Origin of the sequence: Varibaculum cambriense, assembly GCF_022133705.1 — a bacterium.
GTDB classification, from domain to species: Bacteria; Actinomycetota; Actinomycetes; order Actinomycetales; family Actinomycetaceae; genus Varibaculum; species Varibaculum cambriense_A.
In genome coordinates, this window is sequence record NZ_JAKNHJ010000001.1 from 57672 (window position 1) to 173014 (window position 115343).

Below are 115343 nucleotides of genomic sequence, written 5' to 3' on the forward strand. Positions count from 1 at the left end.
GTATAACAAGGACAAGGCTCTGATTCCTACCGAGACCGGCAAATATGGTTACACCTGGGTTGATCCCGCGGATCCGCGTTACTGCGAAACCCATACCCTGGTCTATGACGAACACGTTCAGGGCAAGCAAACTCCCAAGAGTGAGGAGTTTGAGTATTCTGAGTGTGCTGACCTGGAACCACAAGATGACAACCTGCTGATTTTGGGGGAGAGCGGGGACGTGTTGGAGGCGCTTACCCGAGTGCCAGAGCTGGCCGAAAAATATGTGGGCAAAGTGAAGCTGATCTATATTGATCCGCCGTTTAATACCGCGCAGACTTTCGCCAATTACGAGGACAACCTGGAACACTCGGTGTGGCTGACTATGATGCGTGACCGCTTGCTGCACTTGAAGAAACTCTTGAGTGAGGACGGATCCATTTGGGTACATCTGGATGACGTGGAAGTACATAGGATGCGACTGCTCATGGACGAAGTGTTCGGTGCTGGGAATTTCGTAGCTGAAATGCAATGGGAAAAAGCATATGCTCCAAGTAATAATGCATCTGGTATTCCGATGGTTACAGACACGATTCTCGTTTATCGAAAGACCAGTGCTTTTGAACGCAATAAATTAGCAAGAAATGCGGCGATGAATTCCCGATACTCCAATCCAGATGGGTCTGCGAGGGGTGCCTGGCGACCTGATAATAAGAGCGCGCGTCACACGAAAGGAAAACGACAACACCCTGGTGTCTACGGGATACAGCATCCGATTACCGGTGAGATGCTCTACCCAGCCAGCACGTCTAACTGGCGGTTTGAACAAGACACGATGCTGGACATTATGCGGGAATGGGGGAATTATCATCGGGGCTCTATCACTGAATGTGAATTGGCGGCGCGACGCGAAATAGAAGGCCCGGGAACTGAAATGAGAACAGACGTTCTGCCACTAGTAATTCCTGATTGGGGCGAAGCTGATAAAGAGCGTGCTCTGCAGCGTTATCTAGAAGGTGATTGGCCTGTGTTTTACTTTGCAGAGAAGGGATATGGGGGAATCCAACGGAAAACTTATCTTGCCGATCTTAAAGGAACTATCCCGAAGAATTTCTTGCCCTACGAAGAAGTCGGACACTCTGACTCGGCAAAAAGAGAAATTCAGATGTTATTTCAAAACGATGTTGCTTTCGCCACCCCCAAGCCGGAGCGCCTCCTAGAGCGGATTATTCATATTGGCTCAAACCCCGGTGACATTGTCCTAGATTGTTTTGCTGGCAGTGGTACTACGGCGGCGGTGGCGCAGAAGATGGGTCGCCGCTGGGTGACCTGTGAACTGGTCGAGGATACTTTTAAACGCTTTACTCGTCCGCGTTTAGAGAAGGTGGTTAACGATAGTGATCCGGGTGGTATTACGCGTACTAAGGGTGAACGCGTTGACGCGACCGATGATGGTTTACCGGAGGGACTAAGCGCTGATGATGCGCAGAGGCTGACTTCCTTACTTAACAAGGCCATTAGCGATAGCCCGGAGTTGAAGAAGTCAGCGGATATTCGGGCGGTTAAGCAGATGGTGAAGACTCGCCGCTCTAAAGACGTGGTTAATTGGCGTGGGGGTGGCGGTTTTCAGGTGGCGCACTTGTCGCCGGCTTGTTTTGATTATGATCCGCAGTTGGGGCGAGTGATGCTGACGGCAGAGGCAACCGGGCAGGTGTTGATCGAGTCGGTAGCGGCGAATCTGGGGTTTAGTTTGTTGCATCCTGATGATGATTATGTGTTTGACGGTCGGCGTGGGAACTCGCTGCTGAAAGTAATTGAGGGGGTGGCAACTGTTGAGGTTGTGGATTGGTTGGCCTCTCAAATTCAGCCGGGTGAAACGATGGTGTTGGCTGCTACCAGTGTGATGGATGGGGTGCGACAGCATCTACGAAAAAGGGTGAAGGGTTCGCGGGTGGTTGCCTTGCCGGATGATGTTTTTCCTTTTAGCGCAGGGGGTGAGCGGTAATGGCGGGTCGGCTGAATATTAGTTTTGATTCGGACATGCTGGAAGAAATTAGCGCCCAGTTTGATTTGCGGGCTCCCAATAAAGAAGCACTGCGCCAGCTGGTGTTTACTCTCGATGGGGATTATGACCCGGCGGTGATGCAGGTGCTCAACCTGGCGACCGGGGTGGGGAAGACCTATTTGATGGCGGCATTCGTGGAGTATTTACGCCGTCAAGGGGTAGGTAACGTGATGATTGTTACCCCTGGTAAGACGGTGCAGGCGAAGACGGTACAAAACTTTACTGAGGGATCCTCACGCTATATTAAAGGCGCAAATGTGCGACCGGACGTAGTTACTCCCGAAAATTACCAACCGTGGACGATTCGCCAGAACGCTCAGGCTCAGTTGTCTTTTGGGCGGGAAGTGCCCATGCTGGCGTTTATTTTCAATATCCAGCAATTGATTGCCCCTAAGTCCGAGGATGGGGATACTCATGGCGGTACCCAAGAGGCTATGCGGCGTAAGCCCCGCAGGTTTGATGAGAACGCGGGGGTGCTTTTTGATTACCTCAAAAATCTTGATGACCTGGTAGTGATTGCCGATGAGTCGCATCTTTACGGTACGAGCGCGGTAGCGTTTAACGCGGCTCTCAAAGAGTTGGATCCGGCAGCGGCTATTGGTTTGACTGCCTCGGTGGATAAGAAAACAGATAACGTTATTTTCGAGTATCCGCTCTACCGTGCAATTCAGGATAAGTATGTGAAGGCTCCGGTGTTGGCGTTCCGCAAGACTGGTTATGGCGCGGGTGAGGCATCGGAGGATCAGCAGTTGCGTGATGCCTTGCAGCTTCGCGAGATTAAACAGACCTGTTACGATGCTTACGCGAAAAAGCAAGAGCGCGGTCATGTTAATGCGGTTGCGTTCGTGGTGTGCTCGGATGTGGAGCACGCTACCCAAGTAGCGGATTTGTTGCGCACCCCGGAATATCTGGGTAAGGCTGAAGCGGTGCTGCAGGTGGATTCTAAGCATGAGGACGAGAAAACTCAGCGTCTGCTTGATGAGCTGGATCGGCCTTATTCTCCGGTGTTGGCGGTGGTTAGTGTTAACAAGCTCAAAGAAGGATGGGACGTCAAGAACATTGCCGTGGTGGTGACATTGCGGGCGATGGCTTCGGAGGTTTTGACCCAGCAGACTATGGGGCGCGGGCTGCGTTTGCCGTTCGGGAAGTATACGGGGGTGGGGCAGATTGACCAGTTGGATATCATCGCCCACCAGTCATTTAGCGAGCTACTGGCCGCCGAGAATGTCCTGCAGCAATTTGGCTTGGAAGAAGCAGTAGCCAGCCAAGATAACACTAAGGTGCGCGAGGCTATCGAAACAGCCGGTAACGAAAACTCTGCCGTTCCCGCTGCCGCTGACGGTGATAGCGTCAGCCAGCCTACTGGGTTAGCTACCGGTGAAAATTTTCCGTTTGAGGATTATGCGGGAGTTTTTTCCGCTCAGGAAGGTTCGGTGCTGGTTGGTGAGCCGGGGGAGCCGGGACTGCCTGGGCTGGGAGTGCGTGCTATTAGTGAATCTGGGGTAGATGCCGCCCCGGAGCGGGAGCCAGTTACGATTGAGCGTAACCCTGAATTTGCTGAGGTCAGCTACCAGTTCCCAGTGACTACGGTTACCGTTAGCCAGCCACCTATTGACTTGTCAGAGATAAGCCCTGACCAGATCGAGCAGGCGGCGCGGAGGGTTACCTCTACTGGTGACGTGTTGTTGCGTAAAGAAATTGTTGCCGCGTTAGGGAAGAAGCTCCGGGCTGAAGACCGTGAAAGCGCCGAAGTGGATTCAATCCATGTTGATTATTCCGAGGCGCAAAAGGCCCTGGTCAAATTGGTAATGGACATGCCACTTGTCCCCAAGACAAAACAAGACGTTGTCTACGTATCTAAGCTGCTGGTTCCAACGTTTATGAAATTTGCGGCATTGCCGGGCTGGACGGTTAAATCGCTGGCATCTGCGCGCGATGAGTTATCTAAGCTGGTTCGCGATTACATTGCCGAGACGCTGCGCGCTACCCGCGAAGTATCCACTATTCACCTGAAAACCCTGCCCGGCTCAGGCTACACCCTACCATTGGGAGAAAAAGTTCATGACCAGATTGATAGCCGCGAACAGTTCGTGCGGGGACGGGTTTATGGGGGCTGGTTCAAGTCTCTGTTCGCCGAAGAATCCTTCGACTCCTACACCGGCGAGTACGTACTGGCCAAACTGCTAAATACTTCGCCGGGAATCGAGTGGTGGCACCGTTTGCACCCGCAAGATGGGGCTTTCGTGTATTACAACTCTAAAGATCGTTATTTCCCAGACTTTGTTGCCCGCGACAGTGATGGTGTCTACTGGATTATCGAAGGGAAATCAGAGCGCGGACGTGACGATGATCAGGTGCAAGCCAAACGTAAAGCCGCAGAATCATTAGTTCGGCGTTTGATTGCCGAGGACGCCTATGCTGATCAAAACTGGGGATACTTAATCGCCTACGAAAATGACACCGCCCGCGCAGATTCCTGGGAAGACCTCAAAGCCTTCAGCCAACCAGTCACCAATGTCGTCTAACCACGGCATCACCGCCGTCTAGGCTGGTAATGGCAGAAAATAATTTGAGAATAATAGCGCGGGGGATTGGTTTTATCCGAGCAGGCGCGGTGGGCATAAGAATTCGGAAAATGCCTGCGGTCTTTTTCCGAATTCTTGGGCGGGAGGAAAAACCAAGCTCCCGCGCGTAACCGGACAGCTCGAATAGAACTATTGCCCGCGGGATCGGGTGAAGATGGCAACTATCCGGAAAATCCGGATAGTTCGCGGCAGGATATTGGGGTGCCACAGTTATCTGGATTTTCCGGATAATTGGTAAGTGCGGCTCCCGGCGTCACTGTAACTGCCTGTTTGGGCAGGGAAAAGTGGCAAAATCAGCTAAGATGCCCCAAAGAATATAGAGTTTACAGCGTGAATATCCCGGTGCAATATCGTTCCTTACTCTCTCCTCCAGAACCACGCGAAGAGCGCTATCAATACGGACGCTCGCTGCGCGAAACCGTTCCCTTCAGTTCCCTAGCGGCCTGGGTGCCGGCGCCAGACCGCGACCCCATCGCCCTAATCCAAGCCTCCCACCAGGGCAGAGTCGAGAATCTGATCCCCATCCGGGTAGGGCGCATGGCGTCCTCGCCCTACGGTTTCTTGCGGGGAGCCGCGGTAGTGCAAGCTGCCGATTCGGCTGCCTTGCCCGCCACCGGGATTCAACCGGTAGTTTGCGGGGATTCCCACCTGGGGAACTTCGGTTTTTACCGTTCCCCCGAAGGGGAACTGGTGATGGATCTCAACGACTTCGATGAGGCACATACCGGCAGTTGGGAATGGGATCTGCGTCGCCTAACCGCCTCGATTCACGTGGCGGGGCGGGAAAACAGTCTCTCCGAATCCAAATGCACCGATGCGGTAATCGCCTGCGTAAACGCCTACCGGGATGAAATTGCTCTGCTGGCGGGGCGTCCCCTCTTTGAACGTGCTTTCAACCGGATTGACCTGGAAAAACTTACCTCCAGAGAACTAACTCCCAAGTTGGTGAAAGAGATCGAGCGCGCCGCCGCCAAAGCTATGAAACGTACCTCGGATCGAGCGCTCCCCAAGTTCGCCCAAGAATCCGAAGGAAGCCTGAAGATTACCCCCGAACCTCCGCTGACCACCCAGATACCCCCAGCTGATTGGGATAACCTGGCACGCGCCCTCGACGAATATCTGCACACTATTCCCGCGCAATGGGCGCGAGTATTAGGCGGATACACCCTGGTAGATATTGCGCAGCGGGTAGTAGGGGTAGGTTCCGTAGGGCTGCGCGCCTATATCGCGCTGCTACAAGGCTCCACGCCCACGGACGTAATCTTCCTGCAACTCAAACAGGCCCGCCGCTCGGTACTGGCACAATATGTGCACGGATCGAAGGAATGGCACGCCCACCAAGGGCAGCGAGTGGCTGAATATCAAAAAGCGCTACAAACCGTATCGGATCCGCTGCTGGGGTGGGCGAGCGTCGGGGAGCGACAATACTATGTGCGCCAGTTCCGCAATATGAAAGGAACTGTGCCCCTAGACCGGCTGGGTGCCAAATCATTGTGTGACTATGCGGGAATCGTGGGGTTGCTGCTCGCGAAAGGCCACGCTCGTACCCACGGCGCCTCCAAAATCGCCGGCTACCTAGGAAAATCGGATAAACCGGGACAAGCTTTCGCCACCTTCGCCCGTGCCTACGCCGACCAGACCGAGGCCGACCACGCCGAGTTTTTGCGAGCTATCAAAGACGGCCGGATGCCCCAGCCCGAGGGCGAAATGTCCAGCGCCTTCCGCGCCGGTTAGGATCTGCCATAGAGCGCGGGGGCTGGCTCGGTAAAAGCACTCCGGGAACCCCGTGACCTGCTCTGTAAAAAATCAGAAAGAGGGCTTTACGCTATCCACTAAAAGGGTAACGTAACCGATTCCTTAAGTAATGGTTAGTAGCGTGTCCCTCTCGTATCTTTTACCGGCCGCGCCCCCTGGTCGCACTGAGCTACCTTCTCAGCGCGGGGGATTAGTTTTATCCGAGTCGGCTAGGCGGGCGCAAAATTTGGAAAACGTCGCTACGTTTTCCAAATTTTTGGGCAGGAGGAAAAACTAATCCCCCGCGCGCAGCTTGCGCGAGCGTAACCCGCCCCTGCGAGTGTCCTAGTTCACCAGCGCCAAAATAGGATTGCCAACAGCGATAATGTTAGGCTAGAAAAGCCGTTACAAGCCGGCCACGGATGCGTCATGCCCGGGTGAAACTGCCCCGGAGCTCCGTGCAACAAGTAGCAGAAAAGGAGAACCCAGTGGCACTGAGTAAAGAAGAAAAAGCCAAAATTATGGAAGAATACGCGACCCATCCCGGTGATACGGGTTCGCCTGAGGTGCAAATCGCGCTTCTATCCAAGCGGATTAAAGATTTAACTGAACACTTCAAAACTCATGCGCACGACCACCACTCCCGCCGCGGCTTGATGCTGCTGGTAGGGCAGCGTCGTCGCCTACTCGGTTACCTAAAAGATATCGATATTGAACGTTACCGTTCTCTGATCGCTCGTTTAGGTTTGCGTAAATAGTTTGCTAATCGGCCCGGTTAACGCCGGGCCGAATTGCTATCACCCCGGTTTCGGTCTTCGGTGGTGGCCTCCGGATCAGGCGCAGCAGTTTCTAGTCGCCTTTCTCCGTGGGTCTCGATCGTTGACCGCCCATCACAAGGTGATAGCTCTCAGGAGGGCACCCGCCCTAGAAGATGGAATACAAGGAGTAAATAAAAGAAAATGATGGACGATCCAGAAGTGATTGCCTCCGAGGCAATCATCGATAACGGTCGTTTCGGGCAGCGCACCGTGCGCTTCGAAACTGGCCTACTCGCCCAGCAGGCTGCCGGCAGTGCGCTGGCATACCTGGATGATGAAACTACAGTTCTATCTGCCACTACGGTAGGTAAGAACCCGCGCGACCAGTTTGATTTCTTCCCACTCACCGTTGACGTGGAAGAACGCCAATACGCGGCGGGACGCATCCCCGGAAACTTCTTCCGGCGCGAGGGACGCCCCGGCACGGAAGCGATTCTGGCTGCGCGCCAAATTGACCGCCCGTTGCGCCCCTCATTCGTAAAAGGGCTGCGTAACGAGGTACAGGTGGTTGCTACGGTACTGACCGTACACCCCGATGATGCCTACGATGTGCTAGCCATCAACGCCGCCAGCATGTCCACCCAAATCTCTGGTCTGCCCTTCTCCGGGCCGATCGGTGGCACCCGACTGTCCCTAATCGATGGACAGTGGGTAGCTTTCCCGCGTTACAGCGAAATCGAGCGTTCCACTTTCAACATGGTGGTTGCCGGACGGGTTATTCAAACCGCTGATGGCGGCGAAGACGTGGCCATTATGATGGTAGAGGCCGGCGGCGGCGAAGGCACCTGGGAATTGATTCAACAGGGACAGACCGCTCCGACTGAAGATGTAGTAGCTGCCGGTCTGGAAGCCGCTAAACCTTTCATTAAGGAACTTTGCCGCGCGCAAGCGCAGGTAGCGGCCAAGTGCCAGAAAGAAACCCTAGAGTTCCCGCTGTTTAAAGACTTCGAGGACGAACACTGGGATGCGGTTTCCGAAAACTGCCGCGAACAGCTCGACCAGGCGGTACAGATCGCCGAGAAACTCGATCGGCAAAACCGGGTTGATGAAATCAAAGACCAAATGCTTTCCGACCTGGAAGAGCGTTTCCCCGAGGGCGAGAAAGAGCTCAAAGCCGCTTTCCGCGCCCTCGAAAAAGAGCTAATCCGTACCCGCACCCTAAACGAGGGCGTGCGGATGGATGGACGCCAGCCCAACCAGATTCGCTCGCTCTATGCGCGCGCTGGAGTGCTGCCCCGCCTGCACGGATCCGCGATTTTCCGTCGCGGCGAAACCCAGGTGCTGGGGGTAACCACCCTGAATATGCTGCGGATGGAACAGCAGCTCGATAACCTCAGCCCGGTGACCCGCAAGCGCTATATGCATCAATACAACTTCCCGCCCTATTGCACCGGTGAAACCGGTCGCGTGGGCAGCCCCAAGCGCCGCGAAATCGGGCACGGCCACCTCGCGGAAATGGCGTTAGAGCCGGTACTTCCCTCCAAGGAAGAATTCCCTTACGCAATCCGCCAGGTATCCGAAGTTATGGGTTCGAACGGATCCTCATCTATGGGTTCGGCTTGCGCCTCCACGATTTCGCTACTAAATGCGGGCGTGCCGCTAAAAGCCCCGGTTGCCGGGATTGCCATGGGGCTAATGAGTGAGCCGAACGAGGACGGGACCACCAAGTACATGACCCTGACCGATATTTTGGGAGCCGAGGACGGCTTTGGGGATATGGACTTCAAGGTCACCGGTACTCGGGACTTTATTACCGCCCTACAGCTGGACACCAAGCTGGACGGTATTCCCTCTGACGTGCTGAAAGGTGCGCTAGCTCAGGCTAAGGAAGCCCGCCTGGAAATCTTGAACCTGATTGAACAGGCCATTCCAGAACCGGACGAAATGAGCCCCTATGCTCCGCGCATCATCACCGTACAGGTACCGGTAGACAAGATTGGCGAGGTCATCGGTCCGAAGGGCAAGATGATTAACCAGATTCAAGAAGATACTGGCGCGGAAGTAACTATCGAAGATGACGGCACCGTCTATATTTCTTCCTCCGATGCTGAATCGGCAGAGGCAGCTCGGGCCGCCGTGAATGCAATCGCTAACCCGCAAATGCCTGAGGTAGGGGAGCGTTTCGTAGGAACCGTGGTTAAGACCACCTCCTTCGGGGCTTTCATATCCCTGACCCCCGGCAAGGACGGGCTGCTGCATATTTCCCAGATCCGTCGCCTGGTAGGCGGCAAACGCATCAACCAGGTAGAGGACGTACTGGGCGTTGGCGACCAAGTTCAGGTAGAGATCGAAGAAATCGATGACCGGGGCAAGCTATCGCTGGTAGCGGTACTCAGTGAAGAGCAAGAGGCCGCGTTAGCTGAAAACGAAGCTAAGCAGGAATCTCGTCGCTCCGAAGACGAAGATCGCCCGCGTCGCTCTCGTAACCGCAGCCGCCGGCATCGCAACAATCGCCGTGATGATCGGCGTGAGGATCGCCGCGACGAGCAATCAGATGGTGACGACGAATAGTCGATAACTAAGTTGGCGAGGGCGAGATTATCTCGCCCTCGCCTCCTTTAATTTCAGAAAAGGAATCCTTGATGCGTAGATACTTCGACCTGGTAGTGGCAGGAAGCCTGCTGTTCCTGTGCCTATTTTTTGCGTTGATCCTACTGTCGGTTTCTACCACTTCCGACTCTGGATTATTAAGCGTGTTTACCGGGTTTCTGGCGCTAGTATTCGCCGCTATAGCTGGCGGATTTCAACTGATTCTTGCTACCTTGCGTCTGATTTTTAAATTAGATGCCCGGCGTTTTTGGGCTCGCGCTAGCCTAATCTCCCTGGTTTTCACCGTCTTTTCCCTCATCTATGCCGCTATCGCCGGCAGCGCCGAAACTGGACTACTGACCTTCGCCTTCGGGATATTCACTGTCCTGGGCGCGGTGCAATGCGCATGCGCTTGGGCGCTAAGCAACTCCCTAACAAGACAACCGCTCCCTAAAAACCCCACCAGCCAGTAGCAAGGCGGGACACTGTAAAGAAACTAGCAAACCCTATAAAGAAAAAATGCCTGAAAAATACGATTACAAACTGCCGCTTTCAGCCCAAGCGCCTCGCCTGAGTATTAGCGAAGGCGAAACCCTAATCGAAAGATCGATACTGCCCGGCGGTATCCGCTTGATTACCCAACAGGTACCCGCCTCGCCCTCGGTAGTGCTCGGGTTTTGGATCCCAGCAGGCTCGCGCGATGAAGGACCGCAGCATTTGGGATCTACCCATTACTTAGAACACCTGCTGTTCAAAGGCTCAGCTACCCGCACCGCGAAGCAAATCTCGCGGGCATTCGATGCTGTGGGGGGAGAGCTTAACGCGGCGACCGCGAAAGAATCTACCCACTATTACTGCCGGGTGCTCTCCCGTGATCTACCAATGGCGGTAGAAGTGCTCACCGAAATGCTGGCGCGCCCCACTTTGGCGTCTCCAGATTTCGAATTGGAACGGGCAGTTATCCTGGACGAACTGGCCATGTCCCAAGATGATCCTCAAGATGTTGGCTACGAAAAATTTTTGGGTCAACTATTCCCCAGCTCCCCGCTGGGCCTGCCGGTAGGTGGCACTGCGCAAACCGTGGCGGCCACCCCCTTAGAAGCGGTGAAAGCCCATCATCAGCGCTGGTATCAGCCCCGCCACCTGGTAGTTGCGGCCGCCGGTGATATTAAGCATGACCGCCTGGCACAACTAATATTGGAAGCTGCCGGTAAAAACGGGTGGGATCTGCCCGCGGGCACCGATCCGGAAGTTCCTCAGCGTACCCAGCCAGCTCCGGCAGTGCCCGCCAGCGCCGTAGTAGAAAAAACGGTGGAACAGGGGCAAATATTTATCGGAACCCGTTCCCTGCCCGCAAATGATCCCCAACGCGACACGCTAAGCATGTTGCTCACGGTACTTTCCGGAGGAATGTCTTCCCGGTTATTCCAAGAGATCCGAGAAAAACGCGGACTGGCCTACTCTACCTATGCTTTTGACTCCGCCTATAGCGATAGCGGATCCTTCGGCCTCTACGCCGGGTGTGCCCCCAATAATTTGGAGCAAGTTGGAGACCTGCTGGTGGCAGAACTAGAAAAACTCGCCGAGCAGGGAGTACCCGAAGGTGAACTAGCCGAAGCGTTAGGGCAGCTCAGCGGGGGAGTACTGCTGGGAATGGACGATAACCGCGCCCGGATGGCGCGTCTGGGGCGCGCGGAAGTAAACGGAGGCCGCTTGCGCACCATCGAACAGTTAAACGCTGCCCTACAAAATGTGAGCAGCGCCCAAATTAGTGAGCTGGCAGCGCAATTTCTCGGCTTACCACAGGTGAAAGTCGTGGTACGCCCGGCGGTGGCATAAGCTGAACGAGTGAGAATAAAGAAACTTTTACCAGTTATTGCCGCCACGGCGCTGCTTGCCGCCTGCAGCCCCGCCGCGCAGTCGCCGGCGCCCGAAAAAACTTCTACCGCCACTAACCCCAAAGTAACCAGTTCGGCCTCGACCTCGCCTGCTACCCCGACAGTTTCGCAAACCCCGGAAGTGACCTTCACTCCCAAAGATCACCTGTCGGAAACGCAAAACTCCTTCGTCAAACAGGTGATGGAAAAGAACCACTATGATCAGCGCACCGCGGAGATTGTTTTGGGGCCAGTACAATCCCTGTGCGGACTGCTCGATACCAAGCAGCCAGATTCGGCGGCTAATAAACAAACGCTGTCTGATATTTATACCAAAGTAGATTCTGCGGAGCTCCGGCAAGAATGGTACAACAATCTGCAGATAGCAGGGCAAACCCTGTGTCCAGATAAAGCCCAAATCATTAACGCTAATAAACCAGAGGGTGTGAAGTAGAGTGAGCGAAAAACTGAAAGTCGCCGTGGTCGGAGCCCAGGGGCGGATGGGGCAGTCCGCTTGTCAAGCGATCACAGACTCCACAGACTTGCAGCTAGTTGCCCGTTTGGGCAGTAAAGATGAGATCACCTCCCAGACTTTAGCCGGGGCTGAGGTCGCCGTGGAGTTCACTATTCCTAGCGCCAGTTTTGCCAATACTGCCGCGATTTTGCGCTCCGGCGCCCATGCGGTAGTCGGTACCTCGGGGTGGGACGAGGACGCACAGGCAAAAATCCAGGAAGTGGCGCGCGAAACTGGGCGTAACGTATTGATTGCTCCCAACTTTGCGCTTTCCGCGGTACTGGTGATGGCTTTTTCTCGCTTGGCGGCGCCTTTTTTCACTTCCGCCGAAATTGTGGAGACTCATCATCCGAAAAAATTAGATGCGCCGAGCGGGACAGCGTTAGCAACCGCCCAGCAAATGGCGGCGGCCCGCAAGCAAGCCGATATTCCGCCCGCCCCCGATGCCACCACCACCGATCCCGAGGGTGCGCGCGGCATGAAAGTGGGGGATGTGGGGATCCACTCGCTGCGGATGCTAGGGGCTAACGCGCACCAGGAAGTGCTCCTTTCTAACCCGGGGGAACAGCTACGACTGCGCACTGACTGTTTTGATCGCTCCTCCTTTATGCCGGGAGTGCTGCTGGCTGTGCGGAAAGTTGCAGATGCGGCTCCTTTGACAGTGGGGCTGGATAAGCTCATGGATTTAGGGATTTAAAGTGACTGCTCCTTCTGCCGAAGAAACAGTCCGCTTAGCGAAAAGCGAAGATTTACCTGACTGGGGACGCATCCAGGCGCAGGCTATGCAGGCCGACCTGCAGTCCCATCTGGGACAAATCGGTCCGCAAACCTTAGCGCTTATTGACCCGGAGCAGATTACGCGTGCCTGGCAGCAGGCGTTATTTAGCCCGCCCTCGCCAAAACATCACCTGCTTACCGCCGTAAATGAAGGACAGGTAGTGGGGATGGCGGCGATTGCCCCTGCCCCGAAAATGCTGGTGCAACCCAAACAGTCCCCGCTCGCCGAAAGAAATGCTGATGCCGAAATCGTGGCGCTCGAGGTCGCCGATTGGGAAAATAACCTGGCTGATGCCTCTCGCCTGGTAAATGCGGTCGGCGATATGTTGCGAATGTCTGGGGCTAGCCGGCTGCAGATTTGGCTAGCTGCCGAAGCCCAAGAAAAAATCCGGTTCTTCAACGAATGCGGATTCGCCCCCGCCGGTCTGCGCCAAGGCCTAAAAGTAGGGCATGAATCCATGGTGCAGCACCTGTGGTTTACTGACCTATAGACCCCTCCCGCCCGCTTTTTGGACGAAAGAAAAAACTCCAAGTGGGGTGGGTAGAGTGGGGATATGAGCAACGCAGAGTGTACTTATCGCCTTCCCGCACCGGTTGGGGTAGCAATGGTGACCCCCTTTCACCCAGACGGCTCCGTAGACTACGATACCGCCGCCAACCTTGCTAAACACCTGGTGGATCAGGGAATCGATCACCTGGTGCTTTCGGGTACCACCGGGGAATCGCCAACCACTCACCTGGATGAAAAAGAACAGTTGATTAAGGTAGTTCGCCAAGCAGTAGGCGAAGACCTGTACATTACTGCCGGGGCAGGATCAAACGACACGGAACATTCGGTGCGAATGGCACGCAGTGCCGAGGCCGCTGGGGCTGACGCTATCCTAGTGGTAAGCCCCTATTATTCCCGTCCCTCCCAAGAGGGGATGTATCAGCACTTTGCTAAAGTGGCTGGTCAGACAGATCTGCCAGTTATGCTTTACGATATTCCCGGACGTACCGGGGTAGCTATCGGTGATGAACTCCTCATGCGTCTGGCAGAGATCGACAATATTGTGGCGGTCAAAGATGCTACCGGCAAAGTGGAAGTCGGGGCGCGGCGCATAGACGAAACCGGTTTGGCTTTCTATTCCGGTGATGATGGGCTCAATTATTCCTGGCTTACCCATGGCGCGGTGGGGGTGATCAGCGTGGTAGCTCACGTCGCCGGTGCCAGCTACCGCAAAATGGTGCAGCTGGTAGAAAACGGAGACTACCAGGAGGCGCTGCAGCTCTCCCTAAAGCTAGAACCCTTGGTGAAAGCGTTAATGGGAGGGGGACAAGGCGCCGTAATGGCCAAGCACGCCCTCGCTGAACAAAAAATTATTCCCACCGCTACTTTGCGCCTACCCCTAGCTCCCGCCAGCGAAGAGGAGATCGCCCAGCTGCGCGCCGCCCTGGAACGTTTCGAATTGCTTTAGAAACGCTCGCGGTGTGCTAGCGGTTTTGACCGCGAAACCGGTTTTACCCACCGGCCTAGAGTGCCGAGGGCGCCTAGCAGTGGAGATTTGGCCTAAAGACCTGCCTAGAAGGACTAATCGCACCCCCGTGAGCGCGGAAGTTTGCTATAGGCGGGTAAAATCGGAACAATTAGACACGTGAATCCGCTTTATCCTGAACTTTCTTTTCCGCCGAAGCTAAAATCCGACACCATCCGGGTAGTTCCCCTGGGAGGACTGGGGGAAGTCGGACGGAACATGACCGTAATCGAGCTCAACGGTAAAATCCTGATTGTCGATTGCGGGGTGCTCTTCCCCGAAGAAATCCAACCGGGTGTTGACCTGATCCTCCCCGACTTTTCCTATCTACACGGACGTATGGATCAGGTAATGGGGCTGGTGCTCACCCACGGTCACGAAGACCATATCGGGGCGGTACCCTATCTGTTGCGTCTGCGCGAAGATATTCCCATTTACGGCTCCCAACTCACCTTAGATTTTCTGCGACCCAAACTGGAAGAGCACCGACTTCCGGCAACGCATCTGCACCAGGTACGCGAGGGGGAGCGCATTGAGCTAGATATTTTTTCTTGCGAATTTTTGGCGGTCACCCACTCGATACCCGATGCCCTAGCGGTAATGGTTCGTACCAAAGCCGGAAACCTGTTGGTTACCGGCGACTACAAAATGGATCAGTTGCCGCTCGATAAACGGATCACTGACCTGCGTGCCTTTGCGCGTATGGGGGAAGAGGGCGTTGACCTATTCCTAGTGGACTCCACCAATGCGGAGGTTCCCGGTTTTATTGCCCCGGAAAGAAAAATCGGTCCGGTAATCCGCCAGGTACTATCAGAATCTAGCGGGCAAGTAATCGTAGCCTCCTTCGCCTCCCATGTGCACCGGGTGCAACAAGTGCTGGACGCTGCCCGCGCGGTGGGGCGCAAAGTGTGCCTGTCGGGGCGTTCCATGGAACGCAATATGAACATTGCGGCGCAGGCCGGCTACCTGGATCTAGATCCACAAGTGGTAGTGCGCGCGGATGAACTCAAGCGCCTGCCCCCGGAAAAACGCGTGTGGATGGTTACCGGATCCCAAGGTGAACCCATGGCCGCGCTCTCGCGGATTGCCCAAGGGGAACACCGCCTAGTGTCCCTGGAGCCAGAAGATACCGTACTGCTGGCCTCCTCCCTGATCCCCGGAAATGAAAACTCAGTCTACCGGGTAATAAATGCACTGATGCGCCAAGGCGCCAATGTAGTACATAAGGGTAACCGCGCGGTTCACGTTTCCGGACACGCCGCGGAAGGCGAACTGCTCTACACCTACAACATTGTGCAACCCAAGAATGTGATGCCGATTCACGGAGAAATCCGGCATTTGATTGCCAATGGACGGATCGCCCAATCCACCGGGGTGCCGGAAGAAAATGTGGCTTTAGCCGAGGACGGGGTAGTAGTCGACCTCAAAGATGGGCAAGCGCGCGTAGTGGGACAAGTCGATTGCGAATACGTGTATGTTGATGGCGGATCTATCGGAGAAATCGATGAAGATCAGCTAAAAGACCGCATGACTTTGGGTGAAGAAGGTTTTGTTTCCGTATTTGCCGCGGTAGATGTGCCCACCAAGATTATTGCCGCCGGCCCGCATATTACCGCTCGGGGAATGGCCGAGGACGAGGGGGTGTTTAGGGAAGTGCTACCGGATGTGACCGAAGCATTACAAAGGGCATTAAACCAAGGCGATAGCGATCCTTATCGCCTGCAACAGGCGATGCGCCGTGCTTTGGGACGTTGGGTGGCGCGCCGCTTGCGCCGTCGCCCCATGATCGTACCGGTAGTTGTGGAGATTTAGATGCGGGTAACTGGAAAAGAAAAGTCGGATATTTCTTGGCGTCAGCGCGTTCCCGCCTGGCTAGGTTGGGTCTATACCATTGCCGCGCTATTTTGCCTGGTAATGATTCCGTTGCGCTACAGCGGTAGCCGCGGATTTGGGCGCTTTACCTACCTGGTGCTAACTATGCTCGGGGTGCCCTCGACTGCTACCTTAGGCGCGGCAGTATTATTGGCGTTCTTGGCGCTGCTGTGTTTTTCCCGCAAGCGGATCGGGGTTATCGTCCTGATCGCTTTGCATACCCTGCACGCCTTACTGAGCCTGACTGCGCTGTTATTTTCTTTCTCGAATCCAGAACTTACCCTGACGGTCGGCTTATTCCTGGGGTTTCGGCTGCTGTTTTCCACATTTGTGGTAGTAGTTTTATTCGCCTCTGCCCGTAGCTTTTGGGGAAGAATCAATGCGCGATCCGCCTGGAAAGCCCTCTTAGTGCTGCTAAGTGGCCAATTGCTGGTATTTGGCATGGGGTTCATCATGGCTCGGGTTCTTGCGCCGCGCACTTGGGATAGTGGAACGTTGGCATTTTGGGTCTTTTCCCGAATGTCGGGATGGCGACTGCCCCACGGTAATGCCATCCGTTTGCACCTAGCCCACCTAAGCGGTTTCCGCGGTCTGGGCTTCTTCATCATGGTGCTTTCCGGCCTGGTGATGATGATTGCCGCCAATCGCTTTATTCTCGGTCAACGGGCGCAAGCTCGCACGCGCAGCGAAGATCTCGCTTTGCGCGCCCTCCTGTTCAAATGGGGGAAAGCTGATTCCTTAAGCTATTATGCCACCCGGGATAACCGGGCAGTAGTTTTCAGTGCTGATGGGCAAGCAGTGGTTTCCTACGGGGTAGCTCTGGGAGTGGCTCTAGCGGCCGGCGATCCCATAGGGGATCCTTCTTCCTGGGAAAATGCGGTGCAAAGATGGAAGGCACACTGTTACCGTCAAGGATGGATTCCAGCGGTAATCTCCGCTAGCGCCCAAGGGGCGCGTGTCTATCGCCACCAGGGACTTCGAGTACGCAAAATGGGTGACGAAGCTATTATCAGCCCCGAACGTTTTGAACGTAACTCCAGTGCCGGCCGAGCCTTATTAGCTGCTCAAAGAAGAGTTGCTCGCGCGGGGGTAGAGATCGAGATTTGCAGGCAAAGCGAACTTACTCCCGCACAGCTGCAGGAAGTAGCGATGGTGGCCGAACTTTTCCGGCGCGGGAATGAACGGGGCTTCTCGATGAGCCTCGATAGAATGTTCGCTCCGCAAGAGGGCGAGCAAATTATAGTCACCGCGCGAGGCCAAGATGGTCAGCTACAATGCCTGCTCACCTTCGTTCCCTGGGGGCAACGCGCCGTCTCTCTCAACTTGATGCGCCGGGCAGAATCGGCGGTCAACGGGGTAGTAGAAGCCATGGTGCTCGCCTTGCTGCAGCAAGGACCCGAAAAAGGGATAGACCAGTTCTCGTTGAACTTTGCGATGTTCAGAGAAGTTTTTGTGGAGGGCGAAGCCGTTGACGCCAGTATTAATGATCGCGTCAAGCGCGCCCTCTTTGTTAAAGCCTCCCGTTTTTGGCAACTAGAGTCGCTATATGAATCCAACGCCCGGTATAACCCGAAATGGTTGCCCCGTTATTTTTGTTTTTCTTCCGACCCGTTAGTGCCATTATCGCTGATAGCAGCGGGAATGCTAGAGGGATTCGTACCCGCACCAGAGGCTGCCGTGCGCGGGGAACCTTTTGAATGGGAAGTTGATAGCCAGTATCTGCGGGAACTGCAAGCGATGCGCAGCGAGCATACCGCGGCTAAACTGCAGGTCAAACTGAGTGAACAACAAAGATCGCGGCGCGCGAAAGCGGAAAAACTAAGTGCCGCGGGAATCGAATCCTTCCCGGTAGGTTTCGATTTAGGGATTCCCTTATCTGCAGCGAAAGCTAAGGTAGACGCGGGCGAGACCGGGAAAGCGATCCGCACCCTTGGCCGGATTGTGGCGCGAAGGAATCACGGCGGGGTAGTGTTTTGGGATTTGCACTATCAAGGCACCTATCTGCAGGTGGTGCTAGAGCGAAGCAACCTCAGCGCGGAGCAGTTCGCCCACTTACGCCTGCTGGATTTAGGAGATCTGCTGGTTGTGAGCGGCCAGTGCGGAGCTTCCCGCAATGGCACGCCCTCATTGATAGCAGAAAGCTGGACGCTGGCCGCGAAAGCGCTGCGCCCGATTCCGCATCCGGCTACCCGGCTAGACATTGGCACCCGCACCCGCGAACGCACAATGACTTTGCTCAATGATGCGACCGCAATGCGCCAGCTGCAGGCACGTTCGCGGGCATTAAGTGCGGTGCGTAAAGAACTGATAGACCGCGGCTATCTGGAGGTGGAAACCCCCATGCTGCAGGCGGTGCAAGGCGGGGCTAATGCCCGTCCCTTCGTTACTCACTCCAATGCCTACCAGGTGAATATGTTCTTGCGGATCGCCCCGGAACTGTATTTAAAACGCCTGGCTATAGCGGGGATGGGGGCAATCTTCGAGATGGGGCGCTCCTTTAGGAACGAGGGCGCGGACGCAACTCACAACCCCGAGTTCACCTCCTTAGAGGTCTATAAAGCCGGTTCTGACTACCGCGAAATGATGACCCTTACCCGTCAGCTTTACCAGGCAGCCGCCCGCGCAATTCATGGAAAAGAAATCGCTCTGCGCCCGGCAGGATCGCCCGAAACTAGCGATGAAAGCGGCGAAGTGGAGTTCGTGGAGGTCGATATTTCTGGCGATTGGCGGGTAATCTCGGTTTTTGATGCGGTATCTGAGGCCGTGGGAACCGTGGTTACCCCCGATACCGGGGAAGAGGAGCTGCGTAGCCTGTGCCTGCAGCACCACCTGACTCCGCCGCCGGGCGCCAATAGTGGCACCTTGCTGGGGACGCTATATGACGACCTGGTAGAGGCGCGCACAATTAAACCTACCTTCTACTGTGATTTCCCGGTGGAGTCCTCTCCGCTTACCCGCAGACACCGCAGCGATCCCCGCCTGGCTGAACGCTGGGATCTGGTGGCGTTCGGGATGGAACTGGGAACTGCATATAGCGAACTAACTGACCCCCGTGACCAGCGGGAACGCTTTACTCAGCAGTCGCTCGCGGCAGCCGCCGGAGATCCGGAAGCCATGAGCTTAGACGAAGACTTCTTAAACTGTTTAGAGCTGGGGATGACCCCCCTAGGAGGACTAGGGCTGGGAATGGATCGGATGGCAATGATGCTGATGGGCTGCGATATTCGGCAGGTGCTAGCCTTCCCGTTTGTTAAACCTAGGAATTAATAACCAAATTTTGGTGCTAAGGAAAAAGATTGGGTGGCGAAATGACGGAAGAAAAAAACAAGCTGGTGTCGGTAGCGGCGGTGGTTTTGACTCTACCGTTGAAAGTGTCGCGATTGCCCGAACGGGGAACCACCGTTCTTGGTAGCGCGAAGCGCCCGGGAGTGGGGGAGTCGGCGGAAGTGATGTTGGCCGCTGCTCGGCAAGGAGTAGAGGTAATCAACATGTCTTGCCTGGGCACTGGCCCTAACTCTACCCAAGCGAGACAAGTGCTCAGAGAAGCAAATATAGAGACCCGCACAGTAGAAGTGGTGGGCGATATCGGGATGAAAATTCAGATGATTGAAGAGGGAGGATACTATGCTTCGGTGCTCACCACCGGGGTGGAAATAGATATTTCTGGTCGCGAGCTAGATAAAGTTTCGATGCATCCGGGAGACGTAGTTTATATTTCAGCCGGAGATCTCACCCACACCTCGTATCGAGCAGCGCTTTCCCAATGGCTTCCTTCCTTGCCGGATCAGGTAAAAGTGGTTATGGCTGCCACTCCCCAGATTTCCCAGATCGATCCGCACTGCGTTTCCGAGGTATTGCCCCACGTTGATGTGCTTACTTGCAACGAATACGAATCCCAGTTCTTACCCGGATCAGTGGGTCATTTGACCTGCGGGTATGTTGCAGAAAAGCTGCCCGAATCAGCTTGGGTGGTGGAGAGAATTGGCTCCTATGGGGCAAAGATAATAGATGCTGACCGGCAAACCATGGTGCCCTCGCTGAGTATCAAAGTGGCTGATACTTTGGGAGTCGGATCAGCCCACACCGGGGTGTTGCTGGCGAGCTTGGTCAAAGGACTTGATCCATTTGAGGCTATAGAACGCGCCAATGTTGCCGGAGCTATGGCGGCAGAAAAACACGGAAACGACACCTGCCCCAGCGAGTCAGAAATAGAGCAGCGACTAAGCGAAGTTCCTGCCTACCGCTAGCAACTTTTTTCTAAAAGCTAATCCCCCTTGAACTGGGAAGCGAGTTGCCGGCGGCGTGGCAATCAGCGCCAGATGAGTCTGTAAGGGTAGAGTGCCAGTGTTATGGTTGCGAAAAAAAATAATAAGAAGCTTGAGTCCTCCTCTTCCGTTAAAGATAGCTCCCGGATGCGTGATGGGGTGGCGTTCTTACTTATTGCTTTAGCTACGATGTCGGCGTTAACGGAATGGTTCGCCATGGATGCACTAGCAACCCGAGCTTTGCATCATCTAGCGGCGGCTCTGCTGGGTATGTACAGCATCCTTGCCCCGATCATTTTGGTAGGGGCGGCGATTAGCCTCTTTCGCAACCGCGCCCCCGAAGAATCCCACCTCCACATTTTGCTGGGGACAATCGGGATAGCGGCAGCAGTTACCGGAATTACCCATGTGGCATGTGCTAGTCCGCCAATAAGTAATTTTTCGGCGATTGAACAATCCGGAGGCATTCTGGGATGGCTTTTCGGGCATCCCCTGCAAATCCTAGTCTCTGCACCCGGAGCGGTAATTTTACTGGTGCTCTTAGGTTTGTATTCCCTGCTAATCGCCACTGATACTTCTATTTCCCAAGTGTTAGGGGTCATGCGCTCCCTCACTCAGCGAGTTAAAGCCGGCTTTGCGAAGTCGCCTGAAGCCGGGGAAACAGAGGGCGCGACCGAAACCAGCGCGGTGGAGGACACCGATAAACAGGCTCCCGCTACCCGCACCCGCCGGCTGAAACGCTGGGAGCGGACGGCAGCGGCTGAGCAGGACGACTTGGCGGCGGAAACTGATAGCGGCACCCAGGTGCTAGAGCCGCAAACGCCACAAACGCCGGCTTCAAAAGCGGAACCTAAGCCGCGCGCTTCGCGGATGCGGCTGCCCCAGGATGCGGAAGAAACCAAAGTTCTCAGCGGTACCGAAGCCGTCCCGATGCCAGAAAACGCCGATGAGGGAGAAAAAACCCAGCTGTTGCTGCCGGGCACCGGAGAAACCGGGATGGAGCTGGCCGATGGGCAAACCTATGAACTGCCCGGAGAGGAACTGCTAGTTAAAGGCAAGCCGCATAAGATCCGATCCGAAGCCAATGATCGGGTAGTTGCTGCCTTGGAAGAAGTATTCACCGAGTTCGGAGTGGACGTAAAAGTTACCGGATTCTCCCGCGGCCCTACGGTTACTCGTTATGAACTGGAACTGGGACCGGGGGTAAAAGTAGAGAAAATTACTAACCTCAAAAACAATATCGCTTACGCGGTGGCCAGTGCGGATGTGCGAATACTATCCCCGATTCCGGGTAAAAGTGCGATCGGGATCGAAATTCCGAACACCGATCGCGAGATTGTGGCGCTAGGCGACGTGCTACGTTCGGCTGCGGCCCACCGCTCAGCTCATCCGCTAATGGTCGGCGTGGGCAAAGACGTCGAGGGCGGATACGTAGTTACTAACCTGGCAAAGACTCCTCACCTTTTGGTAGCGGGAGCCACCGGTTCGGGTAAATCCTCTTTCGTAAACTCGATGATTACTTCCCTGTTGATGCGGGCTACCCCCGAGCAGGTGCGGTTGATTCTAGTTGACCCCAAGCGGGTGGAGCTCACTATCTATCAGGGGATTCCCCATCTGATTACCCCGATTATCACCGATCCCAAGAAGGCGGCGGAAGCCCTGGAATGGGCGGTTAAAGAGATGGATCACCGCTATAACGATATGGCCAATTTTGGGCATAAACATATCGATTCTTTCAACCAGGCAGTGCGGGCAGGCGAAGTTGTGCCCCCACCTGGGTCTGAGCGGGAAATCAGTCCCTACCCTTATCTGTTGATCGTGGTAGACGAGCTAGCCGATATGATGATGGTCGCTCCCCGGGACGTAGAAGCCTCTATCCAGCGGATTACCCAGCTAGGACGAGCCGCCGGGATTCACCTGGTAGTGGCCACCCAGCGTCCCTCGGTAGACGTAGTGACCGGTATTATCAAAGCTAATATCCCGTCCCGCTTAGCTTTCGCCACCTCCTCTATTACGGATTCGCGCACTATTTTGGATCAGGGGGGCGCCGAAGCGCTAATCGGTCAGGGTGACTCCCTCTATCTGCCGGCAGGAACCGCGAAGCCGATGCGTATTCAAGGTGCCTGGGTAGGTGAGGACGAGATTCAACGGGTCGTGGATTCGGTCAAATCCCAGATGAGTCCGGAATATCGCGAGGATGTAATCGTCAAAGAAGAGGACAAACCCAAAGTTGCCGAAGATATCGGTGACGATTTGGATGACCTGCTAGAGGCCGCGCAACTGGTGATTAACACCCAGTTAGGTTCGACTTCCATGCTGCAACGCAAATTGCGGGTAGGGTTCGCCCGGGCGGGCAGGCTGATGGATCTGCTTGAATCGCGAGAAATTGTAGGGCCTTCTCGGGGCTCCAAAGCTCGGGAAGTGTTAGTTTCTCCAGAGCAACTTCCCGAAGTGTTAGCGATGTTGCGCGGAGAAAAGCCCGCGGTTCCACCTGCGGACACGTCCTCGGAAGGGATGAGCGGCAGCGCAGAAGAAGTCCCCTTAGAGGAAGTGGAAGCCGAAAGCAGCGAGGACGCGTGGGAGCTTACCGGACGCTAAGCACCTATAATGCGTTTTTAGAGCGTAAAAATCTATTAGAGTAGTAGTTGATGGAAAGTAAAGAAAAACCCGCACCTTCATCGGAAAAGTGGCGGCAAATAATTCCAAATGCCCTAACAATCGCGCGAATTATCTTGGTGCCAGTTTTTATCGCCTTGATGATTATGCAGCATATGCGGGGGTCAGTATCCCTACTAATTGTGTCTCTGGTGGTCTTTTGTATAGCTTCCTATACCGATCATCTAGACGGAAAACTGGCGCGCCGCTGGCAGGTGGTGAGTGATTTTGGGAAGCTAGTTGACCCGATCGCGGATAAAGCGCTGATGATTTCGGCTTTCGTTTTACTCTCCCTATTCCAGAACCTGTGGTGGTGGTTCACTGCAGTCGTGATTCTACGTGAGGTGGCGGTTACTCTCCTGCGTATGTATCTGCTGCGTTCGGGAGTAGTTTTGCCTGCCTCTAAAGGCGGGAAAATCAAGACCAGCTTGCAGATCCTAATGGTCTTCTTGTGGATGCTAGCGGGGATTTGCTACCCGTTTAACACTCAGGTGGGTGTGGTGATTATGTACCTGGCGATTGCGGTTTTGATTGCTGCTTTCGTGGCCACGGTACTTTCGGGACTGGTCTACTTCCTGGATGCTCACGACAATCAAAAAGAACAAGCTAAAGCAGCAGACAGTGGCGATAAGGGCGAGGAAAATACCTCGCTAGCTAAGCCGGACGCGGATACTGGAAAGCTCGGCAAAGGTGGGCAAGGAGCTGATAATGCACATCTCCCAGATGAAGATGCTCTAGAAGCTAAGAAAACCTGGGAACCGCGGGCAAAGCGCGCTGCCCGACGCAAAGAGCCCAAAGCGCAGGAAACCACAGCGGATCGGGCGGCAGCCACCACGACAGATGAACCAGAGGTAAGCGATCCGAAAGACCGGGAGGAAGAGGCCTCGGTTTCCCTTGAGGAGACCCTTGGAGCTGCCTCTTCAAAGGATAAAGAAGGCGAGCCCCAGAGGGGAGGAGACCGTGCCGCCAAGTTTCCTTCGCGGCGTACGCGCCGAGCCCGGCAGGCGCAAAAGCTTGGGGGAGAAGCCGCACCCCACGATGAGCAACAAGATAGTTCGCGGGATAACCAGCACTCCCCGTCTCCCGGGAGAATCCCAGATTTGTCGGCGGCCAGCGCTAGCCCTACGCCCAGCAGCGAGCCAGAGACTGCGGAGGAAAGTCCAGAGCCAGAAGCGTCCGGGCTAGCACAAGAGGAAACGCGCGAGGAAACGCCTCGGTTCGCAATGACCCGTTCGCAGCTGCGGCGGCAAATGAATCAATAGTTTATAGTCACGTAGGTCACTTAGCTGTGAACACTGGCACTCTTTGTCGATATTTGGAATGAATCCCGCGAAGATGGTGTTGGAACCAGTGTGAATGCAAGAGAGTATCAAAAGACACCGGCCGGGTTCCATCAGGATGGGAAATCCGGGCACGGGCAGCAGATAGGGGGATATGCTATGGATATGACAAGCAAAGATTCGGGGAACAAGACTCCGTTGCTGCGCGAAGAGATTGGGCAAGTTCTACGGATGGTACGCCGATCCCAGGGGCGCACCTTACGGGAAGTTTCCACCAGTGCCCAGGTGTCTTTGGGGTATCTTTCTGAGGTAGAGCGCGGGCAAAAAGAAGCTTCTTCGGAACTACTAGCTGCGATTTGTAACGCTCTCGAGGTGCCGATGGCAATGGTGCTGCGGGAAGTTTCGTTACGAGTAGCGGTAGCAGAGGGGCTCTCCGTGCGTCGCCAGGTGCCAGAAGTGCCGGTACATTCGGTAGTCTAGCCTGGTGAAACGCTCAGAGTTCGACTTTGCCCTGAAAGCCGTTTTTGGATCGGCTTTCGGGGCGTCTTTACTTTCAGATTTATACTTACCTGATTTGCACTCCACTGCCGAGCAGGCTTTAGCCTCTGGGGAAGATCCCCAGCAAATTTGGGACTGCCTATTGACGCAAACCGATAGTGATCCGCAGCTGCGTTTTATCCATCGCGCTGATCGGAGAACTTTGAATGAGCTCGCGCGTCAAGGATTATTAAGAACTTAACGGGGAAAATAGGGGGTATTGGCGCCCCAGTTAATAGTTTTTAGCCGGCTTATATTTTTCTTCCTCCGCATTTCATTTTGTCGAACATCTGTTCGCTAGGTACAGTTGTACTCAGACGCGCAGTCGGTGATTTTTCCCTTACGGATTATCGCCAAGCTGTTAAACGTAATTGGCCGTACGTAGCGTTAGCTTGGAGCCTCGGAGAGGGGTACCCCAAGGTAAAACCCAGGCCAGCCCAGTAATAGTTCGGAGAGAACCAGGAAGGATAGACACCATGGCAAAAAAGACCGCAAAACGGCAAGTAAGCACAGGCGGAAACCGGGAACAAGCCTTAGATATGGCGCTAGCCGCGATAGATAAGCAATTCGGTAAGGGTTCAGTGATGCGCCTAGGGGAAAACACTCATCGCCAGGTGGAGGTCATCTCAACTGGTTCTGTGGCTTTAGATATCGCCCTGGGGGTGGGGGGATTACCTCGGGGACGAATTATCGAGATTTACGGTCCGGAGTCTTCCGGTAAAACCACTGTAGCTCTGCACGCGGTAGCGGCGGCTCAAAAGGCCGGTGGGAATGCCGCTTTTATTGATGCTGAGCACGCCCTCGACCCCGAATACGCCAAGAAACTAGGGGTCAATACGGATGAACTCTTGGTTGCCCAGCCTGATACCGGGGAACAGGCTTTAGAAATCGCCGATATGCTGGTGCGCTCGGGGGGAATTGATATTTTAGTTATCGACTCGGTAGCAGCGCTGGTCCCCAAAGCAGAAATCGATGGGGAAATGGGAGACTCCCATGTAGGTCTCCAGGCGCGCCTAATGAGCCAGGCGCTGCGGAAAATGACCGGAGCGTTGTCTGCCACCGGCACCACCGCGATCTTCATTAACCAGTTGCGGGAAAAGATCGGGGTTTTCTTCGGATCTCCGGAAACCACTACCGGGGGTAAAGCCCTGAAGTTCTATGCCTCGGTGCGCATTGATGTGCGCCGGATTGAAACCTTAAAGGATTCTTCGGGACCGATTGGTTCGCGTACCCGCGCGAAAGTAGTAAAAAACAAGATGGCTCCGCCTTTCAAGACTGCTGAGTTTGACCTGATGTACGGGGAAGGGATCTCTCGCGAAGCCTCGATTATCGACTTGGCTACCGATCTGGCAATCGTGCGTAAATCAGGAGCCTGGTACACCTATGAGGGCGACCAATTGGGGCAAGGGAAAGAAAACGTACGGCAGTATTTGAAGGATAATGCGGAACTAGCGGATGAAATCGAAGAAAAGATTTTGAAAGCCGTGGGCATTATCGGGGAGGACGCTGCCGAAGATCCCGCAGATGATGCTGCCGCTAGTGACAAGTAGGGCTATTTAGCTTCAGCTTCATGGTTAAGTATTTAGATCCAGAAAGTGATTTTGGCCTTCCCCGGCGCCGGAAGAAAAGCCCCAATCTGGCGGCGCGGCGGCAAAAGAATGCGGAGCTTCCTAGAGAGGAAGCATTAGCTGCGGCCAGGGAGGCGGCGATGCGAGTACTAGATCGCACCGCTGCCTCCAGCTCCCAGATTCACCAAAAACTGACTAAGGCGGGTTTTCTTCCAGAAATTGCTGACGAAATTGTCACTCGCTTTGCCGAGGTGGGGTTGCTAGATGACCGCGAATATGCCGCCATGCTGGTGCGTACCCGCTTTCAAGAACGCGGCCTCGTGGGCAGAGCTTTAGTTCAAGAGTTAAACCGGAAAGGCATAGCTCCTGACCTGCAGCAAGAAGCCTTAGCGCAGATTTGCCCGGAACAAGAGGCGCAAAGCGCTCGGATGCTAGCGGAAAAAAAGGCGCGCTCTTTGCACAATGTTTCCTATCCGCAGGCAATGCGCCGGATAGGTGCATTTTTAGCTCGCAAAGGATACTCGTCCAGCCAGTGCCACCAAGCTACCCGCGAAGTATTGGCAGATAGAGACTTCGAAACTGAATAGGCAAGGCCGGATCGTGCCATGATGGAACTATGAACCAAGAATTAGATACGTTAGCGCGTCGCTTACAAGAGATTCTGCGCGAGAAAAGCTACACCATCGCCTGCGCCGAGTCCCTAACTGCCGGGCTGGTATGCGCAACTCTGTGTGATATTGCCGGAGCCTCCGACGTGGTTGCCGGGGGAGTCACCACCTACCAGACCAGCACGAAAAGCGAAGTCTTGGGGGTTTCCCGCTCCCGCCTACAAGAAACTGGAGCCGTAGATCCGGTGGTGGCCGAAGCAATGGCACAGGGAGCGGCCAAACTATTTTCTGCTGACGTGGCTTTAGCTACTACCGGAGTGGCCGGACCAGGCAGCCAAGACGGACATAGTGCCGGTACGGTGTTTATTTCAGTGGCAACCCCCGCCGGGGGAGCAACTACGGAGCTTTCTCTATCCGGAGATCGTAACCAGATTCGCCTGCAAACAGTGGCCGCCGTCCTCCAACTGGCGATTGAGGCTTTAAGCTAAGCGCTTGTGGGCGGCACGGATTCCTCGGGTAACCTAGAAGCGTGGCATACGATTACGAAGAGCAACTGGCTAAGGCGCAAACTACTCTAGAGAAAATTCGGGCGGTTACTGATCCGGAAAAGTTGGGAGCCCAGATAAAAGAACTGGAACAAGCCAGCGTAGACCCTAATCTATGGGATGATCCCGATCATGCTCAGCAAGTAACCTCGCAGCTATCTCACCTAAAAGCCCGTCTTGACCAGGTAGAACGCTTAGATCAAAGCGTAGAGGACGCCCTAACTTTGCAAACTATGGCGGGTGAAGAGCTGGGGGAAGATCGCGAAGAAATTCTATCTGAGCTGCGTACCCTGCTAGAAAAACTAAATAAAGAGCTCGCTGAACTGGAAGTTCAAACCCTACTTTCCGGTGAATATGATGAACGCCGGGCAGTGGTTACTATCCGATCCGGAGTTGGGGGAGTAGACGCCGCGGATTTTGCGGAAATGCTGCTGCGAATGTATTTACGTTGGGCGGAGCGCCACGGCTATCCCACCCAGGTGATGGATACTTCTTATGCGGAGGAAGCGGGAATCAAGTCCGCTACTTTCCAAATTGACGCGCCTTATGCCTACGGGACTTTATCAGTTGAGGCCGGAACTCACCGCTTGGTGCGACAAAGTCCTTTCGATAATCAGTCACGCCGGCAAACTTCTTTTGCCGCGGTAGAAGTAATTCCCCTAATTGAATCCGATGACCAGATAGAGATTCCGGAATCCGACTTGCGGATAGATGTATTCCGCTCTTCTGGACCGGGCGGGCAATCGGTAAATACTACCGACTCGGCGGTACGGATGACTCACATTCCCACCGGGATCGTAGTCAGTATGCAAAACGAAAAGTCCCAGATCCAAAACCGGGCAGCGGCGCTGCGAGTACTGCAATCGCGGCTGTTGCAGTTACGACACGAGGAAGAACAAGCCAAGAAGAAGGAACTGGCCGGAGAAGTAAAAGCCTCCTGGGGAGACCAGATGCGCTCCTATGTGATGCACCCTTATAAAATGGTGAAAGACCTGCGTACTTTAGAGGAATCATCGCAGGTAGATTCAGTATTAGATGGAGATATCGATAGTTTCTTAGATTCGGGAATCCGGTGGCGTAAAGCCCAGGAAGAAAGTGAGAACTAGCACGTCAAAGCGCTAAGCGTCCCCTAATCGGCGTGTAAGCACCAATGCCGCCTCCCCAGGCGCTAAGTTGGTCAGTGCCGGAGGCTTTCAACAGCTAGTGGGGGATGCATGATTACTTTTGACGATGTCTCAATGGTTTATAAACGGGGGGCTCGCCCCGCGTTAAACCACGTGAGCACCAATATAGAGCGGGGAGAATTTGTTTTCCTCGTGGGTAAATCAGGTTCAGGCAAGTCCACTTTCCTAACTATGATTTACCGTGAAAATAGTCCCACGGAAGGCACCGTGACGGTGTTGGGAAAGGATGTTGGCCGGCTCTCGCGGTGGAAAGTTCCGAAATTACGTCGTCAAATCGGTACAGTTTTTCAAGATTTCCGCCTGCTAGATAACAAATCTGTGGAAGCAAATGTGGCCTTAGCGATGCAGGTGATTGGGCGCCCTCGGCACGCTATAAAAACAGAAGTGCCCCAGGTATTATCGCTGGTGGGGCTAGAGGGTAAAGAAAAACGGATGCCCTATGAGCTATCTGGTGGGGAACAGCAGCGAGTAGCGATCGCCCGCGCGATGGTCAATCGCCCAGAGATTCTACTGGCAGATGAGCCCACCGGAAATCTGGATCCGAAAACCTCGCTGGGGATTATGCGACTGCTGGATCGGATTAACCGTACGGGCACCACGGTAGTGATGGCCACTCACGATGACGAGATTGTCAATCAGTTACGCAAACGAGTGATTGAACTTGTGGATGGGGAAATAGTGCGCGACCAGGATCGCGGCGTGTACGGATCGAGTCGAAGCTAGGAGAAGAAATGCGTTTGCGGTTTATCCTTGGCCGGGTATTTTCCGGACTGGGACATAATATGGCGATGACCATTTCGGTGGTGTTGGTGACCTTTATTTCCCTGCTGTTTGTGGGCGTAGGCGGCCTGTCCCAGATGCAGATTTCTGCGATGCAACAGGAATGGTACGCCAAGGTGGAAGTTAGCGTCTATATGTGCGCTCAGGACGACCAGGTGGGCAACTGTAATGGTCAGCAGGCTACTAAGCAGCAGATTCAAGATGTTCGCGACGAGTTAGAGCACGGAACTTTAGCGACCTATGTTGACCATTACGATTTCCAGAACCACGATCAGGTGTACGCGGATTTTCAAAAACAATATGGGGATACCACTTTAGGGCAAGCTACTAAACCGGAAATGTTACCCCAGGCTTTTCGGATCAAAATGAAGGATCCTTCCCAATACGAGATTGTCTCTGCCCAGCTAGAGGGACAGCCGGGGGTAGAACAAGTTCAAGACCAATCCCAGTTGGTTAAACCGCTAATGAATCTGTTTAGCCAAGCTAGTCGGATTTCCTGGGGATTAGCGGCGGTGATGGCGATTGCGGCAATCCTGCTGATTGTTACCACGATTCGCCTGTCGGCCATGTCTCGGCAAAAAGAAACCGAGATTATGCGGATGGAAGGTGCCTCCGGGTTGTTTATCCAACTGCCCTTTATGATCGAGGGCGCGCTATGTGCGCTCTTGGGGGCCTTACTGGCTTGCGGAGCGCTATACGCGGGCGTGAAATACCTGGTGCAAGGGTGGTTGCAAAAGACCATTCCTTTCATCCAATTCGTAGATCTGCGCGAGGTAGCGATTTTGTCCGGCATCATCGTGGTGGCGGCTTTAGTGCTTTCGATTATTGCCTCCCTGGCTTCCTTAGCTAAATACGCCAAGGTGTAGCTATGGTTTTTAGAAAACGTTTAGGAAAAATTCTTAGTGCCACATTAATAACTGGATCCTTGGTGCTGGCCGGCGCCTCCAGTAGTGCGCTGGCTTCCGATCGCTCAAAAGCAGCGGATAAAGAAAAAGCCGCTTCCAGTAAGGCGGCGCAGCTTCGGGCTTCTTTGGAGGACGTCAGCGCGGATTTAGCTGAGTCAGTGATCGCCCTGGAAAACACCAAGCAAGCGCAAAAAAGTGCCCAGGGCGCATATGACGAGGCAGTGCGAGTGCAATCTAACGCGGCGCGCGAGCAAGCTCAGGCACAAGACCACTTGGATGTGGCTAGTGCGCAACTGAAACGGGTAGAACAAGCCCTGGCTGCCTCGCAAGAGAAAGAAAGCGAAAACTTGAACAATATCGGGCGGGTGGCTCGAGAAACCTACACCAACCCAACTGTCGGGGGGTCTTTCGAGTTTTTCATTTCCGATAAGGATAGCGGGGATTTAAGCACCTATGCCCGTAATGCGCAACTGGCTGCCCAGTTACAATCTGATTCTTTGAAAAATGTGCAAGACCAGATTGTTGGGCAAAAGAACGCGCAGATGGAACAGCGGGAACTGACCGCGCAAGTTCGCAAATTAAAAGAAGAGGCGGATGCAGCTTTGCAGGCTGCCCAGAGCGCTAAAAGCACCAAGCAGACAAAACTTGCGCAGCTAAATCAGACTCTGGAACAAAAGAAACAGCAGGAAGCGGAGCTAGCAGCTAAGAAGGGTGAGATCTCGAAACAGCTAGCGGAAGCTGAAAAGGAGCAGCAACAGGCTCAGGAACGGATTAGGCAGATTGATGCCCAAAATCGAAAGGCGCAAAGCGCTCGCAACGCCGATAAGAGTCGCAATGTTCCCAGAGGAAATGCGGGCAGTAGCAGTGCTGGCTTCAGCTCCGGGGGGATTTTTCAAGCTCCGATTAAGGGAGGTATGTACCTTACTTCCCCCTTCGGATACCGAATTCACCCGGTGACTGGACAGCGGCGCCTGCATATGGGAGCAGATATTCACGCTGCCTGTGGGGTGCCGCAGTATGCAGCCGCTAATGGCACCGTGGTTTCTACCCGTTATGAAGGTACTGGGGGCAATACGGTGACGATTAACCATGGGATGCTGGGAGGCAATTCCTGGATCAGTGTCTATCGCCATATGACTCACTTTGCTACTAGCCCGGGGGCGCGGGTGGCTAAGGGACAATTGATTGGTTATACCGGTGCTACCGGTAGGGTGACTGGCTGTCACGTGCATTTTGAGCTGTGGAAGAACGGTTCGGTAATAAATCCCATACCTCTTCCTTAGCAATTATGTGATAGCGTAGGAAAGCTATGAGTAAGAAAAACAAGGGTCAGGGCGCGCCAGCAGCCTCTCAGGTGGGCGTGCAGATGATTGCGCGCAATAAAAAGGCGCTGCATGACTTTTTTATTGAAGAGACCTATGAGGCGGGTTTGGTGCTTACCGGTACCGAGGTGAAATCCTTGCGTATGGGCAGAGCCTCTTTAACCGAGTCTTGGGTGGAGATTGACCGCGGGGAAGCCTGGCTGCAGCATGCTCATATTCCCATGTATATTAACGGTACCTGGTCGAATCATGCTCCGTTACGTAAACGTAAACTGCTGCTACATCGGCGCGAAATAGATAAGTTGAGCGGTCAAGTGGTGGCTAAGGGGCATACGATTGTTCCTTTGGAGCTGTATTTCTCCAGCGGTCGGGTGAAAGTGAAAATCGCCCTCGCCCGCGGTAAACAAGAGTGGGATAAACGGCAAACCTTGCGCGAGCAGCAGGATCAACGCGAAGCTCAACGAGCTATGAAGGATTGGAATCGGCGCGCGTCGGTGGGCTAGCCACAGGTTGAAGTCGCCGATCTTGCTTTGGGTATTAACCCCCGCTTTGCCCTCCTGCAAATCTGGGTAGGATCATTTCAACCGCGCTGGAAGAGCAAAACAAAAACTCTCTGTTAACTTGCTGGCAGGCAAGGATAACAGAGAGTTATTATTTGGTATTTCAGTTAGCAGGCGCGGCGAGCCCGAGCCTTGCGGCGCCGCATACTGCGCCGTTCATCTTCGCTCTTTCCACCCCAGACTCCGGCATCCTGGTTGTTATCAAGTGCCCAAGCCAGGCAGGTTGACTCGACTTCGCAGCGCGCACAAACCATTTTTGCGCGCTCTGCTTGGGCGATAGCGGGGCCGGTATTCCCGATCGGGAAGAATAGTTCCGGATCCTCTTCTAGACAGGCTGCGCGTGAACGCCAATCCATCTGCGTCTCCTTTTAAGGTTAACGATAGGTAACGATTTTGCGGGTAACTGCCCTTATAGAACTCTGTCTTGGAGGGCAGCTCCTTTGCTACTTACTATTTTTTTAGTTACGAACAGATAAATCAAGGGTTTTAACAGTTCAGAACGGGTTATTCTGCGTGTAACCGATCACAAAAGAAGTAAATTTTAGCGAAGTTTAGAAGAAATAGCCACTTGGATGGCAAAACCTTTACCTTTTTTGATTATCATCCCCCGTCCCGGAACTAACCCAATTTGGTCCGGAAAAGCCTGGGAATCTATTCCCTTGAGGAAAGGACGGCACTGCGCGGAACTGCCTAAAACTACCAGAATCGCCCGCTGGCGTAACTCAGATAGCGGTCCCGAAAAAGCAGTCTGGAGAACCTCGGGACTGACAGAGGCAATCACTCGCGTCCTGCGGGAATGGATATCTGGATCTCGCGAGGAGGGCGCTGAGACTTGCCCCATCTGCGGGGCAGAAGAAATCGTGACCTCTGTAGAGGAGCTAAGCCGGGGATCATGAGCGTTCAAATCCTCAACTATTTGGTGATCAGGTAACAAACTGGCGAGTAAGTTTGCGGTAGTAGTTTTTCCGCTGCCATTGTCACCGATTATTAACCAATCTTGCTCGTGGTCTGCTGGCTCTACCGGCAGGGTTCCGGATAGTCCTAAAGCAAGAATGTTTTCCGATTCTTGGTGGCTGTCCGGCTTAGGAAGGTGAAAGCGAGCAGGCAGAGATCGCAGACGCGTTTGGGGGCAGGTTAAATACTTATCGCCCTCGGGAATCGGGGGTATCGCCGCCCTAAATGGGGTAGCGTCCTGGCTCGGGGAAAGTACAAAGATCCCCGCTTCGCTAATCTGTTCTAAAACCTGGGGACTAAAACCGGCTTGGGCAGCCTGCACTCCATCACGGATCCCGCCCACTATCTGGGTTTTTAATCCTTGAAATAGCCGCGAAGAAGCCATAGCCGGTCCGGAAACTACTAGCAGCGAAATCCCCAACGCCTCGCTTTGGCGGCAAATGGAAGCCAGCAAATCATGTCCACTGAGCGGGCCGTAGGTACGCTCGAGAGAGTCCAACAGATCTTCACAATCATCGATAATCAGCGTCCCCGAAAGTTTTCCCCGGCTGGCCAGTTTTAATAGCTGCAAGCTAACCTGCGGGGTAGTGGCAATAGTTCCCGGCCAAGATTCCTGATGAGTTTCGCTAAACGATGGTCCGAAGAATTGTTGCGGTGAGGTACAAATTACGTGGACTTCCCGTCCTCGATTGGCCAGTTGTAAAGCCACCATCAAAGCTAGCGTGGTTCTACCAGAGCCAGCTGAACCTACCACTTGCAGAGAAAACCTCTCTGGCAGGGTTAAAGGGGAAGTGCATTGCCGGTGCGGATAATCACCCAACCCCAAAACTACTTTGTCACCGGCTGGCGGTAGCTGCGGCAAAGCGAGGCGGCGAGGCAGGGGAGGTGCCCAGGGAAGCCGGGGAGGACAGGGAGGATGCCAAGCCGCGCGACACAGCTGCGCTAGGCGCACCGCCTGCGCGGTATGCGGGATCCAAGCAAATTGCACCAGCTTCCCGGAAGCATCGCTGGCAGAGGTTATCCAAGCACGTCCGGCTATCGCCGGTAACTTAGCGCCGCGAGCATCCCCTAATACATCCGTAGAATCTGCAGCTTCTAACACCCGTAAACAAATCCGCAGTCCCATATTCGACTTGATTTGTCCATCCACAATCCCCGCGGGACGTTGGGTAGCCAAAATCAGATGAATCCCCAGACTGCGCCCCAAAGTCGCTAGCCTGATTAAAGAATCAAGTAAATCCGGGTGGTCGGTAGCTAGTACTCGAAACTCGTCCACCACTACCACAATCCGCGGATGCGGTCGGTTTTTGTGCTGTTCACGGTATTTAATCTCGGCGTTCAAAGACAAGATAGCCCGTCTGGTAAGCGCAGGTTCCAGATCCGTTAAAATTCCCAAAACGTGCGGTAGGGACTGCATTTTTTTAAACGCATCCCCTCCTTTATAATCCACCAGTACATATTGCAGTTTGCTGGGGGGATGAGATAGCGCCATCGAAAGCAGCCAGGTGGTCAAGGCTGCCGATTTACCCGCCCCGGTGGTGCCAGCCAAGAGGGCGTGGGGTCCGTCTTTAACCAAGTCCAAGTAGCTGACTTTCTGGGCATCACGAGCCACTGGAGCCTGCAGAGACCGGGAATGTTTCCAATTGTCTGTAATGGTGGCCAAAGGTGCATCTGCACTGATTATTTGCGGCCACAGTTGCTCAAAAAGAACATTATCAGCGAGTTTGCTTGCGGATTCGTCAGCGTGATCCCGCCAAAGCAATTCGCACCAGAGCCGGCCCGGTAAATCGGCGTGAGCGGTAGCGCGCCGATGCTTTGGCACCGGCACAATCCGATTCGCCCACACCGGAGCCTGACCGGGAGTTTTCGCCCAGGTAACCCAAATGCTATCCTCGCTACCGGCAGGGTTTTGGGTCGGAGAAGCCACTACTACTCGCGAAAGTGAGCGTTCCGAGGGTGCTGCAAGCGTGTCCGGATAATCTCGGCTAGCTAGTGCGTCCTCGGCAGGGGCTTCCTCGCTATTCCTATAGCTATCTGGGGAATGGTCTTTGTCGCCACGGCTAAAATCTGCTGCGGTGACGGCAAACTCCAGTTGGTAGCGGGCTCCTTCTTGCCAGGCTATTTGCGCTGCCCACCACAGGGCGCGTTCGCGGGCATAGCTGCCGGTAAAGCAGAGTTTATCTCCTCGTTTAGCGCGGATAACCCGATGCGGGCTTATCCAGGCGCCCACTTCGCTGGAGTCATTAAAGGAGGCAGGCGGGCAGGAGGGGCGTTCTGATTGGCTAGCAACTAAGAGTAACTGTGAGGGACTTACCGGGTGGGGGCGGCGATAAAACCAAACCCCAAATCCCAGGGTCGCGATGCCGGTAAAAATCAAGGTTCCTACTAGCGGGGGAATCTTGAGGAGGGAAATAAGCGAGAACGGTAAGAACACTAGCATGGGTAAGAATAACCATTGCCGCCAAGACCCCAGTTGCATCTTTGGGCGAGGACGGGGAACTCGGAGGTGGCGCGGGCGCGGGGAAACTTTTAATACCGTGCTTCCGGCGCGAATCCTAGAAGATGTCCCAATCTCTTGCTCCTGGCGGATCCGCGAAAAGCAGGAAGCAGTTGCGCCGCGAAAAGTGCCATTAGCTGAACCGAGATCGCGCACGCGCAGCTTGTCTGGCTGAGAAATAAACAAAAGGTGTTCGCGGGATACCGCCCGGTCGTGCAACTGAAATCTTCCGAGGGCGCAATAGTTGCCCGCGAAGGGCAACACTAAGCCGGCAGCTGGGCCGCGCTCTACCTGCAAATGACAGGGAGCAGCTAAGGCCTGTTGCACTGATTCCAACTCCACTTTGCCAATCTAACTGCCGTCAAGGCCGCGCTGCCAGATTGTTTTTTAGGCTGTGGATAACTTCCATTGGATAATGAACCTTTTCCTTTTCGGGGTAAAAAAGGGAAAATGAAGCCATGGCGAGTGAATACGAGCAGGCTTTGGCGCAGGCACAAGAACAGTGGGAAGAGCTGGTAGACCAGATTAATCTGGCGCGGGTTCTCTATTATGACCGGGATCGTCCCACGCTTTCGGATGCCGAATATGACCAGTTGTTTCGTCAACTAGAAGAACTAGAGGGACGTTTTCCGCAGCTAATAAACCCCGATTCGCCCACCCAAACCGTAGGGGGGAGCGCGCAAAAAACTTTTTCTTCCGTAACCCATATAGAGCGGATGGCTTCTCTAGATGACGTGTTTGACACTGACGAAGTATCTAGTTGGTACCAGCGAATGGCGCAGGCCACCGGGGAAGAAAAACCCCAGGTGAGTGCAGAAGTAAAAATTGACGGCTTAGCGGTTAACCTCACCTATCGGAACGGGATGCTTGCCTTGGGGGCAACTCGCGGAGATGGCAGTGTAGGTGAGGACGTGAGCGCCAATATTCGCACTATCGCTAATATTCCCTCTCAACTTTCCGGCACCATAGTGCCCGAAATCTGTGAAATCCGGGGGGAGATCTATTTTCCGCTCTCCGCTTTTAATAAGTTAAATGAGCAGCGCAGCGCCCAGTGGGAGGAGTACAGCTCCGCCAAAAAAGCCGGTAGTCTTGCCGCTTGGCGCGCGCAGCGGCAAAAGGCCGGGCTACCCAGCAAAGTGGAGCCACCTTTTGTTAATCCCCGCAATGCGGCTGCCGGATCGCTGCGGCAAAAAGATGCCCGGGTAACGGCGACCCGCCCCCTAGCTATGATTGCCCACGGCATCGGGAAAGTGCAATGGAAAGCAGCTGATCTAGCGGCCGGTTTCGCCCCGCCCACCAGCCAATTGCAGTGGTACCACCAGCTTCGTGAGTGGGGATTGCCGGTAAGCGAATATACTCGCCCCCTGCGCGGTCTGGATAAAATCCAAGAGTTTATTACCCATATCGGTAAAATCCGTCCCGAGATTAGTCACGAAATTGACGGGGTCGTCCTCAAAATCGATGACCTGAAAACTCAAGAGGAACTGGGATTTACTGCGCGGGCTCCGCGCTGGGCGGTTGCCTATAAATTCCCGCCCCAAGAAGTTCACACCAAACTAGTGGATATCCGGGTTGGGGTCGGGCGCACCGGCAGGATAACCCCCTACGGGGTAATGGAAAAGGTGCTGGTAGATGGGTCTAATGTGGAGCGAGCTACCCTCCATAATCCTTTCGAGGTGCGCCGCAAGGGCGTGAAAATCGGAGACACTGTGGTGCTGCGCAAAGCCGGGGACGTGATCCCGGAAATCGTATGCCCGGTAGTGGACTTGCGAGACGGCAGCGAACAGGATTGGCAAATGCCTCAGCATTGTCCTTCCTGTGGCAGCGAAATTCGTCCCGAAAAAGAAGGCGATAAGGATCTAAGATGCCCCAACCAGCGTCATTGTCCCGAGCAGATTAAAGAACGCGTTATTTTCTTAGCTTCGCGCGGCGCCCTCGATATCGAAGGATTAGGGGAACAAGCGGCGGCAGCGCTAACTATGCCGGAGGCTGACCGTCACCAGGTCGCCCTCGCCCTCACCCGGGGAGAAGCGGTCGCAGCAGCGGGTAGCTTTATCTATTTTTCGGAGGCCGATCCGGCTGCTAGTGTCCCTGCCGAGGACGCGGAGTCGCTACTGCCTCCGCCCGCCTTACCGGCGCTTCCCCTAGAATCTGGGTTATTTGATTTAGGAGAGGAACAGCTGCTACAGGTAAAAACCTGGAACCGGAAGCAGGTAACTAAAAGCGACCGCGAGAAGCTAGAAGCCCAGTTAGTAGCGGGCGGTAAAAGCGATAAAGAAGCCGCAGACCTAAGCAAAAAGCTGCTGAGTAGTGGAGAAATCTGGAGTTATACCACCTATTTTGCAGGCGGGAACCCCCAGGCACCTGCCCTGGCCGCGCGGGGAAAACTGTTACTAGCGGAGCTAGAAAAAGCGAAGACCCAGCCGCTGTGGCGCATTTTAGTCGCGCTATCGATTAGGCATCTAGGTCCCCAGGCCTCCCGAGCGCTAGCTGCCCGTTTTGGGAGCCTGCAGGCAATCGCCAGTGCCAGTGAAAGTGAACTAACCAGCGTGGATGATATTGGGGCGGAAATAGCCTCCTCTATAAAGGGCTGGTTCGCTGTTGACTGGCATCAGGAAATCGTGTCTGCCTGGGAAAAGGCGGGGGTAGTGATGCGCGAAGAGGCCTCCGCTGACTCTGAACAAACCCTAACGGGACTGAACATAGTAGTTTCCGGCAGGGTAGAGGGTTATACCCGCGACGAAGCGAAAGAAGCCCTGATGCGGGCAGGCGGAAAATCTGCATCCTCGGTTTCAAAAAATACCAACCTGCTAGTTTACGGAGAAAAGGCCGGATCAAAACTAAAGAAAGCCCGCGAACTTGGGGTAGCTTGCCTGCCTGAGCAGTATTTTTCGCAGCTTTTAGCGCAGGGAATGGAAGCAACCCTCGCCGCGGTTGGACTAGGAGGTGTAACAGGAACTGAGCAGAGAAGTGGGCAAACAATAGCTACCCCACCTGCGTCCTCACCCAAGAAAATGTCCTCTTCAACGCCACCGGAGTCCGGGAGTGCTTCTAATAGTTTGTTTTAGTGCGTATGCAACAAAGTCCTTAGGCAAGGCGTTAAAGTGGTAACTATGTTGAGGATCCCGAAGAAAACGATCCCACCGTTGTTGCGCGGCTTAAAAATTGTGGCTGCGGTGATTGCGACCCTGCAGGCTGCGACGGTTACGGTTATCGTGGCGATTGACCAGTTACGAAAGTTGCGACAAACCGGTAAACCTGGTGGTTATCCCCAGATTAAAACCCAGCCTATCCGGGTGGATCGCTCCTGCCTGAAAACCTATATGGATGGGGAAACTCTCTATCGCGATATGCTTGCGGCTATCGAGGGCGCGAAAGAGCGGGTATTTTTTGAAACATTTATCTGGAAATCTGACGAAATCGGACAAGAATTTAAAGACGCCCTGATTCGAGCCGCAGAGCGCGGCGCCGAGGTCTATATCATCTGGGATCGTTTTGGAAATATGGTGGTCGATCCTCGGTTCTTCCGTTTCCCCAGGTTAAAAAACCTGCATGTCCTGGGATATTCCTTAAGACATACGGCGCGTGATCACCGTAAAATTTTGGTAGTGGACTCCAAGGTGGGTTTCGTGGGGGGCTATAACATCGGCTCCTATTACTTGGACAACCAGTGGCGAGATACCCATTTGCGCATTAGCGGTTCCAACGTGTGGGAGCTGGAAAGCGCTTTCTTGGACTTTTGGAATTACGCGCAAAAATGGCATTTACGTTTGAAGAAAGTGCGCGATCCGCGTGCCAAATCCTGGAATTCGAAAATTCAGGCCTGTGTTAATGACCCGAAACGACTGCTATTTCCAGTACGCGGAATGTATGTGAACGCCCTGGATAAAGCGCAAGAATCCGCGTATATTACCTCGGCTTATTTCGTTCCCGATCGGGTAATTCAGCGTTCCCTCATTGATGCTGCCCGCCGGGGAGTAGATGTGAAGGTACTGGTACCAGCCAAATCAAACCATATTCTCGCGGATTGGATTTCACGATCCTATCTAACTGATCTGCTCGATAACCAGGTGGAACTGTGGCTTTATGACAATGTCATGATCCACGCCAAAACCGCTGTTATCGATGGATACTGGTCAACAATCGGCACCGCCAATATCGACCGACTATCGATGACCGGAAACCATGAAATCAATATGTCGATTACCTCCCGGCAGCTAGCGGCAAATATGGAGAATATTTTCTTTACTGACCTGTTAAATGCGCGCTCTATTAGTCGCCATGAATGGAACCAGCGTCCCTTTATTGCCCGGATAGCCGAGCGACTATTACGACCTTTCGCCTTCCTGGTTTAAGCGCAGTTGACCGCGGCTGCCACCTCGAACCTGATCGGGGCCCCGAGGCGTAATATGACCGGGAGTGTCTCGGGCATTAGACTGGTGATATGTCGACAATTGATAGGGATGAAGTAGTGCGCGTTGCCGCCTTAGCGCGGATCGCACTCACCGATGAAGAAATAGACCAGTTCGCGGGGGAGCTGGGGCAGATCGCGGCAGCGGTTGCCACCGTCTCTGAGGCCGTAGGGCCGGATACGAAGGCCACCTCCCACCCGATTGAGATGAGCAATGTACTCCGCCCAGACGAGGTAGGGCAGTGCCTTGACCGGGAGGAACTATTGGCCGGAGCGCCTTTGGCTGAAGATGGCCAGTTCCGAGTACCGCAAATCATTGGGGAGGAGTAACCGTGGAAGACTTTTTGAAACTTTCAGCCCTACAGCTAGCGGAGAAGCTGCGCGCTGGGGAGCTGACTTCCGAGCAGCTGACTCAGGCTTGCCTGGATCGGATTGAACAGTTAAACCCGAGCCTAAATGTGTTCGTGCATCTAGATCCGGAGGAAGCGCTAGAAACTGCCCGGCGCGTAGACAAGGCTCGCCAGGACGGAGAAGAACTACATCCTTTGGCGGGTCTGCCGATTGCCTTGAAAGACAATATGGTTACTCGCGGTCAGGAAACAACTTGTTGCTCCAAGATTTTGGCTGGTTGGAAGCCTCCCTATGATGCCACGGTAGTTAGCAAAATCAAGGATGCGGGTCTGCCGATTATCGGTAAAACCAATATGGATGAGTTCGCGATGGGCTCGTCTACTGAGCATTCTGCCTTCGGTCCCACCCATAACCCTTGGGATCCTTCCCGGATTCCCGGTGGCTCTGGCGGCGGCTCGGCCGCGGCAGTCGCCTCCTTTATGGTGCCTTTAGCTTTAGGTTCTGACACCGGTGGCTCGATTCGCCAGCCCGGTGCAGTCACTGGCACCGTGGGCGCCAAACCCACCTACGGGGCGGTTTCCCGATACGGTCTGGTGGCGATGGCTTCCTCGCTAGATCAGATCGGCCCGGTGACCCGCACGGTGGCGGACGCGGCGGCGTTACAAGAGTTAGTGGGCGGGCATGACCCCTTTGACTCCACCTCTTTGGATGAGCCGGTTCCCGCATTGCTGAAGGCCGTGCAGGAATACCAAGGTAAAACTGACCTTTCCGGTCTGCGCCTGGGGGTAGTTAAACAGGGCGGCGGAGACGGCTATGAAGAGGACGTAACCCGCACCTTTAACGACACAGTGGCAGCTTTGAAAGAGCGGGGAGCTACGATTACCGAAATCGATATGCCTTCCTTTAAAGATGCCCTCGCCGCCTATTACTTGATTATGCCGGCAGAAGTTTCTTCCAACATGGCACGCTTTGACGGTATCCGTTTCGGAATCAGGGTAGAGCCGACCTCCGGGCCGGTGACTGCCGAAACCGTAATGGCGGCTACCCGCGAAGCCGGTTTTGGGGCAGAAGTGAAACGCCGGATTATTTTGGGTACCCACGTGTTATCTGCCGGATACTTTGATGCCTATTACGGCAGCGCCCAAAAGGTACGCACCTTGGTGCAAGAAGACTACGCCAAAGCATTCTCGCAGGTAGATGCGCTAGTATTGCCCACTTCGCCCACCGTAGCCTTCAAACTCGGAGAAAAGATTGGCGACCCGCTGACCATGTATAACTGCGATATTGCCACTATCCCCGCGAACCTGGCGGGAATTCCGGCGATCAGCGTGCCGATCGGGTTGGATCATCAAGGGCTGCCGATTGGTTTCCAGGTAATGGCGCCTCAGCGCGGCGACGCCCTCATGTATCAGGTAGCCCAGGCCGCAGTTGACGCCTGCGGCACCGATGTTCCGGCTGCTTGCCCGGTGAAGTAGAGGAGAAGCAATGAGCGATTTAATGAAATACGAAGATGCAGTAGCCGAATTCGATCCGGTATTGGGACTGGAAGTCCACGTTGAGTTGGGCACTGAAACCAAAATGTTTGATAGCGCCCCGAACTCTTCACTGGGAGAACCTAACACCCGGGTAACCCCAGTCTCTGTCGGTCTGCCCGGATCCCTGCCGGTAGCTAATAAGCGGGCAGTGGAATACGCGATCAAGATTGGGCTGGCGCTCAATTGCGAGATTGCCCCCTTCTGCCGCTTCGCCCGTAAAAACTATTTCTATCCCGACCTGGCGAAGGCCTACCAGATTTCCCAATTCGATGAGCCTATCGCCCATGACGGTTATGTAGATGTTGAACTCGATGATGGGGAAATCTTCCGGGTAAATATTGAACGTGCCCATATGGAAGAGGACGCTGGCAAGAACACCCACATTGGAGGAGACGCCGGTCGTATCCAAGGTGCCGCCTATTCTCTGGTGGACTATAACCGCGCCGGGGTGCCGCTAGTTGAGATTGTTACTCGCCCTATTGAGGGCGCGGGGGCTCGCGCTCCCGAGGTAGCCGCCGCGTATGTACGTACTTTGCGCGATATTTTCCGAGCCCTAGAGGTTTCCGAGGCGCGGATGGAACGCGGAAACGTCCGCGCGGACGTGAACGTGTCTTTGCGACCCAGCCCGGATGCGCCCTTGGGAACCCGCACTGAAACTAAGAACGTGAACTCGTTTAAAGCCATCGAAAAAACGGTTACCTTCGAGATTCGCCGTCAAGCCAAAATTCTTACTGAAGGCGGCAAAGTTATCCAAGAGACCCGACACTGGCATGAAGACACTGCTACCACTTCTTCGGGGCGGGAAAAATCCGACGCGGAAGATTACCGTTATTTCCCGGAACCAGATTTGGTGCCGGTAGCTCCCGCGAAAGAATGGGTGGACCAGCTGCGCGCTAACCTGCCGGAACTGCCGGTAGCCCGGCGCCGCCGCCTGCGCGAAGAATACGGTTTTTCTGATATGGAAATGCGCGACGTGGTAAACGCGGACGCTTTGGATATTATCGAGGCCACGGTAGAAGCAGGAGCCGTACCCCAGGCTGCGCGGAAATGGTGGATGGGAGAAATCTCCCGGATTGCCAAAGAAAAGAACCTGGGTCTTGAGCAGGTTGCGGCCAAGCCCGCTGATGTAGCTCAGCTACAAGACCTGGTTGACCAGGGTAAACTTAATGACAAGTTAGCGCGTAAGGTGATTGCCGGGGTACTGGAAGGTGAAGGCACCCCCGCCGAAGTTATGCAGGCGCGCGGACTTGAAATCGTGCGAGACACCGCTGCCCTAGAGGCCGCGGTAGCCCAGGTGATTGCGGATAACCCGAAAGTGGTAGAGCAAATCAAAGGTGGCAAAGTCAAGGCGATTGGCGCCCTCATGGGTGGGGTCATGCGTGCCACCAAGGGGCAGGCGGATGCCGGGGAAACGCGCGAGATGATCCTCAAGCAAATCAACGGATAACCAGGGGATGTTACTAATGTGACTAATTACCTCTTTTTGGTTTTCTAATAGATAGTACGGTCGTTACGAAGCGGCTCTGTCAGAAGTAATAGCTGGCAGAGCCGCTTTTCTAATTATTTTCAACCTAATCGTTTCCGAGTACTGGACAAGAAAAGAAGCTGAATGCAGCCAAAAGTTGGCATTTTATGCAAAGCCGTTTGACAAACGGGGGGGGGAATAATTTTGCATTGTTCCTGTCAGGGATGTTATTAGGAGATATAACAATGAAAAATCTTGTCAAAAAAACTGCAGCCGGCGTTTTCGTAGCCGGTCTGACTTTCGGGTTCGCTCCCGCTGCATTCGCAGCTGACGCAACCCCCGCTTGCTGGGTAGATGCTGTCGAGCAGGCAGAGATTCACTACGCCAATGAAAATGGCAAGCTCACTGAACTACAGGTGACTGCCAATATCGCTTTGGATGCTAAACAAAAAGCCGACGATGCGGTAAAAGCCGCTAAGGCTAAGGTTGCTGCCGCGAAGAAAGCTTTCGAAGACAGCAAGACCGACGCTGCTCCCGATGGAGATGCCGCTAAGAAGAAGGCTCTGGACGATGCCAACACCGAGTTAAAGGCGGCAGTTGCCAAGCAGAAGAGTGCTAATGCGGAATATAAAGAGGCAAAAGGCTATGCTGATATTCAGGAAGGCACTGTTAAGAACTATGCCTATCCGGCTCTAAAGAAGATTCAAGATGCCGATCCTGCTGCCTACAACAAGGCGCACGGTTGCAAAGCCAATCCCTCTAACCCAGAACAAAAACCAGGGAAACCTGAAGTAAAGCCTGGGAAACCTGAAGTAAAGCCCGGTAAATCCGAAGATAAGACTGGGGCTGCCGGTGTCGCTGATAGCAAGAAACCTGCAAATAAGCAAGCAGCTAAGCCGGCTAAGGGTGACCTGGCCAGCACCGGTGCAGTGGCTGCCTCTCTAGCTGGTATTGCGCTAGCCTCGGTAGCTGGTGGGACTGGTGTAGTCGCCTGGCGTCGCCACAAAGCGTAACAATATAGCTAATAATCACCATTGATGATTTATTGACCTTGTAATCATCTGGCAATCAATAGGGCTTGGACGAGAAAATCTCGTCCAAGCCCTATTACTTTTGCCTGCTCGGACAGTGTCCATGTAGATACGACGAAACGCGCGGGGGAGAGATTTTTCCTCCCGCCCAAGAATTTGGAAAACGTAGCGACGTTTTCCAAATTCTTATGCCCACCGCACCCACTCGGATAAAATCTCTCCCCCGCGCTCAAGGTAAAATCAGCGGCGAATCTCAGACTAAGCGGGGAGTATTTCCCGTAATCATCGCGGCTTTACAAGGTGTGGGGAAACAAAAATAAATGTCCTGCACACGAAAGGTAAACGCGTGAGGGCGGATTTATGCCGATCAGGCTAGGCGGGCGTAAAACTCGTAAAAGACCCCGGTCTTTTACGAGTTTTTGGGCGGGAGGCAAAATCCGCCCTCGTGCGTTCGCATCTACACGGAGTTTGGGCGGGAGGAAAAATCTCTCCCCCGCGCGTTTAGCTAGCTAGTTCGAGCTTCAGTTCTTCTTGGGGGGAGTGGGGTTGGGAACCGAACCTTTCTTGGAACGCGGACGTACCATGGCCTGCAGTCCTTCGCCAGAAACCGCCAGCCAGTAGAGGTCAAACTGACCGAAAGTAGCGCTGCGTAGTTGGGTGGGGTCAGCCACGGGGGCGAGCAAGCGGGCAATCACCATATCGGAAGCCCCAAGTTTACGTAGCAAGGCCGAAAAAGTTTTGAAACTAGCGGTTTTCCCGATTCCCGCAACCGCTATTGACGAAAAATCGTCCTCACACTCGTAAGAGGGACGTTGATCTTGGGGAATGCATTCATTAAATGCTTCTCGTAGAGCTTGCCGCGCTGCCTCGCTGTTGTGGCTACGCCGGTAACGTAGAATTGTCCACCCAGCGACAATCCCGACGATAACTCCCAGTAATATCCAAAGCGCCATAACTATCCCTCCAATGTCGACAGTGCCTGTTGGTAAACCTGCTGGTCTTCGGGGCTAAAACAACAGATAGTGATGGAGTTTAAGGTAGAGGAGGAGGCGGAAAAGTCTTTGATCTGGCTTATAGCAATCATAGCTGCCTGCGCTATCGGGAAGCGATAGACCCCGGTTGAAATCGAGGGGAACGCTATCGAATGACAATGGTTCTGCGCAGCCAGATGTAAGCAATTGCGCCAACAAGTCGCCAAGAGCTCGGCTTCCCGAGTGCCTCCGCCATGCCACACTGGGCCAGGAGTATGTATCACGTACTTGGCAGGCAAGTTGTAACCACCGGTGATCTTCGCCTGTCCGGTTCGGGCTCCGCCCAGGGTGCGGCATTCTTGGAGTAGACCGGGACCGGCTACGCGGTGAATGGCCCCGTCTACACCGCCTCCTCCCAGTAGGGAAGTGTTGGCCGCGTTGACAATTGCGTCAACATCCAGAGTAGTGATATCCCCTAAAACTACTTTTACCTGCAGTTTTCCTAGTTGCATTTCATTAATCCGTTGTCTTTGATCGAGCAGTAGCCGAAGGGATTCTTTTCTAAGTAGCGTTGATGGTAGTCCTCTGCCGGGTAAAAGACGGGAAGCTGGGAGGCGCTAGCGATTTCGGTAACTGGCTCGGCTCGGTAGAGGTCGCAGATTTGGTTTTTTAGTTTCAAAAGTACTGCTTGGGCGGTATGCTCTTGATCCGCCGTAGTGGGGAAAACTTGGGAGCGGTATTGCGAGCCCACATCGCCGCCTTGTCGATTACGGGTCGTGGGGTTGTGGTGAGAGAAAAATACCTCTAGCAGCTGGCGGTAACTGATCTGCGCAGAGTCAAAAACCACTCGTACCGTTTCCGCGTGACCGGTAGTGTCAGTGTAAACCTGCTGGTAACTAGGATTTTCTAGGTGTCCGCCCATATAGCCGACTTCGGTTTGCTGCACCCCGTCCAATCCTGAAAAAAGACGTTCTGCTCCCCAAAAGCAGCCCATTGCAAAATAAGCAGTTTCGGTGTTTCTCATGATTTCAGTATAGAGGGCGAGCAGTTGTTACTCCCGATAGCAGGAAGCCAGTTACTTCCAGAAAGCGTCAGTAACTGGGACTAGCTGCGGATATTTGGGGCTGCGACCATACCCAGAGGAGCGTCTTCAACAGTAACGTTCTACGGGATAGCCCACTGTTGATTCGCGGATCCACTTTAAGCGCCCAAAATAGTATCCACAATGGATAGCGGCTAACAGGGCGCGGAAAATAAAAATATCTCACCGCATGCGGTGAGATATTTTTTAGGTAAGACTCTATCGGGAGCCTTAACCTTGGTGCCAAATGCCCTCGAAGAGTTACTTCTCCATAGAGTTAACTAGCTTCGCCAGCTTCGACTTGCGGTTAGCCGCCTGGTTGCGGTGAATAATCTTCTTTTGCGCGGCGCGATCCAGCTTCTGGCTGGCGAGGCGCAATTCAGATTCGGCCAGCTGGGCATCGCCAGCAGCCACCGCTTCGCGGGTACGACGTACCAGCGTCTTGAGCTCGGACTTTACCGAGCGGTTGCGCAAGCGGCGCTTTTCATTCGTACGAATACGCTTCTTCTGAGACTTAATATTTGCCAATTTTTCACTCTCTATGAGTATCCAATATGCGGTCTAGAGGGCTGAGCCGGATTCGGACTGGCGTGTGGGGCACGCTGGCAAGAAACCGGCAAGACTATAGCCGACCGGGGCTAAAGTCCGCGAATCAGTTTAGCAGGCGCGAGGCCCTAGACGCTAAAAAATTCGAGGGTGGTAATCAAGTTCACTTCTGCGCCTCGCCTCCGGAAGGTCAGCTCCACCGCGAGCGGTTCGGTGGAGCCGCTCCTCCCAGCCTCGCAAAGCCTGCCCTAGTTAGTACCTTGCTAAAGTCTGTGCCTCAGCTAGAAGATTTCTAGGCTCGCGCCCCCAAAAGTCACCGCTAGCGACGTCCCTGGTTAGGGCTGCGGCCTCGCAGCCGATCCAATTGGCGACGTTCTTTTTTCGTTGGCCGGCCGGATCCGGGTTCCCGGCGCGGTAGCGAGGGTAAAGACAGCTTCGGGAGGCGCTCGGGAGTTAAATCCTCATAGGCTAGGCGAGCGAGCGGATAACTCACTCGCCGCTCCAACAATTGTTTGACCTGTAATATGTGGTCGAATCCTCCGATCCGCACTACTACTTGGTCGCCGAGACGCACCGGAGAAGATGCCTTAGCGCTCTTGCCATTGATCTTTACGTGACCAGCTTTGCAGGCTTTAGCCGCTGCCGAACGAGTTTTATACTTGCGTACCGCCCACACCCAAATGTCGGTGCGCACCGAGGCGAGGCTAGCGTCTGCGCCTGCCGCGCCCTCGTTACTATCTTCTGTCCCCATCTAGTTTCAGCCGCTCCTAAAGTCACTAAGTCCTACGTATTTCGATTTTTAGCGCGGTTTTTTATTTTTCATTCTAAAGGTTAGCGCTTCTAGTCCCCTCAGCGGGCGTAATTAGCGTAACCTAAGAGAAGAGGATTATTGCCCCCGCGAGGGGTGTTGAGGAAAGGAATAAATTGGTACCTAATCCAATTCCCGCTGCCAAATTGTCCAATGGGCGGGTTCCTTTGAATATTCTGGAGTTGGCGCCGCTTTCTACCGGCATGACCCGGAAAGAAGCCCTGGACACTTCGCTAAAGCTGGCGAAGAATGCTGATCGTTTGGGTTACACCCGCCTGTGGGTGGCAGAACATCACGGTTCGCAAGTTTTCATGTGTTCGGCTTCATCGGTGATAATCACCCGCGCCTTGGAAAACACTACTCGTCTGCGGGTAGGTGCCGGCGGGGTGATGTTACCTAACTGGTCTCCACTTACGGTAGCGGAAACCTACGGAACTCTTTACACCATTTACGAGGGGCGGGTTGATCTGGGGTTAGGTCGGGCACCCGGAACTGATCCGGCTACGGCTCGGGCGCTGCATCGCGGCGCTAGTGAGCCAGCCTATTTCGAGGAGGATCTCGAGGAGCTCGCCAGCTATCTATCAGATCAAACATCAGTGGTGCACTCCGGGGTGGTTTCAGGGGCGGAAGCCTCGATTCTCGGGATTGAAGTTATCGGCGTGGATCGCCCCTTCACTCGGGTGCGCGCCATTCCGGGGGAAGGCACCTGTATCCCTATGTGGATGTTGTCTTCGTCCTCTGCAGGCGCCAAGGTTGCCGCTGACCTGGGGATGCCCTATGTTTTCGGTGGTCACTTCGCTCCTTACAACATTGATGAAGCGGTAGAGATATACCGGCGGGAGTTTAACGCCAACGCCCCGACCGCCATGGTGGATCATCCGGTAGTGATGATGGGCATGAACGTGATGTGTAACGAGAACGAAGCGGAAGCAAAGTACCAGTTCACCACGACCTACCAGGTACAGGGGAATGTGCTTTCCGGGCGGCCGGGCACGCTCACCCCGCCTACCGACGATTTGGATGCGACTTTGGGTGAAAAACTGGCCGATCGGGTGCGGGCGCTGCCCTCTATTTCCGCGGTCGGTACCCCAGAGCAAGTAGTAGAGAAAATGGATTGGGTTTCCCGTAAGTACATGGTAGATGAGATCATCACCGTTACTCACGCTTACGATCCTCAGGTACGCATTCATTCTCTAGAACTGGTAGCTAAAGCCTGGGGCTTGCCGATACTGCCAGCCGAGGGGGAAGCTGAAGAAGCGGAGCAAACACCGTCCACCCCGGAACCGGAAGTGATAGAAATCGCGGAGGAAGAACCGGAGGAAAAGGTTGCGCCGCGACCTGGTGGGACGCGGAATCGCTCGGCAGTGTATGGGCCGGTGCACCGCAGCGAGAGGAAAAAGCCGACATTAAAGAACTCTGCTGGTGCGAGCGCTGCGGCAGCATCTTCCGACAGTGAGGACGCGGCAGCAAAGACTACTGCCTCTAAAGCAGCGCCTGCTAAAAGACCAGCAGCCAAGAAAACTACTGCCGCTAAGAAGCCTGCCGCTAGGAAAACTACGGCAAAGACCTCGACGAAAGCAACTGCTAAACCTAAACCGGCAGCAAAGTCGGCAGCGAAGTCCGATGCTGCTAGTGAGCAAACGACTCCCGCAGCAAAACCAACTGCGCGTACCCGTACCCGGCGCAAGCCGCGCCCTCGCAGTTAGAGGTTTGGGACTTAAGGCAATAGGATAACGCGAGAAGACAGCGGGATTTTAATAGGAAGATAATAGTATTGGCTAACAGCGAGCGGGATTTAGGGATTGCCCCCGGTAACACGGATCCCCAGCAGATTCGTAATTTTTGTATCATTGCCCATATTGATCACGGCAAGTCTACGCTGGCTGATCGGATGTTGGGGGATACCGGGGTGGTCTCGGAACGAGAAATGCGCGAACAATATCTGGATCGGATGGATATTGAACGTGAACGCGGGATCACGATTAAATCTCAGGCAGTGCGTATGCCCTGGCAGGTGGGGGACACCCACTATGTGCTGAATATGATTGATACCCCCGGTCACGTGGACTTTTCTTATGAGGTGTCGCGTTCGCTAGCCGCTTGCGAAGGGGCGATCTTATTAATTGATTCCTCGCAGGGGATCGAAGCACAAACCCTAGCCAATCTCTATTTGGCGATGGAACATGACCTGGTAATTATTCCGGTACTTAATAAGATTGATCTTCCGGCGGCGCAACCAGATCGCTGCGCGGAGGAAATCGCGGGACTGTTGGGAGGATCTCCCGAGGAATGCCTGCGAGTATCAGCCAAGACCGGTGAAGGGGTGCCAGAGCTCCTGGATCGGATCGTAGCGGAGGTTCCATGCCCTAAATCCAGCAGTAAGGAACCGCGTGCCCTGATTTTTGATTCCGTCTACGATACTTATCGCGGAGTAGTGACCTATGTGCGGATGATGGATGGCAGCCTTAAAAAGGGTCAGCGGGTAAAAATGATGTCCACTGGTTCTGAGCATGAGCTGCTAGAGATTGGGGTTATTTCTCCGGAGCCTACCCCGGCAGCTGGCCTGGGACCGGGCGAAGTGGGTTATTTGATTACTGGTGCGAAGGACGTGCGGTTATCTAAAGTTGGTGACACGGTAACCAGTGCTAAGGATCCGGCCAGTGAGATTCTGCCTGGCTATCAAGAACCTAAACCCATGGTTTATTCGGGGATCTATCCGGTAGATGGCGATGATTTCCCGGATTTGCGGGAGGCGCTGGACCGGCTGCAGTTAAACGATGCGGCGATTACTTTTGAACCCGAAACTTCCGTGGCTTTGGGGTTTGGTTTTCGCTGTGGATTCTTGGGGCTGCTACACCTAGAGATCGTGAAGGAACGCTTGGAGCGGGAGGCGGGACTGTCGATTATCGCTACGGCGCCCTCGGTGGTTTATCACGTTACTCAAGAGGATGGTACGGAACTAGAAGTGACTAATCCTTCCGAGTATCCGGATGGGAAAGTCCTGGACGTGCAAGAACCGGTAGTGGAAGCTACTGTTTTGACTCCCAATGACTATGTAGGACGAATCATGGAGCTTTGCCAGGGCAGGCGAGGCACCTTAGGAAAAATGGAGTATCTATCCTCTGACCGGGTAGAGATGCATTATCGTCTGCCTTTAGCGGAGATCGTGTTTGACTTCTTTGACCAGCTTAAATCTCGGACGCGGGGCTTTGCTTCCTTGGATTATCATGAGGCAGGCACCCAATCTGCGGATCTGGTGAAAGTAGATATTTTGTTAAATGGCGAGGGCGTGGATGCGTTTAGCGCCATTGTGCATCGTGATGCGGCTTATGCATATGGGGATAAGATGACGCGGCGGCTAAAAGAGTTAATTCCCCGCCAGCAGTTTGAGATTCCAGTTCAGGCAGCGGTGGGTTCGCGGATTATTGCTCGGCAGACTATTCGAGCGCTGCGCAAAGATATGTTGGCGAAATGCTATGGCGGGGATATTTCCCGTAAACGCAAACTTTTAGAAAAACAAAAGGCAGGAAAGAAACGAATGAAAGCAGTGGGCTCGGTGGAAATCCCGAACTCGGCTTTCATCGATGCCATAACCCAAGATACTCCCACGGGAAAGGGGTAAGTCATGAGTGAAGAACTATCTGAACGCGAGGAAGCGACAGAAAACCTAGTTTCTGAGGAGGAACTAACGGAGGGCGAGACCGGAGGGCAGGCTCAAGAAATTGACCTGTCATCACCGGAAGGACGCTATCTGGCCAGGTCGAAGTCTTTTGTCTCCCGGGCACGTCAGCTTAGCGATTCTTTGCAACATACTTGGGATGCTCATGCCGGCGACTATGTAGTAGCGGTACCTGTCGGTGCTGGGCATACCGCGGTGGCCGAGGACGCGAAACCCTTATCGTTTAAACGTCTTTTTGATCGCAACGCGGTGGTGCGCCTGGAAATTGGTACTGGTAACGGGGATCAGATCGTGTCTGCAGCGGTATCGCATCCTGATCGGGACTATATCGGGTTCGAAGTTTACCGCCCGGGGGTAGCGCAAACCGTGTCGAAAGCAGTTAAAGCCGGGGTGGATAACCTGCGGATTATTGAGGCTGACGCGGCGCAAGCTTTACCGATTCTGTTTCAAGAAGCCTCCTTGGATGAGGTGTGGACTTTCTTCCCGGATCCGTGGCGCAAAACTAAGCACCATAAACGGCGTTTAGTGCAGGCCGAATTTGCGCAAACAGTGGCGCGAGTACTGCGTCCTGGGGGAGTATGGCGCCTGGCCACCGATTGGTCGGATTATGCCTTCCAAATGCGGGACGTTATTGAGGATTCCTGCGATTTTGAGAATCCCTATGCTGGGGTTAATCCTCATGAGGAAGATCCCGATCCGGGGCGCGGCGGTTTTGCCCCGCGTTGGGAAGGACGCGTAATGACCAAGTTTGAGCGTCGCGCCATCGATGCGGGACGAGAAGTGTTCGACTTGGTGGCGCAGCGGCTTTCGTGAGCGGCACCGCCAAGCTTAAAGAGCTTTTTTCCGCAGCTAATGAGGGCGGTGGGCGCTTACACTCGCTTCCGGTAGCGGGAAAGGACGCGGCACACGCTGATTCGGGTCAGCAGGAGGCCGGCTTCGCGGTCTATATTCATGTGCCATTTTGCCGGGTGCGCTGCGGGTACTGTGACTTCAATACCTATGTGAACGGTTTTGGAGCTGGCGCCGACCGAGCAAGCTACCATGATTCGGCACGCCGTGAGCTGGCGCTGGCCGCGCAGTTTTTGCGCGAACATAAGCTAGTTCCACCCCCGGCGTACTCGGTTTATTTCGGAGGCGGTACCCCCACCCTGCTAAGCGTGAGGGCGCTGCGGGAACTCCTGGAGGATGTAGTCAGTACCTGGGGAGTAGCTCCGGGCGCCGAGGTATCGATTGAAGCTAACCCGGACACGATAACTGACCAGGTAGCGCAGGAACTAGCCGCCAGTGGATTCACCCGCGTGTCCCTGGGAATGCAATCGGCGGTGCCGCAAGTATTGGCGACTTTGGAGCGGACTCATCGCCCGGAAAATCTTCCCCAGGCAGTAGCCGCGCTGCGGCGAGCCGGCCTCGCGGTGTCCCTGGATTTGATTTACGGGACTCCCGGGGAGTCTAAAGCGGATTGGGAAGCCTCGCTGCAGGCAGCCTTAGCTTTAGAAGTTGACCATATTAGCGCCTACTCTTTGGTGATTGAGCCCGGTACCAAGATGTATGCCCAGGTGGAGCGGGGGCAACTGTCTCCGATTGATCCTGATAGTCAGGCAGAAAAATATGAAATGGCGGACTCACTGCTAAAAGCGGCGGGTTTTAAGTGGTATGAAATCTCAAATTGGGCAAGGCAGCTAGATACCGAAGTATTCCCGAGCCCGAAGATTCCCGATGCTACTTATTTGGCAAATGTATCGCGGCATAACCTGGCTTATTGGCGGGACTGGAATTGGTGGGGGATTGGGCCGGGCGCGCATTCTCATCTCGGCCAGGTGCGCTGGTGGAACTGGAAACATCCCCGTGGCTACGCAAGGAGCGTAGCCACGGGTGACCTTCCAGTTCAAGATGGGGAAGTGGTCGCTGCGGACAGCCGGGAACTGGAGCGGATCATGTTGGGGCTGCGCACCGCTGCAGGAGTAAAAAGTTTGCGCGCAGAGGAACGAGCCGAGTTACCGGTGCTGGTGGCAAAAGGATATCTTGAAGAAGAGGCGGCGCGCCGCGGCGAAGCGATATTAACCTTGCGGGGGCGTCTAATGGCTGACTATGTTACTGGCCAGCTATTGGGCTGGTAAGTTAGCGGGTGCCGGCGGCGGTAACGAAATCGATTAGTGATTCTACCGGCCCTAAAAGACCGGGTTCCAGATCCCGCCAGTCGCGTACTTGCCGCAAAATATGTTTCCAACCCTGAGCGATATCCGCCTGGTTTGCTGCCGGTAAGCCCAAGGCCTGTAGGCTACCCACCTTAATATCGCTGCCGCGCGGCACTGGTGGCCAAGAATCCAGCCCCACTCGCTGCGGTTTTACTGCCTGCCACACGTCTACAAACGGATGCCCCGCAATCGCGACTGCGTCCTCGCCAAAAGTTTCGATACAGTGCTGGGCGATACGCGACTCTTTAGAGCCGGGCACCAGGTGATCCACTAAGGCTCCGATTCTTGTCCGCGGGGTAGGAGCGAACTCTTCCAGCCGCTCTGGAAGATGATCCACCCCGTCCAGGATTTCTACCACTACCCCCAGCTCGCGCAGGTCATCGCCCCAGACATGTTCTACTAGCTCCGCATCATGGCGTCCTTCTACCCAAATCCGGGATGCCCGCGCTACTCGCGCCCGACGTTTACCGTCCTGCGGGGCGCGCCGCGAACCGGAATTAGTGGCGGCACGACCGCTCGCCAACTTAGGATCCTTGTCGTTTTTCACTTTAGGTGCGGGAGCTCGCAGCTCAACCGGTTTCCCGTCAATCCAAAAACCGGCTCCTAGCGGAAAAGCCCGCACTTTGCCGCGCCGATCCTCCAGCTCCACCAGATACATGCCCCCAGATTTGTAACAGCGCAAGACCGCGCCTACAAAACCGGTCATCACATCCTCAACTACCAGGCCGCGGGTAGCAGCAACCGGGCGGGAAGCCGGGAGCTTGCGCCAATTATCGTTAGCAAGGACGTCTTTTCCGTAGCGATCAAACACGCCCTAACTATAGGGGAAAACCTTAGGCGCTACAGCAGACCGCTCCGGCAGAGTCCTCAGATTCGCTACTGCCCGAATAGTTAGGATCCAAAGCTGCTGCTTCTTCGGGACTGACCCAAGCCGGCAATTTGCTTAAGCGAGAAAGATATTCGCTAATGGCCTCGAAATCACACAACATTTCGGGAGCAGACGAAGATAGCACTTGGAAAACCACAAAGGCCCGAATATCGCTTTCGACGGGCTGCTCACCAGTAAGGAACGAATTTTCCCGCAACATTTCTTCCAAGCGTTCCAAAGCCAGTGAAAAGTTCCGCCGGGTTTGTCCGTCAGCTTCTCCATGAGAAACTGCCCAGGAAGGGCTAACTAACTGCTTATTTAGCCAAGCATCGAGGGCATCAAGTTTTGCCCGCTCAGCTGCCGGATACAAATCCGGGGCTTCAAAATGAGTAAAAGGTTTCCAAGCGGTGCAAAAATCGAGCAGCATATCGGCGGACTCGGTAGCCACAATCTGGTTATCGCGCTGGGAATCTAGTATCACCGGCACGGTTTGCGGATCATCAGGCTCAAAATTGGGTTGGCGGCGATATAGCTCGCGCGCTGAACGCACCATTAGCAGCGGGTCATAGGAATAGCCATCCCGAATAAACTCGAAACCATCCGGGCCCGATCCGGTAGCATAACGTACCCCGATCGCAGCCTCTAAACCTAAAAGCCGCCGCGCAATGGTCACCCGGCGGCAATAGGGGCAGGCGGGAGAAACAACTAGCAGGTAGCGGCCGGCCTGTACCGGTAACTCTTCGCTACCAAAACGATAATTCGGGATCATGAACAACTCCTGTTCTCTACGCTAGTTCCATTATCGCAAATGCAGGGCGCCCTCGCGCGCTGAGCGAATCGAGTCAAAATGTGGCATAATAAACGGGTGCTCCGGGGTCGGTGAAAATCCGAACCGGCGGTAAAGTCCGCGACCCGCTCACTATGGGCGGCTGAACCGGTGAAATTCCGGTACCGACGGTTATAGTCCGGATGAGAGGCAGCACGGGCAGTTATGCCATCATGGCGTCTGCGCGCGCCCACGCCTCCTCGGAACACTATATTGGCGAGGAGGATTTTTATTGGCGCTTTCAATGCCCACTAAAGCTGCGCTCACTCACGGTCTCGCGGCCGCCAGTAAAGCTGCCCTCCAAGGCCCTAGAACTGGAGGAAATCCCCAGGTGGGCTGCGCTATTCTTTCTCCCGCCGGCAGGATATTGTCAATGGGGTATCACCGGGGAGCCGGAAGCGCCCACGCCGAAGTAGACGCCCTTGCGAACTTGAAAGAGGATACCGGATCTGCTCCCCTGACCGCGGTAGTCACTCTGGAGCCTTGCAACCATAGCGGTAAAACTCCTCCCTGTACCCGTGCCCTGATTGAAGCAGGGATTAAAAATGTAATCTGGGCAGCCGATGACCCTAACCCGAAAGCTGCTGGCGGCGGGGAATATCTGAGCAGCCAGGGGATTAACGCTATGCCCGCTAGTGAAGTGGGAATAGATGAAGACGTCCTCGCGAAGGCACAGGAAGTTAGCGCCCACTGGGTGCTGGCCACCCGGCGTGGCCGCCCCTGGACGATTGCGAAAGTAGCGCAGACTCTGGACGGGTATTGCGCCGCTAAGGACGGATCTAGTCAGTGGATTACTAACCGGCTCTCGCGTGCCTATGCGCACCGGATTCGATCCAGCGTGGATGTGATTATTGCCGGCACCGGTACCGTCCTTGCTGATAATCCCCAGCTATCGGCGCGTCTAGCCGATGGTCGCGAGCTCCCGCAGCAGTCGCGCCCCCTGGTGGTGGGCAAGCGCGAGATTCCCGCAGATTTTTATCTGACCGGCAAAGCGGAACAGGCACGCACCCATGACCTAAAGGCGGTGCTAGAAAGCTGCTACCAACGCGGAGAGATTTTTGCGCTCCTGGAGGGCGGACCTACCTTGGTAACCGCGGCACTAAAGGCTGGCCTGGTCGATGAGCTGCATGTCTACCTGGCTCCTCGGCTACTGGGAGAAGGGCGCAAAGGGATAGGCGACTTGGGGATTAACGCTTTGACCAGTTCCCTGGATTTCCAATTGCAACAGGTTAAAGAATTAGGCGGAGATGTTTTCTTGGCGTTAGAAAAGGAAGGGGCGTCATGTTTACCGGACTAATAGCAGAGGTCGGGACGATTAAATCCCTAAAGAAGCAAGAAACAGACCTCGAAATTGGGATTTCTTGCACTTTCGCCTCCGAGCTGTCCCCGGGAGAATCGGTGGCTACCTCCGGGATTTGCCTGACCGTGACCCGGGTCGAAGGCGATACTTTCTATGCCTACGCCATGCCGGAAACCGTAAGGCTCACCACTTTGGGGCAAAAACGCCTTGGCGAGGGGGTTAACCTGGAGCGCGCCCTCCTCCCGACAGATCGCTTAGGGGGACACCTGGTCGCCGGGCATATTGACGGTACCGGCACGGTAACTTCCCTAGAGGAAGGGCAGCGTTGGCAAGAGCTACAGATTTCTGCTCCGCCCTCATTAATGCCCCAGATCGCGCGGAAAGGATCGATTGCGATCGACGGAGTGTCTCTAACCGTAACCGCGGTGGGTGCGGACTATTTCCGGGTCGCAATCATCCCCGTCACCCGGGATAACACTACTTTAGGGACGCTTTCGGCCGGCTCTTTAGTCAACTTAGAGACTGACCAGATAGCGAAATACGTGGAACGTCTACTGGAGGGGAGTAAAAACTAATGAGTGACTTGGCGAAGTTATTTGAGCGGGTCAGCGCAGCACTGCGGGCAGGAAAACCCGTTTTGGTAGCGGATTCGAAAGACCGGGAAAATGAAGTTGACGCGATTGTTAGCGCCCAAACAGTTACCTCCGAGTGGATGGGGTGGATGGTGCGTTACACCTCCGGTTATATTTGCGCCCCCATGCCGGCCGAACGTGCAGATTTGCTGGGATTGCCGATTCAATGGCCAGCCAATCAAGATCAGCTGCGCACCTGTTACACCGTTTCCTGTGATGCCGCAAGGGGAGTGACCACCGGGATATCAGCTGCGGATCGCCGTACCACTTTGCGGGCTTTAGCCAACCCTCAGGCCAGCAGTGAAGATTTGGTGCGTCCCGGACATATTTTGCCGCTGCGGGCGCGCAGTGGCGGGATTTTTACCCGGGCAGGACATACCGAGGCGGCAGTTGATCTCATGGAGCTAGCAGACCTGTCTCCGGTAGCCGCCATCGGGGAAATGGTTCACGATGACGGTTCTATGGCTCGCTACCGGGACTGCCCGGCAATCGCAGAAAAGTTTGACCTGGAACTAATTACAATCGCCGAGCTGAAAGAGTTTTTATCCCAGGAAAAACCACAGGTAGAGTCGGATAAGATCACCCGGGTTACCGAAATCGCCAGCGCCAAACTTCCCACGCAATTTGGGGATTTTACGGTGCGTGCTTATCAGGATTCTGAACTAGGCACAGTGCATATGGCGCTGATCTCCGAAAAGACTGCAGAGTCGACCGCTTTGGTGCGGATTCATTCCGAATGTCTGACCGGGGAAGCTTTCGGCTCGCTGCGCTGCGATTGCGGGCCGCAGCTACAGCAAGCGATGAGGCAGGTAGCAGCCGAGGGCGGCGCGATTATTTATCTGCGCGGTCAAGAAGGACGCGGGATTGGGCTGAGCGAAAAAATTAAAGCCTATGCTCTGCAGGATCAAGGACGCGATACTGCTCAGGCTAATCTTGATTTGGGATGGCCGGTTGACCTGCGTGAATATGGGGCGGCGGCCGCTATCTTACGGGATCTGCAGCTACTTAATATCCGTTTGCTGACCAACAATCCGCAAAAGGCGCTGCTTAGTCAAGATGGGATTGAAGTAGAGGAAACCGTACCGCTAGAAGTCGGGATCGATCCGCACAATATCGAGTATTTACGTACCAAACAGCGGCTGGGACATACCTTCCATAATCTCGACAATTTCGTGGCTAAGGAATAGCCGCGGCACCCTAGGGAAAAACGACTGGTACTGAGGAGGAAGAATGGCTGGAGCAGGAGTTCCCGACTTACATATTGCCGGAGCAGGCAAGAAAGTGGTGATTATCGCTACTCAATGGCATGAGCAGGTAATGAAGGGTCTGGTAGCGGGAGCCGAACGCGCCTGTCGGGATGCGAAGGCGGACTGCGAAGTAGTGCGGGTTCCGGGCTCCTTTGAGCTTCCCTTAGCTGCAAAAGCCTATGCTGAAAGTGGGAAAGCAGACGCCCTGGTTTGTCTGGGAGTAGTTATTCGCGGAGGTACTCCTCATTTTGATTACGTATGTGACGCTGCCACCTATGGTCTCACCAAAGTGTCGATTGAATCCCGGATTCCCCTAGGGTTTGGGCTGCTGACCTGTGATAACGAAGAACAAGCCTTGGATCGAGCCGGATTGGAATCTTCTAGCGAAGATAAAGGCTACGAGGCCGTACAGGCAGCGTTAGCCATGGTGCAAGTCTTGACGCAGGCTAAAAAGTAAGCGCCCTCGTCTTTAGCTTTGCGCGAATCACAGGTTCGAGGTTAATAAGTAGCAGTCAATCAAGGTAGAGTTAGCAGTCGAGGCGGCCGAGTGCTGACAAAGGTTTTGCTGAGGTTGAGCGCTACGGTTTCTAAGGACAGTGAGGAGATATGAGCCAGGCAAGTATCCGGCGAGACGACGTGTTGCGAGCTATCGTCACCGACTATGTGGAAACCGGTGAACCCGTAGGCTCTAAGGCGTTGGTAGATCGGCATGATTTGCGGGTATCCCCGGCCACGGTGCGCAATGATATGTCGGTGCTGGAAGAGAAAGGCTATCTTTATCAGCCCCATACCTCTGCTGGGCGAGTACCCACCGAAAAGGGGTATCGCGCCTTCGTGGACCGGATATCAGAGCTCAGCCCGATTACTAGTGCTCAGCGGCGTGCGATTGAGACTTTTGTTTTAGGAGCCGCTGATTTTGATGAAGTAGTAGCCCGTACCGTTCGGGTTTTAGCCCAGTTGACCCGGCAATTAGCGGTGGTGCAGTACCCGCATTTTGAACGCAGCGGCCTGCGCCATATCGAGCTAATCCCAGTTGCAGAGTTCAAACTGCTAGTAATCGTTATCACCAATAGCGGCCGGGTGCAGCAGGCTACTATCGAAACTCGCTATGAGGTTGACTCTGCGAGCGCCCACTCTTTGGCGTTGCTACTAAATTCCACTTTAGCGGGAATGGAAGCATCACAAATATCCCAGGTGGAACCAGTATTAATGGCAGGAGCCGCCCCGGAACACCTGGAAGTGATCTCTCAGGTGTTGCCGATTATTCGCGAGGCACTTACCGGGGAACGCACCGAGAGGATCGTGATGGTAGGGGCGGGAAATTTGGTGCGCTCTAGCCCCGAGTTTTCTAGTTCGATCGGCTCCATTTTAGATGCCCTGGAAGAGCAAGTAACCTTGCTGCGGCTATTTTCGGAGATTGATCAACAAGATTCGCCAGTTACAGTCACGATTGGCTCCGAATCAGGCGAGCATTCCCTGTCGGAGACTTCCATTGTGGCAGGGGCTTACGGAGATAAAGAAAGCGGGGTCGCCCATGTCGGGATAGTAGGCCCACAAAGAATGGACTATCCGCGCGCAATGAGTATTGTTCGTGCGGTTTCGCGGTATTTATCGCGGATGATGACCAGGTAGATTAGGAAAGAGGAAAACGGATCCTTGGCTGATTACTATGAGATTCTAGGGGTTTCCCGGGACGCTACGGAAGCGGAGATTAGACGTGCGTACCGCCGCAAAGCCCGCAAGTTACATCCGGACGTAGCCGGGCCACAGTCAGAAGAGGCTTTCAAAGAGGTCTCGATGGCGCACGAAGTCCTGTCTGATCCGGAAAAGCGGCGCCGCTACGATATGGGCGGTGAGTCCGGTTTCGCCAGCTCCGGTATGGGCGACTTTTCCATGTTCTCCGATATTTTTGAGAGCTTTTTCGGAGGGGAAACGGGCGCTGGCCCGACTCCGAGAGGACGGAGAGGAGAGGATCTGCGTCAACGCCTGGAAATCGCTTTAGAGGAAGCGGTATTTGGGGTAAAGAAGCAGGTACAGGTGCGGACTGCGGTAGTGTGTCCTACCTGTGAGGGGAGCTGCTGCGCCCCGGGAACTTCCCCGCGTACCTGTCAGGTTTGTAATGGTCGCGGCTCGGTTACCCGCTCTACCCGTACCTTCTTGGGACAAATGCAATCCACCGTTCCCTGTAGCGCCTGTGCCGGTCACGGTACCACAATTCCTGATCCCTGCCCCGAGTGCTCCGGTGAAGGACGAATACGCACCACTTCCACTTTGCAGGTAGAGATTCCTCCCGGGGTGCAAACCGGACATAAAGTGCAGCTGCGTGGTAAAGGTGCAGTAGGACCGGGAGGTGGCCCCAGCGGGGATTTGTATTTAGAGATCAAAGTCAGTGCCCATCGGGTATTTTCCCGCCACGGGGATAATCTGGAGACTACATTGCGGGTGCCGATGACGGCCGCCATTTTGGGAACCAAAGTTGACTTGGATACTTTTGATGGCACTCAAGAGATTACTATTGCACCTGGCACCCAGCCTGGTCAACAGATTCGGCTTGCCGGCTTGGGGGTAGGACGCTTACAGCGAGAAGGGCGCGGCGACCTGATTGTAAATATTATGGTTCAGGTGCCCACTAACCTAGATGCTGCTCAGCGGGAACTAATCTCGCAATTGGCGCAGCTTAGACAAGAAGATCGGGTAGAACCAGAACCGCTAGCCGATAGCGGAGTGTTCTCTCGCCTGCGGGAACGATTTGCAGGTCACTAATGTTTCTTCCCGTATTTTTAGGTGACGAATCCTGCCCGCCGCTCATCTCCCTGCAAGAAGGAGGACGCGGATCCCTTAAAGGATCAGAAGCCGCCCACGCAGTCGGTTCGCTGCGTCTGGGAGTAGGCGACCCCCTCGACCTAGTTGACGGTAAAGGGTTGCGTCTGCGCTGCCAGATACTGGCAACCGATAAAAACTTTTTAGAGTTTGAAGTACTTCAGGTAATGCACCTATCTTTGCCGCAAACCCAGTTTGGGCTGATCCAGGCACTTTCAAAGGGTGGGCGCGATGAACAGGCAGTGGAATCGGCAGTCGAGTTAGGGGTAAGCCGGGTGCGTCCCTGGGCGGCAGGGCGCTCGATTGTGCAGTGGAAGGGATCTAAAGTGCAGCGGGGCGCTAAGAAGTGGGAGTCGCTACTGCAAGCGGCAGCGAAACAGTCCCGCCGTGCCAACTGGCCTCTCCTAGATCCCTTAGCTGATTCGCGGAAACTGCAAGAAATAATCGCCGCCGCAGGCAGCGAAGAAAAGTTTCTGCTGCTCGACCCGGATTCCTCCCTACCTCTTATTGAAGCCTGGGAGCAGGTAAGTGAGGCGAAAATGATACACCTGATTGTTGGTCCGGAGGGCGGGGTGAGCCCGGAGGAAACTGCTAAGTTTTGCGCTGCCGGCGCGATTACTGCGCGGCTGGGACCTACCGTTTTACGCTCCTCTAGCGCCGGGCCGGCTGCCTTGGCGGCGTTAGGCCTTTGCAGCGGCTTTTGGGGACGGAAGGAAGCACTCTGAGATGACCGATGAACTAACCCAGGTGCTATTACCGGAAGACCTGGATCCGGTGCTGGTGTTTGGCCCCGGAGACCAGGTATTGCGGGCAATGCAAGATAATCTGCCGGGGGTAAGGATTAACTCACGCGGCAATATCGTAACTTTTCAAGGCAATCCCGGCGAGGCACGGATGGGTGCCGACCTGCTAGGCGAATTGATTGCAGCTGCCCGTCATGGTAATCCTCTGTCTGCCGCGGCAGTCCAGCAGGCGTTAACCCTCATGTCATCGCAAGAAACCTTACCGGTACTGCGTACTAAACGCCGACAGGTTAGGGCAAAAACCCCTGGCCAACAAAAATATTTAGAGGCGATCGCCAATAATCGGATCGTCTTTGGGGTGGGGCCAGCCGGGACCGGAAAAACCTATCTGGCGATGGCAAAAGCGGTGGAAGCTTTAGAATCAGGGGCGGTGTCCCGGATAGTTTTGACCCGTCCCGCGGTAGAGGCAGGTGAATCGCTCGGTTTTTTGCCCGGTACACTCACCGAAAAGATCGACCCCTATCTGCGTCCTCTTTATGATGCCTTACGGGAAATGCTGGAACCGGCGGAACTTGCCCAGCTGCTAGAATCGGGAACGATTGAGGTTGCTCCGCTTGCCTATATGCGCGGGCGCACCATTTCTCATGCGTTCATCGTGTTGGATGAAGCTCAAAACACCACTACCCAACAGATGAAAATGTTTCTCACCCGGCTGGGGGAAGGCTCAACTATGGTTGTGACCGGGGATATTACCCAGATTGATCTGCCTCGGGGCAAGCTTTCGGGACTTAAAGATGCTCGCAACGTCCTCACCGGAGTTAAGGATATCGAGTTTTGCTATTTGACCAGCGAGGACGTGGTTCGCGATAAACTGGTGGGACTGATTATTGATGCCTATGAACGACATGCGAACACTTTAGATGAGGAGGAGAAGTACCGGTGAGCGTAGAGGTATTAAACGAAACTGAATACCAAATCGACGGGGAAGAATTCCAAGAGCTTGCCGCCTATGTGCTGGAGGCAATGCATGTGTCTCCAGCGGTTGAAATGTCGCTGATTTTCGTGGAACCGGATGCGATCGCTGCCTTGCATGAACGTTGGTTAGACCTAGAAGGTCCGACCGATGTGATGAGTTTTCCGATGGATGAACTGCGCCCTGGCAGCGCGGATTCTCCCACCGAGGCCGGTATCTTAGGGGACATTGTGATTTGCCCCGAGGTGGCTCAGGCGCAAGCCGCTAGGGCTGGGCACTCTTCCGCCGAAGAAATGCTGCTCCTTACGGTGCACGGAATCTTGCATCTACTTGGCTATGACCACGCCGAAAAGGATGAAGAAAAAGAAATGTTTGCTTTGCAACGCAAACTCTTGCTGACCTTCTTAGCGGAGCGGAGCTGAACTTGATCTCCCAAATACCTGCGGGAGGACTCCTCGCCTTAGCGATCGCATTAGTGGGGGCAGATGCCGCCTGGGCTGCGGCGCTGGGAGCCTTCCAAACTCTTTCCCATGCGCGGGCTCAAGACCTGGTTGAAGCAGGGCGCCGCCGCGCTCCGTTAGTACGTTCCCTGCTGGAAGATAGGGGCCATACCGTGGCTATCTGCCAGTCTTGGCGTCTATTCGCGCAGGTATTAGCGGCCACCTGTATGACTTTGGCTATGGTAGGGTTTGGCTTGACTTGGTGGGTGGCGCTGCTAGTATCGCTACTGGTATTGGGAGCCCTGCTGCTGATCTTTGCCACTTTTGTAGGTATGCGGGTGGGGCATTATCGCCCCGAAGCTACCGCTTTGTGGCTGAGTAAAATGGTTAATTTTGGGCTAAAAATATCGGTTCTTTCTCGCCCGGTAGAATGGATAGTGCAAAAGATCGCGCCCCTCGGTCCGGTAGATGAGGCCGCTTCTCGGGCTGAAATCGCGGAAGATTTCCGGGAAATGGTCGACGAAATGGGGCAGGAAGAGAACCTAGCTTTCGAGGATGAAGACCGCCAAATCGTGCGTTCTGCCTTGGAACTGGGGACTACTCTGGTTCGGGAAATTATCGTGCCGCGTACCGATATGGTGGCGGTAGAAACCACAACCTTAGCCAGAGAAGCTTTCGAAGTTTTCATTCAATCTGGTTTTTCGCGGATCCCGGTGCTCGGGGAAGACGCCGATGATGTGCGGGGAATGCTCTATCTGAAAGATCTGATTTCGCGCTGTTTTTCTCGCCCCGAACTAATGGATCATCCGGTCCCTGAAATGATGCGCGAAGCCTTCTTTGTCCCCGAAGTAATGCTCGCTGATGACTTGATGCGTCAGATGCAAGTGGACGCTCCCCATATCGCGGTAGTGGTTGACGAATGGGGAGGCACCGTTGGCCTGGTGACCATTGAAGATATTTTGGAAGAGCTGGTAGGAGAGGTAACTGATGAACATGACCGCGCCGAGCAAGAACCGGAGCAACTCAGCGCCAATACCTGGTTGGTGCCCGCCCGTTTAGGTTTAGATGACCTCGCTGAACTAGTAGGTCTGGAAATAACTGATGACGAAGTGGATACTGCTGGTGGGTTGCTGGCCAAAGCTTTAGGAAAAGTGCCCCTGCTGGGATCACATGCCCAGACTAAGGGACTGGAAATTTCGGTGAAAGAAGTTGCTGGCCGGCGCCGGCAAATGGATACCCTATTGGTGGAACGTCTAGACACAGAAACGGACGAAGAATGAGTGAGCAAGACAAAATAGCACCTAGCGAGCATCGTGCAGGATTTGTTTCCATCGTGGGGCGCCCTAATGTTGGCAAATCTACCCTAACGAATGCGCTGGTAGGACAGAAAGTGGCAATCACTTCTTCGCGTCCGGAAACTACCCGACATAACGTACGCGGAGTAGTTCAGGGTCAGGATTATCAGATTGTATTGGTCGATACTCCCGGTCTACACCGCCCCCGCACGCTGCTGGGTAAACGCTTAAACGATATGGTGCGCGAAGCCTTAGTAGATGTGGATGCAGTGGTTTTTTGCGTGCCCGCAGATCAAAAGATCGGTCCGGGCGATCGCTATATTGCTGCCGAACTTAATGAACTCAATATTCCGGTTATATTGGCGGTTACCAAAGCTGATCTGGTCTCGAAAGAGCGGATGGTATCAGCACTGATAGCTGCGGGCGAACTGGGGGATTGGAAAGAGATTGTCCCCGTCAGTGCCAAAGAGGGAGAAGTGTCGGTACTGGCGGATCAGATCGCGAAATATCTGCCACCTTCTCCGCCTCTATATCCACGCGACCAAGTAAGCGACGAGTCAGTAGAAAAACTGATTGCGGAATTTGTGCGCGAGGCAGCGCTAGAAGGGGTACGCGAAGAGCTTCCGCACTCGATTGCGGTGCAGGTAGAAGAGATTCTGTACCAGGGGGAAGATAGCGGCCCGAGCCTTGGGTACGGTACGCACCGCGCCTCGGAAAATAATAAAGATAATGCCAAAGGCACAGAAGGCGAAGTTGCTTCGGGCGATGCTCCCTCCCTTGCCGATACTGTGTCTCAAGGCGAGGCCGCCTCCCCTCAGCAGGAAATTAAACCATTAGATGTGCATGTAAACGTGTTCGTGGAACGCGACTCTCAAAAAGGAATCTTGATCGGTAAAGGTGGCAGCCATATTCGTCGAGTGCGGATAAAATCCAAACGACAGATTCAAAAACTATTGGGACGTCCGGTGCAATTGCACCTGCATGTACGGGTGGCAAAGAATTGGCAGTCAGACACGAAAATGCTCGGACGTCTGGGATTCTAACTCTCTACCTCAAGGGGGAGGGGAGGGAGGCGCTTTGAGATCGTTTTTTAAGCGGCCGGTAGCTATCTCTGCTTCGTTCATAGAGGGAAAAAGGATTATTGTAAACGTTTCCTTATAGACAAGTGTTCCTGCTAGGATCTTTAACATTAAGTTCTAGCGCGAGGAGGCGTATATTCGTGGCGACCATTAGGGACGTGGCCAAGGAGGCGGGAGTCTCGATTGCTACCGTTTCGCGCGCGTTGAATGGGAATACTCATCTAGCTGGCGCTACCCGGCAGAAAGTATTGGCAGCCGCCGACAAACTGGGGTACCAAAAAGACCGACTAGCAGCGGCGATGCGTACCGGACGTACCGGAGCCATCGGATTAGTCCTAGGAGACGTGATGAACCCGTTCTATGCGATGCTGGCGCATTGTGTCGAGCGGGCAGTACATTCCCATCAAGCGTCCTTGGTGCTATCTAATGCGCATGAGGACGGGCAAAGCTACGAAAACGGAATTCAGGCACTGGTAAAACAAGGGGTAGATGGGCTGTTAGTGGTACCTCCCTCCCGAGTGGCACCCGGATGGAAACATCCAGACCCTCCCGAGTCGGTAGCAATGGTGGCTCTAGATCGGGAAGCTCCGGGAGCCAAGATCCCCTCGGTGGTGATTGATTCTGCCCGAGCAATGCAAGACCTGGGAGAGCATCTGCGCGCTTCCGGGTATCGCCATCCCGCTTATCTTGCCGGCCCCGAGTTTTCTTTATCGGGGCAAAGACGCACTGAAAAACTCCAGGAAGCCTTAGCTAACTGTGGTTTTGGGGAGTTAGAAGTGGAGTATTGCCCTCATGAGGCAGTGTCTGCAGCTAGTGCCGCCCGGGCTCTCTTGTCACTGTACCGTCCCGATATTATTATCTGTGCCTCCAACCAGATTGCCCTGGGGGTATTGATGATCGCAAAAAGTATGGGGATGCAGCTAGGCAGCGACCTGGGATTGGTAGCAATCGATGATATTCCCTGGTTCTCAGTAATGTCTCCGGCGATCAGCGTAATTGACCAGCCGGTCGATAAACTCGCTAACTTGGGGGTAACGGTACTGATGAAACAGATTTTTGGTGCCTCCTATTTGCCGAAAGCTGGGGATCGTTTAGTGGCCGGTGAAGGTGTCTTTATTTCTCGGGAATCCACCCAAGGTCCGCAGTTGTCTGCTCAATATGCGGGCCGGTGGTTACCAGAAAGTGGAAAAACGGTTTAGAGTAGTCCCGTGCGCATGATTATTCTGCTGCTAGGCTGCCGCGACGAAGTCCAGTAAAACTGGTCGAGGCTCGTCGCGGGATTCTTTGGTGTCTTCGGCCAGCCACTAAAAAAAGCAGAAAGAAATCTTAGAATGCGAACTACTGGTAAAGCTCCCCAGCAACAACCTTCCGGAATGCCTTTTCAAAAGTATGCTCATTTTTGGGATACTTCTCTGAAACTGCCGGATCGTACCTGGCCAGATAACAATGTTACCCAGGCTCCCCGTTGGTTATCTACGGATTTGCGGGACGGTAACCAGGCTCTGATTGAGCCGATGGATCCCAGGCGTAAACGCAAATTGTTCGAGCTGTTGGTGCGGATTGGGATGAAAGAGATCGAGATCGGATTTCCGGCGGCCTCGCAGATAGATTTTGATTTCGTGCGCTCCCTGGTGGAAGAGGACGCTATCCCCGAGGACGTGTGCGTTTCCGTGCTTACCCAGGCGCGCGAAGATCTAATCGGACGTACTGTGGAATCCCTAGTGGGGGTGCCGCGCGCCAATGTGCATATCTATAACGCCACCTCACCAACTTTTCGGGAAGTAGTATTCCATAACGATAAAGCCGCTACTGTGGAACTGGCTGTAAGCGGGGTGCGCGAGGTAATTGCGCAAGCAGAAAAGCAGCTCGATGATTCCACGGTTTTCGGGCTGCAATATTCTCCAGAAATTTTCGTAGATACCGAAGCCGAGTTCGCCTTGGAAATCTGTGAAGCGGTTATGGATATTTGGCAACCCGATGAGGATCGCGAAATTATTTTGAACCTGCCGGCAACTGTGGAGCGTTATACGCCGGACTCCTATGCGGATCAAATCGAATGGATGAGCCGGAACCTGAGCCGCCGTGAACATATCTGTTTGTCGGTGCATAATCATAATGACCGGGGAACGGGGATTGCTGCGGCAGAACTGTCTATGAAAGCCGGCGCTGACCGGGTAGAAGGCTGCCTGTTGGGTCAGGGCGAGCGCACTGGTAACGTAGATTTAATTACTTTGGCGATGAATCTTTATTCCCAAGGAATCGACCCCATGTTGGATTTGTCCAACCTGGATCGGGTGCGCGAAACCGTAGAGTATTGCACCCGCATGGAGACTAATCCTCGCCAGCCCTATACCGGCGATTTGGTTTACACTTCCTTTTCTGGCTCTCATCAAGATGCCATTAAGAAGGGCTTTGATAAGCGTACCCAGGAAGTTGCGGCTGCTGGAGGTGACCAGAACCAGGTAATTTGGACAGTTCCTTACCTGCCGATTGACCCCGGTGATGTAGGACGCGATTACCAGGCGGTAGTGCGGGTGAACTCTCAGTCTGGCAAGGGGGGAATAGCGTTCCTGATGAAACGCGACTACTCTTTGGATTTGCCGCGCCGCCTGCAGGTAGAGTTCTATCGCCTGGTTCAGGACTATACGGAAAAGTTTGGGGGAGAAGTCGATTCCAAACATTTATGGAACATTTTCGCTGACGAGTATTTGCCCGGCGAAGAGCATAGTCTTTCTCCTTGGGGGCGCTTCAAACTGTGCGATTCCCTCGCAGATACCAACCATGAAACTGGGGTAGTGTCTTTGCGAGCTCAAGTTAGCGATAACGGTACTTTGCGTACTTTAGAGGCGGTGGCGCCTGGCCCTATTGAAGCGTTTATTACTGCTTTCCAGGAGCTCGGTTTGGATATCAAGGTGCTTGACTATGTAGAGCACGCGATGGAAACCGGGGAAAGTTCGCGGGCAGCCGCCTATATTGAGGCCGAGATTGCCGGTCAGGTGCTGTGGGGAGTTGGCATTGATTCTTCGATTACCCGCGCTACCTATAAGGCGGTAATCAGCGCCCTCAACCGTGCGGAACGCTAGGGTCTGCACAACATGCGCTAGCATCTTCTGAGCTGCATTAACCTAGGAGCGCCAGAGGAATCACTGCCACCCCGTCCTTGCGACGATAAGCGTAAGTACCGGTATATACCAGGATTTTATCTAGTAGCCGACTTCCAAGTCGCTTTTCTAGCCAGTTGAGATGGCGAACGTCTTCTGTATCAACGATTGCGGAGGACTTAGCTTCGAATGCGATAGTTTTTCCATCGTAGCGTTCGATAATCGCATCTACTTCACGTTCTCCCGAAGGGGTGCGGAAGTGGAAGACCTGAGATTCGCATTCTTGGGCAGCTCCTCGCAGGGTAAGCAGCATCAATGACTCGAATAACTGTCCATAAGTTTCTAGGGTTCCTTCGGCTCCGCTGGTCAAAATATCTTCACTTACCCCCAGAAGATAAGCAGCTAAACCGGGATCTGCCAGGTGATGTTTAGGGGCTTTCGATAATCTTGCAAAGGAAGTATAAGTGGGCGACCAAGCAGGAAGCGGATCTAAAATCCAGAGTTTTTCTAGGAGATTCCGGTAGCTGCTAGTAGCTGATTTTGAGGGTAAATCGCCCTCTGCTGGTAGCGCAGCTTTTAATATCTTGGTATACGAAGCAGTGGTGGCAGTAGCAGCTGAATATGCACGCAGCCATGCTTGTAAGGCCGCTGGTCTACGCAGGGTAACTCCCTGTTCAGGGAAATCACGGTCAACTATCCGCGAAATATAGCCCGCAACGGCCGCCCTGCGCGCCCGAGGAGAAAGGTCTTCTATCTGGGGGAAGCCGGTGGAACAGATGGCGCGGGCGTAATCCGAATAAGAAAAGTTACTTTCCCCAGATATCGGAGTGGAGAAGGGTTTTGAGGAAAAAATATCGCGGATAAAGATCTTTGGAGTGCTGCCGGGGCGTTCCGATAATGCCAGAGGACGCATTCTCAGTGAAATAATTCTCCCGGCGCCAGAATGGGTGTCCACATTCTCAATCGGGGTAGCACTGCCGGTAAATAGAAAACGAGTATCGGCTTTTTCATCGATAAGTCGGCGGGCGCCATCCCAGACCGGAGGATAGTTTTGCCATTCGTCAAGCAATACAGTTTTGTGGGAGGTAAGCACTGTTCGTAGCTGCGAGGCAACTAGATTACGTACATCCGGAGAATCTAGTTCGAGGACGCTTTCGACTCTACGGGAAGCAGTAACGGTTTTCCCCACGCCTTTAGGGCCATCAAGCGCGATTCCAGGTAACTCTGGGAGAAGCGCATCGAGCTCGTTATCTACGTATCGTCTAAGATATGTTTCAGAAGAACCTGGAAGCACTTTTACCTCAATTAATAGATGCTAAAAGTCGTTTTACATGAATTCTAGCAATCGTTTTGCAGGAAGTCTAGCAATCGTTTTGCAGGGAATCTAGCAATCGTTTTGCAGATTTTATGCGGGCGGCTGTTATCCATATTTTCAAGCCAGGCACTAGCAGTTACCCACCAGCTCCCTTTGAAAGGTGGGGTTTGAATCCAAACTGAACCTAGAAGCTGTAACTAGATATGAGATAATGAGCGGGTGCTGCGAACCTACACCGACCAGGCGATTGTCCTTAGAACCACCAAGTTAGGGGAAGCGGACATGATTCTAACCCTGCTGACCTTAGAGCACGGTCAGGTGCGGGCGGTAGCCAAAGGACTGCGCCGCACTTCCTCAAAATTTGGGGCGCGCCTGACCCCCTTCAACCGGGTAAAACTGCAACTGCACTCCGGGCGCAACCTGGACACGGTTACCCAGGCCGCCTCGCTCAGCCTAAATGCCCCGAGAATCGCTTGCGACTATGAACGGTACCTATCGGGGCAAGTAATGCTAGAAACCGCCGAGAAACTATCCGAGGGCGAGGCTTCACGCAGCCAATATCATCTGCTAGCTGGCGCAATACCTGCTTTAGCAAATCGGGCGCACCGCCCGGGCATGGTGCTGTCCTCTTACCTATTACGCACTCTAGCGATTGCCGGATGGGCGCCTGCTTTAGGTGAGTGCGCGCTGTGTGGAGCTGATGGCCCCTTTAAAGTATTTTCCGCACCTGCCGGTGGGGTGGTGTGCGAAAACTGTCAGTTAAGCGGAGGCCTTCACATCTCTATGCCAGTAATCGAACTGCTCACCGCGCTGTTGGCGGGACAGTGGCCGCAGGTCTACCAGGCGGATCCGCTAACTCAGGGGATAGCAGAAGAAGTGGTCACCGCCTATACCGAATGGGTGCTAGAGCGAAAACTAAAATCCTTGTCGGTGATGGCACGCAAGGCATAATAAGAACATGAGCGATAAAGACTTCGTAGCCACCGTTCCCCCTGGGCAGGGTTCCTCAATGCCCCCGTTATCGCCAGTGCCAGCCCATGTGGCACTAATTATGGACGGTAACGGACGCTGGGCTAACCAGCAGGGATTACCGAGAACCGCTGGGCACGAGGCCGGAGAACTATCGCTCATGGACACCCTGGCCGGAGCAGTAGAAGCCGGGGTAAAAATGGTGAGCGTCTATGCTTTTTCTACTGAAAACTGGAAACGTTCTCCCGCGGAAGTGCGTTTCCTAATGGGGTATTCGCGAGACGTGATTCGCCGTCGCTCCCATGAACTAAACGACTGGAACGTGCGCACAGTCTGGTCGGGCAGGCGCGGGAGGCTCTGGAAATCGGTTATCAAGGAGCTAGAAGCGGCGCGGGAACTAACCCAAAATAACACCGGGCTGGTGTTTAACATGTGTATTAACTATGGAGGGCGCGCAGAACTGGTTGATGCGGCGCGTGCGGTTGCCCGCCGGGTGGCGTCCGGGGAAATCAGTGAAAATCATATCCGCGAGGACACCTTGGCGCGGGAAATGTATCTGGGGGGTATGCCGGATGTGGATTTGCTGATTCGCACCTCCGGGGAGCAGCGCCTGTCTAATTTTTTGCTGTGGCAATGCGCCTATGCGGAGCTTAGTTTCGTTCCCGAGATGTGGCCAGATTTTAAACGAGAACAACTCTGGCGGGAACTAGCCGCATTTGGAGGGCGAGATCGGCGTTTTGGGGGCGCGAAAGATCAGCCTCAGCCCGCCTAAGTTTCCCCGCGCCCTCGTAAAATAATAGGCGTTACACCTCAAGGTCCTAAACCGGTTCGCAGTTCGCGGTCGGGGAATTAGCAAATGCAGCCTGCCGCCTAATCCCATAAGGGATGAGCGAACAGGCCGCTGCCCAGTTTCGGTTCAAACCAAGTGGATTTAGGGGGCATTATTTGACCCGCGTCAGCCACCTCCATTACTTGGTTAATCTGGGTAGGGTACATGTAAAAGGCGCAGGCAGCGCCCTTATCTACCGCTGCTTTAAGTTCGCTGTCCCCGCGAATCCCGCCTACGAACTCGATGCGTTCACTGGTGCGCGGATCGGTAATTCCCAGCAGGGGAGAGAGCACAGTTTCTTGCAGCAAAGACACATCTAAAGAATCAGGCAGCTCTTTACCAGCTAAAACCTGAGGATGGAAGCGGCAGGCGTACCATTTTCCGCCTAGATACATGCTGAAAGCACCGGCATTTTCCGGGGCCGCAAACTCGCTCAGTTCAGTTAGCGCTGCTACCTGCGATAAGTCTTTCAAGAACTGTTCGGGGGTAGTATCACCCCAATCAAGCACTAGCCGATTATAGGGCAGGCAACGCAGGTCATGGTCGGGAACCGCGACCGCTAGGAATTCATTCCAGGGGGCATCTGCGCGCGGGGGGCGAGAAAGTCCTACTTTTGCGGCGGAAGCCGAGCGGTGATGTCCGTCGGCAATATAAAAGTAATCCAATGATTCAAAGACTTCGCTCGCTAAAGAAGTATCTTCCGGCGAGAGCGGCCAAAGCTCATGGACAGTGCCTTCCAGAGTTTCTCCTTTGAGTAGCGGCTCTTCTTGAGTTACCCGCGCAGTGAGGGCATCTATTTCTTCACGGGCGCGATAGGTGAGAAATACCGGTTCGGTATGGGCATTCACCCGGTCAAAATGTTTAATCCGGTCGGCTTCCTTAATCGCTAAAGTTTTCTCATGCCGCTTAATAGTGCCGTCTTGATAATCGGCAACCTGGGCGCACCCTACGATTCCTACCTGGCTCGAGCCCCGCCAAGTCTCCCGGTACAGGTATAGGCAAGGTTCATTTTCACGAACAAGCACGCCCCGGTCAATAAAATCCGCCAGATTGGCGCCGGCTTGCTCATGCACTTGATCAGCGTGTTGATCCACACTTATGGGCAAATCAATCTCCGCGCGCGTGATATGCAGATAAGAGTTCGGGTCTTTGCCCTGCGCGCTAGCTTCCTCACGGTTCATAACGTCATAGGGCAGTGCCACTACTCGCGGGGCAGCCTCGCTAGTGGGACGCAGCGCACGGAAAGGACGCAACTTCGGCATCAAAATCTCCTTAAAGCTATTACCTTTGCCCCCAGCTTATCGGCTTGGCTCCAGTTTCGGAGTTTCGTACCACCTATTAGCGAGTGGAAAGATGGGAACTAATGCTGGTGTTAAGGGTATTCGCGCCTAATCCCGCGTGTGCGCAGGGAAAATAGCGAGCGTCCTCCAGTTATTTGCTGAATTCTTTGTATATGTCCGAGTCATAAACCCAGTCGAACTGTCCAATCATTTCCATGAGGCCGCCCTCGCCACAGAACGCTTTCTTGAAGCTATAGAGGCCCCCGGAGTTATCAATCTCGTAGATACCTCCCATATCGTATTGGGTATATCCCTGTTCGATAGCGTCCTTTATTGCTTCATTATTCATTTGATAGTTAGGACGCAGATTTCGTTTTTCATTGGAACTAGCAGCATAAATATAAAAACACTTCCGGTTGAAGCCCAAAGCGATGGCGCAAGAAAGTACCTCATGCTCGGGGGTGCGAGTTTCATAGAGAGTTACCGCTGGGGGGGGAAAGGCATTAAATAGGCGCACGAAGTAATCTTTAGGGCGATAGGTGATTCCCTGGCGCTTCGCCATGATTTTGGTTAGTTCATAAAAATTATCGAGCGCTGGTTCAAACCCGGGATTACCACGATGAAAACGCAAAGTTTCCAGGCCATGTTTATAAGGAACTTTGATTTTACATTTGTTTTTCGATTTTACCGTTTTCAGAAATTCGTCATGAGCCCCCATGCTAATGTCTGCAATCATATGCATCCGAGGATTGGAGAAGCGGTGTTCATCAGTTCCCCGAGTGGTGATCGCCAGATTAGCTATGCCGGCATTGCGATAGCTTTCCAGTACTTCCTCGTCATAGGCGAACTCGGGATCCATCCTTAAGACAAATCCATTACGTTTTTCAATTACCGCGGCAGCTTCTTCAACTAAGGCTTTCACGGTGTCGATATCTTTAAAATCGCAGACCGGGCCGCGCGGGGCATACATAAAAGCGTGGGATCCATCATTCTTGACCGAGAGTATGGAGAGAGCGGCGGTAATATTTCCCGCATCGTCCTCCAAATAAACGTAGTCACTGTCCCAGTTATTTTTTACTTTTGCCCAGTTAACCGATTGCATAACGTGACCGTACCGACTGGTAGCAACGAATTCTTCATAGCGGGCTACCGCTTCGCTGTCCGTTAAATCTAAAATAGGCACGGTAACTCTCCTCGTTTTTTTGAGATAACTACAGATGTTACGGAATGAAATCCGAATTTAGAATACTTTACTGTCTTAGCACAGTACTAATACCATTAATCAGCGATTTTGAACTCGGTCAAGAAATCGTCTCCCTGGTAAATCAGTGGGCAGGAGATAACAGCTAACCGCTACTTTCCTCCAGGGAGAGGGGAAACAAATGAAACAACTTGCCAAAGAGCCCTCGGTCACAGTCGTTTTCGCCACTGGCAGCTCGCCTATTAGACTTAAGCGCGATGACAAGCAACGATAAAATGCCTCGCACCTATCATGTGCGAACTCTTGGCTGCCAGATGAATGAGCATGACTCCGAACGGATGGCGGGGCTGCTAGAAGCTGACGGCTTGATACCGGTAGAACTGGTTCCGCAAGCAGCCCAGCGCGCTACCAATGCCGGGGACGGCGGCGCTGATGTGGTAGTAATCAACACCTGCTCGGTACGCGAAGCTGCAGCTAACCGCCTCTTTGGAAACCTCGGGCAACTGGCCAGTGTGAAGCGGGAACGCCCCGGAATGCAAATTGCGGTGGGAGGTTGCTTAGCGCAGCAGATGCGCGAAAAAATCATTGAAAAAGCTCCCTATGTGGACGCAGTATTCGGCACCCACAATATAGATGTGCTCCCCGCATTGCTTCGGCGGGCACGGCACAATCACCGCGCTGAAGTAGAAATCGCAGAGTCCCTGCAAGTTTTCCCGTCCACTTTGCCCACCAGGCGAGAATCCCCCTATTCCGCTTGGGTGTCAATCGCGGTTGGCTGTAATAACACCTGTACGTTTTGTATTGTGCCCTCCCTGCGGGGACGGGAACGCGATCGCCGCCCGGGGGAGGTGCTGGCAGAAGTAGAAGCCGTGGTTTCTCAAGGCGCGATTGAAGTGACTTTGCTGGGGCAGAACGTCAATTCTTATGGCGCGGGATTTGGAGATCGCGGAGCGTTCGCCAAGCTGTTGCGTGCCTGTGGAAATATCGAGGATTTAGAGCGGGTACGTTTCACCTCCCCTCATCCGGCGGCTTTTAGCGATGACGTGATTTGGGCAATGGCGGAAACTAAAAACGTAATGCCCACCTTGCATATGCCACTCCAATCGGGCTCTGATACTATTTTACGCGCGATGCGCCGCTCCTACCGGCAAAAACGCTTCCTAGGGATACTGGATAAAGTACGGGAAGCTATGCCCGAGGCCGCGATTTCCACCGATATTATCGTAGGCTTCCCCGGAGAAACCGAGGAAGATTTCCAGCAGACTCTAGAGGTAGTTGCACAGGCTCGTTTTGCCTCTGCCTTTACCTTCCTGTATTCGCCGCGTCCTGGCACTCCGGCGGCTGACCGGGAAGATCAAGTACCTCACCAAGTGAAACTGGAACGCTACAACCGGTTGATTGCGCTGCAAGACCAGATTTGTTTGGAAGAAAACCAGAAACTTGCGGGCAGGCAAGTAGAGGTTTTAGTTTCCGAGGGAGAGGGGCGAAAAGATCAAGAAACTCACCGGGTATCTGGTCGCGCCCGAGATGGACGCCTAGTCCACGTGGCGCTACCTGCCGGACAGGAAATGCCGCGACCGGGAGATATGGTTACGGCTACTGTCACGCATGGGGCTCCCCATAACTTGCTCGCGGATTCCGCCTTGGAGGGAGGATTATTCTCGGTGCGCCCTACCAGAGCCGGGGATGCTTGGCAGGCGCGTCAGAGTAAGCAGGAAGAATACTCCCAGCAGGTTTCACTGGGAATTCCCGCCATTCGTCCTCGCAGATAGGTGGTCTAATGGATTCCTCCAAGCTTCCGCTCTTAGCGGTAGTCGGGCTAACTGCCTCGGGTAAGTCTGGTTTTTCCCTGCACTTAGCTGCGGCGTTGGGGGAGAGAGGAATCGCTTGCGAGATTATTTCGGCTGATGCTTTCCAGCTGTATCGCGGTATGAATATCGGAACCGCGAAGATTCCGGTAGATGAGCGCAGGGGAATCCCGCATCACCTGTTAGATGTTTTACAGCTAGAGGAAAAAGCGTCAGTAGCTGATTATCAGCGCAGTTGCCGCCAAGTTATTGAGCAGATTCGCTCGCGCAATGCCCTGCCGATATTGGTAGGGGGGAGCGGACTATATGTGCGCGCCGCCCTTGACAAAATCGAGTTTCCCGGAACCGATAGTGCTATTAGAGCTCGGCTGGAAGCACAGGCAGCGCAGCTGGGGATGGAGAAAATGCATCAACGCCTCGCCGAAGTTGATCCCCAGTCCGCAGCCAGAATCGTGCCGGCTAATGAACGCCGGGTGATTCGCGCCCTGGAAGTCTACGAGCTAACCGGCAAGAAATTCTCTGCCACTATGCCGCGGCGGGAATACTTCCAGCCTGCTTTGCAATTGGGAATCTCCTGGCCGCTTCCCGTGCTTGATGAGCGCATATCCCAGCGCACCACCCAAATGCTGGCGCAAGGATTTATCGCGGAAGTTGAGGAGCTGCAAAAACAGGGACTGGCAGACACTCCCACTGCTTGCCGGGCTACCGGCTACCAGGCGGTTATGGATTTGCTAGCCGGAAAAATCACTCGCGACGAGGCTGCTGAGCAAATAGCGCTGCAAACTCGGCAGCTTGCCCGTAAACAACGTAAATGGTTCCGAAAAGACCCCAGAATCCATTGGTTAGACGGCGAAGCCGGCACATCCGCCAACCTAGAACAAGCCCTGACCCTCCTTGGAATTAAGTAGTAGCAACGCATCACGAGGGGGCGAGATTTTTCCTCCCGCCCAAGAATTTGGAAAACGTAGCGGCGTTTTCCAAATTCTTATGCCCACCGCGCCCACTCGGATAAAACCTCGCCCTCTCGTTTAGGATGCTTTGTCGTACCAAACCGTCTTCATGCGGGGGATAGTTTTTATCCGATAGGCTGGGCGGGCGTAGATCCGTATTTGACGCAGGCAAATACGGATCTTGGGCAGGAGGAAAAAACTATCCCCCGCGTGCCCAGTCAGAGCCGGTCAGATGCACGGAATCTATGCGGGCGAAAGGGACGTTGCCGGTCGAACACGGGAGGGGTGGATTTATGTCGAGGGGTAGGCTTCGGGCGTTAAATCCGTGAAAATGCCAGAGTATTTTCCGGATTTCGGGGCGCGAGGCAAAATCCACCCCTCCCGCCGGAGGGGAATCACACCCTAACTCATTTGGAGCTTTTACCGAGTCAGCCCCTACTAATCCTCAATAACGATAGCGTGGGCGGTTTCCCGGTCAATGCGACCGAAGTTATAGAACGCGGCGCACGCTCCCTCGGGGGAAACCATGCAGGTACCGATGGGTTTTTCGGGCGAACACGCAGTGCCAAAGACTTTACATTCCCAAGGTTTGATTCGCCCAGTGAGTACCGATCCACATTCACAAGCTGGGGGATCGGGAACCCGCACGCCTGGCACCTTGTACAGTCGCTCCGCGTCCCAGGCGGCGAATTCCTCGGAAATCCCCATCCCGGAGTAGGGCATCCACCCTAAGCCTCGCCACTCGAAAGTGTCACGGGTGGAAAATACCCGGTCAAGCAGTTTTAAAGCCGCCAAGTTACCTTCGGGACGTACTACTCGCGAATACTGGTTTTCTACTCGCGCCTCACCGCGTTCGACTGCTCCCGATAGGTATTGGTCGATTAGCATGGCTACCGACTGCAAAATATCGAGCGGCTCAAAACCGGTTACTACCACCGGTTTATTGTATTCTGTGGGCAAGAATTTGAAGGCATCCGAGCCGACGACGGTGGCTACGTGACCGGGCCCTATAAAACCATCAATCCGGGTTTCATCCGCGCCTACGATTGCCCGCAGTGGTGGCTCGATTTTCACGTGGTTAGAGAACACGGAAAAGTTCTTTACTTGCTGTTTCTTAGCAGCTACCAGGGTAACGGCGGTCGAGGGGGCGGTAGTTTCAAACCCGATAGCAAAGAAAATTACCTGCTTATCCGGGTTTTCTTTCGCAATTTTGAGGGCGTCCAGGGGAGAATAGACGAAACGTACATCACGTCCTCGCGCCCTCGCCTGTAGTAGGGATTCTTGGGAGCCGGGTACCCGCATCATGTCCCCGAAAGTCGTCAAGATGACGTCCGGTTGATTAGCCAGCCAGAGGGCGTCATCGACCCTACCCATGGGGATTACACATACCGGGCAGCCGGGACCATGAATAAACTGTACGTTTTCTGGTAAAAGATGCTCTAAACCGTGCCGGTAAATAGTGTGGGTGTGTCCGCCACAAATCTCCATAAACGCTAGCGGGCGCTCAAAATGCTTAGCCTCCGCGTTGATACGTTTTACCAGTTGGCGCGCAAACTGGGGGTCACGGAATTCGTCAACGTACTTCATTTGTTCTGTCTCATTTCACGATCAAAAGATTCTTTAGGTAAGGCAGGGACGGTTAAACCGAGGTGGTCTTGAACTGTTCTAGTTCGTCCTCGAACTGTCCTAACTTTTTTATCTGCTCCAATGTGGTGGCGGCTTCATCGGCATCAATCTGTGACATGGCGAAACCTACGTGTACCAGCACCCAGTCGCCTACTTTTAAACCTTCGTCTGCCAGTAAATCCGTGGAAATCATGCGCTCCACTCCAGATAGTGAAACTTTGGCGCGACCGCTCTCGGTTTCGTCGAATGCTACGATTTCGGCTGGTACTCCCAAACACATATGAATCTCCTTTAGCAAGCTTCTTTTCCAGATTACTGACATTTAGTTGAGCTATCAAAAGATGAAAATGACACCCCGTTGTGCAATTATCGATATGTGGATCCGAAAAACCGGCTTAATCAAGACGAAGCAAAAGTAAACTCCAATATTGCCCGGGTGCGCAGTCGCGGCATGAAACTCAAAGATGACTACGTGACCTTGTCGCATGGGGCGGGCGGGAAAGCTTCGGCTGCCCTGGTTGATCAAGTTTTCGTTTCTGGTTATGGAAACGAGGTACTTGCGGAATTAAATGATGCGGGGGTGCTGCCCCTGGCAGAACTGCTGGGCTCTGACAGCGAGGACGCTAGTTTTGCTGGCGGCAAGTTGGCAATGTCCACTGATTCTTATGTGGTTAATCCCATCGTCTTCCCCGGTGGCTCTATTGGGGAGTTAGCGGTAAATGGGACTGTCAATGACCTGGCAGTTTCGGGCGCTATCCCCAAAGTGATTAGTGCCGGTTTTATTTTGGAAGAGGGCTTGCCCATCGCAGATTTACGCCGCGAGGTGCAGGCGATGCGAGATGCCGCCGAGAACGCGGGGGTAAGAATCGTTACCGGCGATACCAAAGTGGTTCCCAAAGGCAGCGGCGACAAACTATTTATTAACACTGCCGGAATCGGGATTGTGCCAGGTGATCGTCAGCTGGGTGCTAGCCAGGTGCAGCGCGGTGACCGGATTATTATTTCGGGAGCGATTGCAGATCACGGGATGTCGGTGATGATGGCACGCGGGGATTTGGCGATTGAAGCTCCGATTAAATCTGATACTCGCGCGGTTAATCACCTGGTTGAAGCCTTAATGGCAGCGGTTCCGGATACTCGCTGGATGCGGGATGCTACTCGCGGCGGACTGGGGACGGTACTGAACGAACTAGCGGTGGCGAGTGGCTGGGGGATAGCTATCGAGGACGAATCTATTCCGGTACACGATATGACCCGCGGTGCCTGCGATATGTTGGGGATTGACCCTATCTATGTGGCGAACGAAGGTATGTTCTGTGCAGTAGTTCCCGCTGACCAGGTAGATACCGCGCTGGAAGTACTGCGGGCACTTCCGGGTGGGGAAGAAGCCGCCAATATCGGACGGGTAGTTTCCAAACCGGAGTCATCGGTGGTGATGGTGACCGCTTTCGGGGGTACTCGGATGATTGATATGTTGGTGGGCGATCCGCTACCGCGAATCTGCTAACTATCCAGGGGAAGGCGTCAAAGGTAGGAGTGTGCCTAGTGGTATTAGCCTTCGCTTGCCCCTAAAATAGCTGCCCACGCCTGTCCTAGGCTCAGACCCCCATCATTTGGGGGCACGGTCTGGTGAGTCAAGACTACATAGCCGTTTTCGTGCATTATCCGCGTGAAATGACTGCTAAATAGGCGATTCAGAGCGACCCCGCCGGTCAGCCCCACGGTCGTGATCCCCGCTTTTTCCGCGGTTTCTGCGGTTTGGAGCCCCAGTAGTTGTGCTAGCCCCAGATGAAACTGCCAGGCGCGCTCACCAACTTCCCGATCATCCTCAGCAAGCATCTCGAAAAGTTCCCGGTAGCTGTTAAAGCGAAAAGCTGGTGCACCTATATGTCTGTTTGCCCAGCTGGTGGCAGCGTGCTCTAATTCCATGGCCGCTTGCGCCTCGTAGGTGACCGATGTGCAGATTCCCAAAATGGCAGCTGCAGCGTCAAATAATCTGCCACAGCTAGTGGTGGATACTACTCCAAATCCCGTGTTTAACTGGCTTTTTACCAGTTCGACCTCGGAGCTGTTTCCCTGGCGCACGCCAATTTCGGTGCTGATCACTTGGGTAATCCGATCCAGATTCCAATCATGGGCGATCCCTAAAGCGGCTCGCCAGGGATAACGCACTGCCCGGTCGCCTCCTACCAAGCTAAATGAGGGCAGGTGAGCGCGGCGTTGCCATGTGTCTCCCGCAATCTCCAGGATTTCTCCTCCCCAGATAGTGCCATCGGTTCCATACCCGGTGCCATCTACTGCCACGATTACCGTCGGATCCAGGTGGGAGCGTTCCGCCAGTAGGCTATAGGCGTGCGCTACATGGTGTTGGATCTGCAATAACTCGATGTTGCGCTGGTCGGCAAAACGGGAAGCCCAACTGACCGTGGAATAGGCAGGGTGCAGGTCGCAAACCACTTTTTCGGGCTGGGAATGCTGGAAATTCAACATCTGGGTTACCGCCCTGTCTAAGGCCTCCTGACTGGCAAGAGTGCCCATGTCGCCAATATGCCCCGACAGATGTGCCCAATCCCCGCTGGCCAGGCAAAAAGTATTTTTTAGCTCCCCTCCGATTGCCAAGGTAGGTGCCGTGGCTACCTGCGGGAGCGCCACCGGCAGCGGTGCGTAGCCACGCGAACGCCGGGAAGGGATAGTTACTTGCGGGTTAGCCAGAAATACCGAGTCCTCCATCGGCAAATAAATATCCCGGTCATGGAAAACAAACCCGTCCGCAATCCGGGTCAAACGTTCGCAGGCGTCCTCGTTAGTAAAACACAGGGGTTCTCCTGCCAGGTTCCCCGAGGTTGCCACCAGTGCCATGTCCGAGCAGTCAGCACTCAAAAGCTCTAAGTGCAAAGGAGCATAGGGCAAAAGTATCCCCACGTCCCCCAACCCGGGAGCCACCGCGGGCGCTAGATTATATTCGGAGCCGAAAGGAGCAATTATGATGGGGCGCGCCGGGCAGGCCAGCTCTTTTAACTGGGAATCACTTAGCCGCGCCAGCCGGCTAGCAGCCTCAATATTGGGAGCCATCACTGCAAACGGTTTCTCTCCGCGATTTTTCCGTTTGCGTAGCCGGGCTACTGCTTCTTCATTGCGGGCATCACACATTAGATGAAAACCGCCAATACCTTTCACCGCCAGGATTTCTCCCCGTAGCAAACGGGCTCGAGCTTCGTCTAAGGCTCCGGCGATCAAGGGGCGGCGATCTCCCGAAGGAGGACGCAGATTTGGGTTGGCAGTATCGCTTACCCACAACACTGGTCCGCAATCAAAACAGCTAACCGGTTGTGCGTGGTAGCGCCGATTTTTTGGATCGGTATATTCTGCCTGGCAAGCCGGACACATCGGGAATTTAACCATAGTGGTGGTGTCCCGATCATAGGGTAAATCACGCATAATCGTTGCTCGCGGGCCACAATTTGTGCAGGTAGTGAAAGGGTAGTGGTAACGTCGATTATTTGGGTCGGCCATTTCTTGGCAGCAATCGGGGCAGGTAGCGGTATCGGAGGGAATCAGAGTGCGCGTGCCAGCCCGCCGCCGCGAAGACACAATCCTAAATCCGCTTTCGCCCTCAATATCGGCAATATCGCAGGCAGCGGTATGCAGAACCTGAGCGAGGGGAGGGAGAGTCGCCAGCATTTTCGCCATGAAGTTATCAATATCGCTGGCGGCGCCTTGGGCTTCGATAAAAACCGACTCGTCGTCGTTTCCCACGAAGCCGCTTAAGGGAAAACCTGAGGCCACTTTGGCTACGTGGGGGCGAAAACCTACTCCTTGCACCACGCCTTTCAGTCGATAGGCTCGCCGCACCTGGGTCCTCCTCATAGAAAATCAACAACTTCCACCCTAGCGCTAACCCGCGTCAAGGGAAGCGGGTAAGGTTAAGAGGGTTCCGCTGTGAGCGGCAAGTCACGAACTCAAGGAGGGTCATGCACGAAGTTGCGCTTTCGCGTCAACTTGCGCGGATAGTCTCGCGGAACGCTGCTGGCCGGGAGGTGCTAGAGGTCGAGTTAGAGGTAGGGCACTTACGGCAAGTGGTTCCCGAAGCTCTCCATTTCGCCTGGGGAGCGGTTCGTAAGAATACTTTGCGCGGTCCTGCCCGGCTCAATATCACCGAAATACCGGCGGTGGTGTCTTGCCGTAAATGCGAAGCAATCACCCAATTGCGGGAAGTGTTGGATTTTCGCTGCCAAGAATGCTCCTCGCGGGATCTGCAGATAATTAGTGGGGAAGAGTTTAGAGTGGTTTCTATTGAGGTAACACCCTTAGGGAAGGAATAAAATGGGACGTTTTCATCGCCACGATGATGGCACGGTACATTCACACGATCATGGGGATCATACCCACCATCACGATCATGGTGACTATGTAGCTGATCCGGAGGTAATCGGAGATCACTCGGGATATGACACCGAGAAGGAACGCATTGAAATCCTAGAAGATATTTATGCGGAAAACGACCACTTGGCAGAGCATAATCGCCAGGCGTTCGCAGAACACAACGTGAAAGTGGTTAACCTGATGAGTTCGCCGGGATCGGGGAAAACCACTCTGCTGGAGCGCACCCTGGCTGAACTGCAAGGAAAAATGCGGATCGGAATTATTGAAGGCGATATCGAGACTCCTTTGGATGCCGATCGCCTCCGCGGTTATGGCGCTCAAATTTCCCTGCTCAACACCGGCCAAGGCTTCGGGGGTGAATGCCACTTGGATGCCCCTATGGTGCATCACACTTTGGATGGTTTAGACCTCAGCCAACTTGACCTGGTGATTATCGAGAATGTGGGCAACCTGGTGTGCCCGGCAGAGTTTGACGTGGGGGAGAACGCCAAAGCGATGGTGTTCTCTATTACCGAGGGCGAAGATAAGCCCCTAAAGTACCCGGTGATGTTCCGCTCGGTAGAGATCGTGGTGGTTAACAAGATGGATCTGGCGCCCTATCTTAACTTTGATATGGATCGCTTCCGCGGATACTTGAAGCAGGTCAACCCGGGGGTAAAAGTGGTGGAAGTTTCCGCCGAAAAAGGGCAGGGGATTGACGCCTGGATTCAGTGGCTACAACAACTATGAATACGCTAATTATTTTTGCGTAATATCAGTGGACGTATTAGCTGGTTACCCTGATTTGTGGGCGGTGGCTAGATATAATGATTTCGACAGACGTTGTGGTCTAACTTAAATACCAGTGAGGAACCGGAAATGAGTTATGAGATAAAACCGTGGCGGGAGGGCACCCTCGCCGATAACCTCGCCAGTGCCGGGGTCAGCCGACGAGATTTCGTAAAATACTGTGCTGGCTTGGCAGCAATTTTTGCTGTGGGTACTCCCCAGATGGCGCATGCGGCTCCGGCCCAAAAAGCCGCAGAGGAGCTGGCCGATAAACTAGGGGCGATCACCAAACCCAATGTGGTGTGGCTCCAGCTCCAAGAATGTACCGGTTGTATGGAATCGGCTCTGCGTAGCGGGGGAACCACGGTAGAAGAAGTGGTACTGAACTTACTTTCGGTTAACTACAACGAGCTGCTGATGGCGGCCGCCGGTGAGGCGGCAGAAAAAGCTTTGGCTGAAACTAACGCCAAAAAGCATATCTTAGTGGTCAACGGTTCTATTCCCACTAAAGATGGTGGTATCTACTGCACCATAGGTGGCAAATCTGCAGAGCAGGTTTTGCGCGAATCTGCTGAGAACGCAGACATTATCTTGGCAGTGGGTGCCTGCGCCGTTTACGGTTCGGTGCAAGCTGCTAAGCCTAACCCCACCGGAGCAGTGGGGGTAGATGAAATTATTAAAGACAAAGCGGTTATCAACGTTTCTGGTTGTCCTCCGATTGGGGAAGTAATCACCGCCTCCCTAACCTATATTTTGACTCACGGCGAGCCTCCCGAAGTTGATTCCGAGGGACGTCCCCTCTTTGCCTATGGTCAGCGGATTCACGATTCTTGCCCGCGTCGTCCTCACTTCGATGCCGGCCAATTCGTGCGTACCTTTGACGATGCTGGCGCACGGGAGGGATGGTGCCTATACGATGTGGGCTGCAAAGGCCCCTCGACCTTTAGTCCCTGCCCGATAGTGCAATGGAATATGAAATCAGGGTGGCCGATTGGTGCCGGTCACCCCTGTATCGGCTGTACCGAGCGTGACTTTTTCGATCGTTTCTCACCGTTCTACCAAGTCTTGCCCAGTGTCCCGGGATTCGGAGTGGAAGCTACTGCCGAGAAGGTAGGATTGGGCTTTACCGGCGCAGTGGCGGCAGGAGTCGCCGTACATGCGGGAGTTACCGCTGCTAGAGCCGCAGCGGATCGAAAAGCCACCCGGAATTCTCCAATGGCGGCTTTTGGGGAAGCCACGGATGTTGATACCGAGCCGCCATCAACGGAGGAAAACCCCAACGCAGATGTTCCTGAGGCCAACGAAAAGAACAGTGAGGCGAAATAATGGCTGAAAAAGTAGTTATCGACCCGTTAACCCGCATTGAGGGACATCTGCGTATAGAGATGGAAACCGAAGGCGAGCAGATTAAAAAAGCCTGGAGCGTGAGCACCCAGTTCCGAGGAATTGAAACTATCGTTCAAAATCGCGATCCTCGGGATGTTTGGGCTTTCGTCCAACGTATTTGTGGGGTTTGTACCTCGGTTCACGCGATTGCTTCCATTACTGCAGTAGAGGACGCTATCGGTTCCAATCCCCCAGAAAATGCGCGGTTGATCCGCTCGTTAGTGTTGGGATCGCAAGAAATCCAGGATCACGTGATCCACTTCTATCACTTGCACGCTTTGGACTTCGTTAATGTACCCAATGCCGCGAAAGCAGATCCAGCTAAAGCGCTGGAGTTCGCCCACTCGATCGGTTCTAAATGGCGGGGCAATAACCTGAAACGCTTCACCGAAGTTCGGGACACGGTAAAGAAGATTTTGGATTCCGGGCAGCTGTCGGTGTTTACCGGCGGGTATTGGGATCACTCGGATTACCGCCTTCCTCCAGAAGCAGATTTGATGTGTGTGGCTCACTATCTGGACGCTTTGGAGTTCCAACGTTCCATGATTCGGATCAATACGGTATTCGGGGGCAAGAACCCGCACCCGAACTTCCTGGTAGGTGGCATGGCCTGCTCGATTGATCCGAAGTCCTCAGAATCCATCAACCAGGTGCAAATGGATCAAGTAAAAACCTGGGTTGAGGAGATTAATGAGTTTGTAAAGGATTGTTACTACCCGGATATTTTAGCCTTGGGCGGGGTATACAAAGACTACTTCGATATTGGTGCTACCCATCCAAACTACTTGGCAGTGGGACTGGCAGGATCGATGTTTGCGGGTGACCCGAATAAATCTCGTCTGTCCTCACCCCACACCGCCATTAAGCCGGGTGTGATATTCGACGATGACCTCACCAAGGTTCATCCTTTCGATCCTAACAAGATTGAAGAGTTTATTACCTCTGCGTGGTACCAGTACTCGGTGGGGGACAAGAAGGGACTTACTCCCGATAAGGGCGAGACCACGGTAAACTACACCGGGCCGAAGCCCCCATTCAAATGGCTAGGTGATCGCGATAAATACACTTGGTCAAAGGCTCCTCGCTATGAGGGTAAACCAATGCAGGTCGGACCGGTAGCGCGGATGTTGTTGGCGTACGCCCAAGGTTACGCACCGGTTAAGAAGCTCCTTGACGGGGCGATCGCTACCTTAGGTATTACTCCCAAACAGATCAACTCTACGATGGGACGTACCTTTGCTCGGGCAGCGGAAGCGGTAGTCTCCGCAGATTTAATGCGCGAGGATTACAACGCCCTGGTTAACAACATCAAGAAAGGCGATATTGAAGTTTTTGATGCCAGTAAGTGGGATCCGAGTAGTTGGCCTACCCAGGCGCAAGGATACGCCTTTATTGAAGTTGCCCGCGGAGACCTATCACACTGGGTATCGATTAAAGATGGCAAGGTAGAACGCTACCAAGCAGTAGTGCCTACTACCTGGTTGGCGGGAGGACGCGACGCCCAAGGAGTTACCGGCCCCTACGAAGAATCCCTGATGGGAACCGGAACTCATCCGCTGGTAGATCCGAAAGCGCCCCTGGAGCCCATGCGTACTATCCATTCCTATGATCCCTGTATGTCATGTGGGGTTCATATTCTCGATCCCGATGGCAATCTCCTGGGTGAGGCGGTGACGTCATGAACGACAAAGCGGGAACGCCAACTGCAGAAGTATCGAAGAAATCCTCTGACAAAGCTATAGCGAAAGCGAATAAAGATCGCCAAATAGAGTTTTTCGCTCAAGATAGCGCCAAAACCGAGGGGATTGAGGTTGGGGGCGGCTTCAGCTGTTCGGATATCTCCCTGCGCCGCCTGCTGGTAATGGCGGCAGTGTCTCCTAAAGGCAGCACCGATCCGGTCGATGTAGCGCTCAAAGAGTCACTGCGCTACCGGTTCCGCCATGGCGCACCTAATGTTGAGATTCCTGCCAAAAACTTTGATCCCCCGGTGGATCGCCGCTACTCGCTGGCACGCATCAACGATATGAAACGAACCAAGACCGGGGAGTCTCGTAATACCATCATTGCCCGGGGGGATCTCGAGTCGGTGATGAATGTCGCTGAAACCGAGCGATCGCTGCGAACCTTGCTCAGGAAGAACGCGCAGATGGCGGGGTCGCGTGGCTATCGCTGCCTGGGGGTGGCAACCGCCACCGTGGACGAAAACGGCAAGATTAGCCCCTTCACTATGGAAGGCTTCGTAAATGTGCGTCCGGTGGGTACCGGTTTGCGAGGCAGAGATCTTACTCCCACCAGCGAAGATTGGGTAAGGCTGAGTGTCTGGTCCGCTAGCTTGCGTTTCCTGCATTGGTTTAACGTTTTTCTGATAGTGACCCTTTCCGTAACTGGCTACTACATTATGGATCCGTTCTTTGGGGATACTTTCTTTCGGGGAATTGATCCCGGATTCCTCATGGGGATCATGCGTTTCATCCACTTCACAGCAGCATTTGCTTGGTTGGCGGTAGGGGCTGCCCGGGTGATTATTGCCTTCATCTCCAAAGACCGCTATATGAGATGGGAAACTTTCTGGTCATTTAAGAAGAAGCAAGACTGGATCAATTTCAAAGAGACCGTAGGTTTTTACCTCTTCCTACGGAAAGAAAGCCCTCTCTATGTGGCGCACAATCCGTTGCAGCAGATGGCCTACACCTCTATCTATATCCTTGGGGCTTTCCAGATGCTTATCGGAGTAGCACTGTATGCATTGCCGTACAAAAATACCAACCTTTTCTGGCAAATATTGGCTGCTCCCAACGACTGGCTGGGAATCCCGATGATGCGTTTTATCCACGCCATGATCATGTTTATGTTCTGGGGTTTCGTTATCGGGCATATCTATCTTGCTTTCCGGGCAGATTCTCTTGAGCGTCACGGCGGGATTTCTTCGATGATTTCTGGTGGGGTTTGGATGCGGCGTACCTCAAAGCCCTACGATGCCCCTGAACTGTAGATAGAAAGGAATAGATGTCGGCAAGTGACCTGACGCCTTCGGAGCTGCCTAACTCGCGGTTTCCTGCGAGTTTACCTTCCCGGCCCCGTATAGAGCCGGGCAGTAGCGATAACTATTTGCCTCTGCCGGATATTTCTAAAGCTGATGGTAGCCCTTGGGCAGGATGTCGCTTTACCGTCTTGGCGGTGGGAAATCCCATCATGGGTGATGATGGGATTGGCCTGGAGATTCTAGCGGAGTTGCAAGGACTAGTATCCCAGCGCCCGGCCTGGAAGGCCGCGATTGCCAGGGGAGAGATGTCTCTGCTAGAAGGCGGAACAAACGGTATGGAACTGGTTCCGGTAGTGCAAGAAGCCGAGCGGCTTTTGATCCTAGATTCAATAGCTCCCGGCAATGGGCGCCAGCCGGGACAGGCATTGCACATGAGTGGGGATCATGTGCCCCGTTTGCTTTCGATGAAGATGTCACCGCACCAGGTAGGACTGCTTGATGTGCTAAGCTCCGCCCGCCTTACTGGAAAAGAACCAGAGGTGCTAGAAGTCGTAGGGGTAGTTAGCGAAAAGGTCGATTTACACTTAGGTTTAACTTCCGCCGCAGCATCGGGAATCAAACCGGCAGTCGATTATGCTGCCCAAATCCTAGACTCGTGGCTTAAATAGCTCCCACCGTTAGCGATCAGCAGCTTGCAATCGGCCGATCGCTAGACCTGGCCTAGAAAAGAGCCTTAGCTCTGATCCCACTCCACCCAGGAAATTTCAAACTCGCGGCCGTGAGTGAGATTGCCAGTTGGTATGCCGCATTTTGGGCATAGCAGCGCGAAAAATTCGTCAATTTCTACATCTTCAGCGCAGCTGGGGCAGTAGACGCTAGCGGGAATAGAGTTGACTTCCAGCTCGGCCGTGGCACAAATGGTGTTGTCGCGAGCTATTGGCCAGGAACCATACAAAGCCTGCGGAATGGCGCCGGACATGGTACCGACATTTAGCGCGACCTTTTCAACTCGGGTAACCTGATATTCAGCGTCAGCGGCTGCTTTTTCCACCGCCGCCACTACTGAAGTTAATAACCCAAGTTCATGCATATATTTATTTTCCCAGGAGAGTAATGAAAATCAACTTAGATGAAATCATTGATCCGATGCAAGGACGGGTAGTGATATCCCCAGACTCGCAAGGGAAATCGCATGCCCATTTCGATCTGCAAGGTTTGCCGCGGATTGATGGAATGTTGGTGGGAAAATCTGCCCTGGAAGCATTGAAAATGACCGAGCATTTGTGCGGAATTTGCCCGGTAGCGCACCATTTGGCCGGAATTCGCGCCCTCGACGCCCTCAGCGGCAATACTGAAATCTCCCGGGAAGCGGAGCTTACCCGCCGCCTATTACATTACGGATCGGTGGTGGAAACCCATTCCCTACGCTTCTTGCGCCAAGACCGCGACAGCGGGGTGCGGCTAAAGAAAGTTTCAAAACAAATGCTGGTAGTGGCAGGATCGCCAGGGCATTTCCCAGTTACCGCCATACCGGGCGGGGTTAGGAACTTGCCGAATATCGAAGATTTACAAAACCTGCAAGCAGAGTTACCGGCAGTGATAGCAAGCGCCGAAAAGCTATGCGAACTCGCTTTCAACAAGCAATCCCATGCCGAAGTATTCAGCCAATTTGCCGGGGCAGATTTAGCTTTGATTAACGAGGACGGCAACCCCGATATTTTTGGAACCAGAGTTCGGGCAGCGCGCGCCGGGTCAACCTGGAAAGAGTTTGACTTCGAAGAATGGAACCAGCAGGTAGCGGAAGAAAATCCGGGTGCCCCTGCACCGCACCCCTATTTGAGCGCTTTGGGTCCAGTCCCGGGACGCTATCGGGTAGGCCCGGTCGCGCAGCTTTCGGTGGGGGATTTACCCAGTGAGCTCGCAAGCAAGGCGCAAGCACGCTGGTTAGCGGGAGGCCGGGATGCTGCTAGTGCGAGAGCTATCATTACTTTGCATGTCCTGGAAAAAACTGTCGAGCTAGTTTCTGAGCTATTATCCCTGCTTGAGCTAGGGGAGCTAGAAGCGTGCCCACCACAAGAGCAGGTACCTTTCCAAGAGGTAGTTGCGACCGGTCTGGTGGATGGTCCGCGCGGACTGCTGGCTCATACCTACCGCAGCGATTCCCAGGGGATAATTACTTCCGCCACGATCCTCACCCCTACTGCGCAAAACGAACCCTGGTTGGCAGATTTATTAACCGAGGCGATCGACAGGGAAGATGTAGTCAGGCAAGCGGCTCTAGAGCAATCAATCCGCGAAGCGGATCCCTGTTTGCCACTCAGCTCGGCGCCGGAAGGGCAAATGGGGCTGCGGGTTGATACCCAGCATTAGTAGTGAGGGGTATCCTGAAGTGAGAGATTCCAGTATCCCAGCAAGAAAGGACTAAGGCCATGTGCGTGGGAGTGCCCTGCAAAATCTTATCGATTGAGTCAGGTGTGATGCCGATGGGGCGCATCGATGTAGCTGGACAGGTTCAGGACGCCTGTATGGCATATCTTCCCGAGGCGCGCGTGGGCGACTATGTCCTCATCCAAAATGGTTTTGCAATGAATCGTTTAACCGCCGAGGAAGCCCAGGAATCTCTAGATACCTGGCGAGAGCTGGGAATGCTCTCCTAGAAGCGGGCAGGCTCCGATGGCAGTATTCTTTTCGCAATCGGATTATTTGTTAAACTCGATAGCAAGCTCATAGATAGTCGAAGGAGTTATCATGGCATGTTTTATTGTTCCTGCTGCTGAAGCAGCGGCAGTAACGGTAGCTAAGAAACAGATCGCAAGGAAAAGCCGCAACGGCGCCACCCCGGAAAGCACCGAACGTTCTTTAAATCTAGTTCGCAAGCTGACCTGGCTAACCAACCTGTTATGGGGCGGAGCGTTGCTGCTAGCTTTTGAGCACCTCTGGCATGGGGAAGTAATCCCTTATTTCCCCTTCCTTTCAGCGCTCACAGAGCGTTCCACCACCCAGCAGATGCTATTTGAGATGGGTACCGTGGGTGTCGGGATGGCACTGCTGGTCACCGCAGTTTGGGGGATTGGGCTCGCCCTGATTCGCGCCAGTGAACGCCGCACCAAAGTAGTTACCGAGAAGATCGACGCTTAAGGACATAAACCATGACTCTAGTGATTACGCTTTTCGCGGCGATTGCCAGTACTGCCTGGTGGTACGCGCACGCACCCCAGTCAAAAATGCGGGTAGATCTGCTGTGCTGGATGTATTGGGGAGCTTCCTTAATGTGGATGGTTGATCTGGCAGCTGAATATATTGAAGTGGGCGCGGAGGTGTTTACTCCCGCAGCCAGCGATATGCTCAACGATGCCTACTTGGGGTTGTTTGTGGTGGCACTGGCCGGCATTGTCTGGATCGGTTACCTGATTGTTAAGGATCCGCGGGGAGTGCGCACCCAGATGGCTAGGCGAGAAACCGGTCTTGACCGGGATGCCAGCGCCGGTGCGAAAGATTTAGTGGCTTCTCATTAAGGCAACCACCAGTTCTTCTACCAGGGAAAACTTGCTGAATAAATAAATAAAATTCCGCAGCTACGCGGGCAGATACTGAGAAAAGTATCTGCCCGCGCTTGTTATATCTGCAGTAGCTCATGAACAGGCACTAGCTCTAATAAACGCGGGGAGTTCATTTTTCCTCTCGCATCTTTTACGGCTCGACCCTTACGTAGGTGGCACCAGCGAGCGCGGGGGATAACTTTTATCCGAGTGGGTGCGGTGGGCATAAGAATTCGGAAAACGTCGCTACGTTTTCCGAATTCTTGGGCAGGAAGAACAACCGCGGCTAGGGTATGGTCGCGGCCGGTAAAAGATACGAGAGGGGCTTGAGCTGAGCTTTGCGAAGCTCACGGGGCCCCGGAGTGCTTTTACCGAGCCAGACCTACCAGCACAGGTACTGTTCGAATTCTTGGGCGGGAGGAAAAAGTTATCCCCCGCGTATTCCGGGACTAGTCGCAAACTAGGCAGGGGAGACGGCTAACAGGCGAAAACCTTTCTTGGAGGCCAGGCGGCGGGTGGGGAACCCTTGCGCGCACAGCCACTTTTGCATCGAATCTGCGCCTAGATTCTTCCCCATAACTAAAATCGCTTCTCCACCCGGATTTAATAACGGCAACCAGGTGAGCAGTAGCTCTTGAAGTGGTTTTTTCCCGATCCGCACCGGGGGATTAGACCAGATCAGATCGAGTCCTCCGGCAGCTTTTGCGGCCGCGAAAATCTCCTCAGGCGAGCCTACCTGCAGGCAAACTCCTGCTCGCTGGGCATTCGTGCGGGTGAGATCTCGGGCGCGTTCACTGACGTCAACTGCTAGCACCTGTGAGTTAGGGCTTAAAAGCCCTAGGCTGATTGCTAGCGGACCCCAGCCACAACCTAGATCCAAGAAAGTACCGGCTTCAGGTGGGGCAGGTGCTTCAGCTAATAGTACCGAGGTGGCTTTATCTAGCTGGCGAGCAGAAAACACTCCCTGCGCGCCCTCTAAGCTTAGTTTTTTGCCAGCCAAAATCACCTCGATAGGGGTGCGTTCTGCCGCAAGTGCGGCGGGTTGATCCGTGAAATACTGTTCCATCACTTCTAGAGTATTATTTTTAGTTTCCTCGTGCGGGTAAGCCATAATATAGGGCTAAACCGATAGCCTAGCGATCTAGCCGGGACTACCGGTGGCAGGCCGTGAGCGAAGAGAATAGGAGGTGCGATTGACTAACGAGGTTAAGCAGATCGATAGCGTACTTGATCAATACGTCACCGCCTATGCCCGGATTGACCCTTTCAAAGCATCCGAGTGGGGAATCTCCGGATATGACGCTTTCTTGCCGGATTATTCGCCTCCGGGGATTTCTGAACGCTACAATCTGCGAAAAGACACTTTAGAGCGGGTGGCAAAGACCCCAAAGGGATCAGCTCGTGAGATCCGAGAAGCCCAGGGATTTACCCTTTGGGCACGCGCGGAACAAGAAAAGTTCGAATCTGGGTTTTTAACTTCCGAGATTAGCGGAACCAACTCGCCGATCCAAGTGTTTGCGGAAACGCTCAAACTAATGGATGTAAGCAGCGAGGCAGCGGTGGGTAATCTTACCCGCAGATTCCTGGCTCTTGACCAAGCGTTTACGGGACTAAAAACCACGATGAAAGAATCTAGAGATCGTGGCTGGACGTTCCCCCGGGAAGTCATGGAAATGATTTTGGGGCAGGCAACCATCCTGGCGAATCCAGAGCATGATATTTATGAATGTAAACGCGCGGAGATGAGCAATACCCGCCTGTCGCAAATGAGTAAGCGGGCATTTGAGCGGGGAGTTTCTACTGCTCAAGGCGTCTTTTCAGAGATTGCAGATTATTTGAAACAGGAAATTCTGCCGGCATGTTCGCCCATTGGTCCGATTGATCCGCACTCATATTTTATTTCCTTATCGGGCATAGGAGTCACTGAGCCCAATCCGGGTGAGCTTTTTGAAACAGCTAGTCAAGATTTGGCGCGCCTGCGGGCTTCCTGTGACCAGTTGCGGAGCGAGTTGGGGGATAAGCATGCCTATCGACTCTCTGATTTAGAAGTTGCAGATGGCTTTAACGTACTAACTTGGGCGATGGAAGATGCTTGGGAAGGTTTTCACTCCCAGGTGGATGCGGAACTATCCGAGCTGGTAAATCCCGAAATCTTTCCCTTGAAATGGGAAAATGATCCCCACGGTTGCCTGGTACATCCTTACTATTCAGCGGGAATCGGACTGTCAAAAAACAATCGGGTTTTACCGCGCAAGTGCGCTGTCAGCAGGGCTCCCTATTCCTATCAAGACACCGAGAACCCTACGGTTACTAGTGGTGAAGCCTTCGACTCTTTCCTAGAAATTGATAACCGCTACTTTGCGCTAGCTGCTCTGGAAAAGGGCATTCCTGGCTCTCATCTCTACTCGCGAGCGCGTGAAGCTTTCGGCGCTAATCTGTTTACGCGGATAGCTGCACATTTGCCAGTATCCAATTTGGGTTGGGATCTTTTCGCCCTGGAAATGGCGCCGAAACTTTGGGATATCCCTAGTGAGATCAGTTTGAAAATCCAGGAACGCCTTACGAGTTATGTAGCGCTGGCTCTAGCGGATCTGCAGTTATACGGAGCGCAAGGGGAAGGGAAAACTTGGGGACTACCGGAGGCTGTCGAATACCTCCGCGATACCGTATCGCTCCCCGGGAGCCGGGTGCTGTTGCGTCAACGATACCTAGGGGTTCCCGCGTTGAGTGTGGCTCCTTGGTACGGATGGCGGCGTTGGAAAGCGATTTATCAGCAATTCCTAGCCTCTGGGGGCAGCGGCTTTGCGGATTTTGTGCGGAAAGTTGCCCCGGCCGGAGCAGTTCATTTTGAGGTACTCGCGGACGCCGTTTCCGATTAGACCAAGCAGTTACTGCCGCAGTCACCTTGACCGAGTCGGGAAAAGTGATTACTTGGCCGGAAAACCTTATGTTCGAGCTATTTATGTTGCTCTCAGCGAAAAATAAGGATTATTTCTATTAATTTTGGAAAATCAAAAGCAATCTGCCCAAAATATCAATTAACAGTAATAAATCAGTATTATGAAAGCTAATCATTCCGGTTTTAGAAAGGCTAAGACTATGCGCAGTCGTTGGCTCCCCCTAACAGTCCTAGCAGTAACCATTCTAGCTGCTGGAGGTCTGACCGCTTGTAGTAACAACTCCCCAGCAGATTCGGTTGATCGGATACTAATTAATGGCGAAGAGCCGGCTCGTGGACTAATCCCGGCAGCTGCCGATGACGAAGCCGGAATTAAGATTATTGATTTACTGTTTGCTGGTTTAGTCACCTATGACAAGCAGGGGCAAGTGATAAACGATGTGGCTCAAGAAATTACAGATTCTTCCGACCATAAAACTTGGACCATTCAACTGAATACTGATCGTAAATTCTCTGATGGCACTCCGGTGTTGGCGAAGAATTTTGTGCGTGCCTGGAAGGCCTCAGCTGCGCAAAAATTGGGGGCGACCACTGCTTATGAAGCAATCGAGGGTGCTGAAGAAGATGGAACCGGTAACCTCAGTGGGGTCATGGCTAACGGTGACGACAAAATAACTATCAAGTTGAAACGTCCGGTGGCTGACTTTTCTAATCGCCTGGGGATCAATGGTTTTTATCCGCTCCCGGATAGCGCTTTTGATAAACAAGGGAGAATTAAAAAAGAGTTTGGGCAAAAACCGGTGGGCAACGGTCCCTACACGCTTACTACTTGGGAGCCTTCCAGTCAGATACTACTGGATAAATCCACTACCTATCGCGGGCCGCGCGAGGCAAAAAACGCGGGACTGGAAGTTAAAATCTATGCCGATTTATCGGCTGCTTACCAGGATCTTTTAGCCGGGAATTTGGATGTGCTTGACCAAATCCCGGATGGCGAATTGCCTAATTCTAAAAAGGATTTGGGGAACAGACGGATCAGCGCGGTGCAAGCCGGGATGCAGACCTTAGATATTGACTACCAGACGAAACACTTCTCAGGTGAGGAAGGAAAACTGCGGCGCCGGGCAATATCGCAAGCTATTAATCGGGAAGAAATAATAAAAACTATTTTCTACGGCACCCGCAAGGCAGCCACTGATTTCATACCCCCGCAGATTTTGGGACATATCGAGCGGGGCACCGAAAGCAACAAGGTGCTGGAATTTGATGCTGCAGCTGCCAAACAAGCCTGGGAAGCTGCCGATAAGATCCATCCCTGGCAGGGAGAACTAAAAATTACCTATAACTCCAACGAATCTAATCAGCCGTGGGTAGATGCAATTTGTAACCAGTTGTCGAACGCTCTGGGGATTAAAGCAGTCGGTGATCCTAAACCGGATTTCAAAACTATGATGGAAATGATGGATCAGCATTCCTTTACCGGGCCTTTCCGGATGGGATGGTCAATGGGGTATCCCTCTCCAAATAACCTGCTCGCCGGACGCTACGTAAAAGGCGGTAATGGTAACAAAATGGGATATGACAATCCCGCGTACGCCGAGCTTTTGACGAGGGCGCAGGCGGCAGATACAGCTTCAGAGGCTGGAGAACTCTATCAACAGGCACAGACTCTGCTACTAGCCGATCTGCCTTCGATACCGCTATGGTCTCCCAGCTCAAACATTGGATTTAGTCAACATGTGGGCAAGGTGACTACAGATTGGAAAGGTGAGGTAGCTTTTCATAAAGTTACTAGAAAATAACCATCTCGGAGGATGCCGTGGCCAGTAGCGAAATTTCTGACAGTAATCTCGAATTATCTCAGGCAGAAGGTGCCCAGTTGCATCGCAAATTAAAGGCACGACATCTGAATATGATCGCCATCGGGGGAGCGATCGGTACGGGACTGTTTGTGGCCTCCGGCGGTACTATTACCGGTGCTGGCCCCGGTGGTGCCCTAGTTGCCTATGGCGCGATCGGCATCATGGTGTTCTTCCTGATGCAATCCCTGGGAGAGATGGCTACCTATTGTCCCACCTCGGGTGCTTTCGAAGTTTTCGCTACCCGCTATGTATCCAAATCATTTGGTTTTGCGCAAGGGTGGAACTACTGGTACAACTGGGCAATCACCGTAGCGGCGGAGCTAGTTGCCGCTACTATCGTGATGCAATACTGGTTTCCAGAATCGGTGGTACCGGCCTGGATATGGTCACTGTTATTCCTGGTAATTCTGTTTGCCCTTAACGCCTTTACAGTTCGTGGTTTCGGCGAATCTGAGTTTTGGTTTGCCTCTATCAAAGTAGTAACCGTAATCGTCTTCCTGGTACTAGGGATTTTAATGGTGCTCGGGATTATGGGGGGAGAATCTCCAGGATTCACTAACTTTACGCGGGGAGATGCTCCCTTCGTTAATGGATTCTGGGGCATTATGGGGGTCTTTATGATTGCCGGATTCTCCTTCCAAGGTACCGAGATGATCGGGATAGCGGCCGGGGAAACCCAAGATCCGGAAACCAATGTTCCCCGGGCCACTAGGGCGGTATTTGTGCGGATTCTGCTGTTCTATATCGGCGCGATCGCGGTGATTGCCTTCCTGATTCCCTATTCGGATCCCGCCCTCTTACAGGGAGCGAGTGCCGATTCTGATACTGCCCAAGGCTTTACCGAGGCCGTTACCAAGTCCCCCTTTACTCTGCTTTTTGAACGAGCCGGGATAGCGGTAGCTGCGGGCGTAATGAACGCGGTTATCTTAACTTCAATTCTGTCTGCCGGTAACTCCGGAATGTATGTTGCCACCCGGATGCTCTATTCCCTGGCCAAAGAAAAGAAAGCACCGGCGATTTTCGCTCGGCTGACCGGTCACGGCGTACCTCTAATGGCACTAGTGGCTACCAGTTTGGTAGGCGCACTTTGCTTCGCCACCTCGCGCGTAGGTACCGGTCAGGTCTATGTATGGTTGGTGAATGCTTCCGGGCTTGCAGGCTTTATTACCTGGATGGGAATCGCCTGGTCTCATTACTGTTTCCGGCGCGCCTATAAAGCCCAAGGAAAATCGGTAAGTGACCTGCCCTACAAGGCTAGTTTCTATCCCGCAGGACCGATTATTGCGCTCCTAATGTGTGCGGTAGTGATAGTTGGTCAGTCTTTGGATGTGATTAGCGGGGAAGCCTCGATTATGGACTTCTTGGCAATTTATATTGGGCTACTGTTCTTCTTGGCTCTCTGGGGAGGACATAAGCTAGTTACCCGCACGCCGAAAGTAAAGCCGGAAGAAGCGGACCTATCCCGTCATATCTAGAAAGACATATATTGCTCGAACGACGGGCGACATCGGCATCATCGGCTTTGGAGGTTCCCTGTAGATTCCCTAAGAATCTCTGCTAGTTTTCTGAGTAGTCGGTATCCTACCAGTTATCGGTTCATCAAAAGCAAGTCGAGAAAATCTTGGGATTTTGTAAAAACTATAACTAGGAATGCTATATTGGCTGTGATCGTGTCAACAATTCTGCTGATACATCAGCTTTAGTAATGTAAGCAACAAGCTTGGAGGCAATAGTGAAACGACGGGGCGCATTGGCCCTTGCATCTGCACTTGCTCTTTCCCTTGGGCTCGCCGGTTGTTCAAATGGGGCTGGCGACTCTTCCGCAGCGAAGGCAGATGACAAAGGGATTATTACTGTAAATACCGTAGAACCACAAAATCCCCTGATTCCGACTTCTACGAATGAAACCGGTGGTGGACGCGTTATAGATGCGCTGTTCTCTGGCCTGGTCTATTACGAGCCTAAGACGGGAGAGGCCAAGAACGAACTGGCCGAGTCGATTGAGTCTAATGATCAAATAGTCTGGACGATTAAACTCAAGAAAGACGCCAAGTTCTCCGATGGTTCACCCATTAAGGCCGATAACTACATCAAAGCCTGGAACTACGGGGCAAACCCGAAGAACGCGCAAATGTCTTCCTCTTTCTTCGAGGTTATTAAGGGCTTTACCCCCGGTCCCGAAGAAGAAGGAGCTCAGGCACCCGATGTTCCGGAATTGGCCGGCTTGAAGAAGATCGACGATTATACTTTTGAAGTAACTTTGAACCAGCCGACTTCTGACTTTGCGCTGCGTTTGGGCTACTCTGCCTATGTGCCGCTGCCGGATGTGGCTTTCAAAGATATGAAAGCCTACGGGCAGAATCCTACGGTTACCTCCGGGCCTTACATGCTCAAGGACAAGGGCTGGCACCACAATGAATCTATTGAACTGGTAAAGAACGACAAGTACGCCGGTCCGCGCGAAGCTAAGAACGGTGGAGTCACTTTTAAGATTTATACCAAGTCTGATGCGGCCTATGCCGATGTGCAGTCTGGTCAGCTGGATGTACTTGACGATGTCCCCGCTGCTGCTATGAATACCTTCCAGTCTGATTTCCCGGATTCTAACGCGAATATACCGGTAGCAGTTTTCCAGTCCTTCACGATTCCGGATCGCCTGAAGCACTTCGGGATGGATGAGGAAGGCCGCATGCGCCGGCAAGCGATTTCTTACGCCCTTGACCGGGCAAGCATTTGTGAGAAGATCTTCCAGAAGACCCGGGTACCGGCGAAAGACTTCACTTCTCCGGCCATGCCTAACTACGACAAAGTTATGAAACAGGTTAAAGGCGCGGAAGTATTGAAGTTCGATAAAGCTAAGGCTAAGGAATTGTGGGCAAAAGCTGACGCGATTTCCAAATTCGAGGGCAAGTTCACCATCGGTTACAACTCGGACTCCTCCCATAAAGACTGGGTAGATGCTGTCGCAAACCAGCTCAAGACCAACTTGGGTATTGAGGCAGTCGGCGATCCCTATCCGGACTTCAAAGGCTTGCGCGATGCTATTACCCAGGAAACCATCAAAGGTGCTTTCCGCTCTGGGTGGCAAGCTGATTACCCGGGTATGAGTAACTTCTTGGAGCCCCTATACTCCAAGAACGGTAACTCCAACGACGGTAAGTACAACAACGAAGAGTTCAACAAACTGATGGTAGAGATCTCCAAGCTGCCGGTTGGTGACGAACAGGATGCGAAGTTTGCGGAAGCGCAATCGATTCTGTTCACCGATCTACCCGCCATCCCGCTGTGGTACCAAAATGTTCTGGGTGTCTGGAATAAAGACAACGTTTCGAACGTGGCCTTTAACTGGAAGAGTGAACCGGTTTACTACGAGATCACTAAGAACGCTTAAAGACAGCGAGAAACAAAAGATAATCCTGCTGTAAATGCAGGTGCGGAGGCGGGTCTCAAGGTAGAAAATGCCTTTTGACCCGCCTCCGGTTTTTTGCTGGGCGCTGTAACGCGATAAGGTTTAACACAGCTTATAGTCAAGGAGAGACCAATGCTCAGATACATAGGGCATCGTCTACTGCAGATGATCCCGGTATTCTTTGGGGCAACGTTCCTGATTTTCGCAATGGTGTATGCCATGCCGGGTGACCCGGTGCAGGCACTAGGCGGAGATAAGGGACTACCCCCCTCGGTAGCCGCGCAAATTCGGGCGGAATACAACCTGGATAAACCGCTGTGGATGCAGTATTTGCTGTATCTAAAGGGAATCGTCACCCTAGATTTCGGGAAAACCTTCTCGGGTAGGGAAGTTACCGAAGTGATGGCTACTGCCTTCCCGGTAACGATAAAACTGGCTTTTATGGCGATTATCTTCGAGGCCGTCATCGGAATATTCTTCGGATTTTTCGCCGGACTCAAAAAAGGCAAAATTTTTGATTCCACCGTGCTAGTGATTTCCCTAGTAGTAATCGCGGTGCCGACTTTCGTTATCGGTTTCTTATTGCAGTTCCTATTCGGGGTAAAACTGGGCTGGCTCCCTACGACTGTAGGGGCAAATGTTAATTTCCAGTCCTTACTGATGCCGGCGATTGTGCTAGGGGCAGTTTCCTGTGCCTATGTCATTCGGCTTACTCGCCAAGAGGTCTCCGAGAATCTGACCGCCGACTTCGTGCGCACTGCCCGGGCAAAAGGGATCCCCGAAAGTCGGGTGATGACCCACCACGTCTTGCGGAACTCGCTAATTCCGGTGGCTACTTTCCTAGGTGGCGACCTGGGGGCTCTTATGACCGGCGCGATTGTGACCGAAGGTATCTTTGCGATCAACGGTGTGGGCGGTACCCTTTACCAGGCTATTTTACGTGGTGAAGCCGCCACGGTAGTTTCTGTTACCACCGTCCTGGTTCTGGTCTATATTGTCGCTAATCTGCTAGTAGACCTGTTATACGCTGTACTAGACCCGAGGATTCGCTATGAGTAACCAACTACTGCCTGGACAAGATCATTTCGTAAACAAGGTCGATGAAACCGGCCTGGGCGCTGTGGATGCCGTAGCCGATGAATCGGCACCCTCCTCGGTGTGGGGAGAAGCCTGGAAACAGTTGCGTCGCCGTCCCCTCTTTTGGGTAGCGTTGGTGATCATCATGCTGTCAGTACTGATGGCCGTAGTGCCGCAGCTGTTTACCTCGCAAGATCCCACCTACTGCACCCTGGAAAACTCCCTCCAAGGCCCCACTAAGGGTCATGTTTTCGGTTTCGATAAACAGGGCTGCGACCTCTATTCTCGGATCATCTATGGTGCTCGTGCCTCAATCGCGGTCGGGATTTTCTCGACCCTAACCGCCACGATTATCGGCGTTATTTTCGGGGCGTTGGCCGGCTACTTTGGGGGAATTCTAGACGCGATCCTTTCCCGGATCGTGGATATCTTCTTCGCCATCCCCATGGTGCTGGCCGCCATCGTGATTATGCAAATGTTCAAAGAACACCGTTCCATCTGGATGGTGGTAATCGTGTTGGGGGTCTTTGGCTGGACCCAGATTGCTCGTATTACTCGCGGCGCGGTGCTTTCGATTAAGAACGAGGAATACGTAACTGCAGCTCATACCCTGGGCGTATCTAACATTCGGATTTTGCTGCGCCATATTCTGCCGAATGCGGCGGCTCCCGTGATTGTTTATGCCACCGTGGCGCTGGGAACCTTTATTGTGGCGGAAGCGACGCTATCCTTCATGGGTATTGGCTTGCCGTCCTCTATCGTTTCTTGGGGCGGAGACATCTCTACTGCCCAGCAACAGCTGCGCACCGCTCCGATGGTGTTGTTCTTGCCTTCGATCGCTTTGGCGCTTACGGTACTGAGCTTCATCATGATGGGGGATGTAATCCGTGACGCGCTCGACCCGAACCAGAGGAAACATTAATCGTGAATCAAAATAACCAAAAGGATCAGATTATGGCAGCTGACTCGGATCAAATTGATGCCGTCAGCAAGGCAGCGGCAACCAGTGAGAACGCTTCCTCCGAGCCCTTACTGGAAGTAAAAGACTTGGAAGTTACTTTCCAGTCCACCACCGGGGTGGTTCCAGCGGTTCGTAAAGCTAATCTCACCCTCTACCGCGGACAGACCGTGGCGATTGTAGGGGAGTCCGGTTCCGGTAAATCCACCCTGGCAATGTCGATAATTGGTCTGTTGCCGGGGACTGGGAAAGTTGCCGGCGGATCCATTAAATTTGCGGGACGAGAACTAACTACTCTTTCGGAGAAAGAGATGCAACAGGTGCGCGGAGCCCAGATCGGGATGGTTCCGCAAGACCCGATGTCGAACCTGAACCCAGTTTGGAAAATCGGATCCCAGGTAGCTGAAGCGCTGAAATATAACGAGGCTACTAAAGGCGGAAATATCCATGATCAAGCCATGAAGGCCTTATCGGATGCCGGCCTGCCCAATGCGGAGGCGCGTTCTAAACAGTATCCGCACGAGTTTTCCGGGGGCATGCGCCAGCGCGCGCTGATTGCCATTGGTTTAGCTGCCGGACCGCAGCTGTTAATCGCTGATGAGCCCACTAGCGCGCTGGATGTCACCGTGCAGCGGCGGATTCTGGATCACTTGGAAAAAGAAACCCAAGAGCTAGGTACCTCCACCCTGTTTATTACCCACGACTTAGGGTTGGCAGCTGAACGTGCCTCCCACCTGGTGGTTATGCACCGCGGGCGGGTAGTAGAGTCGGGACCTGCCCGCGAAATCTTGAACGATCCGCGCCATCCCTATACTCAGCGTCTGGTTAATGCGGCGCCTTCGCTGGCGTCTCGGCGGATCGAAATCAACTATTCTCCTTCCGAAGACGAGGCGACCAGCGGTACTATTGACTCGCGAACCTCGGCAGATGTGAATCTGGCGGTGGCGGCGGCCAAAGGCTCCGGGCAAAAAGTTATGGGCACCAATGTTTTGGGCGAGCCTTTAGAAAAACATCTCGGTGAAGAGGTTATCCGCGTAGAGCACTTGGTTAAAGAGTTTGAAATCCGCGGGCAAAAGGGTAAGAAGAAGGCTTTCCGGGCGGTTGACGACGTTTCCTTCCAAGTGCGGCGCGGTTCCACTTTGGCTTTAGTGGGGGAATCGGGTTCCGGCAAATCCACAGTCGCTAATATGATCCTTAATCTGCTCGATCCGACCTCGGGCAAGGTCTATTACGAGGGTATTGACCTGTCTACTTTGCAGCGCAAGCAATTATTTGCGCTTTGTCGCAAAATGCAGGTGGTTTTCCAGAACCCTTACGGATCTTTGGATCCTATGTTCTCGGTATATCGCTGTATTGAAGAACCACTGCGCACTCATAATATTGGTGACCGGGCTAAGCGAGAAAAGCGGGTCGCGGATTTGTTGGATATGGTGGCGCTGCCGCGTAGTGCTATGCGGCGTTTCCCGAACGAGCTGTCGGGAGGGCAGCGGCAAAGGGTAGCGATTGCGCGCGCCTTGGCGCTGCGCCCCGAACTGGTAGTGCTGGACGAAGCAGTATCAGCGTTGGATGTGCTGGTGCAAGATCAGATCCTGCATTTGCTTAACGAACTGCAAGGCCGGCTGGGCTTAACCTATCTGTTCATTACGCACGACTTGGCGGTGGTGCGTGAAAACGCTGACGATATCGCAGTGATGGAACAGGGTAAACTAGTCGAGTACGGCAAGGCTGACGATATCTTCGCCAATCCGCAAACGGAATACACCCGCGAACTCATCGATGCGGTTCCCGGTGGGGACTTGCTGAAAGCTCGCACCGGTTACCAGGCTGGATAATCCGCAGTTTTCTCCCCGTTAGGGCGCGGTAACCAGGAATCGGGAAGACCGCCGGGTGTTTTATACCCAAAAGCTAGGAATTCCAAAATGTTTTGCACTCTGAGATGAGACTAAGCGTTTCCCAGGATCAGCTAGGTGCTCTGTTAAACTCTAGATGTCTTGCAGGTGGGTAGGGAGAAAGATTCCAAATGAAGTTGAAGAAAACACTGCTAATGCTAACCAGCCTGATGCTGGCACTATCGCTTTCCGGATGTGCAGGTGGCTCAGGTTCGGCGAATGCGGATAAAGCTAAGGGTGACGACTTCACAGTGGGTTTTGACGCCAACTTCCCTCCTTACGGATATAAGGATAAAAGCGGAGAGTATGTCGGTTTCGACTTGGATCTTGCTGCCGAGGTTGCCAAACGGAACGGTTGGAAGCTACAAAAGCGGGCTATTGATTGGGACTCCAAAGATATGGAGCTCAAGTCAGGTACTATCGACTGTATCTGGAATGGCTTCACCATGAACGGGCGAGAAAAGCAATACACTTTCTCTGAGCCCTACGTAGATAACTCGATTGTGTTCGTTACCAAAGCCGGATCGGGGATTAAGACCCCGGCGGATTTGAAAGGCAAGACCGTGTTGGTGCAGGTAGATTCATCTGGTCTGGCTGCGCTGCAAGATAAGAAAAACGCGGATTTGGTAGCCAGCTTTAAGGAAATGACCCAGGTACCGGACTACAATAATGCGTTTATGACCCTGCAGGCCGGGGCGGCAGATGCGGTCGCGGTCGATATTGGGGTAGCTGACTATCAGCTGGCTCAGCGCGGAAAAGACAAGTTCGAGATTATGGATCCGCCTTTCCATACCGAGCAGTACGGTATCGGTTTTAAGAAGGGTAACCAAGCTTTGCGCGACCAGGTACAAAAGACTCTGGATGAGATGAAGAAAGACGGTACTTTCCTGAAAATCGCGAAGAAGTACCAGCTAGAAAAGTCGATTGTTACCAAGTAGCTGACTGCGCCAAATTTTTAACGCTAACGCAGGGAGCTATGGGTAATGGATTTATCGTTTTTGCCGGAACTAGCCGGCGGTATGCTGCAGACCTTCATCATCTTTGCACTCACCCTGGTTTTATCGCTGCCTTTAGGATTGGTGGTTTACGGCGGACGGGTGAGCCGCTTTAAACCGTTGGCCTGGTTTATCCAGTTTTATATCTCGGTAATGCGAGGTACCCCCTTAATGCTGCAACTATTGGTGGTGTATTTCGGCCCCTTCTTCCTTTTTGGAATGCAGATCGGAGCTGCCTACCGTTTCAGCGCCGTGATTATTGCTTTCGCAATTAACTATGCTGCCTATTTTGCGGAAATCTACCGCGGCGGTTTCCAGGCAATTCCGGTGGGGCAGTCGGAGGCCGCCTTTGTACTGGGGTATTCTCCGGCGCGCACTTTCTTGACCATCAAGTTGCCGCAAATGTTCCGCACGGTGTTACCTTCGATTACTAACGAGGTAATCACCCTGGTAAAAGATACTTCTCTGGCTTTTGCGATTGCCTATGCGGAAATGTTCACGATCGCCAAGCAGCAGGCAGCTGCTAGTGCTTCTATGCTTCCCTTTGTGGCAGCGGGGATCTTCTATTGGGTGTTCAACCTGGTGGTAGCGGTGGTGATGGAACGGATTGAAAAACGTATGGGAAGCTACAAGATTAGGTGAGGAAGATGGAAGCGCTACGGATTACCGGCATGGAAAAAAGCTTCGGCACTAACCGAGTGCTAAAAGGAGTGTCTCTAAGCGTCAATACCGGTGAAGTGCTTGCGGTTCTTGGTCCTTCAGGGTCTGGAAAATCGACGCTTTTGCGCTGCTGCACTTTCTTGGAAGAAATGGATAGCGGGGAAATCTGCTATTTCGGGAAGCAGGCACTAAAGAAAGAGGACGGCGTTAAGGTTTCTACTGAGGACGAGCGCGAGTTTCGGCGCGACTTTGGGTTGGTTTTTCAAGACTTTAACCTGTTTCCCCATTGGACAGTGCTCAGAAATCTCACTGATGCCCCGATAAAAGTGCAGGGGAGAGGATGGGAAGAAGCCGAAGAAACAGCGCTGCAGCTGCTCACAAGGATGAACCTTGCCGATAAAGGGCAGGCATATCCAGCAGAGTTATCCGGCGGACAACAACAGCGAGTGGCGATTGCGCGAGCACTGGCGTTGAAGCCGAAAATGCTGTATTTCGATGAGCCCACCTCCGCCTTAGACCCGGAGCTGACTGGAGAAATCCTGCAGATTATTCGCTCGCTGGCAGCGGAGAATATGACGATGGTAATCGTAACTCACGAAATGAACTTTGCTGCCGAAGTCGCAGATCGCGCCCTCTTTATTGATAACGGAGTGGTACTGGAATCTGGGGATGCCAAGCAGTTAATCCGCAATCCTTCCCAAGAGCGTACCCGCCAGTTCCTTAATAAACTACGCGGACAAAACGCTTCTGCAGATTAATAATCTTTGGTCTAGGAGGCGGGATTTTCATTAAGACGCGCCATCCAGGCTTCTACGGCCTCAACAGTGCGGGGAATATCTTCCGACAGGCGCCGTACGCTGCCATCTGCTTCCACTAGCACATCGTCCTCGATCCTAACCCCGATGCCTCGTAGTTCCGCGGGTAAGAGTTCATCGTCCTGGTGGAAATAGAGTCCCGGCTCAATAGTGAAACACATGCCCGGTTCTAAGGGGGCCTCCATATACATATCCCGAGCAGCTAAGGCGCAGTCGTGGACATCTAGACCTAGGTGGTGGGAGACTCCATGTGGCATCCAACGCCGGTATTCCCCGCCGTCCTCTGACAGGGTCTGCTCGGCGCTAACCGGCAACACCCCCCAGGCATCCAAGTGTTTAACCAGAGCGGCAACTGCCGCATCATGTACATCTTTGAACTTGCATCCGGGCTTATTGGCTTGCGCCAAGCCAGCCTCACAGGCATCGAGGACTGCGTTATACACCTTGGCCTGCACCGGGGTGAACTTGCCATTTACCGGCAAGGTGCGGGTGATATCCGCGGTATAGAGCGAATCGGCTTCCACTCCGGCATCAATCAAAATCAGATCGCCTTCGCGCACTGGACCATCATTATCAATCCAATGCAAAGTATTGGCGTGATTTCCCGAGGCGGCGATGGTGTCGTATCCCAGACCATTGCCTTCTTCACGAGCCCGGGCCTGGAAAGCTCCCTCAATCACCCGTTCACCGCGATGGTGCTGGGTGGCGCGGGGTAGCGCTCTAATCATGGCTTCAAATCCTGATTTGGTAACGGCAATCGCGTGCTCTAGCTCCTTGACCTCGGTGGCATCCTTTTGCAAGCGCAATACCGAGGCAGCCTCTTCCAGTTTTTCGTCCAGCCCTCGCGCGTCCTGCCCGGTTGGCAGCCCGGCTTCGCTACGCACTTTCTCTACCGCCGCCTGCAGAGAAGTATCGACCTCGCGAATAACCCGCAGCTGTACTAGACCGGCATCTTTAGCTAGTTGATCGGGCAAAGTATCTAAGGGGCGTGCCGGGAGGCCAGTGACCGCCTCCATCTGGGAAAGCGTCATCCGCGGTCCCACCCAAAACTCGCCATAGGTAGAGTCGGCATAAAATTCTTCGCTGCTGCGCGGAGCTTGGGGACGGAAAAATACGATTCCCCGATGGGTAGCTGCGCCCATATTTTCGGGGGCATTTTCTAAAGGCGTGCCTTCTTTATCGGTTAGTGGTTCCAGGACTAGGGCGGCGTCCGGTTCTAGCTCTCCGCCTAACCCGGTCAAATGAGCAAATGCGGAGTGGGCGCGGAAACGATAGTCGCAATCATTGGACCGTACCTTGTAATTGCCTGCCGGGATCACTAGGCGTTCCCCCCGGAACTGGGCGCCTAGTTTTTGATAACGAGCAGCCAGGAAGTCTCGCGCATGACTGGGAATAGGATCTGGATCTTTGCGTTCGCCCCAACCGCTGCCAATAAATTCCCGAAACGCGGGACTGCCAATCCGGCGAGAACGGTTATTTACCCGGTCTTTTAAGGGCTGATCTTCTGCTGCTGCTAAGTTTTCTTCCATACTTCCATCATGCCACGATGACCTAAAATAGTCCTATGGCGGCGATGCGAATCGATTTACACACTCATTCTTCCTGTTCAGATGGTACTGATAACCCAGAGCAGGTAATGGTTCTGGCCGCGCAAGCAGGTCTAGACGTCATCGCCCTCACCGATCATGACACCTTCGCGGGGATAGCTGCCGCCAGCAAAATGGTTCCGGAATGCGGGGTTACTTTGGTGCCCGGGGTAGAGATTTCTACCTCGCATCAGGGAATTACCGCTCATCTGCTGGCGTATTTACCGGATCTTAAAAGTCAGGTGCTACCGGATTTATTTGAAAAAACTGTGCAGGCACGCCAGCAGCGGATGCGAGAGATGGTGCAGCGTTTATCCGCAGATTTCGAGATTTCTTATCAGGAGGTTCTCGCGCAGGCGGGGTCGAGCCCCATAGGGCGGCCGCACGTTGCTGATGTTTTGGTGAAAGCCGGATATTTTCCGAATCGCTCCGCTGCATTTGAACAGGTACTGGCTACTTCCAGTAAATACTATGTGCACTATCAAGCTCCCGATACCCTCTACGCGGTGCAACAGGTAATAAAAGCGGGGGGAATCCCGGTACTGGCGCACCCGCGATCTGGCAGCCGGCAGCGCCGATTCTTATCGGTAGACACTATTGCCCAGCTAAAAGAGGCAGGATTGTTTGCCCTGGAGGCTTTTCATCCCGAGCAAAACCAGCTTGAACAGGCAGAAGTCAGGGAAATAGCGAAGCTGCTGGGGTTGGCGGTTACCGGATCTTCGGATTATCACGGCTCCGGAAAGCCTAATCAATTGGGAGAGTGCCTGACTGCTCCCGAAGTATTTGCGGAAATCTGCAGCAGGGGAGCGGGAGAAGTAGTGCAGCCTTGAGACCGGGTGGGAGGCTGCGGATGCTCACTTTATCGCCTCGCGGAGATTGCCACTAGAGTAGAGGCTATGACCGTAACTTTTCGAGATTTTCGTCCCCAAAATGTTGCCCCGGTTTCGCTAGCACGCCTAGTGGAGGAGTTTGCCACCCAAATTGATCCCGCCTGGGAAGATGTCCAGGTGCGGGGAGCTTCGATGGCTTCCGATGAAATTTTAGCTGGCGAGGCCTTTATCGCCGTGGGTGGGGCGAATGTGCATGCCGCCAAGTTTGCGAGCGAAGTGGAATCCCTGGGGGCAGCAGCGGTGATTACTGATGCCAAGGGGGCGGAGCTTGCTCGCTCCCAAGGGGTGAAAATCCCGGTGGTAACGGTGGCGGATCCACGAGAAGCGGCCTCGCCTCTGGCGATCAGAGCCTTCGATAATCCTGCCGGAAAAATGAGAACCGTGGCGGTAACCGGCACTAACGGTAAGACCACCACTTGTTTTGCTGCCAAAGTCGCTTTTGAGGCGGCAGGGCTGTCCACCATGATTCTTTCCACTGCGGAAACTCAGGTAGGGGATTTGCGGATTCAGTCTTCGCGCACCACTTTTGAAGGCCCGATGCTGCAGCGGATTTTGGCTTACGGGGTAGAGCAGGGAATGCAAGCCGCAGTAGTGGAAGTATCGGCCCATGCACTATCCCTCGGTCGGGTAAAGGGAATGAAATTTGATGCCACTGCTTTTACTAACCTGCAGCATGATCACCTGGATTATTTCCACACGATGGAAAACTATCTGGCAGCTAAAGCCCGGTTATGTTCCAAAGAGTTTACTGATTACAGTGTGATCTGCATCGATGATAAGTGGGGGGAGCAGTTAGCAGCCAGTTGCGACACCCAATGCGTGTCGGTATCCGCTTATGACCCCGATGCCTCAGCCGATTGGGTTGTGAGCCAAAAAGCTAACAACATTGCCGACGCAGCCTGCGATTTTACTTTAACCGGGAAGCGGGAACCGAATGTGGGGCGCGAGGAGGAAATCACCGTTGCCCTGCCCGGTGAAGTTAATGTTCAGGACGCCGCGGTTGCCTATTTAATGCTTACCGGAATCGGGATTCCTGTCGAGGCGGCGAAAGCGGGCTTAGCGAGGCTAGCGGTTCCCGGGCGCCTGGAAATCGTCAGCCGACGTAATGAAGGAACTCCGCTGGTTATCAATGATTACGCCCACACCCCGGAGGCTTTAGCTTCGATTCTGCGCACTATGCAAGAGTTCACCCCCGGAACACTACACTTGGTATTTGGTACCGACGGAGATCGCGATGCCACTAAACGGGTGCCATTGGCTAAAGTAGCAGCTAAAGAAGCAGATATGCTCTGGGTGACTGACGAGAATCCGCGCACCGAAAACGCAGAAAGTATTCGCGCCCAGCTGCTCTCGGGGATTAAAGAGGTGCGCCCGGGAATGGAGAAGGTATGCGAGGTTACCACCTGCCGGCGGGACGCAATTCGTAAAGCGATTTTGGCGGCCGGCTTGGACGACACGGTAATCATCACCGGCAAAGGCGCGGAGCCCTATCAAGAAATTGAAGGGGTTTTCCACGCTTTTAATGACACTCCGGTGGCTCAGGATTGTTTGGTTGCCTATAAGAATCGCGCGCATATTCAGGGGTAATGCCTGCTAGGATTGCAACCCTATTTCCCGCGCGGAGTATCTGACGAGGACGGGGGCAGATTTCTCCTGCCCCTGAGAGTTAATCCCTAATGGCGCGGTTATTCTGAAACTAGGTCAAAGTCGTAGCTGGCGCCATCGTCTAGGGTATGGCCGACGGTGCAGTATTTATCGATTGCTGCCTGGGATTTTTGTCGTAACTGCGCTACTTGCTCCTCGCTTAGTTCGGCGAGATCAGTGACCATTTCTACCGTCAAATGCGAGTAAGAGTCGCGGCGCTCATCCTTTTGTGCTGCCACCCCTACAGAAGCGGCAAAATCCTTCCCTAAAGCGGCAGATAATACGTGATCGGCGGAAAAAGTATGGCAAGTTGCCAGAGCTAGTTGCAGTAGCTCCCCGGGAGTGAATTGGTTTTCACCCATCCCGATTTCTACTTTTGCGCCGCGCTCATTTTGCCCTACGTAGCTCTTCTTGCCTTGGCGGTATGCCCACAAAATGTTACTCATGCTCTTATTGTGGCAGGAAAAAGCGGGCCGTGTAGAAAAACAAAAAATCCCGCAACCAAAGGTTGCAGGATTTTTGCTAGTAGCGGGGGCTGGATTTGAACCAACGACCTCCGGGTTATGAGCCCGGCGAGCTACCGAACTGCTCCACCCCGCGTCGACTTGTCTATGTTAAGCAGGCAGGGTAGCTAAAGGCAAAAAAATTCACTGTAGAAGAAGTCACGTTAAGAGCTATAGAACCTAAAATAGCATTTAAAAGGGGATTTAGGGGGGGGTAGTAAGGAAGAAAAATGAAACCGCAAAGCTGGTAGAGCAGGCGCTCGATACTGAGCTAACCCCCCCTTAGTGTCAGGAAGTGATCGGTTTATAGCGCCCGCAAGACGGTAACGACTTTTCCTAAGATCGTGGCATTATCGCCGGGAATCGGTTCAAATGCCGGGTTGTGGGGCAGTAGCCAGATGTGACCTTCCCGCCGCGCGAGGGTTTTAACGGTAGCTTCCCCCTCGATCATGGCAGCCACGATCTCGCCCAATTCGGCTACATTTTGGCGACGAACTACCACCCAGTCACCATCACAGATCGCCGCTTCGATCATCGAGTCGCCGTGTACCTTGAGCATGAAGAGTTCGCCATCGCCGGTGAAGCGGGTAGGGATAGTGAAGACGTCCTCTATATCTTGTTGGGCATCGATGGGGGTGCCGGCAGCGATTTGTCCCACTAAGGGAATCGCATGATGGTTTAAGGGGGTTACTTCCCCAAGCTGGGAAGTTGCGGTTTCGACAGCCGGCTCATCGGTCGAAAGTGGCGTAAATTGCGGGTTTACCTCAAGCGCACGGCTACGTCCCGCAGCGCGTACCAAGAACCCTTGACTGACCAGATTGTCTAGGTGATGTTTGACGGTGGATGAAGAAGACAGTCCCACGGCTGCAGCAATTTCCCTAACCGAGGGCGGGTACCCCTGGGTGCGAATACCAGCGCAAACTGCCTCGAAAATAGAGCGCGCGCGCGGACGTAGTGTTTCAATATCCAAGGAGTCGTTTTGGTCTTTATTCATGGTTCCCTCCCACTGCCACTTCGATCATAAGAAATTGTGACTCATTATGCAAACATTTGTTCGATAAATTTGCGTATTTCACTTGCTTTTGCGGCGCCTACTCGTTACTATATCAAACAGATGTTCGAAGAACATTTGTTCGAGAAAGGTGCAGTCATGTCCACACAACTTTCTTTCAATCTGGAAGAACTAGCCCAAAAACGGGTAGTGGGTTTGGGGAGTTACCAGTTGGCGAAGCTTTCTACGCCAAATCCTAAGCGTCCTCACCTACAGTTGGTCGATGCCACCTATATAGAACGTGCGCGGGCTAAGTCCCGTCATCCTGCGGGCTCAAAAACGCCATGCCCGCCCGCCGTCGGTAGGGAGAACCGCTCGGAAGGGCCGGCAGCAGCTTTTGACTCGCTTCCCCAATGGGCGCGCCGAGCGCCTCGCATCGCGCGGGTAAAACCAGCGCCGCTGGTAGCGGTTCCTCCCGCTGCCAAGGCTGGAAACCTAGACAGTGCGCGGCGCCCGGCTCCCCAAAAACCATTGCCTAATAAGCTTATGGTTCCGCGGGTTAGCCATAAATTATTCCAAGTATCCCTAGGACTGCTGCTGGTGGCGGCAGCGTTAATCTCCGGGGTAGGTCTTGGCGGTTATTGGGATGCGGCCGCCGATGGCGCCAGGGAAACCAGCCAGATTTCTAGTGAGCTAACGGCAGAAACTAGCCAAGCTTCCTCGGCGGATCTGCTGTTAGGGCGGTAATCCTAACGGCAGCGAGCGCAATGCAAGGACGGGTCTGCCTTTCCAAAGAAGTGGCTAAATCGGTCGCTACCGCTTTTCGTTGTGTGGAAAAATCCTAGCTATGACTGGGGATTCTGGCTATGGATCCCATTCTTTCTTCCGGTTTGATTCTCTTTGAGGGCGTTGATGCAAGAGTGTCAAATGTTGCGATAAGCTAGACCTTCAGGATGCTTATTGATGGGGGAAAGTTGCACTGTCCGTTTTGCCATAATGATGATTCGCGGGTAATCGATTCTCGGACTGCCGAAGAAGGAAATGCTATCCGTCGGCGACGCGAATGCACCAAATGCAATAAGCGTTTTACCACTATTGAAACTGCAGCTTTATCCGTGAAAAAACGCTCCGGTATTTTGGAGCCGTTTTCACGGGAAAAAGTGATTAGTGGGGTTCGAAAAGCCTGCCAGGGGCGTCCCGTCAGTAGTGATGACCTTGCACAATTGGCACAACAGGTAGAAGAAAATCTACGGGCGAGCGGAAAATCGCAAATTGACTCCCAACGCATTGGGCGGGCTATCCTGGAGCCGCTCCGAGAACTAGATGTGGTCGCTTACCTGCGATTTGCGTCCGTGTATTCCAGTTTTGACGATCTAGAAGACTTCCAAACTGCCATCGACGAGATTAGATCGCAACAAAAAGCTAACGCAGCTGCAATACTCGCAGACTAATAGTTTCGGGCATTGAACGGATTTCGGCAACTGCCGATACTGGAAGCTCCGAAGCAATATCAGTTAGGGCATACCCTACCTGGCCTTCGGTACCTAAAATCTGACCGTTAATGTTCACATTTTGGTTGGCGAAAACCTGGTTGATGCGCCCCAGCACCCCTGGAGTATTGGTGTGCATGAATGCTAGTCGGTACCAAGAATCCGGATGAGAATTGAGTTTCAAGTTTGGCATATTAACGCTCATCTCGGTACTACCTCGGTGCCAGTAGTCCGCAATTTTATGCGCTACAAACTGACCGATATCAAATTGTGCCTCCAAAGTTGAGCCGCCGATGTGCGGAGTCAAAATCGTGTTCGGCAGTCCTAGTAGCGGGGAATGGAACTCGTTCCCGTTCTTTTGCGGTTCCTCGGGATACACATCTACCGCAGCGCCAGAGATTTTTCCGGAACGAATGTTTTCAGCTAAAGCATCGACATCTACTACTATGCCGCGCGAGAGGTTAATGAAAATCGCGCCCTCTTTCATCTGTTCGAACTCGCGTTTGCCGATCAAGCCCTCATTCGATTTGCGCCCGTCCACGTGCAGGGAAATAAAGTCGGCAGTTTTTAGCACTTCATCCATGGAGGGCAAAGCGCGGGCATTACCCATTGCGAGGCGCTGGGCGGAGTCATAGAAGACGACATTCATTCCCAAGGCTTCAGCTAAGACCGAAAGCTGGGTACCAATATTTCCATAGCCAATAATCCCCAGAGTTTTTCCGCGAACCTCGTGAGACCCTGAAGCACTTTTATTCCAAATTCCGCGTTGTAAATCCTGGTTGCGGGTTTCCACGTGACGCGCCAGGTTGATAATGTGCCCGACGGCCAGCTCTACTACCGAGCGAGTGTTGGAGTAGGGGGCATTAAAGACCGTTACTCCCGCTTGGGTGGCGGCTGACAAATCTACCTGGTTAGTGCCAATACAAAAACAACCGACCACTTTTAGGCGAGGGCAAGCAGAAATCACTCGGGAAGTTACCTGGGTTTTTGAACGAATCCCCACGATATCGGCATCCTGGAGGCGTTCGATCAGCGCGTCGTCTTCCAGGGCGCCTTTTACTCGCTCTACTTCAATGTCGTAACCGGTAAAAACTTCATCCGCTACCTGGTGCGGATCCTCAAGTAAAACTGCCTTCGTCATGCCTCCATCTTTTCAGCGCTAACCACGCTTGGCAAAACCGTCCGTTCTCCGGTATTTAAACCCGGTATTCCCCGTTACTTCCACCCTGCTGGCAGCTGCTGGGTGTAGAGAGTAACTAGCCGACGGGTGGGGCGAGTCATGGACACAAAGAGATTACCAACGCTTTGGGCAGATAT

100 protein-coding genes, 1 tRNA gene and 1 riboswitch (2 of these 102 cut by a window edge) are annotated in these 115343 nt (G+C 53.7%); of the genes, 78 read left to right on the forward strand and 23 right to left on the reverse strand.

The window, feature by feature from the left end:
- The 26 genes from L0M99_RS00260 to smpB all read left to right on the forward strand — a co-directional run.
- Positions 1 to 1984: the 3' portion of a site-specific DNA-methyltransferase gene (locus L0M99_RS00260; protein ID WP_238127368.1), read on the forward strand. Its footprint begins 29 nt before the window's first position; only the last 1984 of its 2013 coding nucleotides appear in the window; the start codon falls outside the window, past its left edge; it ends in the stop codon at positions 1982 to 1984.
- Positions 1984 to 4569, forward strand: a complete 2586-nt coding sequence (locus L0M99_RS00265) for a DEAD/DEAH box helicase (RefSeq protein ID WP_238127369.1) — start codon at positions 1984 to 1986, stop codon at positions 4567 to 4569. Before L0M99_RS00260 ends, L0M99_RS00265 begins: the two co-directional genes overlap by 1 nt.
- Before the next feature lie 390 nt (positions 4570 to 4959).
- Positions 4960 to 6363, forward strand: a complete 1404-nt coding sequence (locus L0M99_RS00270; protein WP_238127370.1) for a DUF2252 domain-containing protein — start codon at positions 4960 to 4962, stop codon at positions 6361 to 6363.
- 488 nt (positions 6364 to 6851) lie between these two features.
- Positions 6852 to 7121 (forward strand): 30S ribosomal protein S15, encoded by a 270-nt coding sequence (rpsO, locus tag L0M99_RS00275; RefSeq protein ID WP_024058511.1) that lies wholly within the window; start codon positions 6852 to 6854, stop codon positions 7119 to 7121.
- Between the two features lie 204 nt (positions 7122 to 7325).
- Positions 7326 to 9692, forward strand: coding sequence for a polyribonucleotide nucleotidyltransferase (locus tag L0M99_RS00280; RefSeq protein WP_425304296.1), 2367 nt, complete (start codon positions 7326 to 7328; stop codon positions 9690 to 9692).
- A 71-nt stretch (positions 9693 to 9763) separates the two neighbouring features.
- Positions 9764 to 10183: a hypothetical protein gene (locus L0M99_RS00285; protein WP_238127372.1), complete on the forward strand. Its 420-nt coding sequence runs from the start codon at positions 9764 to 9766 to the stop codon at positions 10181 to 10183.
- A gap of 46 nt (positions 10184 to 10229) precedes the next feature.
- Complete coding sequence (locus L0M99_RS00290; RefSeq protein ID WP_238127373.1) at positions 10230 to 11549, forward strand: M16 family metallopeptidase; 1320 nt, start codon at positions 10230 to 10232, stop codon at positions 11547 to 11549.
- 9 nt (positions 11550 to 11558) lie between these two features.
- The gene (locus L0M99_RS00295; RefSeq protein ID WP_024058515.1) at positions 11559 to 12041 is read left to right on the forward strand and encodes a hypothetical protein; all 483 of its coding nucleotides are present in this window, start codon (positions 11559 to 11561) and stop codon (positions 12039 to 12041) included.
- Position 12042: 1 nt separating this feature from the next.
- Positions 12043 to 12798 carry a 4-hydroxy-tetrahydrodipicolinate reductase gene (dapB, locus tag L0M99_RS00300; RefSeq protein WP_337954198.1) on the forward strand — a complete coding sequence of 252 codons (756 nt, stop codon included), beginning with the start codon at positions 12043 to 12045 and terminating at the stop codon, positions 12796 to 12798.
- Position 12799: 1 nt separating this feature from the next.
- Positions 12800 to 13369, forward strand: a complete 570-nt coding sequence (locus L0M99_RS00305; protein WP_238127374.1) for a GNAT family N-acetyltransferase — start codon at positions 12800 to 12802, stop codon at positions 13367 to 13369.
- Positions 13370 to 13432: 63 nt separating this feature from the next.
- Positions 13433 to 14335, forward strand: a complete 903-nt coding sequence (dapA, locus tag L0M99_RS00310) for a 4-hydroxy-tetrahydrodipicolinate synthase (protein ID WP_238127375.1) — start codon at positions 13433 to 13435, stop codon at positions 14333 to 14335.
- Positions 14336 to 14512: 177 nt separating this feature from the next.
- Complete coding sequence (locus tag L0M99_RS00315) at positions 14513 to 16204, forward strand: ribonuclease J (protein ID WP_238127376.1); 1692 nt, start codon at positions 14513 to 14515, stop codon at positions 16202 to 16204.
- Complete coding sequence (lysX, locus tag L0M99_RS00320; protein WP_238127377.1) at positions 16205 to 19531, forward strand: bifunctional lysylphosphatidylglycerol synthetase/lysine--tRNA ligase LysX; 3327 nt, start codon at positions 16205 to 16207, stop codon at positions 19529 to 19531.
- 41 nt (positions 19532 to 19572) lie between these two features.
- On the forward strand, positions 19573 to 20511 hold the full coding sequence (locus L0M99_RS00325; protein WP_238127378.1) for a PfkB family carbohydrate kinase: 939 nt from the start codon (positions 19573 to 19575) through the stop codon (positions 20509 to 20511).
- A gap of 102 nt (positions 20512 to 20613) precedes the next feature.
- On the forward strand, positions 20614 to 23127 hold the full coding sequence (locus L0M99_RS00330; RefSeq protein ID WP_425304293.1) for a DNA translocase FtsK 4TM domain-containing protein: 2514 nt from the start codon (positions 20614 to 20616) through the stop codon (positions 23125 to 23127).
- Between the two features lie 50 nt (positions 23128 to 23177).
- On the forward strand, positions 23178 to 24446 hold the full coding sequence (gene pgsA / locus L0M99_RS00335) for a CDP-diacylglycerol--glycerol-3-phosphate 3-phosphatidyltransferase (RefSeq protein ID WP_238127379.1): 1269 nt from the start codon (positions 23178 to 23180) through the stop codon (positions 24444 to 24446).
- A gap of 177 nt (positions 24447 to 24623) precedes the next feature.
- Positions 24624 to 24944 carry a helix-turn-helix domain-containing protein gene (locus L0M99_RS00340; RefSeq protein ID WP_024058525.1) on the forward strand — a complete coding sequence of 107 codons (321 nt, stop codon included), beginning with the start codon at positions 24624 to 24626 and terminating at the stop codon, positions 24942 to 24944.
- A 4-nt stretch (positions 24945 to 24948) separates the two neighbouring features.
- Positions 24949 to 25203, forward strand: a complete 255-nt coding sequence (locus L0M99_RS00345) for a DUF3046 domain-containing protein (protein WP_024058526.1) — start codon at positions 24949 to 24951, stop codon at positions 25201 to 25203.
- Between the two features lie 274 nt (positions 25204 to 25477).
- Positions 25478 to 26551 carry a recombinase RecA gene (gene recA, locus L0M99_RS00350; RefSeq protein WP_024058527.1) on the forward strand — a complete coding sequence of 358 codons (1074 nt, stop codon included), beginning with the start codon at positions 25478 to 25480 and terminating at the stop codon, positions 26549 to 26551.
- Between the two features lie 20 nt (positions 26552 to 26571).
- A complete protein-coding gene (locus L0M99_RS00355) occupies positions 26572 to 27156 on the forward strand; it encodes a regulatory protein RecX (protein ID WP_238127380.1) in 585 nt (194 codons plus the stop codon).
- Positions 27157 to 27185: 29 nt separating this feature from the next.
- Complete coding sequence (locus tag L0M99_RS00360) at positions 27186 to 27665, forward strand: CinA family protein (RefSeq protein ID WP_238127381.1); 480 nt, start codon at positions 27186 to 27188, stop codon at positions 27663 to 27665.
- 41 nt (positions 27666 to 27706) lie between these two features.
- On the forward strand, positions 27707 to 28828 hold the full coding sequence (prfB, locus tag L0M99_RS00365) for a peptide chain release factor 2 (protein ID WP_238127382.1): 1122 nt from the start codon (positions 27707 to 27709) through the stop codon (positions 28826 to 28828).
- Positions 28829 to 28936: 108 nt separating this feature from the next.
- Positions 28937 to 29629 (forward strand): cell division ATP-binding protein FtsE, encoded by a 693-nt coding sequence (gene ftsE / locus L0M99_RS00370; RefSeq protein WP_024058531.1) that lies wholly within the window; start codon positions 28937 to 28939, stop codon positions 29627 to 29629.
- Positions 29630 to 29637: 8 nt separating this feature from the next.
- On the forward strand, positions 29638 to 30552 hold the full coding sequence (ftsX, locus tag L0M99_RS00375) for a permease-like cell division protein FtsX (RefSeq protein WP_238127383.1): 915 nt from the start codon (positions 29638 to 29640) through the stop codon (positions 30550 to 30552).
- Between the two features lie 2 nt (positions 30553 to 30554).
- On the forward strand, positions 30555 to 31874 hold the full coding sequence (locus tag L0M99_RS00380; protein ID WP_238127384.1) for a peptidoglycan DD-metalloendopeptidase family protein: 1320 nt from the start codon (positions 30555 to 30557) through the stop codon (positions 31872 to 31874).
- 26 nt (positions 31875 to 31900) lie between these two features.
- A complete protein-coding gene (smpB, locus tag L0M99_RS00385; RefSeq protein ID WP_238127385.1) occupies positions 31901 to 32416 on the forward strand; it encodes an SsrA-binding protein SmpB in 516 nt (171 codons plus the stop codon).
- Positions 32417 to 32580: 164 nt separating this feature from the next.
- Here the strand turns inward: smpB and L0M99_RS00390 are convergent, their stop codons facing one another.
- Complete coding sequence (locus L0M99_RS00390; protein ID WP_022865014.1) at positions 32581 to 32829, reverse strand: WhiB family transcriptional regulator; 249 nt, start codon at positions 32827 to 32829, stop codon at positions 32581 to 32583.
- Between the two features lie 185 nt (positions 32830 to 33014).
- Positions 33015 to 36266, reverse strand: a complete 3252-nt coding sequence (locus L0M99_RS00395) for an FtsK/SpoIIIE domain-containing protein (protein ID WP_238127386.1) — start codon at positions 36264 to 36266, stop codon at positions 33015 to 33017.
- Positions 36267 to 36382: 116 nt separating this feature from the next.
- On the opposite strand from L0M99_RS00395, the gene L0M99_RS00400 reads away from it, so the two are divergent.
- The 6 genes from L0M99_RS00400 to L0M99_RS00425 all read left to right on the forward strand — a co-directional run bounded on the left by L0M99_RS00400 (position 36383) and on the right by L0M99_RS00425 (position 44699).
- Complete coding sequence (locus L0M99_RS00400) at positions 36383 to 38992, forward strand: NAD-dependent DNA ligase LigA (RefSeq protein WP_238127387.1); 2610 nt, start codon at positions 36383 to 36385, stop codon at positions 38990 to 38992.
- Positions 38993 to 39037: 45 nt separating this feature from the next.
- Complete coding sequence (locus tag L0M99_RS00405) at positions 39038 to 40279, forward strand: phospholipase D-like domain-containing protein (RefSeq protein WP_238127388.1); 1242 nt, start codon at positions 39038 to 39040, stop codon at positions 40277 to 40279.
- Positions 40280 to 40368: 89 nt separating this feature from the next.
- Positions 40369 to 40665, forward strand: a complete 297-nt coding sequence (gene gatC / locus L0M99_RS00410) for an Asp-tRNA(Asn)/Glu-tRNA(Gln) amidotransferase subunit GatC (protein WP_238127389.1) — start codon at positions 40369 to 40371, stop codon at positions 40663 to 40665.
- 2 nt (positions 40666 to 40667) lie between these two features.
- Positions 40668 to 42161, forward strand: a complete 1494-nt coding sequence (gene gatA / locus L0M99_RS00415) for an Asp-tRNA(Asn)/Glu-tRNA(Gln) amidotransferase subunit GatA (RefSeq protein WP_238127390.1) — start codon at positions 40668 to 40670, stop codon at positions 42159 to 42161.
- A gap of 10 nt (positions 42162 to 42171) precedes the next feature.
- Positions 42172 to 43668, forward strand: a complete 1497-nt coding sequence (gene gatB, locus L0M99_RS00420; protein ID WP_024058543.1) for an Asp-tRNA(Asn)/Glu-tRNA(Gln) amidotransferase subunit GatB — start codon at positions 42172 to 42174, stop codon at positions 43666 to 43668.
- A 263-nt stretch (positions 43669 to 43931) separates the two neighbouring features.
- Positions 43932 to 44699 carry a hypothetical protein gene (locus L0M99_RS00425; protein ID WP_238127391.1) on the forward strand — a complete coding sequence of 256 codons (768 nt, stop codon included), beginning with the start codon at positions 43932 to 43934 and terminating at the stop codon, positions 44697 to 44699.
- Between the two features lie 539 nt (positions 44700 to 45238).
- On the opposite strand, the gene L0M99_RS00430 is transcribed toward L0M99_RS00425, so the two are convergent.
- From L0M99_RS00430 to L0M99_RS00450, 5 genes are all read right to left on the reverse strand, one after another.
- The gene (locus tag L0M99_RS00430; RefSeq protein WP_024058545.1) at positions 45239 to 45670 is read right to left on the reverse strand and encodes a hypothetical protein; all 432 of its coding nucleotides are present in this window, start codon (positions 45668 to 45670) and stop codon (positions 45239 to 45241) included.
- A 2-nt stretch (positions 45671 to 45672) separates the two neighbouring features.
- The gene (locus L0M99_RS00435; protein ID WP_024058546.1) at positions 45673 to 46200 is read right to left on the reverse strand and encodes an O-acetyl-ADP-ribose deacetylase; all 528 of its coding nucleotides are present in this window, start codon (positions 46198 to 46200) and stop codon (positions 45673 to 45675) included.
- A complete protein-coding gene (gene msrA / locus L0M99_RS00440; RefSeq protein ID WP_238127392.1) occupies positions 46191 to 46712 on the reverse strand; it encodes a peptide-methionine (S)-S-oxide reductase MsrA in 522 nt (173 codons plus the stop codon). Before msrA ends, L0M99_RS00435 begins: the two co-directional genes overlap by 10 nt.
- A gap of 318 nt (positions 46713 to 47030) precedes the next feature.
- Positions 47031 to 47297: a 30S ribosomal protein S20 gene (gene rpsT, locus L0M99_RS00445; protein ID WP_024058548.1), complete on the reverse strand. Its 267-nt coding sequence runs from the start codon at positions 47295 to 47297 to the stop codon at positions 47031 to 47033.
- Between the two features lie 337 nt (positions 47298 to 47634).
- Positions 47635 to 48066: an RNA-binding S4 domain-containing protein gene (locus L0M99_RS00450; RefSeq protein WP_024058550.1), complete on the reverse strand. Its 432-nt coding sequence runs from the start codon at positions 48064 to 48066 to the stop codon at positions 47635 to 47637.
- A gap of 224 nt (positions 48067 to 48290) precedes the next feature.
- Between L0M99_RS00450 and L0M99_RS00455 the strand changes: the two genes are divergently transcribed.
- From L0M99_RS00455 to hemW, 4 genes are all read left to right on the forward strand, one after another.
- On the forward strand, positions 48291 to 49829 hold the full coding sequence (locus tag L0M99_RS00455; RefSeq protein WP_238127393.1) for an LLM class flavin-dependent oxidoreductase: 1539 nt from the start codon (positions 48291 to 48293) through the stop codon (positions 49827 to 49829).
- 68 nt (positions 49830 to 49897) lie between these two features.
- The gene (lepA, locus tag L0M99_RS00460; protein ID WP_238127394.1) at positions 49898 to 51745 is read left to right on the forward strand and encodes a translation elongation factor 4; all 1848 of its coding nucleotides are present in this window, start codon (positions 49898 to 49900) and stop codon (positions 51743 to 51745) included.
- A gap of 3 nt (positions 51746 to 51748) precedes the next feature.
- On the forward strand, positions 51749 to 52615 hold the full coding sequence (trmB, locus tag L0M99_RS00465; protein ID WP_238127395.1) for a tRNA (guanosine(46)-N7)-methyltransferase TrmB: 867 nt from the start codon (positions 51749 to 51751) through the stop codon (positions 52613 to 52615).
- Positions 52612 to 53919 (forward strand): radical SAM family heme chaperone HemW, encoded by a 1308-nt coding sequence (gene hemW / locus L0M99_RS00470; RefSeq protein WP_238127396.1) that lies wholly within the window; start codon positions 52612 to 52614, stop codon positions 53917 to 53919. The genes trmB and hemW overlap by 4 nt, the downstream gene beginning before the upstream one ends.
- Position 53920: 1 nt before the next feature.
- Here hemW and L0M99_RS00475 read toward each other — a convergent pair whose 3' ends face one another.
- Both L0M99_RS00475 and L0M99_RS00480 read right to left on the reverse strand, forming a co-directional pair.
- Positions 53921 to 54808, reverse strand: a complete 888-nt coding sequence (locus tag L0M99_RS00475) for a DUF3097 family protein (protein WP_238127397.1) — start codon at positions 54806 to 54808, stop codon at positions 53921 to 53923.
- A gap of 22 nt (positions 54809 to 54830) precedes the next feature.
- Positions 54831 to 55634, reverse strand: coding sequence for a glutathione S-transferase (locus tag L0M99_RS00480; protein WP_024058556.1), 804 nt, complete (start codon positions 55632 to 55634; stop codon positions 54831 to 54833).
- A 94-nt stretch (positions 55635 to 55728) separates the two neighbouring features.
- A riboswitch (FMN riboswitch) is annotated at positions 55729 to 55850 on the forward strand.
- 73 nt (positions 55851 to 55923) lie between these two features.
- On the opposite strand from L0M99_RS00480, the gene ribD reads away from it, so the two are divergent.
- From ribD to leuA, 13 genes are all read left to right on the forward strand, one after another.
- Complete coding sequence (gene ribD / locus L0M99_RS00485; RefSeq protein ID WP_238127398.1) at positions 55924 to 56988, forward strand: bifunctional diaminohydroxyphosphoribosylaminopyrimidine deaminase/5-amino-6-(5-phosphoribosylamino)uracil reductase RibD; 1065 nt, start codon at positions 55924 to 55926, stop codon at positions 56986 to 56988.
- The gene (locus L0M99_RS00490; protein WP_024058558.1) at positions 56973 to 57566 is read left to right on the forward strand and encodes a riboflavin synthase; all 594 of its coding nucleotides are present in this window, start codon (positions 56973 to 56975) and stop codon (positions 57564 to 57566) included. The genes ribD and L0M99_RS00490 overlap by 16 nt, the downstream gene beginning before the upstream one ends.
- On the forward strand, positions 57566 to 58810 hold the full coding sequence (ribA, locus tag L0M99_RS00495; RefSeq protein ID WP_238127399.1) for a GTP cyclohydrolase II: 1245 nt from the start codon (positions 57566 to 57568) through the stop codon (positions 58808 to 58810). The genes L0M99_RS00490 and ribA overlap by 1 nt, the downstream gene beginning before the upstream one ends.
- Positions 58811 to 58853: 43 nt before the next feature.
- Positions 58854 to 59327 (forward strand): 6,7-dimethyl-8-ribityllumazine synthase, encoded by a 474-nt coding sequence (gene ribH, locus L0M99_RS00500; protein WP_024058560.1) that lies wholly within the window; start codon positions 58854 to 58856, stop codon positions 59325 to 59327.
- 149 nt (positions 59328 to 59476) lie between these two features.
- The gene (hrcA, locus tag L0M99_RS00505; RefSeq protein WP_024058561.1) at positions 59477 to 60502 is read left to right on the forward strand and encodes a heat-inducible transcriptional repressor HrcA; all 1026 of its coding nucleotides are present in this window, start codon (positions 59477 to 59479) and stop codon (positions 60500 to 60502) included.
- Between the two features lie 24 nt (positions 60503 to 60526).
- Positions 60527 to 61633, forward strand: coding sequence for a molecular chaperone DnaJ (gene dnaJ / locus L0M99_RS00510; protein ID WP_024058562.1), 1107 nt, complete (start codon positions 60527 to 60529; stop codon positions 61631 to 61633).
- A complete protein-coding gene (locus L0M99_RS00515) occupies positions 61633 to 62415 on the forward strand; it encodes a 16S rRNA (uracil(1498)-N(3))-methyltransferase (protein WP_238127400.1) in 783 nt (260 codons plus the stop codon). Before dnaJ ends, L0M99_RS00515 begins: the two co-directional genes overlap by 1 nt.
- A 1-nt stretch (position 62416) precedes the next feature.
- Positions 62417 to 63376 carry a PhoH family protein gene (locus tag L0M99_RS00520; protein ID WP_238127401.1) on the forward strand — a complete coding sequence of 320 codons (960 nt, stop codon included), beginning with the start codon at positions 62417 to 62419 and terminating at the stop codon, positions 63374 to 63376.
- Positions 63373 to 63828 carry an rRNA maturation RNase YbeY gene (ybeY, locus tag L0M99_RS00525; protein ID WP_238127402.1) on the forward strand — a complete coding sequence of 152 codons (456 nt, stop codon included), beginning with the start codon at positions 63373 to 63375 and terminating at the stop codon, positions 63826 to 63828. Before L0M99_RS00520 ends, ybeY begins: the two co-directional genes overlap by 4 nt.
- Before the next feature lie 2 nt (positions 63829 to 63830).
- Complete coding sequence (locus L0M99_RS00530) at positions 63831 to 65126, forward strand: hemolysin family protein (RefSeq protein WP_238127403.1); 1296 nt, start codon at positions 63831 to 63833, stop codon at positions 65124 to 65126.
- Positions 65123 to 66184, forward strand: coding sequence for a GTPase Era (era, locus tag L0M99_RS00535; RefSeq protein ID WP_238127404.1), 1062 nt, complete (start codon positions 65123 to 65125; stop codon positions 66182 to 66184). The genes L0M99_RS00530 and era overlap by 4 nt, the downstream gene beginning before the upstream one ends.
- A gap of 176 nt (positions 66185 to 66360) precedes the next feature.
- A complete protein-coding gene (locus tag L0M99_RS00540; RefSeq protein ID WP_238127405.1) occupies positions 66361 to 67419 on the forward strand; it encodes a LacI family DNA-binding transcriptional regulator in 1059 nt (352 codons plus the stop codon).
- A gap of 132 nt (positions 67420 to 67551) precedes the next feature.
- Positions 67552 to 69303, forward strand: a complete 1752-nt coding sequence (gene leuA / locus L0M99_RS00545) for a 2-isopropylmalate synthase (protein WP_238127406.1) — start codon at positions 67552 to 67554, stop codon at positions 69301 to 69303.
- 37 nt (positions 69304 to 69340) lie between these two features.
- Here leuA and L0M99_RS00550 read toward each other — a convergent pair whose 3' ends face one another.
- Positions 69341 to 70615, reverse strand: a complete 1275-nt coding sequence (locus L0M99_RS00550; RefSeq protein WP_238127407.1) for an ATP-binding protein — start codon at positions 70613 to 70615, stop codon at positions 69341 to 69343.
- Positions 70616 to 70858: 243 nt separating this feature from the next.
- Between L0M99_RS00550 and recO the strand changes: the two genes are divergently transcribed.
- Together recO and uppS are read left to right on the forward strand one after the other, a co-directional pair.
- Complete coding sequence (gene recO, locus L0M99_RS00555) at positions 70859 to 71587, forward strand: DNA repair protein RecO (protein ID WP_238127467.1); 729 nt, start codon at positions 70859 to 70861, stop codon at positions 71585 to 71587.
- A gap of 58 nt (positions 71588 to 71645) precedes the next feature.
- A complete protein-coding gene (gene uppS, locus L0M99_RS00560; RefSeq protein ID WP_425304297.1) occupies positions 71646 to 72377 on the forward strand; it encodes a polyprenyl diphosphate synthase in 732 nt (243 codons plus the stop codon).
- A gap of 98 nt (positions 72378 to 72475) precedes the next feature.
- On the opposite strand, the gene L0M99_RS00565 is transcribed toward uppS, so the two are convergent.
- On the reverse strand, positions 72476 to 73696 hold the full coding sequence (locus L0M99_RS00565) for a DUF1015 domain-containing protein (RefSeq protein WP_024058574.1): 1221 nt from the start codon (positions 73694 to 73696) through the stop codon (positions 72476 to 72478).
- A gap of 169 nt (positions 73697 to 73865) precedes the next feature.
- The gene (locus L0M99_RS00570) at positions 73866 to 74897 is read right to left on the reverse strand and encodes a lipid II:glycine glycyltransferase FemX (RefSeq protein WP_238127409.1); all 1032 of its coding nucleotides are present in this window, start codon (positions 74895 to 74897) and stop codon (positions 73866 to 73868) included.
- Positions 74898 to 75172: 275 nt separating this feature from the next.
- Between L0M99_RS00570 and miaB the strand changes: the two genes are divergently transcribed.
- On the forward strand, positions 75173 to 76687 hold the full coding sequence (gene miaB, locus L0M99_RS00575) for a tRNA (N6-isopentenyl adenosine(37)-C2)-methylthiotransferase MiaB (RefSeq protein ID WP_238127410.1): 1515 nt from the start codon (positions 75173 to 75175) through the stop codon (positions 76685 to 76687).
- Between the two features lie 8 nt (positions 76688 to 76695).
- Positions 76696 to 77631 (forward strand): tRNA (adenosine(37)-N6)-dimethylallyltransferase MiaA, encoded by a 936-nt coding sequence (gene miaA / locus L0M99_RS00580; RefSeq protein ID WP_238127411.1) that lies wholly within the window; start codon positions 76696 to 76698, stop codon positions 77629 to 77631.
- Positions 77632 to 78111: 480 nt separating this feature from the next.
- Here the strand turns inward: miaA and hypD are convergent, their stop codons facing one another.
- The gene (hypD, locus tag L0M99_RS00585) at positions 78112 to 79260 is read right to left on the reverse strand and encodes a hydrogenase formation protein HypD (protein WP_238127412.1); all 1149 of its coding nucleotides are present in this window, start codon (positions 79258 to 79260) and stop codon (positions 78112 to 78114) included.
- A gap of 52 nt (positions 79261 to 79312) precedes the next feature.
- Positions 79313 to 79579, reverse strand: a complete 267-nt coding sequence (locus L0M99_RS00590; protein ID WP_238127413.1) for a HypC/HybG/HupF family hydrogenase formation chaperone — start codon at positions 79577 to 79579, stop codon at positions 79313 to 79315.
- Positions 79580 to 79675: 96 nt separating this feature from the next.
- On the opposite strand from L0M99_RS00590, the gene hypE reads away from it, so the two are divergent.
- Entirely contained in the window at positions 79676 to 80806 is a 1131-nt protein-coding gene (gene hypE, locus L0M99_RS00595; protein WP_238127414.1) for a hydrogenase expression/formation protein HypE, read from the forward strand.
- A 44-nt stretch (positions 80807 to 80850) separates the two neighbouring features.
- Here hypE and hypF read toward each other — a convergent pair whose 3' ends face one another.
- Positions 80851 to 83166, reverse strand: a complete 2316-nt coding sequence (gene hypF / locus L0M99_RS00600; protein WP_238127415.1) for a carbamoyltransferase HypF — start codon at positions 83164 to 83166, stop codon at positions 80851 to 80853.
- A 104-nt stretch (positions 83167 to 83270) separates the two neighbouring features.
- Between hypF and L0M99_RS00605 the strand changes: the two genes are divergently transcribed.
- The 6 genes from L0M99_RS00605 (at position 83271) to L0M99_RS00630 (ending at position 89487) form a co-directional block, all read left to right on the forward strand.
- Positions 83271 to 83621 (forward strand): hydrogenase maturation nickel metallochaperone HypA, encoded by a 351-nt coding sequence (locus tag L0M99_RS00605; protein WP_238127416.1) that lies wholly within the window; start codon positions 83271 to 83273, stop codon positions 83619 to 83621.
- Between the two features lies 1 nt (position 83622).
- Entirely contained in the window at positions 83623 to 84411 is a 789-nt protein-coding gene (gene hypB / locus L0M99_RS00610) for a hydrogenase nickel incorporation protein HypB (RefSeq protein ID WP_238127417.1), read from the forward strand.
- 129 nt (positions 84412 to 84540) lie between these two features.
- Positions 84541 to 85776, forward strand: coding sequence for a hydrogenase small subunit (locus L0M99_RS00615; protein ID WP_238127418.1), 1236 nt, complete (start codon positions 84541 to 84543; stop codon positions 85774 to 85776).
- Positions 85776 to 87518, forward strand: coding sequence for a nickel-dependent hydrogenase large subunit (locus L0M99_RS00620; RefSeq protein ID WP_238127419.1), 1743 nt, complete (start codon positions 85776 to 85778; stop codon positions 87516 to 87518). Before L0M99_RS00615 ends, L0M99_RS00620 begins: the two co-directional genes overlap by 1 nt.
- Positions 87515 to 88828, forward strand: coding sequence for a Ni/Fe-hydrogenase, b-type cytochrome subunit (gene cybH / locus L0M99_RS00625; protein WP_238127420.1), 1314 nt, complete (start codon positions 87515 to 87517; stop codon positions 88826 to 88828). Before L0M99_RS00620 ends, cybH begins: the two co-directional genes overlap by 4 nt.
- Before the next feature lie 14 nt (positions 88829 to 88842).
- Entirely contained in the window at positions 88843 to 89487 is a 645-nt protein-coding gene (locus L0M99_RS00630) for a hydrogenase maturation protease (RefSeq protein WP_024058588.1), read from the forward strand.
- Positions 89488 to 89552: 65 nt separating this feature from the next.
- Here L0M99_RS00630 and L0M99_RS00635 read toward each other — a convergent pair whose 3' ends face one another.
- The gene (locus tag L0M99_RS00635) at positions 89553 to 89909 is read right to left on the reverse strand and encodes a hydrogenase maturation nickel metallochaperone HypA (RefSeq protein WP_238127421.1); all 357 of its coding nucleotides are present in this window, start codon (positions 89907 to 89909) and stop codon (positions 89553 to 89555) included.
- A 23-nt stretch (positions 89910 to 89932) separates the two neighbouring features.
- On the opposite strand from L0M99_RS00635, the gene L0M99_RS00640 reads away from it, so the two are divergent.
- From L0M99_RS00640 to L0M99_RS00655, 4 genes are all read left to right on the forward strand, one after another.
- Entirely contained in the window at positions 89933 to 91189 is a 1257-nt protein-coding gene (locus L0M99_RS00640) for a nickel-dependent hydrogenase large subunit (RefSeq protein WP_238127422.1), read from the forward strand.
- Between the two features lie 59 nt (positions 91190 to 91248).
- The gene (locus L0M99_RS00645) at positions 91249 to 91476 is read left to right on the forward strand and encodes a HypC/HybG/HupF family hydrogenase formation chaperone (protein WP_278605756.1); all 228 of its coding nucleotides are present in this window, start codon (positions 91249 to 91251) and stop codon (positions 91474 to 91476) included.
- Between the two features lie 91 nt (positions 91477 to 91567).
- Positions 91568 to 91957 carry a hypothetical protein gene (locus L0M99_RS00650; protein WP_238127424.1) on the forward strand — a complete coding sequence of 130 codons (390 nt, stop codon included), beginning with the start codon at positions 91568 to 91570 and terminating at the stop codon, positions 91955 to 91957.
- An 11-nt stretch (positions 91958 to 91968) separates the two neighbouring features.
- On the forward strand, positions 91969 to 92334 hold the full coding sequence (locus L0M99_RS00655) for a hypothetical protein (RefSeq protein ID WP_238127425.1): 366 nt from the start codon (positions 91969 to 91971) through the stop codon (positions 92332 to 92334).
- Between the two features lie 484 nt (positions 92335 to 92818).
- On the opposite strand, the gene L0M99_RS00660 is transcribed toward L0M99_RS00655, so the two are convergent.
- Positions 92819 to 93469, reverse strand: coding sequence for a class I SAM-dependent methyltransferase (locus L0M99_RS00660; RefSeq protein ID WP_238127426.1), 651 nt, complete (start codon positions 93467 to 93469; stop codon positions 92819 to 92821).
- An 82-nt stretch (positions 93470 to 93551) separates the two neighbouring features.
- On the opposite strand from L0M99_RS00660, the gene L0M99_RS00665 reads away from it, so the two are divergent.
- The 10 genes from L0M99_RS00665 (at position 93552) to L0M99_RS00710 (ending at position 106865) form a co-directional block, all read left to right on the forward strand.
- Complete coding sequence (locus L0M99_RS00665) at positions 93552 to 95237, forward strand: DUF885 family protein (RefSeq protein WP_238127427.1); 1686 nt, start codon at positions 93552 to 93554, stop codon at positions 95235 to 95237.
- 220 nt (positions 95238 to 95457) lie between these two features.
- Positions 95458 to 97059: a peptide ABC transporter substrate-binding protein gene (locus L0M99_RS00670; RefSeq protein ID WP_238127428.1), complete on the forward strand. Its 1602-nt coding sequence runs from the start codon at positions 95458 to 95460 to the stop codon at positions 97057 to 97059.
- A gap of 17 nt (positions 97060 to 97076) precedes the next feature.
- On the forward strand, positions 97077 to 98594 hold the full coding sequence (locus L0M99_RS00675) for an amino acid permease (protein WP_024058598.1): 1518 nt from the start codon (positions 97077 to 97079) through the stop codon (positions 98592 to 98594).
- 275 nt (positions 98595 to 98869) lie between these two features.
- Positions 98870 to 100510 (forward strand): peptide ABC transporter substrate-binding protein, encoded by a 1641-nt coding sequence (locus L0M99_RS00680; protein WP_238127429.1) that lies wholly within the window; start codon positions 98870 to 98872, stop codon positions 100508 to 100510.
- A 150-nt stretch (positions 100511 to 100660) separates the two neighbouring features.
- Entirely contained in the window at positions 100661 to 101587 is a 927-nt protein-coding gene (locus L0M99_RS00685; RefSeq protein WP_024058600.1) for an ABC transporter permease, read from the forward strand.
- Entirely contained in the window at positions 101580 to 102527 is a 948-nt protein-coding gene (locus L0M99_RS00690) for an ABC transporter permease (protein ID WP_238127430.1), read from the forward strand. The genes L0M99_RS00685 and L0M99_RS00690 overlap by 8 nt, the downstream gene beginning before the upstream one ends.
- A gap of 32 nt (positions 102528 to 102559) precedes the next feature.
- Positions 102560 to 104395: a dipeptide ABC transporter ATP-binding protein gene (locus L0M99_RS00695; RefSeq protein WP_238127469.1), complete on the forward strand. Its 1836-nt coding sequence runs from the start codon at positions 102560 to 102562 to the stop codon at positions 104393 to 104395.
- 188 nt (positions 104396 to 104583) lie between these two features.
- Positions 104584 to 105390: an amino acid ABC transporter substrate-binding protein gene (locus tag L0M99_RS00700; protein ID WP_238127431.1), complete on the forward strand. Its 807-nt coding sequence runs from the start codon at positions 104584 to 104586 to the stop codon at positions 105388 to 105390.
- 45 nt (positions 105391 to 105435) lie between these two features.
- Entirely contained in the window at positions 105436 to 106089 is a 654-nt protein-coding gene (locus tag L0M99_RS00705; RefSeq protein WP_238127432.1) for an amino acid ABC transporter permease, read from the forward strand.
- A gap of 5 nt (positions 106090 to 106094) precedes the next feature.
- Entirely contained in the window at positions 106095 to 106865 is a 771-nt protein-coding gene (locus tag L0M99_RS00710; protein ID WP_238127433.1) for an amino acid ABC transporter ATP-binding protein, read from the forward strand.
- A gap of 11 nt (positions 106866 to 106876) precedes the next feature.
- Here L0M99_RS00710 and L0M99_RS00715 read toward each other — a convergent pair whose 3' ends face one another.
- Complete coding sequence (locus tag L0M99_RS00715) at positions 106877 to 108451, reverse strand: aminopeptidase P family protein (protein ID WP_238127434.1); 1575 nt, start codon at positions 108449 to 108451, stop codon at positions 106877 to 106879.
- A 35-nt stretch (positions 108452 to 108486) separates the two neighbouring features.
- On the opposite strand from L0M99_RS00715, the gene L0M99_RS00720 reads away from it, so the two are divergent.
- Together L0M99_RS00720 and L0M99_RS00725 are read left to right on the forward strand one after the other, a co-directional pair.
- A complete protein-coding gene (locus tag L0M99_RS00720) occupies positions 108487 to 109338 on the forward strand; it encodes a PHP domain-containing protein (RefSeq protein WP_337954199.1) in 852 nt (283 codons plus the stop codon).
- 66 nt (positions 109339 to 109404) lie between these two features.
- Entirely contained in the window at positions 109405 to 110985 is a 1581-nt protein-coding gene (locus L0M99_RS00725; protein WP_238127435.1) for a Mur ligase family protein, read from the forward strand.
- A gap of 98 nt (positions 110986 to 111083) precedes the next feature.
- Here the strand turns inward: L0M99_RS00725 and L0M99_RS00730 are convergent, their stop codons facing one another.
- From L0M99_RS00730 to lexA, 3 genes are all read right to left on the reverse strand, one after another.
- On the reverse strand, positions 111084 to 111488 hold the full coding sequence (locus L0M99_RS00730; protein ID WP_024058609.1) for an OsmC family protein: 405 nt from the start codon (positions 111486 to 111488) through the stop codon (positions 111084 to 111086).
- A gap of 80 nt (positions 111489 to 111568) precedes the next feature.
- Positions 111569 to 111642: transfer RNA gene (locus tag L0M99_RS00735), tRNA-Met, on the reverse strand.
- A gap of 207 nt (positions 111643 to 111849) precedes the next feature.
- Complete coding sequence (gene lexA, locus L0M99_RS00740) at positions 111850 to 112539, reverse strand: transcriptional repressor LexA (RefSeq protein ID WP_024058610.1); 690 nt, start codon at positions 112537 to 112539, stop codon at positions 111850 to 111852.
- A gap of 156 nt (positions 112540 to 112695) precedes the next feature.
- On the opposite strand from lexA, the gene L0M99_RS00745 reads away from it, so the two are divergent.
- Both L0M99_RS00745 and nrdR read left to right on the forward strand, forming a co-directional pair.
- Positions 112696 to 113283, forward strand: coding sequence for a hypothetical protein (locus tag L0M99_RS00745; protein WP_238127436.1), 588 nt, complete (start codon positions 112696 to 112698; stop codon positions 113281 to 113283).
- A gap of 206 nt (positions 113284 to 113489) precedes the next feature.
- Positions 113490 to 113987 (forward strand): transcriptional regulator NrdR, encoded by a 498-nt coding sequence (gene nrdR, locus L0M99_RS00750; protein ID WP_238127437.1) that lies wholly within the window; start codon positions 113490 to 113492, stop codon positions 113985 to 113987.
- Here the strand turns inward: nrdR and serA are convergent.
- Together serA and L0M99_RS00760 are read right to left on the reverse strand one after the other, a co-directional pair.
- Positions 113959 to 115167 carry a phosphoglycerate dehydrogenase gene (gene serA / locus L0M99_RS00755; RefSeq protein ID WP_238127438.1) on the reverse strand — a complete coding sequence of 403 codons (1209 nt, stop codon included), beginning with the start codon at positions 115165 to 115167 and terminating at the stop codon, positions 113959 to 113961. The two genes, nrdR and serA, sit on opposite strands and share 29 nt — an antisense overlap.
- Positions 115168 to 115241: 74 nt before the next feature.
- Positions 115242 to 115343, reverse strand: the final stretch of a protein-coding gene (locus L0M99_RS00760; protein WP_238127439.1) for a HelD family protein. It continues 2181 nt past the right edge of the window; 102 of the gene's 2283 nt are visible here — the last part of the coding sequence; its start codon lies off the right edge, out of view — the gene reads right to left on this strand; the stop codon is at positions 115242 to 115244.

Coding starts and splice junctions, on each gene's coding strand:
- L0M99_RS00265 (WP_238127369.1), top strand. CDS start 1,984: ATGGCGGGTCGGCTGAATATTAGTTTTGATTCGGACATGCTGGAAGAA.
- L0M99_RS00280 (WP_425304296.1), top strand. CDS start 7,326: ATGGACGATCCAGAAGTGATTGCCTCCGAGGCAATCATCGATAACGGT.
- L0M99_RS00285 (WP_238127372.1), top strand. CDS start 9,764: ATGCGTAGATACTTCGACCTGGTAGTGGCAGGAAGCCTGCTGTTCCTG.
- L0M99_RS00290 (WP_238127373.1), top strand. CDS start 10,230: ATGCCTGAAAAATACGATTACAAACTGCCGCTTTCAGCCCAAGCGCCT.
- dapA (WP_238127375.1), top strand. CDS start 13,433: ATGAGCAACGCAGAGTGTACTTATCGCCTTCCCGCACCGGTTGGGGTA.
- lysX (WP_238127377.1), top strand. CDS start 16,205: ATGCGGGTAACTGGAAAAGAAAAGTCGGATATTTCTTGGCGTCAGCGC.
- L0M99_RS00325 (WP_238127378.1), top strand. CDS start 19,573: ATGACGGAAGAAAAAAACAAGCTGGTGTCGGTAGCGGCGGTGGTTTTG.
- L0M99_RS00330 (WP_425304293.1), top strand. CDS start 20,614: ATGGTTGCGAAAAAAAATAATAAGAAGCTTGAGTCCTCCTCTTCCGTT.
- pgsA (WP_238127379.1), top strand. CDS start 23,178: ATGGAAAGTAAAGAAAAACCCGCACCTTCATCGGAAAAGTGGCGGCAA.
- L0M99_RS00340 (WP_024058525.1), top strand. CDS start 24,624: ATGGATATGACAAGCAAAGATTCGGGGAACAAGACTCCGTTGCTGCGC.
- recA (WP_024058527.1), top strand. CDS start 25,478: ATGGCAAAAAAGACCGCAAAACGGCAAGTAAGCACAGGCGGAAACCGG.
- L0M99_RS00355 (WP_238127380.1), top strand. CDS start 26,572: ATGGTTAAGTATTTAGATCCAGAAAGTGATTTTGGCCTTCCCCGGCGC.
- L0M99_RS00360 (WP_238127381.1), top strand. CDS start 27,186: ATGAACCAAGAATTAGATACGTTAGCGCGTCGCTTACAAGAGATTCTG.
- ftsE (WP_024058531.1), top strand. CDS start 28,937: ATGATTACTTTTGACGATGTCTCAATGGTTTATAAACGGGGGGCTCGC.
- ftsX (WP_238127383.1), top strand. CDS start 29,638: ATGCGTTTGCGGTTTATCCTTGGCCGGGTATTTTCCGGACTGGGACAT.
- L0M99_RS00380 (WP_238127384.1), top strand. CDS start 30,555: ATGGTTTTTAGAAAACGTTTAGGAAAAATTCTTAGTGCCACATTAATA.
- smpB (WP_238127385.1), top strand. CDS start 31,901: ATGAGTAAGAAAAACAAGGGTCAGGGCGCGCCAGCAGCCTCTCAGGTG.
- L0M99_RS00390 (WP_022865014.1), bottom strand. CDS start 32,829: ATGGATTGGCGTTCACGCGCAGCCTGTCTAGAAGAGGATCCGGAACTA.
- L0M99_RS00400 (WP_238127387.1), top strand. CDS start 36,383: ATGGCGAGTGAATACGAGCAGGCTTTGGCGCAGGCACAAGAACAGTGG.
- L0M99_RS00405 (WP_238127388.1), top strand. CDS start 39,038: ATGTTGAGGATCCCGAAGAAAACGATCCCACCGTTGTTGCGCGGCTTA.
- gatC (WP_238127389.1), top strand. CDS start 40,369: ATGTCGACAATTGATAGGGATGAAGTAGTGCGCGTTGCCGCCTTAGCG.
- gatB (WP_024058543.1), top strand. CDS start 42,172: ATGAGCGATTTAATGAAATACGAAGATGCAGTAGCCGAATTCGATCCG.
- L0M99_RS00425 (WP_238127391.1), top strand. CDS start 43,932: ATGAAAAATCTTGTCAAAAAAACTGCAGCCGGCGTTTTCGTAGCCGGT.
- L0M99_RS00430 (WP_024058545.1), bottom strand. CDS start 45,670: ATGGCGCTTTGGATATTACTGGGAGTTATCGTCGGGATTGTCGCTGGG.
- L0M99_RS00435 (WP_024058546.1), bottom strand. CDS start 46,200: ATGCAACTAGGAAAACTGCAGGTAAAAGTAGTTTTAGGGGATATCACT.
- msrA (WP_238127392.1), bottom strand. CDS start 46,712: ATGAGAAACACCGAAACTGCTTATTTTGCAATGGGCTGCTTTTGGGGA.
- L0M99_RS00450 (WP_024058550.1), bottom strand. CDS start 48,066: ATGGGGACAGAAGATAGTAACGAGGGCGCGGCAGGCGCAGACGCTAGC.
- trmB (WP_238127395.1), top strand. CDS start 51,749: ATGAGTGAAGAACTATCTGAACGCGAGGAAGCGACAGAAAACCTAGTT.
- L0M99_RS00480 (WP_024058556.1), bottom strand. CDS start 55,634: ATGATCCCGAATTATCGTTTTGGTAGCGAAGAGTTACCGGTACAGGCC.
- L0M99_RS00490 (WP_024058558.1), top strand. CDS start 56,973: ATGTTTACCGGACTAATAGCAGAGGTCGGGACGATTAAATCCCTAAAG.
- ribA (WP_238127399.1), top strand. CDS start 57,566: ATGAGTGACTTGGCGAAGTTATTTGAGCGGGTCAGCGCAGCACTGCGG.
- ribH (WP_024058560.1), top strand. CDS start 58,854: ATGGCTGGAGCAGGAGTTCCCGACTTACATATTGCCGGAGCAGGCAAG.
- hrcA (WP_024058561.1), top strand. CDS start 59,477: ATGAGCCAGGCAAGTATCCGGCGAGACGACGTGTTGCGAGCTATCGTC.
- L0M99_RS00515 (WP_238127400.1), top strand. CDS start 61,633: ATGTTTCTTCCCGTATTTTTAGGTGACGAATCCTGCCCGCCGCTCATC.
- L0M99_RS00520 (WP_238127401.1), top strand. CDS start 62,417: ATGACCGATGAACTAACCCAGGTGCTATTACCGGAAGACCTGGATCCG.
- era (WP_238127404.1), top strand. CDS start 65,123: ATGAGTGAGCAAGACAAAATAGCACCTAGCGAGCATCGTGCAGGATTT.
- leuA (WP_238127406.1), top strand. CDS start 67,552: ATGCGAACTACTGGTAAAGCTCCCCAGCAACAACCTTCCGGAATGCCT.
- uppS (WP_425304297.1), top strand. CDS start 71,646: ATGCCCCCGTTATCGCCAGTGCCAGCCCATGTGGCACTAATTATGGAC.
- L0M99_RS00565 (WP_024058574.1), bottom strand. CDS start 73,696: ATGCCGAAGTTGCGTCCTTTCCGTGCGCTGCGTCCCACTAGCGAGGCT.
- miaB (WP_238127410.1), top strand. CDS start 75,173: ATGACAAGCAACGATAAAATGCCTCGCACCTATCATGTGCGAACTCTT.
- miaA (WP_238127411.1), top strand. CDS start 76,696: ATGGATTCCTCCAAGCTTCCGCTCTTAGCGGTAGTCGGGCTAACTGCC.
- hypD (WP_238127412.1), bottom strand. CDS start 79,260: ATGAAGTACGTTGACGAATTCCGTGACCCCCAGTTTGCGCGCCAACTG.
- L0M99_RS00590 (WP_238127413.1), bottom strand. CDS start 79,579: ATGTGTTTGGGAGTACCAGCCGAAATCGTAGCATTCGACGAAACCGAG.
- hypF (WP_238127415.1), bottom strand. CDS start 83,166: ATGAGGAGGACCCAGGTGCGGCGAGCCTATCGACTGAAAGGCGTGGTG.
- L0M99_RS00605 (WP_238127416.1), top strand. CDS start 83,271: ATGCACGAAGTTGCGCTTTCGCGTCAACTTGCGCGGATAGTCTCGCGG.
- hypB (WP_238127417.1), top strand. CDS start 83,623: ATGGGACGTTTTCATCGCCACGATGATGGCACGGTACATTCACACGAT.
- L0M99_RS00615 (WP_238127418.1), top strand. CDS start 84,541: ATGAGTTATGAGATAAAACCGTGGCGGGAGGGCACCCTCGCCGATAAC.
- L0M99_RS00620 (WP_238127419.1), top strand. CDS start 85,776: ATGGCTGAAAAAGTAGTTATCGACCCGTTAACCCGCATTGAGGGACAT.
- cybH (WP_238127420.1), top strand. CDS start 87,515: ATGAACGACAAAGCGGGAACGCCAACTGCAGAAGTATCGAAGAAATCC.
- L0M99_RS00630 (WP_024058588.1), top strand. CDS start 88,843: ATGTCGGCAAGTGACCTGACGCCTTCGGAGCTGCCTAACTCGCGGTTT.
- L0M99_RS00635 (WP_238127421.1), bottom strand. CDS start 89,909: ATGCATGAACTTGGGTTATTAACTTCAGTAGTGGCGGCGGTGGAAAAA.
- L0M99_RS00640 (WP_238127422.1), top strand. CDS start 89,933: ATGAAAATCAACTTAGATGAAATCATTGATCCGATGCAAGGACGGGTA.
- L0M99_RS00645 (WP_278605756.1), top strand. CDS start 91,249: ATGTGCGTGGGAGTGCCCTGCAAAATCTTATCGATTGAGTCAGGTGTG.
- L0M99_RS00650 (WP_238127424.1), top strand. CDS start 91,568: ATGGCATGTTTTATTGTTCCTGCTGCTGAAGCAGCGGCAGTAACGGTA.
- L0M99_RS00655 (WP_238127425.1), top strand. CDS start 91,969: ATGACTCTAGTGATTACGCTTTTCGCGGCGATTGCCAGTACTGCCTGG.
- L0M99_RS00660 (WP_238127426.1), bottom strand. CDS start 93,469: ATGGCTTACCCGCACGAGGAAACTAAAAATAATACTCTAGAAGTGATG.
- L0M99_RS00670 (WP_238127428.1), top strand. CDS start 95,458: ATGCGCAGTCGTTGGCTCCCCCTAACAGTCCTAGCAGTAACCATTCTA.
- L0M99_RS00685 (WP_024058600.1), top strand. CDS start 100,661: ATGCTCAGATACATAGGGCATCGTCTACTGCAGATGATCCCGGTATTC.
- L0M99_RS00690 (WP_238127430.1), top strand. CDS start 101,580: ATGAGTAACCAACTACTGCCTGGACAAGATCATTTCGTAAACAAGGTC.
- L0M99_RS00695 (WP_238127469.1), top strand. CDS start 102,560: ATGGCAGCTGACTCGGATCAAATTGATGCCGTCAGCAAGGCAGCGGCA.
- L0M99_RS00700 (WP_238127431.1), top strand. CDS start 104,584: ATGAAGTTGAAGAAAACACTGCTAATGCTAACCAGCCTGATGCTGGCA.
- L0M99_RS00705 (WP_238127432.1), top strand. CDS start 105,436: ATGGATTTATCGTTTTTGCCGGAACTAGCCGGCGGTATGCTGCAGACC.
- L0M99_RS00710 (WP_238127433.1), top strand. CDS start 106,095: ATGGAAGCGCTACGGATTACCGGCATGGAAAAAAGCTTCGGCACTAAC.
- L0M99_RS00715 (WP_238127434.1), bottom strand. CDS start 108,451: ATGGAAGAAAACTTAGCAGCAGCAGAAGATCAGCCCTTAAAAGACCGG.
- L0M99_RS00720 (WP_337954199.1), top strand. CDS start 108,487: ATGGCGGCGATGCGAATCGATTTACACACTCATTCTTCCTGTTCAGAT.
- L0M99_RS00725 (WP_238127435.1), top strand. CDS start 109,405: ATGACCGTAACTTTTCGAGATTTTCGTCCCCAAAATGTTGCCCCGGTT.
- L0M99_RS00730 (WP_024058609.1), bottom strand. CDS start 111,488: ATGAGTAACATTTTGTGGGCATACCGCCAAGGCAAGAAGAGCTACGTA.
- lexA (WP_024058610.1), bottom strand. CDS start 112,539: ATGAATAAAGACCAAAACGACTCCTTGGATATTGAAACACTACGTCCG.
- L0M99_RS00745 (WP_238127436.1), top strand. CDS start 112,696: ATGTCCACACAACTTTCTTTCAATCTGGAAGAACTAGCCCAAAAACGG.
- nrdR (WP_238127437.1), top strand. CDS start 113,490: ATGCTTATTGATGGGGGAAAGTTGCACTGTCCGTTTTGCCATAATGAT.
- serA (WP_238127438.1), bottom strand. CDS start 115,167: ATGACGAAGGCAGTTTTACTTGAGGATCCGCACCAGGTAGCGGATGAA.